Annotated in this window: 93 protein-coding genes and 3 pseudogenes (2 of these 96 running past the window's edge); 42 read left to right on the top strand and 54 right to left on the bottom strand. The window is 69.5% G+C overall.

The features are described from left to right. Positions 1–1,022 carry the 5' portion of an SLC13 family permease gene (locus OP79_RS15370; RefSeq protein WP_033320741.1) on the bottom strand. 364 nt of this gene lie to the left of the window's left edge, so 1,022 of the gene's 1,386 nt are visible here — the first part of the coding sequence; the start codon lies at positions 1,020–1,022; its stop codon lies beyond the left edge, outside the window. A gap of 184 nt (positions 1,023–1,206) precedes the next feature. Between OP79_RS15370 and OP79_RS15365 the strand changes: the two genes are divergently transcribed. Then, positions 1,207–1,926 carry a FadR/GntR family transcriptional regulator gene (locus OP79_RS15365; protein ID WP_033320740.1) on the top strand — a complete coding sequence of 240 codons (720 nt, stop codon included), beginning with the start codon at positions 1,207–1,209 and terminating at the stop codon, positions 1,924–1,926. A 190-nt stretch (positions 1,927–2,116) separates the two neighbouring features. Here OP79_RS15365 and OP79_RS15360 read toward each other — a convergent pair whose 3' ends face one another. Continuing rightward, positions 2,117–3,808 carry an alpha/beta hydrolase gene (locus OP79_RS15360; RefSeq protein WP_078491803.1) on the bottom strand — a complete coding sequence of 564 codons (1,692 nt, stop codon included), beginning with the start codon at positions 3,806–3,808 and terminating at the stop codon, positions 2,117–2,119. A 233-nt stretch (positions 3,809–4,041) separates the two neighbouring features. Here OP79_RS15360 and OP79_RS15355 point away from each other — a divergent pair, with 233 nt between their 5' ends. Together OP79_RS15355 and OP79_RS15350 are read left to right on the top strand one after the other, a co-directional pair. Next, positions 4,042–4,467, top strand: a complete 426-nt coding sequence (locus OP79_RS15355; RefSeq protein ID WP_157857318.1) for a GyrI-like domain-containing protein — start codon at positions 4,042–4,044, stop codon at positions 4,465–4,467. Between the two features lie 180 nt (positions 4,468–4,647). Next, positions 4,648–5,544, top strand: coding sequence for an ATP-grasp domain-containing protein (locus OP79_RS15350; RefSeq protein ID WP_033320738.1), 897 nt, complete (start codon positions 4,648–4,650; stop codon positions 5,542–5,544). Here the strand turns inward: OP79_RS15350 and OP79_RS15345 are convergent. The 10 genes and pseudogenes from OP79_RS15345 to pgfA all read right to left on the bottom strand — a co-directional run bounded on the left by OP79_RS15345 (position 5,513) and on the right by pgfA (position 18,353). Continuing rightward, positions 5,513–6,124 (bottom strand): hypothetical protein, encoded by a 612-nt coding sequence (locus OP79_RS15345; RefSeq protein WP_051744675.1) that lies wholly within the window; start codon positions 6,122–6,124, stop codon positions 5,513–5,515. The two genes, OP79_RS15350 and OP79_RS15345, sit on opposite strands and share 32 nt — an antisense overlap. Next, positions 6,012–6,962 (bottom strand): FkbM family methyltransferase, encoded by a 951-nt coding sequence (locus tag OP79_RS15340; protein ID WP_051744674.1) that lies wholly within the window; start codon positions 6,960–6,962, stop codon positions 6,012–6,014. The genes OP79_RS15345 and OP79_RS15340 overlap by 113 nt, the downstream gene beginning before the upstream one ends. Then, a complete protein-coding gene (locus OP79_RS15335) occupies positions 6,959–7,192 on the bottom strand; it encodes a Trm112 family protein (RefSeq protein ID WP_033320736.1) in 234 nt (77 codons plus the stop codon). The genes OP79_RS15340 and OP79_RS15335 overlap by 4 nt, the downstream gene beginning before the upstream one ends. Positions 7,193–7,593: 401 nt before the next feature. After that, positions 7,594–8,508: pseudogene (locus OP79_RS15330) on the bottom strand (hypothetical protein); the annotation flags it as partial. Between the two features lie 3 nt (positions 8,509–8,511). Beyond that, the gene (locus tag OP79_RS15325; RefSeq protein ID WP_033320735.1) at positions 8,512–9,255 is read right to left on the bottom strand and encodes a class I SAM-dependent methyltransferase; all 744 of its coding nucleotides are present in this window, start codon (positions 9,253–9,255) and stop codon (positions 8,512–8,514) included. Further along, the gene (locus OP79_RS15320) at positions 9,252–10,649 is read right to left on the bottom strand and encodes a condensation protein (RefSeq protein ID WP_245685331.1); all 1,398 of its coding nucleotides are present in this window, start codon (positions 10,647–10,649) and stop codon (positions 9,252–9,254) included. Before OP79_RS15320 ends, OP79_RS15325 begins: the two co-directional genes overlap by 4 nt. Next, on the bottom strand, positions 10,646–15,223 hold the full coding sequence (locus OP79_RS15315) for an alpha-(1->3)-arabinofuranosyltransferase (RefSeq protein WP_033320734.1): 4,578 nt from the start codon (positions 15,221–15,223) through the stop codon (positions 10,646–10,648). The genes OP79_RS15320 and OP79_RS15315 overlap by 4 nt, the downstream gene beginning before the upstream one ends. Further along, a complete protein-coding gene (locus tag OP79_RS15310; protein ID WP_051744673.1) occupies positions 15,220–16,002 on the bottom strand; it encodes a class I SAM-dependent methyltransferase in 783 nt (260 codons plus the stop codon). Before OP79_RS15310 ends, OP79_RS15315 begins: the two co-directional genes overlap by 4 nt. Further along, positions 15,999–17,150 carry a glycosyltransferase family 4 protein gene (locus OP79_RS15305; protein ID WP_033320733.1) on the bottom strand — a complete coding sequence of 384 codons (1,152 nt, stop codon included), beginning with the start codon at positions 17,148–17,150 and terminating at the stop codon, positions 15,999–16,001. The genes OP79_RS15310 and OP79_RS15305 overlap by 4 nt, the downstream gene beginning before the upstream one ends. Positions 17,151–17,375: 225 nt before the next feature. Continuing rightward, a complete protein-coding gene (gene pgfA, locus OP79_RS15300; RefSeq protein WP_033320732.1) occupies positions 17,376–18,353 on the bottom strand; it encodes a cell envelope lipid trafficking protein PgfA in 978 nt (325 codons plus the stop codon). A gap of 267 nt (positions 18,354–18,620) precedes the next feature. Between pgfA and OP79_RS55990 the strand changes: the two genes are divergently transcribed. The 8 genes from OP79_RS55990 to arfA all read left to right on the top strand — a co-directional run bounded on the left by OP79_RS55990 (position 18,621) and on the right by arfA (position 26,873). Continuing rightward, positions 18,621–18,773 carry a hypothetical protein gene (locus OP79_RS55990; RefSeq protein ID WP_169786196.1) on the top strand — a complete coding sequence of 51 codons (153 nt, stop codon included), beginning with the start codon at positions 18,621–18,623 and terminating at the stop codon, positions 18,771–18,773. Between the two features lie 2 nt (positions 18,774–18,775). After that, the gene (locus OP79_RS15295; RefSeq protein ID WP_033320731.1) at positions 18,776–20,026 is read left to right on the top strand and encodes a PucR-like N-terminal domain-containing protein; all 1,251 of its coding nucleotides are present in this window, start codon (positions 18,776–18,778) and stop codon (positions 20,024–20,026) included. A 252-nt stretch (positions 20,027–20,278) separates the two neighbouring features. Next, on the top strand, positions 20,279–21,052 hold the full coding sequence (locus tag OP79_RS15290) for an IclR family transcriptional regulator (RefSeq protein WP_033320730.1): 774 nt from the start codon (positions 20,279–20,281) through the stop codon (positions 21,050–21,052). Then, positions 21,049–21,900, top strand: coding sequence for an SMP-30/gluconolactonase/LRE family protein (locus tag OP79_RS15285; protein ID WP_033320729.1), 852 nt, complete (start codon positions 21,049–21,051; stop codon positions 21,898–21,900). Before OP79_RS15290 ends, OP79_RS15285 begins: the two co-directional genes overlap by 4 nt. Before the next feature lie 175 nt (positions 21,901–22,075). Further along, positions 22,076–23,431, top strand: coding sequence for an extracellular solute-binding protein (locus OP79_RS15280; RefSeq protein WP_033320728.1), 1,356 nt, complete (start codon positions 22,076–22,078; stop codon positions 23,429–23,431). Beyond that, positions 23,428–24,369: a carbohydrate ABC transporter permease gene (locus tag OP79_RS15275; RefSeq protein WP_033320727.1), complete on the top strand. Its 942-nt coding sequence runs from the start codon at positions 23,428–23,430 to the stop codon at positions 24,367–24,369. The genes OP79_RS15280 and OP79_RS15275 overlap by 4 nt, the downstream gene beginning before the upstream one ends. Beyond that, entirely contained in the window at positions 24,366–25,226 is an 861-nt protein-coding gene (locus OP79_RS15270) for a carbohydrate ABC transporter permease (RefSeq protein WP_033320726.1), read from the top strand. The genes OP79_RS15275 and OP79_RS15270 overlap by 4 nt, the downstream gene beginning before the upstream one ends. Before the next feature lie 132 nt (positions 25,227–25,358). Then, positions 25,359–26,873, top strand: a complete 1,515-nt coding sequence (gene arfA / locus OP79_RS15265) for an arabinosylfuranosidase ArfA (protein WP_033320725.1) — start codon at positions 25,359–25,361, stop codon at positions 26,871–26,873. A 217-nt stretch (positions 26,874–27,090) separates the two neighbouring features. Here the strand turns inward: arfA and OP79_RS15260 are convergent, their stop codons facing one another. The 4 genes from OP79_RS15260 to OP79_RS15245 all read right to left on the bottom strand — a co-directional run bounded on the left by OP79_RS15260 (position 27,091) and on the right by OP79_RS15245 (position 29,940). Then, positions 27,091–27,777 (bottom strand): alpha/beta fold hydrolase, encoded by a 687-nt coding sequence (locus OP79_RS15260; RefSeq protein ID WP_033320724.1) that lies wholly within the window; start codon positions 27,775–27,777, stop codon positions 27,091–27,093. Positions 27,778–28,023: 246 nt separating this feature from the next. After that, a complete protein-coding gene (locus OP79_RS15255) occupies positions 28,024–28,182 on the bottom strand; it encodes a GNAT family N-acetyltransferase (protein ID WP_157857317.1) in 159 nt (52 codons plus the stop codon). Between the two features lie 53 nt (positions 28,183–28,235). Then, on the bottom strand, positions 28,236–28,979 hold the full coding sequence (locus OP79_RS15250; protein WP_033320722.1) for an ABC transporter permease: 744 nt from the start codon (positions 28,977–28,979) through the stop codon (positions 28,236–28,238). Beyond that, complete coding sequence (locus OP79_RS15245; RefSeq protein WP_033320721.1) at positions 28,972–29,940, bottom strand: ABC transporter ATP-binding protein; 969 nt, start codon at positions 29,938–29,940, stop codon at positions 28,972–28,974. Before OP79_RS15245 ends, OP79_RS15250 begins: the two co-directional genes overlap by 8 nt. 132 nt (positions 29,941–30,072) lie before the next feature. Between OP79_RS15245 and OP79_RS15240 the strand changes: the two genes are divergently transcribed. Beyond that, positions 30,073–30,825 carry a TetR/AcrR family transcriptional regulator C-terminal domain-containing protein gene (locus tag OP79_RS15240; protein ID WP_033320720.1) on the top strand — a complete coding sequence of 251 codons (753 nt, stop codon included), beginning with the start codon at positions 30,073–30,075 and terminating at the stop codon, positions 30,823–30,825. 154 nt (positions 30,826–30,979) lie between these two features. Here OP79_RS15240 and OP79_RS15235 read toward each other — a convergent pair whose 3' ends face one another. Then, a complete protein-coding gene (locus tag OP79_RS15235; RefSeq protein WP_106972390.1) occupies positions 30,980–32,248 on the bottom strand; it encodes an MFS transporter in 1,269 nt (422 codons plus the stop codon). Between the two features lie 415 nt (positions 32,249–32,663). Between OP79_RS15235 and OP79_RS15230 the strand changes: the two genes are divergently transcribed. The 3 genes from OP79_RS15230 to OP79_RS55270 all read left to right on the top strand — a co-directional run bounded on the left by OP79_RS15230 (position 32,664) and on the right by OP79_RS55270 (position 36,089). Continuing rightward, entirely contained in the window at positions 32,664–33,575 is a 912-nt protein-coding gene (locus tag OP79_RS15230) for a sulfite exporter TauE/SafE family protein (protein ID WP_033320719.1), read from the top strand. A 188-nt stretch (positions 33,576–33,763) separates the two neighbouring features. Continuing rightward, on the top strand, positions 33,764–35,557 hold the full coding sequence (locus tag OP79_RS15225) for an AMP-dependent synthetase/ligase (protein WP_033320718.1): 1,794 nt from the start codon (positions 33,764–33,766) through the stop codon (positions 35,555–35,557). Positions 35,558–35,939: 382 nt separating this feature from the next. Continuing rightward, a complete protein-coding gene (locus OP79_RS55270; RefSeq protein ID WP_157857316.1) occupies positions 35,940–36,089 on the top strand; it encodes a hypothetical protein in 150 nt (49 codons plus the stop codon). A gap of 83 nt (positions 36,090–36,172) precedes the next feature. Here OP79_RS55270 and OP79_RS15215 read toward each other — a convergent pair whose 3' ends face one another. After that, positions 36,173–36,862 carry a class I SAM-dependent methyltransferase gene (locus OP79_RS15215; RefSeq protein ID WP_033320716.1) on the bottom strand — a complete coding sequence of 230 codons (690 nt, stop codon included), beginning with the start codon at positions 36,860–36,862 and terminating at the stop codon, positions 36,173–36,175. Positions 36,863–36,948: 86 nt separating this feature from the next. Here OP79_RS15215 and OP79_RS15210 point away from each other — a divergent pair, with 86 nt between their 5' ends. The 4 genes from OP79_RS15210 to OP79_RS15195 all read left to right on the top strand — a co-directional run bounded on the left by OP79_RS15210 (position 36,949) and on the right by OP79_RS15195 (position 41,653). Continuing rightward, positions 36,949–37,893, top strand: a complete 945-nt coding sequence (locus tag OP79_RS15210; RefSeq protein WP_033320715.1) for an aminoglycoside phosphotransferase family protein — start codon at positions 36,949–36,951, stop codon at positions 37,891–37,893. Between the two features lie 60 nt (positions 37,894–37,953). Next, positions 37,954–38,685, top strand: a complete 732-nt coding sequence (locus OP79_RS15205; RefSeq protein WP_033320714.1) for a class I SAM-dependent methyltransferase — start codon at positions 37,954–37,956, stop codon at positions 38,683–38,685. Positions 38,686–39,224: 539 nt separating this feature from the next. Beyond that, complete coding sequence (locus OP79_RS15200) at positions 39,225–40,235, top strand: arabinan endo-1,5-alpha-L-arabinosidase (RefSeq protein ID WP_051744672.1); 1,011 nt, start codon at positions 39,225–39,227, stop codon at positions 40,233–40,235. Next, positions 40,217–41,653, top strand: coding sequence for a family 43 glycosylhydrolase (locus tag OP79_RS15195; protein ID WP_033320713.1), 1,437 nt, complete (start codon positions 40,217–40,219; stop codon positions 41,651–41,653). The genes OP79_RS15200 and OP79_RS15195 overlap by 19 nt, the downstream gene beginning before the upstream one ends. 258 nt (positions 41,654–41,911) lie before the next feature. On the opposite strand, the gene OP79_RS15190 is transcribed toward OP79_RS15195, so the two are convergent. From OP79_RS15190 to OP79_RS15155, 8 genes are all read right to left on the bottom strand, one after another. Next, complete coding sequence (locus tag OP79_RS15190) at positions 41,912–43,654, bottom strand: pyridoxal phosphate-dependent aminotransferase (RefSeq protein ID WP_078491802.1); 1,743 nt, start codon at positions 43,652–43,654, stop codon at positions 41,912–41,914. Positions 43,655–43,776: 122 nt separating this feature from the next. Continuing rightward, positions 43,777–44,898: an aldose epimerase family protein gene (locus OP79_RS15185; RefSeq protein WP_051744671.1), complete on the bottom strand. Its 1,122-nt coding sequence runs from the start codon at positions 44,896–44,898 to the stop codon at positions 43,777–43,779. Positions 44,899–44,902: 4 nt separating this feature from the next. Further along, positions 44,903–46,147, bottom strand: coding sequence for a multiple monosaccharide ABC transporter permease (mmsB, locus tag OP79_RS15180; protein ID WP_033320711.1), 1,245 nt, complete (start codon positions 46,145–46,147; stop codon positions 44,903–44,905). Beyond that, positions 46,144–47,694, bottom strand: coding sequence for a multiple monosaccharide ABC transporter ATP-binding protein (gene mmsA / locus OP79_RS15175; RefSeq protein ID WP_033320783.1), 1,551 nt, complete (start codon positions 47,692–47,694; stop codon positions 46,144–46,146). Before mmsA ends, mmsB begins: the two co-directional genes overlap by 4 nt. A gap of 32 nt (positions 47,695–47,726) precedes the next feature. After that, positions 47,727–48,839 carry a multiple monosaccharide ABC transporter substrate-binding protein gene (gene chvE / locus OP79_RS15170; protein WP_425428571.1) on the bottom strand — a complete coding sequence of 371 codons (1,113 nt, stop codon included), beginning with the start codon at positions 48,837–48,839 and terminating at the stop codon, positions 47,727–47,729. Between the two features lie 103 nt (positions 48,840–48,942). Continuing rightward, on the bottom strand, positions 48,943–49,911 hold the full coding sequence (locus tag OP79_RS15165) for a hypothetical protein (RefSeq protein WP_033320709.1): 969 nt from the start codon (positions 49,909–49,911) through the stop codon (positions 48,943–48,945). 123 nt (positions 49,912–50,034) lie between these two features. After that, on the bottom strand, positions 50,035–51,048 hold the full coding sequence (locus OP79_RS15160) for a zinc-dependent alcohol dehydrogenase (RefSeq protein ID WP_033320708.1): 1,014 nt from the start codon (positions 51,046–51,048) through the stop codon (positions 50,035–50,037). Between the two features lie 148 nt (positions 51,049–51,196). Beyond that, the gene (locus OP79_RS15155; RefSeq protein ID WP_033320707.1) at positions 51,197–52,363 is read right to left on the bottom strand and encodes a mandelate racemase/muconate lactonizing enzyme family protein; all 1,167 of its coding nucleotides are present in this window, start codon (positions 52,361–52,363) and stop codon (positions 51,197–51,199) included. Positions 52,364–52,626: 263 nt separating this feature from the next. Here OP79_RS15155 and OP79_RS15150 point away from each other — a divergent pair, with 263 nt between their 5' ends. Beyond that, complete coding sequence (locus OP79_RS15150) at positions 52,627–53,382, top strand: SCO2400 family protein (RefSeq protein ID WP_033320706.1); 756 nt, start codon at positions 52,627–52,629, stop codon at positions 53,380–53,382. 134 nt (positions 53,383–53,516) lie between these two features. Here OP79_RS15150 and katG read toward each other — a convergent pair whose 3' ends face one another. The 3 genes from katG to OP79_RS15135 form a co-directional block, all read right to left on the bottom strand. Continuing rightward, positions 53,517–55,733, bottom strand: a complete 2,217-nt coding sequence (gene katG, locus OP79_RS15145) for a catalase/peroxidase HPI (RefSeq protein ID WP_033320705.1) — start codon at positions 55,731–55,733, stop codon at positions 53,517–53,519. A 20-nt stretch (positions 55,734–55,753) separates the two neighbouring features. After that, a complete protein-coding gene (locus OP79_RS15140) occupies positions 55,754–56,206 on the bottom strand; it encodes a Fur family transcriptional regulator (protein ID WP_033320704.1) in 453 nt (150 codons plus the stop codon). A gap of 270 nt (positions 56,207–56,476) precedes the next feature. Continuing rightward, positions 56,477–56,917 (bottom strand): MarR family winged helix-turn-helix transcriptional regulator, encoded by a 441-nt coding sequence (locus OP79_RS15135; protein ID WP_033320703.1) that lies wholly within the window; start codon positions 56,915–56,917, stop codon positions 56,477–56,479. Positions 56,918–57,004: 87 nt separating this feature from the next. Between OP79_RS15135 and OP79_RS15130 the strand changes: the two genes are divergently transcribed. From OP79_RS15130 to yjfF, 6 genes are all read left to right on the top strand, one after another. Continuing rightward, positions 57,005–58,003, top strand: coding sequence for an NADP-dependent oxidoreductase (locus OP79_RS15130; RefSeq protein ID WP_033320702.1), 999 nt, complete (start codon positions 57,005–57,007; stop codon positions 58,001–58,003). A gap of 475 nt (positions 58,004–58,478) precedes the next feature. Further along, positions 58,479–59,543 carry a LacI family DNA-binding transcriptional regulator gene (locus tag OP79_RS15125; RefSeq protein ID WP_033320701.1) on the top strand — a complete coding sequence of 355 codons (1,065 nt, stop codon included), beginning with the start codon at positions 58,479–58,481 and terminating at the stop codon, positions 59,541–59,543. 150 nt (positions 59,544–59,693) lie between these two features. Beyond that, complete coding sequence (locus OP79_RS15120) at positions 59,694–60,704, top strand: ABC transporter substrate-binding protein (RefSeq protein WP_033320700.1); 1,011 nt, start codon at positions 59,694–59,696, stop codon at positions 60,702–60,704. 108 nt (positions 60,705–60,812) lie between these two features. Beyond that, a complete protein-coding gene (locus OP79_RS15115; protein ID WP_033320699.1) occupies positions 60,813–62,351 on the top strand; it encodes a sugar ABC transporter ATP-binding protein in 1,539 nt (512 codons plus the stop codon). After that, entirely contained in the window at positions 62,348–63,460 is a 1,113-nt protein-coding gene (locus OP79_RS15110; RefSeq protein WP_033320698.1) for an ABC transporter permease, read from the top strand. Before OP79_RS15115 ends, OP79_RS15110 begins: the two co-directional genes overlap by 4 nt. Then, entirely contained in the window at positions 63,460–64,488 is a 1,029-nt protein-coding gene (gene yjfF, locus OP79_RS15105; RefSeq protein WP_033320697.1) for a galactofuranose ABC transporter, permease protein YjfF, read from the top strand. Before OP79_RS15110 ends, yjfF begins: the two co-directional genes overlap by 1 nt. 81 nt (positions 64,489–64,569) lie before the next feature. Here yjfF and OP79_RS15100 read toward each other — a convergent pair whose 3' ends face one another. The 4 genes from OP79_RS15100 to OP79_RS15085 all read right to left on the bottom strand — a co-directional run bounded on the left by OP79_RS15100 (position 64,570) and on the right by OP79_RS15085 (position 76,544). Next, the gene (locus tag OP79_RS15100) at positions 64,570–66,981 is read right to left on the bottom strand and encodes a SpoIIE family protein phosphatase (RefSeq protein ID WP_211270799.1); all 2,412 of its coding nucleotides are present in this window, start codon (positions 66,979–66,981) and stop codon (positions 64,570–64,572) included. 202 nt (positions 66,982–67,183) lie between these two features. Further along, complete coding sequence (locus tag OP79_RS15095) at positions 67,184–72,373, bottom strand: family 43 glycosylhydrolase (protein WP_033320696.1); 5,190 nt, start codon at positions 72,371–72,373, stop codon at positions 67,184–67,186. A gap of 422 nt (positions 72,374–72,795) precedes the next feature. Beyond that, positions 72,796–73,944, bottom strand: a complete 1,149-nt coding sequence (locus OP79_RS15090) for an EstA family serine hydrolase (protein ID WP_033320695.1) — start codon at positions 73,942–73,944, stop codon at positions 72,796–72,798. A gap of 50 nt (positions 73,945–73,994) precedes the next feature. Further along, on the bottom strand, positions 73,995–76,544 hold the full coding sequence (locus tag OP79_RS15085; RefSeq protein WP_033320694.1) for a M14 family zinc carboxypeptidase: 2,550 nt from the start codon (positions 76,542–76,544) through the stop codon (positions 73,995–73,997). A gap of 154 nt (positions 76,545–76,698) precedes the next feature. Here OP79_RS15085 and OP79_RS51675 point away from each other — a divergent pair, with 154 nt between their 5' ends. Then, complete coding sequence (locus OP79_RS51675) at positions 76,699–77,568, top strand: hypothetical protein (protein WP_078491801.1); 870 nt, start codon at positions 76,699–76,701, stop codon at positions 77,566–77,568. Here the strand turns inward: OP79_RS51675 and OP79_RS15075 are convergent. Beyond that, positions 77,460–78,416, bottom strand: coding sequence for a RecB family exonuclease (locus OP79_RS15075; protein ID WP_051744670.1), 957 nt, complete (start codon positions 78,414–78,416; stop codon positions 77,460–77,462). The two genes, OP79_RS51675 and OP79_RS15075, sit on opposite strands and share 109 nt — an antisense overlap. Positions 78,417–78,749: 333 nt before the next feature. Between OP79_RS15075 and OP79_RS15070 the strand changes: the two genes are divergently transcribed. The 5 genes from OP79_RS15070 (at position 78,750) to recA (ending at position 82,603) form a co-directional block, all read left to right on the top strand. After that, positions 78,750–79,742, top strand: a complete 993-nt coding sequence (locus OP79_RS15070) for an ATP-binding protein (RefSeq protein WP_051744669.1) — start codon at positions 78,750–78,752, stop codon at positions 79,740–79,742. After that, positions 79,739–80,251, top strand: coding sequence for a hypothetical protein (locus OP79_RS15065; protein WP_033320692.1), 513 nt, complete (start codon positions 79,739–79,741; stop codon positions 80,249–80,251). The genes OP79_RS15070 and OP79_RS15065 overlap by 4 nt, the downstream gene beginning before the upstream one ends. 131 nt (positions 80,252–80,382) lie before the next feature. Further along, positions 80,383–80,928 carry a zinc finger domain-containing protein gene (locus OP79_RS15060; protein WP_033320691.1) on the top strand — a complete coding sequence of 182 codons (546 nt, stop codon included), beginning with the start codon at positions 80,383–80,385 and terminating at the stop codon, positions 80,926–80,928. Positions 80,929–80,997: 69 nt separating this feature from the next. After that, positions 80,998–81,480, top strand: a complete 483-nt coding sequence (locus OP79_RS15055) for a single-stranded DNA-binding protein (protein ID WP_078491800.1) — start codon at positions 80,998–81,000, stop codon at positions 81,478–81,480. Positions 81,481–81,553: 73 nt separating this feature from the next. Beyond that, the gene (gene recA, locus OP79_RS15050) at positions 81,554–82,603 is read left to right on the top strand and encodes a recombinase RecA (protein ID WP_051744668.1); all 1,050 of its coding nucleotides are present in this window, start codon (positions 81,554–81,556) and stop codon (positions 82,601–82,603) included. Here recA and OP79_RS55985 read toward each other — a convergent pair. Further along, positions 82,587–82,751, bottom strand: a complete 165-nt coding sequence (locus tag OP79_RS55985) for a hypothetical protein (RefSeq protein WP_169786195.1) — start codon at positions 82,749–82,751, stop codon at positions 82,587–82,589. The genes recA and OP79_RS55985 overlap by 17 nt on opposite strands. 128 nt (positions 82,752–82,879) lie before the next feature. Between OP79_RS55985 and OP79_RS15045 the strand changes: the two genes are divergently transcribed. After that, entirely contained in the window at positions 82,880–83,689 is an 810-nt protein-coding gene (locus tag OP79_RS15045) for an EI24 domain-containing protein (protein ID WP_033320690.1), read from the top strand. A gap of 11 nt (positions 83,690–83,700) precedes the next feature. Here OP79_RS15045 and OP79_RS15040 read toward each other — a convergent pair whose 3' ends face one another. Continuing rightward, positions 83,701–84,957 (bottom strand): C15 family peptidase, encoded by a 1,257-nt coding sequence (locus OP79_RS15040; protein ID WP_033320689.1) that lies wholly within the window; start codon positions 84,955–84,957, stop codon positions 83,701–83,703. Positions 84,958–85,068: 111 nt separating this feature from the next. Next, positions 85,069–85,656 carry a TetR/AcrR family transcriptional regulator gene (locus OP79_RS15035; protein ID WP_033320688.1) on the bottom strand — a complete coding sequence of 196 codons (588 nt, stop codon included), beginning with the start codon at positions 85,654–85,656 and terminating at the stop codon, positions 85,069–85,071. Positions 85,657–85,769: 113 nt separating this feature from the next. Between OP79_RS15035 and OP79_RS15030 the strand changes: the two genes are divergently transcribed. After that, positions 85,770–88,229, top strand: coding sequence for a glycoside hydrolase family 3 protein (locus tag OP79_RS15030; protein ID WP_033320687.1), 2,460 nt, complete (start codon positions 85,770–85,772; stop codon positions 88,227–88,229). A 45-nt stretch (positions 88,230–88,274) separates the two neighbouring features. On the opposite strand, the gene OP79_RS15025 is transcribed toward OP79_RS15030, so the two are convergent. Continuing rightward, positions 88,275–89,204, bottom strand: a complete 930-nt coding sequence (locus OP79_RS15025) for an SGNH/GDSL hydrolase family protein (protein ID WP_033320686.1) — start codon at positions 89,202–89,204, stop codon at positions 88,275–88,277. Positions 89,205–89,496: 292 nt separating this feature from the next. On the opposite strand from OP79_RS15025, the gene OP79_RS15020 reads away from it, so the two are divergent. Then, the gene (locus OP79_RS15020) at positions 89,497–89,991 is read left to right on the top strand and encodes a DUF3145 domain-containing protein (protein WP_033320685.1); all 495 of its coding nucleotides are present in this window, start codon (positions 89,497–89,499) and stop codon (positions 89,989–89,991) included. 112 nt (positions 89,992–90,103) lie between these two features. Here the strand turns inward: OP79_RS15020 and OP79_RS15015 are convergent, their stop codons facing one another. The 5 genes from OP79_RS15015 to OP79_RS14995 form a co-directional block, all read right to left on the bottom strand. Further along, positions 90,104–91,375 (bottom strand): beta-ketoacyl-[acyl-carrier-protein] synthase family protein, encoded by a 1,272-nt coding sequence (locus OP79_RS15015; protein WP_033320684.1) that lies wholly within the window; start codon positions 91,373–91,375, stop codon positions 90,104–90,106. A gap of 86 nt (positions 91,376–91,461) precedes the next feature. After that, positions 91,462–91,710, bottom strand: coding sequence for an acyl carrier protein (locus OP79_RS15010; RefSeq protein ID WP_033320683.1), 249 nt, complete (start codon positions 91,708–91,710; stop codon positions 91,462–91,464). A 103-nt stretch (positions 91,711–91,813) separates the two neighbouring features. Then, positions 91,814–92,845 (bottom strand): ketoacyl-ACP synthase III, encoded by a 1,032-nt coding sequence (locus tag OP79_RS15005; RefSeq protein WP_033320682.1) that lies wholly within the window; start codon positions 92,843–92,845, stop codon positions 91,814–91,816. Positions 92,846–92,862: 17 nt separating this feature from the next. Continuing rightward, entirely contained in the window at positions 92,863–93,777 is a 915-nt protein-coding gene (locus OP79_RS15000; protein WP_033320681.1) for an ACP S-malonyltransferase, read from the bottom strand. 89 nt (positions 93,778–93,866) lie between these two features. Next, positions 93,867–95,072 carry a PucR family transcriptional regulator gene (locus tag OP79_RS14995; RefSeq protein WP_033320680.1) on the bottom strand — a complete coding sequence of 402 codons (1,206 nt, stop codon included), beginning with the start codon at positions 95,070–95,072 and terminating at the stop codon, positions 93,867–93,869. An 84-nt stretch (positions 95,073–95,156) separates the two neighbouring features. Here OP79_RS14995 and OP79_RS14990 point away from each other — a divergent pair, with 84 nt between their 5' ends. Continuing rightward, a complete protein-coding gene (locus OP79_RS14990) occupies positions 95,157–95,816 on the top strand; it encodes a pirin family protein (RefSeq protein ID WP_106972387.1) in 660 nt (219 codons plus the stop codon). Positions 95,817–95,823: 7 nt separating this feature from the next. On the opposite strand, the gene OP79_RS14985 is transcribed toward OP79_RS14990, so the two are convergent. Continuing rightward, complete coding sequence (locus OP79_RS14985; protein ID WP_033320679.1) at positions 95,824–97,644, bottom strand: protein kinase domain-containing protein; 1,821 nt, start codon at positions 97,642–97,644, stop codon at positions 95,824–95,826. Positions 97,645–97,724: 80 nt separating this feature from the next. After that, on the bottom strand, positions 97,725–98,570 hold the full coding sequence (locus OP79_RS14980) for a serine hydrolase domain-containing protein (RefSeq protein ID WP_033320678.1): 846 nt from the start codon (positions 98,568–98,570) through the stop codon (positions 97,725–97,727). Between the two features lie 202 nt (positions 98,571–98,772). Here OP79_RS14980 and OP79_RS49720 point away from each other — a divergent pair. Then, a pseudogene (locus tag OP79_RS49720) lies at positions 98,773–100,486 on the top strand (nuclease/transposase family protein). Here OP79_RS49720 and OP79_RS51670 read toward each other — a convergent pair. After that, a pseudogene (locus tag OP79_RS51670) lies at positions 100,483–100,746 on the bottom strand (GNAT family N-acetyltransferase); the annotation flags it as partial. The pseudogenes OP79_RS49720 and OP79_RS51670 sit on opposite strands and share 4 nt — an antisense overlap. Positions 100,747–101,247: 501 nt before the next feature. Beyond that, a complete protein-coding gene (locus OP79_RS14965) occupies positions 101,248–101,718 on the bottom strand; it encodes a GNAT family N-acetyltransferase (protein WP_033320676.1) in 471 nt (156 codons plus the stop codon). A gap of 97 nt (positions 101,719–101,815) precedes the next feature. Between OP79_RS14965 and OP79_RS14960 the strand changes: the two genes are divergently transcribed. Both OP79_RS14960 and OP79_RS14955 read left to right on the top strand, forming a co-directional pair. Next, the gene (locus OP79_RS14960; RefSeq protein WP_033320675.1) at positions 101,816–102,280 is read left to right on the top strand and encodes a MerR family transcriptional regulator; all 465 of its coding nucleotides are present in this window, start codon (positions 101,816–101,818) and stop codon (positions 102,278–102,280) included. Next, positions 102,280–103,296 carry an aldo/keto reductase gene (locus tag OP79_RS14955; protein ID WP_033320674.1) on the top strand — a complete coding sequence of 339 codons (1,017 nt, stop codon included), beginning with the start codon at positions 102,280–102,282 and terminating at the stop codon, positions 103,294–103,296. Before OP79_RS14960 ends, OP79_RS14955 begins: the two co-directional genes overlap by 1 nt. A 42-nt stretch (positions 103,297–103,338) precedes the next feature. On the opposite strand, the gene OP79_RS14950 is transcribed toward OP79_RS14955, so the two are convergent. From OP79_RS14950 to OP79_RS14930, 5 genes are all read right to left on the bottom strand, one after another. Further along, positions 103,339–104,043, bottom strand: coding sequence for a response regulator (locus OP79_RS14950; protein WP_033320673.1), 705 nt, complete (start codon positions 104,041–104,043; stop codon positions 103,339–103,341). Next, on the bottom strand, positions 104,040–105,443 hold the full coding sequence (locus tag OP79_RS14945; RefSeq protein WP_051744667.1) for a sensor histidine kinase: 1,404 nt from the start codon (positions 105,441–105,443) through the stop codon (positions 104,040–104,042). Before OP79_RS14945 ends, OP79_RS14950 begins: the two co-directional genes overlap by 4 nt. A gap of 110 nt (positions 105,444–105,553) precedes the next feature. After that, positions 105,554–106,417, bottom strand: a complete 864-nt coding sequence (locus tag OP79_RS14940; protein ID WP_211270798.1) for a DUF4429 domain-containing protein — start codon at positions 106,415–106,417, stop codon at positions 105,554–105,556. 67 nt (positions 106,418–106,484) lie between these two features. Next, positions 106,485–107,705: an alpha/beta hydrolase gene (locus tag OP79_RS14935; protein WP_033320672.1), complete on the bottom strand. Its 1,221-nt coding sequence runs from the start codon at positions 107,703–107,705 to the stop codon at positions 106,485–106,487. Positions 107,706–107,839: 134 nt separating this feature from the next. After that, positions 107,840–108,505: a TetR/AcrR family transcriptional regulator gene (locus OP79_RS14930; protein WP_051744666.1), complete on the bottom strand. Its 666-nt coding sequence runs from the start codon at positions 108,503–108,505 to the stop codon at positions 107,840–107,842. Positions 108,506–108,680: 175 nt separating this feature from the next. On the opposite strand from OP79_RS14930, the gene OP79_RS14925 reads away from it, so the two are divergent. Then, positions 108,681–110,303, top strand: a complete 1,623-nt coding sequence (locus OP79_RS14925) for an MFS transporter (protein ID WP_033320671.1) — start codon at positions 108,681–108,683, stop codon at positions 110,301–110,303. A gap of 280 nt (positions 110,304–110,583) precedes the next feature. Continuing rightward, positions 110,584–110,892 (top strand): hypothetical protein, encoded by a 309-nt coding sequence (locus OP79_RS14920; RefSeq protein ID WP_033320670.1) that lies wholly within the window; start codon positions 110,584–110,586, stop codon positions 110,890–110,892. Between the two features lie 71 nt (positions 110,893–110,963). Here the strand turns inward: OP79_RS14920 and OP79_RS14915 are convergent, their stop codons facing one another. Then, a complete protein-coding gene (locus tag OP79_RS14915; protein WP_033320669.1) occupies positions 110,964–111,719 on the bottom strand; it encodes a potassium channel family protein in 756 nt (251 codons plus the stop codon). Positions 111,720–112,088: 369 nt separating this feature from the next. Then, positions 112,089–114,836, bottom strand: a complete 2,748-nt coding sequence (aceE, locus tag OP79_RS14910; RefSeq protein ID WP_033320668.1) for a pyruvate dehydrogenase (acetyl-transferring), homodimeric type — start codon at positions 114,834–114,836, stop codon at positions 112,089–112,091. A gap of 479 nt (positions 114,837–115,315) precedes the next feature. Between aceE and OP79_RS14905 the strand changes: the two genes are divergently transcribed. Continuing rightward, a protein-coding gene (locus tag OP79_RS14905) for a DUF3052 domain-containing protein (protein WP_033320667.1) crosses the window boundary here: on the top strand, positions 115,316–115,343 show its beginning. The gene runs 410 nt beyond the window's last position; the window shows 28 of its 438 coding nt (coding positions 1–28); its start codon is at positions 115,316–115,318; its stop codon lies off the right edge, out of view.

The raw sequence follows: 115,343 nt of genomic DNA, 5'->3' as shown, positions 1-115,343 counted from the left end.
CAGGTGATGGTGCCCATCTCGTCCAGGACACCGACGTACGTGAGGACACCGCAGATCAGCAGGACCGTCGACCAGGCGATCTGGCCGACCGCGTTGCGGCTGTCCTCCGGCCAGGCGGTGCTCAGCACGACGGCGAGGGTGATCGCGGTCAGACCGGCGTCCAGGTCGAAGGCGAGGACGGCCACGACGAGGGCGACCAGCGAGGTGAGCGTGGCGATCCGGGCCGGGGTGAGGCGTGTGGTGTCGGGCGTGGTGGGTGCGTCGGGGCGGGTGGCTACGGCGGTGTTGGTACCGGTGCCGCTTCCCGCGCCGGCACTGGTGGGCTGCGGGCCGGAACCGCCCTCCGGAAGGTCGCCCTTGTCAGAGGCGCCCTTGGACGCGTCCTTGGAGGGCCCGTCCAGTGGAACCGCCCCCTGCGCCCACAGCTTCAGGCCGCCGAAGAGTACGAAGACCACACCCGCGATGATCAGGTTGGCGAACAGGGAGGCCAGGAAGAGGGTGATCTCGTTGCCCGGCAGGTCCTCCCGTTCCACGATCCCGTTGACGATCGACCCGTAGATGCTGATCGGCGAGAACCCGCCGCCCTGCGCCCCGTGCACCACCATCGCGCCCATCAGCAGCGGACTGATCCCGTACCGCGCCGCGAAACTCAGCGCGATCGGCGCCACGATGGCGACCGCGGCCGGACTGACCGCGCCGATCGCGGTCAGTGCCCCCGTGATCACGAACATCACCCACGGGATCAGCGCGACCCGGCCGCGTACGAGCCGGATCGAGGCGTGTACGAGCCAGTCGGTGGTGCCGTTGGCGCGGGCGATCGCGAAGAGGTACGTCACCCCGACGAGCACGACGAAGAGGTCTCCGGGAAAGCCCGCGAAGATCTCGTCGGCGTTGAGGTTCGCGACGAGTTCGCCGACCCCGAACGCGGCGGCGAAGGCGAGCGCGCCCATGTTGATGGAGCGGGTGGTGGCGATCACGAACACCACGACGAGTACGAGGATCGATATGAGTTCGGCGGACATACGGGCTCCCGTCTTTGGGCCCCGGAGCGGCATAGAGGGCTATGGATTGGCCAAGTGGCTGAACCACTTCGGTCGCTGGACAGCGTGGGCGCGACCCGGACGGACGTCAAGGGGTCGCGCAAGAATTGGCTCAGCCAATGGGCCACTGGGCCACGGTGTTACGCTCCCGACGAAGGGGGACTCCATGACCGAAGCCCTGCGCCCCATGACGAAGCAGCGCCTCTACGAGCAGGTCCTTGAGCGGCTGCGCCAGTACGTCGCCGAGGGCGGTCTGCGCGCCGGTGACCGTCTGCCACCCGAGCGCGACCTCGCGACCCGCCTCGGCGTCAGCCGCGCCTCCGTGAAGCAGGCCATCGTGGTCCTGGAGGTCCAGGGCCTGGTCGAGGCCCGGCACGGCGGCGGTACGTACCTGGTCCGCGACAGCCTCGACGTCGAACCCGTCGAGCGGCTCGTCGAACGCCGTCGGCGCCTGCCCGACGTACTCGAAGCCCGCGAGGCCCTGGAGACCAAGCTCGCCGAACTCGCCGCCGAGCGCCGCACGGACGACGACCTGGCCGCCCTCCGCCAGGCCCTCGACCACATGGAGCGCGAGATCGAGGAGGGTGCGTACGGAGTGGAGGGCGACCGGCTCTTCCACGCCGCGGTCACGGCGGCGGCCCACAGCAGCATCCTCGCCGAGTTCATGCGCTCCATCGCCGACCAGATCACCGAGAGCCGCAACGAATCCCTCCGCCAGCCCGGCCGCCCCACCCGCTCCCTGGCCCAGCACCACGCGATCCTCGACGCGATCGCCGACCGCCGCCCGAGCCAGGCGGCCACGGCGATGCGACGCCATGTCCGCACGGTGGCGAAGGTACGGCTGCTGGACTGGGACCCGGAGGAGGACGACTCGCCGACGGCCTGACAGGGGTCGTGGGCCCGCGATGCGCCCGTACGTCCTGGGAGTTCGCAGGCCGACCACCCCGACTGCTTCCGCGCACCCCACCCATGGCCATCGAGGCCTGAGCGCGCAGTGGGGCACCCCCGGCTTGGTGGCCGGGGGTGCCCCACTGCGCGCTCAGAGGTCGAACCAACCGCGCCGTCTTCGCCGAGAGTCAGCGGGTGGCGCGGTACCTACGCAGGGCGAACAGCAGTCCGCCGCCGGTGAGGAGGAGGGCCGCGCTGACACCCGCGAGATTGGCCATGGTGGTGTTGCCACCGGTCTCGGCCAGCTTGGGTGCGGCGAAGGGAGGCGCGTCCTGTTGGCACCTTGTTCCGGTCGGCGGGAGGGCGCCGTCGATGAGGTAGCGGCTCGCATGAGAGTTGACGCAGCCGCTGGGGTTGAACAGTGCCGTGTGCCCGACTGCGTCGTGGGTCAGCAGGCGGGCATTGGCCAGCTCCTTCGCCATGGCCTGCGCGGCCGACAGGGGAGTTGAGGGGTCGTAGGTGTTCCCGACCACCAGGATGGGGTTCGCCGTCGGCTTGTTCCATGGGCCGCGGTAGCGGTCCTCGGCGACCGCCGGCCAGGAGGCACAGCCCGCGGAGGCCCAAACCCAGTAGCGTCCGGTGTCCCCCGCACGGGCGGCGGCGGCCTCCGCCAGGGTGTGGTACGCACCGGGGTCCCGCGGGTTGGGGCTGTCGCCGCAGAAGACCGCGGTGCTCTGTTCCTCGCCCAGGTACGGATTCGGGTTGGGGACCGGTGGCGGGGGCGGGAGGGGGGACGGCTCCGGGGCGCGGTCCTGCCACAGGTCCTGCAGCCTGCCGGCGAGCTCTGTCCCTCCGAGCTGGACGTCGTAGAGGCTGCTCACCACGTCAGCCACCGTGCCGGCGGAGGTCCACGAGCCCACGGGCTCCTTCCGGAGCCGCTGCAGCAGACGGTCGTACTTGTCCTGGGTCGCCTTCGGGCTGCCGGCGGAGAACGCGCAGCGGGCGGCCGTCGTGGATCCGCACAACGTGAGGAACCGGTTCACGGTCTCCGCGGCGCTGCGGCCGGAGCCCAAGCGCTGGAACGACGTGGTCCGGGAGGCTTCGTCGGAGGCGTTGTCCGTCCAGGCCTGCGGGTCCCAGTCGGCGTCGAAGACCATGGCGCGGACCCTGCCGGGGAAGAGGTTCGCGTAGGTGGCGCCCAGGTACGTGCCGTAGGAGATCCCGTAGTAGGTGAGCTGCTGATCGCCCGCCGCCTTGCGAAGCTGGTCGAGGTCGCGAGCGTTGTCGGCGGTCGACACATGGCGCAGGAGCTCGGGGGCACGCTGCTCACAGCGCCGGCCCAGTTCCTCGTACGCGGCGGTGAAGGTCGCCCGCTCCTTCTCTCCCACCGGGAAGCCCGCCGCTTTGCTCGCATTCCAGTCTGCGGCTTCCTCAGGACTCGCGAAGCAGTTCACCGCGGTGCTGTTGCCGATGCCGCGGGGGTCCCAGCTGACGATGTCGAACCGCTCCCGCACCTCGCGCGGGAAGGACTCGTAGTTCTGTGGCATCTGGACCGTTCCTGGCCCGCCGGGTCCGCCGGGGTTGAAGAACAGAGTGCCGATGCGCCGTCCGGGGCCGGTCGCCTTCCGTTTGACGACTGCCAGCTTGATGCTGCGGCCACCCGGGTCGTCGTAGTCCAGCGGTACCTTCGTGGTCGCGCAGTCGAACGGGCTGCCCTCTGTGCAGGGTCTCCAGTTCAGCTTCGGGACCGGCACCGACGGTGTGGGCGCTCCGCCGGCCACGGCCAGGTCCTGCCCGGCCCAAGCGGCCGAGCAGGTCATCAGCGCGGCGACGACGGCGGCGTAACTTCGACGGCGCGCTGTCGGTCCTGGTATGTGCATGGGTCGTCCTTTCACGGCTGAGCGCCCGCCACCCGTTGTGCGGGGGAGCGTCGGCACGTATCCGTGTCCACGGCACCGCGTCCCGGGAACGCGCGCGAGCCGGCCGCGGCCATATGGTCGAACCACGCGTCACGGTGTCGTCGGCGGCCATGCCCGGCGCCCGGTCGCAAGCCCAGTCCACCTCGTACTGCCTCGGGGCCTGATGTCAGTGCCGAGTGCTTGTATTCGGTGCCATGACACCTTCGGTATTTCCCGCCCCGCCCGATCGCATTGAGCGGCCGGACGTCGCCGTCATGCAGCAGGCCACCGTCGACGAGTTGCCCCGAATACAGCAGCTCTGGCCGTCGTTCGAGAAGCTGGTCGGGTTGCGCGGACGCAAGATGTACGCGCAGATCGACGTACGCCAGAACACCTACACGGTCTGCACGCCGGTCAAGGAGGACGACCACCCCGACCTCTTGGGCCTGCAGCTCGGCACCTTGCCAGGAGGCTTCTATCTGCGCGGTCGCCTTGTCGGCGACCCTCCCCAGCTCTATGAGCGAATCGGCGACGGGATGGCCGAACTCGAGGCGATGCTGCCGGTCGATGACACCCGGCCCCTGGTCGAGTTCTACCGGCGGCACGACCAGATCGAGCTGTGGGTGCCGATCCGGTCGTGACAGCAGCTCGGCCCCGGGCTCAGGGCGAATCGGTCGTTCCTCGTCGTGCACCGATGCTGGGCCTCCCCAAAGGTGAAGGTCAATCCATGAGTTGCGGTTCCTTGCCGCTTGCTAGCCTGCGGGCCGGATCGCCGGGAAGGACCGGCGCACCGGAATCGACGTACGAACGAGGAGTCCGCCGTGGCACGCAGTACCCGCATAGCGCTCGTGACCTGTCGGGAGGTCGTGGAGAGCGGCAGGGACGTCGATCTGCCGGTGCTCGCGGGCGCGGTGGAGGAGGCCGGGGCGGCCGAGGCGGTCGTCGTGCGCTGGGACGACCCGGAGGTCGAGTGGGGCCGCTTCGACCTCGTCGTCATCCGGTCGACCTGGGACTACACCTGGCGGGCCGAGGAGTTCGTGGCCTGGGCCGAGTGGTGCGGGAAGGTCACGACGCTCGCCAATCCGGTCGACGTCGTGCGGTGGAATGCCGACAAGCGGTATCTCGGGGAACTCGCGGCGGCCGGCGTGCCCGTCGTCGACACGCGTTATCTCGCGCCCGGTGGCCCGGTCGACCTGCCCGAGGAGCAGGAGTACGTCATCAAGCCCACCTCGGGGGCAGGGGCCCGGTACGCGGCCCGTTACGCGCCGGGGGAGCGGGCAACGGCCGTACGCCATCTTGCGCGGATGCACGCGGAGGGGCTGACCGCGATCGTGCAGCCGTACGTACGGAGCATCGATACGGCGGGCGAACGGGCACTGCAGTTCTTCGGCGGGCGACTCCTCCATGCCATACGCAAGGGCGCCGTCCTCGAACCAGGGACCGCGTACGACGAGGACAAGGTCCCGCATCCGAACCTCCGGCCCTGGGAGCCGACCCCCGCCGAACTCGCCGTCGCTGAACGGGCGTTGGCGGCCATACCCGGCGACCCCGAGTTGCTCTACGCCCGCGTCGACCTCGTGGACGGAGACGACGGCGAGCCCCGCGTCATGGAGCTGGAGCTGATCGAGCCGAACCTCTTCCTCTCGCTGCACACGGACTCGGTGCCGGTCGTCGCGGAGGCGATCGTCAAGGCTGCTCAGCAGCGGCCTGCCCGCTGACGGCCACCCGCTGCAACAGCCCCCACGTGAACTCCGCCACGCAGTCCCGTCGTACGCCTGAGGAGTCCGGCACCGTGAACTTCAGCCCCCACCGCGTCGGCGCCGTCCCCTCCAGCGGCTGGACGGGAGCGAAGGCGCGGGCCGCCTCGTCCACCGTGCAGGACCAGGGCGTCAGGTCGTCGAGCGTGCGCAAGGAAGGACCGGCCGCGCCCGGCGCCCGTACCAGCCACTCGTTCCAGATCGCTCCGTTCGGGGCGAGGAGCACCTCGAAGCGGAGGTCCGGCCACAGGGGTACGGGCCAGAGCCGGGCCTCGCACTCCAGGTCGCCGATCTTCCGGGCAGTGACCGTCTCCGGCTGGCCGAGGACGGAGTGGTAGCGCGAGGCGGCCGAGCGTGAGCGGGGGCCGCGGATCATCGCCTGCCAGCGGCGGTTGGCCTCGCGCATCTCTGCGATCGAGACGCCCAGCTCACGACGGGCGTCCTCCACCAGGTCCGGATTGTGGTCGGCCATGCGGCGCAGCAGGACGAGCTGGAAGTCGAGCCGGGTGAAGGGGCTGGTGGGTCGTTTCGCGGCGGGCATGTGTCCCATCCTCGCGGACACGCGTTCCATCGTCGTGTACGGGACGCTCGTCGCGTACGGGGTGTTCGCCCGGGCGGCGGCCGTCCGGCAGGAACAGGACGGAGTTCACGTACCGGATGTACCGGTGGCCGCGGAACGGCAGCACCCGGCGGACCAGGCCCTGGGAGACGACGTGCGAGGCGCGCTCCTGGTGGGCTTCCAGGTCGAAGGAGGACAGCGGGAGCCAGGTGTCGCCGGGCAGGACCCAGCCCTCGTAACCGTGCTGGGCGAGATGGGAGACGACCGGGGCGATCGGCTGGATGCGGGCCTCCAACTCGATGAACAGGGCCGGCCGGTCGCGGGTCAGCAGGGCGGTGGCACCGTGCAGGACCGCGAGTTCGTTGCCGTCGACGTCGATCTTGACGAAGCCGACGTCGTGGAGGTCCAGGCTGTCCAGGGTGACGCAGGGGACGTCCAGGGCGCGGGCGTGGATGTCCCGGCGGATGAGTGAGGAGACGCCGCGGTCGCCCTGGTCGCCGGGCGGCAGCCACAGCCGGGCGGTGCCCGGGCGGTCGCTGGCGGCGGCGCGGACCACCCGTACGTTGCCGGGAGTGGCGTCGGTCAGTAAGCGGGCCAGGTGCGGAACCGGCTCTACGGTCACCACGCGGCGGGCCCGGTCCGACAGACGGCGCGTCCAGGGGCCGTACCAGCCGCCGACGTCCACGGCCGTGCCGCAGTCAGGCGGGCACAGCTCGGGGAGCCGGGCCAGCTCGGGCTCGAAGCGCGGGTAGACGAACCGGGCCGCCGCGGCGACGACGCGGAGCGGGATGAAGGGGGCTAGGCGGGCGGCCAGGGTCATGGGGTGATCCGTTTCAAGAGCTCCTCGTGTTCGTCCTCGGTCACCTGCTCGCCGGAGGACGGGAGGAGCTGGGGTATGCCGTCGACGATCGGGTAACGGCGTTGCAGACGTGGGTTGTAGAGGGCGTCGCCCGGCCCTTCCGGCTCCTCCGGTTCCTGTGCGAGGAGGTGCAGGGGCCCCTTGTCCAGCGGGCACGCCAGGATCTTCAGCAGCGGGTCGTCAGGTTTCATGGTGGGGTCAACTCTCGGGTGGGGGCTGGGTGTTCGGGCTTGGATGCCGGTTCGGACTCAGAGGGCCGCTCGGGCTCCGATGGGGACTCGGGCTCCGGGGTCTGGTCAGGCTCCGACGGGGAGTCGGATTCCGGGGTCTGGTCGGGCTCCGATGGGGACTCGGGCTCCAGGGTCTGGTCAGGCTCCGACAGGGAGTCGGATTCCGGGGGCTGTTCGGACTGCGACGGGGAGTCGGATTCCGGGGGCTGTTCGGACTGCGACGGCCGCTCGGATTCCGACGTCGGCTCATGGTTCTCATGGTCCGGAGGCGGTTCGGTTTCCGAGTGGGACTCGGGCTCCGTCGGCCACCCGGACTCCGAAAACCATGCCGACACCGGCGGCGGCTCCGGCTCCGGCTCCGACGGCGGTTCCGGATCCGACGGTCGGGGCTCCGGCTTCGCCGGCGGGTCGTGCTTGGGCATCGCGAGGAGTACGGAGACCGCCAGCGCCGTACCGCCGAGGCGCAGCGCGAGCCGTACCGGGTCCTCGGGAAGCGCCTCGCCGAACGCGAGCGTGCCGAGTCCCGCCGTGAACAGGCAGGTCACCGTCGTACAGACCGGCACGATCAGCGAGGCCCGGCTGCGTTGCAGCGCCGCCTGCGACATGATCAGGCCGAACGCGCCGGTGAACATCAGGATGTAGGGATACGGGGAGACCAGCAGGTCGAGCACCGCTCCGCCGAGGCCGTCTGTCGTCAGGTAGCTCGACACGCCCTTGATGGCCAGCGAGCTCACCCCGTACAACAGGCCCACCGCCACGCCGTATTCGACCCCCGTGGTCGGCATACGGTGCCGGCGCCGCGCGCGGTGCTCGGCGGAGCCGTACAGCCAGACGCCCATCGCGAGCGTCGGCAGGCAGACCAGCAGGATCGTCGAGACGGGGGCGCTGCGGCTGACGGTGTCGGAGCGTTCGTTCAGCGACAGTACGACCATCAGCAGCGCGGCGAGGATGGCGCCGAGTGCGTACCGCTCGCGGCCGGAGGTCTCCTCGCCGAGCAGTTTCGAGGAGAGCAGGACGAGGATGACCAGGCCGGAGACGAAGATGCCCTGGGCGGCGGCGATCGGCAGGGTGCGGTAGACGATGAGCTGGGCGCCGAAGCCGCTGGCCAGGGCGATGGAGCCGCCGATCCACAGCGGGCTGCCGAGGACGAGGCGCAGCAGGCGCGCCGGTTCGCGGACGCTCACCGAGGGCATGGCCGTCAGCGCCCGTTTCTCCAGGACGAAACCGGTGCTGTACAGAACGTTCGCCAGCAGCGCCGCGGCTACCCCCCACCACATGGGCTACGTCCTCCGTGCGTGCAGGAGCAGAATCGAGGACATGGATGGTGCCCGGCACGCCAGCCGGTCCAGTGGACGCATCGGGCGCGGTACACCGTGGAAGGGCGCGCCCCGCAGCTGTACGACCTCGAAGCCCGAGGCGGCCACGAACTCCCGTAGCGCGCGGGCGGTGTAGAGCCGCAGATGGCCCACGACCTCCTGGCCCGGGCGGCCGTGGATGGCGCGCAGGCTCACCTCGGAGAAGACGGGCTGGACGCCGGCGAGGAGCAGGGCCCGGTTGTACCAGGCGGCCAGGTTCGGGGTGGAGAGCATGAGATGACCTCCGGGGCGCAGGATCCGGTGGATCTCGTCGAGGGCCGCATCCGGGTCCACGAGGTGTTCGATGACCTCGCTGAACAGGACGGCGTCGGCGCTGGCGGACTGGAACGGCAGCCCGCCGTCGGTGAGTTCGCCGCGTACCGCGTACGGGATGTGGGCGTGCGCGCGTTTCAGGGCGTCCTGGGACCAGTCGACGCCGATGATGCGGTGGCCCGCGAGGAGCGGGGCGGCGGTCGCCGCGGCGGTGCCGTCGCCGCAGCCGATGTCGATGACGGTCTGTACGCCGGACGTGGCCGGGCCGAGGGCGGCGGCGAGCATCCGGGCCTGGCGGAGGCTTCGGGGGGTGCCGGAGGCGACGGTGACGTCCGGGTCCTCGTAGAAGTCCCTCAGGCCGTGCGGTCGTTCGTGCTGGGGCGGGGCGGTGGTCATGGGCCGTTCCCCCTTGCGGGCTGTTCGCTCGTCGGCTGCTCGCTGGTCGGTTTTTCCCTTGCGGGCTTCTCCTGCGGGGACTCCTCCGCGTGCTCCGTCGCGTGCAGGTAGTGCTCGAACAGATCGCGGAGGTGGCAGCCGTCGCCGTGGCTGAGGAGGGTGCGGGACCAGCGCAACGCCAGGTGCAGCCGGCCCGCCGTGGCGGCCGTCGTGACGGTCAGGCCACGGGGCATGCGGGCGGGGGCGGAGAACCACACCGCGTTCGCGCGGCCCGCTCCCTCGCCGAAGTCTAAGGGGTACGGGACGCGGCCGATGTTGCTCAGCAGGGTCGTCGACGTCCAGGGCGCGGCTGCTTTGCGCAGGCCTCTGGTGAGTGCGGCCCGCCAGGGCACGGGGGCCCAGGGGGCGGTCAACAGGGCGGCTCCGTGGCCGAGTTGGGGCCGGGGCTGGGCCTTGAGGGCGCGGGTGCGGTCGGCCGTACGGCGCAACAGGCGGGGCAGGTCGGAGGCGTCCAGCTCCTCGGGTGCGAACGGGACTTCGACGAGCCGGGTGCCGTTGCCGATGGGCATGTCCGTGCCGCGCGGCCGGTCGTCCACCGGCATCGTGATGCGCATGGGCCGGGGGCGGGCGCCGTGTTCCCGGTTCCAGTGGGTGAGCATCAGCGCGGTGGCCACCATGAGCTGGTCGTTCACGGTGTACGGGGCGCCCTTGGGCCGGCGCGGCACTCTCAGCTCGGACACGAGCATGCCGTTGCCGGGAGAGGGCTCCGGGGTGCCGTGCGCGACCCGGGCGGGCGGGGCCCAGCTGGATGGGGCCTCAACCTCCTTGGGGGCGTCGCCTGTTGTACGGACCGGGGGCGCGGCGGGGGAGTTGTCGCGGCCTCCGTAGACCTCGGCCGCGGTGGCCAGGACCCTCAGACAGGCGGGTCCGTCCAGGGCGGTGTGGTTGATGGTGAGGAAGAGAACGGTGCCGTCGTCCTCCGGATCACGGACGACCTCCAGCCTGATCGGCGGGGACGCCGAGAGCGGCGGGGCGGAGGCGAGCGCCCTGTCCCGGGCGTGCTTCAGGGCGTCGCGGTCCGGCGCCGGGAACGTCACCACCTCCGCCACGTCCGGGTCGCGGGTGAGTTCCCACTCGTAGCGGCGGCGGTACCAGGGCCCCGCCGCCTCGCGCATCAGGATGCGCGGGTGGCGGTGCAGGGCCTCGGTGAACGCCGCCTTCAGCCGGGCCGCGTCCAGGTGGCCCGGCAGATGGACCTCGATGTGGACGGTCTCCGGCTCCTCCTCCTGGAGGCAGTGCCGGGCGACCTCGTCCACGACGGGGAACGGGATCCGGGCGGGCGGCCGGACGGGTCCGTCCGTGCCGTCGCGCGCCGGGTGGTCCAGGGCGGTCATGTGGCTTCGCCTTCTCCCGTCTCTTCCTTGTCCCGTGGTGCCGTCGGTGTCGTCTCCTCGGACCGTGCCGCCTTGGACTTCGGCTTACGGAGCGGGAAGCGGACGGTCGGTGGATCGGGTATCCGCCGGTCCGACTCGGGGCCCCGCGCGGAGACGGTGGGCCCGGCCTCGTACTTCGGCGGCGTCTCGGAGGACTCCTCCTCCGTCGTCCGGGACGGCGGCAGCACTCCCGGCGCACCCGCACCCGGCTCCGGAGCCGCACCCGACGGGGACCCGGCCTCGGGCGCCCCCTCAGACGCTGTTCCGGTCGGCCCGTACGTCTCCCCGCGCTGCCGATGCGGCAGCGGCGCCTCCGGCGTGGGCCCGGGCGGCGGCACGGGCGGCAGAACACCGAAGCCACCGGGGCCTCCGGACTGCGAACCCGCAGGCGCAGCCCCCTGGGCCCCCTGAGGCTCCAGCTCGGCACCCCGTACCGACACCAGACCGGCGAACAGCCCGATCAGCGCCAGCAGTTGGGCCGCGGCCCCGAACGACCCCTCGTCCGCCGAGGTCGGCGTCCCCGCGCCCGTGGCGGCGGCGATCCCGGCCCCCGCGAGTGCGACGAACGCGATCGGCACCAGCAGCGTGTGCCGCTTCCACGCGATGAACGCGAGCACCGGCACCAGCAGTGCGAAGAACCCGGCGATCACGGCGGCCACCAGCGTGAGCGCCACGGTGCCCAGGATCATTCCGGGGGCGGGCGGCAGCGGCGAACGCTCGTCGGTGTTGGGCGAGTTGCGCCGGTACAGGACGAGACCCACGAGCGCGAGCACCCCGACGCCGCCGCCGATCAGCCCGGCCTCGTACGTCGTGGAGGGCTCGTACGACATCTTGATGGTGCCGCCCTCGCCCGCCGGGATCCGCCAGCCCTGCTGCCAGCCGTCGAGCCGGACCGGGTCCAGCTCGTCGCCGTTCAGCGTGGCCTTCCAGCCGTCGTTGAAGTTCTCGTACGTCGTCAGGTACGAGGCCGCACCCGAACCGACGCTCACCTCGCGGAGGTCGCCAAGCCAGTCCCGTACCTCCAGCTCACGCTCGGTCGTGGAGGGCGCCGGGACCGTGCCGCGGGTCAGCGTGACGTCCGTGACCGCCAGCGGTCCGGCGTCGCCCGCCTCGACGCGGTGCGCGCCCGAGTCGAGGGAGAGCGAGGTGTCCGCGCGGCCCTGCTGGCAGAGCGTCACCTCGATGGGCCGCCGCTTCATCAGGTCCTCGACGGTCCCTGAGGCGCTGGTCTCGTACAGCTCGTCGTCGATGGCGAGGGTCGGGCCCTGGCCGCACGGCAGGTCGAAGGTGCGGTCGACGTCGGGCTGCGGGGTGCGGTACTGGTCGAGCGCCGGGATGTACGCCTCGGTGAGGCCGACCGGCAGCTGCAGGTCGTCGTCGACGACCGGGTTGTGGACGGTCAGCTCCGCGGTGTCGGTGATCGTGATGTCCAGCCGGTCGGTGGTGATCGCCGGGAAGCGGACGATGCCGTTCTCGTCGGCATTGGCGATCGCCGCGCCGTCCGGCGAGCTGATGTCCACCTTGGTGGGCCGGGTGGACAGACCGCCCGCGGGCGGCAGCACGATCTCGTCGATGGCCTGCTTGCCCTGCCAGCGCAGATGGATCGTGGGGTTGTCCCCGGCGATCCAGGCGGTGGTCAGATCGCCGTCGGTGAGATTGCGGGGCGACAGACCGACACCGAGGCCGGCCGTGGATTCGGCGGTCGCGGTGAGCTGGTTCTGCTGCTCGGGCGCCACCCGGTAGAGCAGTTCGTCGAGTTCGGTGCTCGAGATCGGGACCGCGCTCGCCTTCACCTCGTACGAGCCCGCCGCCTCGGAGTTCCAGCGGCGGTGCAGGCCCGCCTCCGTGCCCGTCGGGGAGACGCCGCCCGGGTCGGAGGCCCGGTGCAGCGAGACGACCTCGGCGGCGGCGTCGGTGCGCTCGGCGTCCTTGGGGAGCCGCAGCATGCGGGTCACCTGGACGTCGGGGATGCTGATCTCGGAGAAACCGGCACCGGTGAGACCGGCATGCCGGGCCACCGAGTCGACGATGGTGATCCGCAGCCAGTCCGTCTCGCCCTCGGGCGCCTTGATCCGCTGCCGCATGCCGTTGGCCTGGAGGTAGCTCGTCGCGGAGCCGTTCTCGGTCTCCACCCGCACCCGCGTCGGCGCAGAGCGCACACTGTCCTGCGGCAGCGGCGTGACCCGGATCGAGGAGGGGATGTCGGTCTTCTCCGTGAAGCCGATCCGCAGCCACTCACCGTCCGCCGAACCCGCGGCGCCCTCGGCCCACGCGGTGTTCGGGTTGCCGTCGAAGGCGTTCACGGGGTCGTACTGCGGCAGATAGAACATCCAGTTGCCGCTCGACGAGGCGGTCACCGAACGGGCGCCGCGCAGCTCGGCCACCGTCTGGTGCTGGATGCCCTCCGTCGGCAGGATCTGGTGCGGCTTCTCACCGGCGTCCTGGGAGCTGCCGGAGTGATTGCGTTCGTCGCGGGTGTACGTGTACGAGGTGTTGGCGTTGACAAGACCGAAGCGGGTGTCGGCGCGCCGCAGCCCGTCACCCGTCACCTGGAGCGGGGGAGTGCCGAGCCCGGGGTGGTTGTCACCGGTGAGCACGGCGGGCCGGTCGCGGAACGCCGGATCGGCGGACATCGGCAGCAGCGCCTCGGGGCCGCCGGAGACGACGGCCGTGTCGGCGACCGCCTTCAGTCCGGCCTGCCCGGGCCGCTGCACGTCCTCGGCAGGCTCGTAGATCTCGACGGCGCGCTGGCGCGGATACAGACCCTCGATCTGTATCGGGCTGTTCTCCGGGATCGTCCCGCCCGTCATCACCGGGCCGAGGCCGGTCACCCGGCGGTAGCCCGACTCCTCCAGGGTGCGCTTGACGGTCGAGGTCGGTACGTAGCCCATCTGGTCCGGGTCGAGATCGTTGCGTACGACGACGTAGTGGAGCCCGGCCCGGCTCAAGTAGTCGCCCAGGCCCGGGACTTCGCTGCCGGTCAGCAGTGCCTGCTCGACCGCGTCCATGGCGCGCCGGTTGCCCGCGGTGCCGAACGGCACATAGTCGCGCTGCGCCCAGCGGGACTCGGCGAGCACGTCGAGGGGCTGGTCGATGGAGGAGCCCCAGGTGTAGATGCCGTGCGCGGTGGCGGGGACGACGAGGGCGCGGGAGTCGGGCGAGTTCTTCTCCAGCCAGTCGGCCGTGGCCTGCCAGTACTTGGGCAGCTCCTGGAACGAACCCGGCTGCAGGATCGACCCGTTGAGGTAGGGGAGCGCGAGACCGGGCAGCACGAGCACCGCCGCGATCAGCGGGGCGAACCGCCGGCCGCGTACGGGACGCGCGCCCCGAGTCTCGGAAGCGATGCCGACCAGGTGCATCAGCCCGAAGACCAGCGCGAGGGCCAGGCCCACCTGGAACTTGTAGATGTTGCGGAACGGAGCGAGGCCGCCGTCCAGCCAGCCCTGGAAGGTCTCGTGGAAGGGCGCGCCGAACGAACCGCCGTACCCGGCAAGGGTGATGAGCGCGACCGACAGCACGACCAGCACCAGCCAGCGCCGTTCGGGCAGGTCGCGGCGGGCGAGCCCGGCGAGACCGAGGCCGGCCGCGAGGGCCGAGCAGACGATGACGACGACCGAGGAGGCGACGGTCCAGCCGGCGGGCAGCCAGGCCTCGCCGAAGTTCAGATAGGCGACCCAGTTACCGGCGCCGCGCAGCATCTCCGTGGCCGACATGGTGGCCGTGGTGGTCTGCGAACTCTCGATGTACGGAAGGAAGTTCTCGCCGTAGATGCCGAGCAGCAGCAGCGGAATGACCCACCAGGCGGTCGCCAGGAGCACCCCAGGCACCCACCAGGCGATCAGCTTGCGCTGCCTCGGGCCGCGGGGGCGGGAGAGGAGATACAGGCCGACGGGCAGCAGGGCGGCCAGAGTTGTCGCCGCGTTGACACCGCCCATGAAGGGGATGAGCAGCGCCGAGCGCAGGGCGGCGATCCGCGCGCTGTAGCGCTCGTTCGTCAGCGGCAGCAGCACCCACGGCAGCATCGCGCCCGGCAGCGCCGCCGCCGAGGTCGAGCCGACGACGATGGTGAACACCGGCCACAGCGCGTACACCACCGCGCCGAGGAGGCGGGAGGGGCGGTTGCCGATGCCGAGCCGTTCGGCCAGCCGCAGCGCACCCCAGAAGGCGACGCTCACGATGAGCGACAGCCACAGGCGCTCGGCCAGCCACACCGGTATGCCCAGCAGGTCGGTCAGCGCGTAGTACGGCAGCATCGGGAAGGAGTAACCGATGTACTGGTCGGCGATTCCGCCGAAGCCGCCGCGGTCGTGCCAGAGCTGACCGAGATCGGCCATGAACTGCCAGGGGTCGACCGTGACTCCGAGCTTGGTCTCGAAGGTCTGCCGGCCCGGGTCCACGGCCAGGAACAGCACGAACACCACGGCCCAGAACCCCAGAAGCCACCGTCGTGACCTCGGCCCCTCGGGGGGGTCGGGCACAGGAGGGAGGGGACGTGTCGGCGCCGGGGGAGGAGCCGACTGGACCGTGCTGGTCATGGATACCGCCGGAGTATGAGGAGGAGATTCCAGGTGGCGAACTCGCGCAGCCCCGGCGCCTTCGCGACGGTTTCCGCGAGGAACGGCCAGTAGCGGGAGCGCGCGGAGACGACCGTGACGTCGTCTCTTTCGCGCACCTGCCTGAGGGTGGTTCCGATATGTACGGCGAAGAGGTTCTCGCCGAGTGTGTGCTTGGCGTCCTTACCGGTACGCCGCTGGTAGCGGGCGCGGGCCCGCTCGGCACCGAAGTAGTGCCAGGGCGCCCACTCGTGGCCGCCCCAGGGGGACAGCCAGTTGGTGAACGACACGTAGATGAGTCCGCCGGGCTTGGTGACGCGGACCATCTCACTGATGAAGGTCTGCGGGTCGGCCACATGCTCGAGGACGTTGGAGGAGAAGCAGACGTCGGCGACACCGTCCGCCAGCGGCAGCAGATAGCCGTCCGCGACGACCGCGCCCTGGGGCGGCTTCTCGCCGAGTTCCTGTACGTCCGGCTCGAAGAGGTAGGCGTGCGCGCCGCGCCGCTGGAACTCCTCGGTGAAATAGCCGCCCCCGCCGCCCACGTCCACGACGGTCCGGCCATTGACCGGACCGTCGTACGCCTCGACTTGGTCGACGGCGTCACGGGCGAGCAGCGAGTAGCAGGCCTCCGGGTCTTCTTGTTCGTGGAGGAAGGCGCGGAAGAGGGCGACGGAACGGCGCAGTGAAGGATCCTTCAGACCCGTCCCCGTACGTCTGCCCTTGCCCGTGCCTCTGCCGGAACCCGTGGAAGTGCTCATGGCTGGTAGCTCCTCACCGCCTCCGCCGCCACCGCGCGGAACTGCCGCACGGTCTGGTGCCAGCGGTACTGGGCGGCACGTTCACGGGCAGCCTTGCCCATCAGGGTGCGGCGTTCGGCGGACAGGGCGAGGGTGCACCAGGCCGCCGCGAACGACGACTCGCCGCGGGCGAGGAGCCCGGTCTCGCCGTCCACGATGGAGTCCCGCAGACCTGGTACGTCGAAGGAGATGGCCGGAGTCTCACGGGCAGCGGCCTCGGTCACCACCAGACCCCAGCCCTCGACGGCCGAGGGGTGCAGCAGCAGCCAGGAGGCGCAGAGCAGCCGGTGCTTCTCGGCTTCGGAGACATGGCCCTTGAACTCCACGCCGGGGCCCGCGAGTTGCTCCAGGCGCTGGCGTTCGGGCCCGTCGCCGACGATCACCAGACGGCCGCCGGTGATCGGGCGGACCCGCTCCCACAGCCGCAGCAGCAGATCGATGCGCTTGTACTCGACGAGCCGACCCATCGCCAGGAACAGCGGCTCCGGGGAGCGTTCGGACCGTGGGCCCGGCTCCTCGACGCCGTTGTGGACGACCCGTATGCGCTCACGCTCGACGCCGATGTCGCGCAGCGCGTGGGCCGTCGACGGGGAGACGGCGACCAGCAGATTGTTGCGCTGGGCGCCCGCGAGCGCCCAGTGCTCAAGTCTTCGGCCGAGGCGGGCGGCGGGCGCAAGCGGACCGCCGAACCGCATCTTCCACAGGTCGGTGTGTACGTGGTTGACCAGGCACAGGGTCGGTCCGCGATGCCACAACGGCGCCAGGTACGGCATCCCGTTGCAGACCTCGACCAGCAGATCGCAGTCGCCGACCTGGCGCTGGAAAGCCGAGCGGACCTTCAGGTAGTGGCCGAGGTCGCCCCCGGCCGACACGACTCGGTAGTCGCGGTGCGCGGCCGGCCCCCCGCACAGCAGGGTGACCTGGTGGCCGAGCTGGGTCAGGCCCTCGGCGAGCTTGTCGACGAGGAGTTCGGAGCCGCCCGCCGCCGCGTTGCCGAAGTCACGGCGGGCGAGGAAGACGATGCGGCGCGGTTGCGGGGGATGCGCCGGGGGTCGCTGCGCGGTGCGGGGGAAAGCAGCGCGCAACGACGAAGGCACGTGCTGGGGCATTGGTGCTCCAACTCGTCTCGGGGTGCGGAACCAGCGTGGGGGGTACGGCAGGTGCGGCGTTTTCGGCAAGCTCACGCGGTGCGGATGTGTGGTGGTTGTGGGACCGGCTGTGGCGATGGTGTGGGCAGGCTGTGTTTGGGTGGGGGTGGATAGTTTTCGCCCACCGGTTCGATGCTGCTACTCACCCAGGTGACAAATTCCGGCCTTTATCGAGCTGACGTCTCATCACATTGTGAGCGGCTGCTGGGACGACTCGGACGTTTCAGGATTTGGACGCCCGCGCACCACCAAAATGACCCCCACGATGGCGAGCAGTCCGCCCGCCAAACCTGCCCCGATGGGCAACGTCTGTCCCACCAGGCTCAGTCGACGACTGTCAGCCTTGGCGAGTTTCACCTGTTCCTTCTGCGTGTCCGTGGTGAAGGCGATGCGCTTGACGTCCAGCAGCACCGCGGCGTCCTCGTCGGAGCCGGGCGCCCGCAGCGTCTGACGGATCCCGGTCGCCGCGTACATGATCCGGCCCGTGGCCTGGTCGACGACCAGCTCGAGACCGTGGTTGGCGTACCACTCCTCGGCGAGCACCTGGCTGCGCTCGGGCTGGTCCACGATGGTGCCCGGCACCATCCGGGTGCCGTTCTTGGTGGGCGCCACCTTCGCGGTGAACCGCACGCCCTCGTACCCCTGGATCTTCTTCTTGCCCCGGTACTCCATGGTGATCGTCGAGCCCAGGGTGCTGTCCCACCAGCGGTAATCGCGCTCCTGCACGCCGAAGGGGAACTTCAGATACGCCTCGCCCTCGATGTACGGCTCCTCCTTGCAGCAGTGCACCGGAGCGTTCGTCTTCCGGTTGGTCACCCAGCGCTCCACCGTCCAGAGCAGCGCGTCATGCGGGTCGGCCGCCGGCAGCGACTTCTCGGTGTCGAGGGTGGTCGAAACATCCCAGACCGCCCGGCCGCTCTTCTCGCTGTCGGCGACATCGCCGCGGACCTGCCGGGTGATCGTGATCTTTTTGTTGTGAACGGTTTCGACTTCGTCCGTGTCGAAGTAGCTTCCCGTGCCGGTGAGTACGGTCTTGCTGTCGATGTCGATCGGGTTCTGCTTAGCACGCGGTTCGACATACCAGGCGAGCAGGGGGGCCAGGACGAGCAGAAACACGCCCAGACCCAGGATGATCAGCGAAAACGGTGAGGCGGTGCGGCGCATCCGGGCACTCCAGAGGCTTGTGGTGGCACGGCACAGGGATGTGCGGGCACAGTGATGGGAGGGTGCACAAGCGGTATGGGCCGGGAACCGTAGGCGCACCCTTGACTAAGTGTCAATGCATTGTCGAGACTGTCCCCTGCCGGAAGGGACCGGCTGGGGCGTATGAATGGGCAGGCAGCCGCACGGATTTCTGATGCGGTTGATCCGGGGTGGGACCACCATTCAACCCGGTGGGACCACCTTTCGACTGAGAGGGCTGACCTTTCGATGCCCAGACTGCTTGCCGCCCTGCTGACGGTAACCGCCGCCGCCGTACTCGCCGTTGGTGCCGCCGTCGGCATAGTCGCGCTGCTGAACGCGACTCCGGAACAGCCCAACACCCCCCTCATCACGTATGAGACGGCCGGCCGGGAACGCTGACCATGGCGCTCCGCCCCGTAACCACCGGAACCATCAGCACGCGCTCGGCCTGGCGTGACGTACCGCGCCTCCAGGTCCGGGAGTTCGCGGCCATCGCCTTGGCCGAGGCGCCGGACCTCGCCGAGGAGATCCTGCGGGAGATCCGCCGCGAGTACCCCCATCTGCCCGTCGTGCTCGACGACTCCGGCGAGCCCATGGCGCTGATCGGCATCCGCCGGGCCATCGAGGTCTTCATCCAGCATCTGGAGAGCTCCGAGGGCCGCCCGCGCGTCCACCCCGAGGTCTTCCAGGAGTTCGGCCGCGGCGAGGGCCTCAACGGCCGCAGCCTCGACTCGCTCCAGGCGATCTACCGGATGGGAGTACGCCTGGCCTGGCGCCGTTTCGCCGAGATCGGGCAGCGCGTGGATATCCCGCCGCCCGCGATGTACGAGCTGGTCGACGCCGGTTACGAGTACCTGGACGGGCTCGTCGACCAGTCCGTACGCGGCTATGCCGAGGCCGCGGCCCGGCAGGCCGGCGAACGGCTGCGCCTCCAGCGCGGGCTGATGGAACTGCTGCTCACCGAGCATCACCGGGGCGACCCGACCGAGGCGTTCGCCGAACGGGCCGCGCGCATCGGCTGGCCGATTCCCGCCAAGGTCGCGGTGGGCGTACTGCTGCGGCCCGCCCGGGAGGCCGTGGCCCCCGCCGTCGGGCAGGGCGTACTGCTGGACATGGAGTACGAGCAGCCCCGGATGGTCGTGCCCGACCCGGTGGCCGCCGGGCGCCCCGAGCTGCTGCGGCGCGCGATGACCGGCTGGGCGGGCGCGATCGGCCCGCCCGTACCGCTGGCCGACGCGGCGAAGTCGCTGCGCTGGGCTGAGGCGGCGGTGCGGCTGATGGAGCGGGGGTTGCTCCCCTCCGGAGACGTCCTCTACTGCACGGAGCACACGGAGGCACTGGTCCTCCTCCAGCCGGAGGAACTGATCGACGACCTGGCGCGGCGGTGCCTGGCGCCGCTCACCCATTGCGGGCCCACCCACGGGCGGCGACTCGCGGAGACGCTGCTGGCGTGGCTGGAGACGCGGGGCGGGGCTCCTGAGGTGGCCGCGCGGCTGGGGGTGCACCCGCAGACCGTGCGGTATCGCCTTCGGCAGATTCGCGAACTCTGGGGCGACGAGGTCGACAACCCGGATCGGCGCTTCGAGCTGGAGCTGGTGTTGCGGGCGCAACGCCTCCGCGGGGAGCTGGGGGATCCGCGGGCTCGGCGCTGACGCTCCGCTGGTGGGCCGGTTTTATGCAGGCCGGTTGTGAGCCGCGGGTCCGTCGTGGCTGGTCGCGCCCACGCGGCGGAGCCGCAAATCGACACAGCCCCGCGCCCCTGACGGGGCGCCCCCCGGCTCTGTTTTCCCTGCTCAGGCCGTCGTGGTTACCTGCGTGTTGCCTGGCGAAAGCCACTATGCGTAGCCTGTGTTCGTTATGCCGATCATCTGTTGAAATATCGAACATCAGGGAGGGGGCCGGTCGTGGGACGTCTCGTGCCGGCAGTGACCCGGGCTCTCGACATTCTCGAGCTCTTTCTCGACGGGGACGGAACACTCTCCGCCCCCGACATAGTGCGCAAGCTCCAGCTGCCCCGCACCACCGTGCACGAGCTGGTGACCACGCTCGCCGCCCGCTCGTACATCGTGCAGGTGCCGGGCCAGCCGGGACGCTACCGCCTCGGCGTGCGCCCGTATCAGCTCGGCAGCCGGTACGCCGAGCAGCTCGACCTCGCCGCCGAGGGCCAGCAGGTCGCCCGCTCCGTCGCGGAGACCTGCGACGAGACCGTGCACGTCGCGATCCTGGAGGGCACGGACGTCATCTACATCGCCAAGGTCGACTCCACGCACGCCGTGCGCATGGTGTCCGCCGCAGGCCGCCGCCTCCCCGCGCACTGCACCTCCGTGGGCAAGATGCTGCTCGCCTCGCTCCCCGACTCCGAGCTGGCCTCACGGGTCCCCGAGGACGGCAAGCTCCCCGCGATGACACCGAACAGCATCACCGACCCGGCCGCCCTGCGCGAGGCCCTCGTCGAGATCCGCCGCCGGGGCGTCGCCGTGGAGCGCCGCGAGTCGAACCCCGACGTCAGCTGCGTCGCCGCCCCCGTACGCGACCGCACGGGCCAGGTCGTCGCCGCGCTCTCCATCTCCGTACCGATGATCCGCTGGAGCGACGACCGCCGCGGCGAGCTGGAGCAGCTCGCCGCCAAGGGTGCCGCGGAACTGTCGGAGCGACTCGGGCACCGGAGCGTGGCATGACGGTGGAAGTGGCCGTGCGCGAATACGCCACCCTGGGCGAGGGCCCGACCTGGGACGCCGACGCCCAGCGGCTGATCTGGATCGACATCCTCGGCTCCAGGGTCCATACGTACGAGCCCGGCTCCGGCCGCCGTACGGTCCTCGTGACCGAGCAGCACGTGGGCGCCGCGAAGCCGCGTACGGGCGGCGGTCTGGTGCTCAACCTCCGGGACGGCGTGGCCCTGTACGACCCGGCTGGTCCCGACGGCTTCCGCTGGCTGCACCGGGAGGTCGTCCCCGGGCGTCGCGCCAACGACGCGGCGGTCGCACCCGACGGTTCGCTGTGGGCGGGCACGATGCGCTACGACGAGGCACCGGGCGGCGGCAACCTCGCCCGTTTCACCGCCGACGGCACGGTGGAGGTCGTCCTCGACGACGTGGCCGTCAGCAACGGCACGGGCTGGAGCCCCGACGGACGCCTCATGTACTACATCGACTCGCCTACGCGCCGTATCGACGTCTTCGACATGGGAGACGACCAACGACCGGTCAACAGGCGGCAGTTGGCGGCCATCGAGGACGGCGCCGGCTTCCCCGACGGCCTCACCGTCGACGCCGACGGCTGCGTCTGGGTCGCTCTGTGGGACGGCGCCGCCGTCCGCCGCTACACCCCCTCCGGCGAGCTGGACCGCGTACTCCCGCTCCCCGTCCGCCGCCCCACGGCCTGTGCCTTCGGCGGCTCCGACCTGACGGACCTTTACATCACCACGGCCCGTGCGGGTCTGGAGGAGCCGCATCCGATGTCCGGCTCGGTGCTGGTGGTGCCGGGCGCGGGGAAGGGGCTGGCGCAGCCGGCGTTCGCCGGGTAGCCGCAAACTTCACGAAGCGCTTTCCCTGTCCAGCGGCTGGATCGGGAAAGCGCTTTCTGCGTGGACCCTTGACGCGCAAGCGCTTCGATTCTACGGTCCCGTTCGAAGCTGCGGGCGTCATTCGAAATCTCGAACTTCGAATAGCCGGTAGACACCTCGGACAATAAGGCGGGGCATGGGACGACCTGACCTGAATCGCAGGCAACTGCTGGGCGGAATCGGCGGATTGGCGGTCGCGGGCAGCTTCGGTTTCGCGGCGCTCGGGACCGGCGCCGATGCGCTCGCCTCCGGCGCGGACGCCCGGGTGCGCTACTGGAACCTCTTCAGTGGCGGCGACGGCGCCAACATGATCGCGATGCTGGACGCCTTCCGTAAGGAAAACCCCGGCATCGACGTGAAGGACTCCACCTTCCAGTGGGGCAACCCCTTCTACAGCAAGCTCGCCATGGCCGCCGCAGGCAACCGCGCACCCGACCTCGGCGTCATGCACCTGGGCCGGATCACCGGCTTCTCGCCCGGCCGTCTCCTGGACCCCTGGGACGTCGACCTGCTCGCCAAGTACGGCGTACGGGAAGCGGACTTCAACCCCGACCTGTGGAAGCGCGCTGTCATCGACGGCAAGCTCTACGCCCTTCCGCTGGACATCCACGTACAGCTCTGCTTCTACCGCAAGGACGTCTTGAAGAAGGCGGGGCTGCTCGGCGACGACGGCCGGATCGTGCCCGTGACGTCGACCGGCGAGTGGTTCGACGTGCTCAAGGAGGCCAAGAAGGCCACCAAGAAGGGCCTGCAGACCATCGGTTTCTGGATCAACGACCAGAACTTCCAGTGGTGGTTCTTCGTCGCCTTCTACACCCAACTCGGCGGCACCTGGTTCAACCAGGCCAACACCGAGGTCACCTTCGACACCGACAAGGCCGTCCAGGTCCTGGAGTTCCTGCGCCGGCACATCACCGACGGGTACGCCAACCCCGGCATGGGCTCGGTCGGCGCCGAACAGTTCATGAACGGCGCGCCCTTCGCCTGGGAGGGCAACTGGTCGGTGCCGGTTTTCTCCGGAGCGAAGCTCGACTACGGCGCGACCCCGCTGCCGCCCGTCTTCGGCAAGCAGGCCACCCACGCGGAGTCGCACGCCTTCGTCCTGCCCCACCAGGCCGACCGCGGCGGCGCCACGAACGAGGCCGCCCACCAGCTCGCCGCCTACGTCGTCCAGCACGCCCAGCAGTGGGCGGCCGGTGGCCACATCCCCGCGTACACGCCCACCCTGTCCACGGCCGCGTACAAGGAGCTGAACCCGCAGAGCGAGTACGTGTCGGCCATGGACCACCAGGCCACCGAGCCGAAGGTGTGGTTCGCGGGCTCCACCGGCATCCTCGCCCAGCGCATCGGCCCCATCGTCGTCTCCTCGACGATGGGCTCCGCCAAGCCGGAGGCCGTCGCCCGCCGGATGAAGGGCGCGCTCACCCAGTTGCTCGGCATGAAGAACCCCATGGACGGCCAGACCGCCGCGCAGGGAGGTGCCGTCGCATGACGACCGCAGGCACAGAGACCGTCCTCGCACCGCCTCGCGCGAAGACCGCCGCGCTGAGCGCCACCGTCCGCCGCAAGCAGGGCTTCCAGCACGGCGGCTGGTTCGTCGCCCCGTTCCTCGCCCTGTTCGTGCTCTTCGTGGTCTGGCCGCTGGTGCGCGGCGTCTACCTCAGCTTCACGGACGCCAACATCGCGGGCGACAGCGCCAACTTCGTCGGCCTCGACAACTACCGCGAGGCCCTCCAGGACCCACAGATGTGGGACGCCCTCAGCCACAGCGCGTACTTCACGCTGCTGGTCGTTCCCTGCATCACCGTCCTCGCCTTCCTCCTCGCGATGCTCGCCCACCACATCGAGCACGCCAAGTGGCTGTGGCGGCTGTGCTTCTTCGCCCCGTTCCTGCTGCCCTCCACCGTCGCGGGCAACCTGTGGCAGTGGCTGTTCAACCCCGGCACGGGCATGATCAACCACGTCTTCGGCATCGAGACCCCCTGGCTGACGGACAAGTCGTACGCCATGTTCGCCATCGTCATCACGACCCTGTGGTGGACGGTCGGCTTCAGCTTCCTGCTCTACCTCGCCGCGCTCCAGGGCATCCCCGCCCACCTCTACGAGGCCGCGAAGCTGGACGGCGCGAACGCCTGGCACCGCATGATCCACATCACCATGCCGATGCTGCGCAACATCACCGGGCTCGTGATCGCCCTGCAGATCCTCGCCTCGCTCCAGGTCTTCGACCAGGCAGTCGTGATGATGGACTTCTCGCCCGGGCCGGAGGAATCGACCCGCACCTTCGTCCAGTTCACTCTCGAAGAGGGCTTCACCAGCTACCGCGTGGGCTACGCCTCCGCCATCTCCATCATCTTCTTCGTGATCATCGCGGCCGTCGCCCTCGCGCGGATGTGGCTGCTGCGCAACCGTGAGGAGGGCGGCCGATGAGCACCGCCGCACAGATACGCGTCAAGCCCCGCAGGCCCTGGACGCCCAGCCAGATCGTGCTCACCCTCCTCGGCGCGGCCGTCTCCATGGTGTTCCTCGCCCCGCTCGCATGGGCACTGTTCACCTCGCTCAAGTCGGAGACCGAAGCCGTCGAGGTGCCGCCGCACTGGCTGCCGAAGGAGTGGACGGCCCAGGCCTGGTCGGCGATCTTCGAGACCGGCAACATCACCAACTGGTTCATCAACTCCCTGGTCGTCTCGGTGTGCGTGACGACGGTGGTGCTGACCGTGAGCGCCCTCGCCGGCTACGGCTTCGCCCGCACCGAGTTCCGCGGCAAGAACGTCCTGCTCGGCATCGTCATGGCAGGACTGATGATCTCCCCGGCCGTCCTCGGCGTCCCGCTCTTCACCACCGTCCAGCAGATGGGGATGGTCGACACGTACTGGGGCATGATCCTGCCGCAATGCGCACCCGCGGCCATGGTCTACATCCTCTACAAGTTCTTCCAGGGCATCCCACGCGAACTGGAGGAGGCCGCGTTCATCGACGGCGCCGGACGCTGGCGGGTCTTCTTCACGATCGTCGTCCCGCTCGCGAGGCCGTCCCTGGCGGCGGTGGGGATCTTCACCTTCATCGCCTCATGGAACAACTTCCTCTGGCCGTACATGGTGACCAACAACCCCGACCTGATGACGATGCCGAACGGCATCGCGACGGTCATGAACTCGTACGGCATTCAGTGGGCGCAGCTGATGGCGGGCGGGTTGATGGCCGGACTTCCGCTGATCATCGTGTTCGTCTTCTTCCAGCGGCAGATAGTGGCGGGGGTGGCCCACACGGGCTTGGCCGGCCAATGAACTCGCTCGAGCCAAGCGTCCCTTAAGGGGCGCGGGACCGTATCAATATGCGGCTCCGCCGTGCGGGCGCGACCAGCCACAACGCACCCGCAGCCGCCAACGCAAAAGAACACCCCTCCCCGAAAGGCGACCATGCACACCGCCCGCTTCACCCTCGACCCCGCTTTCAAGGTCGGCGAGGTCAACCCCCGACTCTTCGGCTCCTTCGTCGAGCACCTCGGCCGCTGCGTCTACACCGGCATCTACGAACCGGGCCACCCCAGCGCCGACGAAGACGGCATCCGAACCGACGTCCTGGACCTGGTCCGCGAACTCGGCGCGACAGCCATCCGCTACCCCGGCGGCAACTTCGTATCCGGCTACAAATGGGAGGACTCGGTAGGCCCCGCGGACGAACGCCCCCGCCGCCTCGACCTCGCCTGGCACTCGACCGAGACCAACCGCTTCGGCCTCTCCGAGTACATCGCCTTCCTCCGCAAGGTCGGCCCCCAGGCAGAGCCCATGATGGCGGTCAACCTCGGCACCCGCGGCGTCGCCGAGGCCCTGGAACTCCAGGAGTACGCCAACCACACCTCCGGCACCGCACTCGCGGAGAAGCGCGTCGCCCACGGAGACAAGGACCCCTTCGGCATCAAACTCTGGTGCCTCGGCAACGAGATGGACGGCCCCTGGCAGACGGGCCACAAGACGGCGGAGGAGTACGGCCGTATCGCCGCCGAGACGGCCCGCGCGATGCGCCAGCTCGACCCGACCGTCGAGCTGGTCGCCTGCGGCTCCTCCAGCCAGGGCATGCCGACGTTCGCCGAGTGGGAGGCGACGGTCCTCAAGGAGACGTACGACCTGGTCGACTACATCTCTCTCCACGCCTACTACTGGCCGGAGGACGGTGACATCGACTCCTTCCTCGCCTCCGCCGTCGACATGGAGTCCTTCATCGACAACGTCGTCGCGACCGCCGACCACGTGGGCGCGAGGCTCAAGTCGAAGAAGCGGATCAACCTCTCCTTCGACGAGTGGAACGTCTGGTACCTGCCCAAGTGGGAGGAGCACGCGAAGACGTTCGAGCAGGACGACTGGCCCGAGGCCCCCCGCCTCCTGGAGGACAACTACAGCGTCACCGACGCCGTCGTCTTCGGCTCGCTCCTCATCGCACTGCTCCGGCACGCGGACCGTGTGACCGTGGCCTGCCTCGCCCAACTCGTCAACGTCATCGCCCCGATCATGACCGAGCCGGGCGGCCCGGCCTGGCGCCAGACGACGTTCTTCCCGTTCGCGCAGGCCTCGAAGTACGGCCGCGGCCAGGTCCTCGACGTACGGGTCGACTCACCGACGTACGAGACGAAGAAGTACGGCGAGACGGACCTGCTGCACGCCACGGCCGTACGGGCGGAGGACGGCTCGGTGACGGTGTTCGCGGTCAACCGCAGCCGCACGGAGGCGCTCCCTCTCCAAGTAGCCCTGAACGGACTGGAGTTGACCTCCCTGGTCGAGCACACCGCACTCGCGGACGCCGACCCCGACGCCCGCAACACCCTCGACAACCCGGACCGCGTCACCCCGCACCCCGTCGACGGCACCACCCTCCAGGACGGCACGCTGAACGCTGTCCTGGAGCCCTTGTCCTGGAACGTGATCCGGCTTCGTTAGTACGTTCACCGGTCCACCGGCAGAAGCTCGTCGTGCGGAGGCGTGGGGGGAGGGCCACGCCTCACGGGCCCATGACCCCTACCCCGCAAAAAGCGTGAACACAAAGCGGCAGCATGTCCTCCAGACGCTCAAACGAGCACTGCGTGAACGCGACGCAGAGAAGTGCTCACGCCATGCGACTCAGCCCTCTGCGGCGGCGGTCGCGTGGGGCTGCTCATCAGGGCCTGTCGGCCGCCTCGGCCAGGATTCGGGCCAGCTCGGTGGGCTTGGTGACCATGGGCCAGTGGCCCGAGTCGATGTCGACGAAGTCGACGTGCTTGGCCCGGGCGAGTTCCGGGGCGTCGCCGGCGTTGATCCACTCCTGCGCCTGGGCGGGCGTGAACTCCGGGCATACGACCACGACCGGGACGTCGAGCCGCCGCTCGTCCGTCAGCCGCCCCACGCCCTTGGCGACGGCTGCGGGCACGGGAATCGCTGCAGCCGCGAACTTTCGCCTGGCCTCGTCGTCGAGGTCGGCGGCGTCCGGCCCTTCATAGGGGTCCCAGCCCGGGAAGGGCATGACGCCGTCCCTCACCTCGAAGAAATCGGCGTACGGCTGACCGTCGGCGGACGGGAAGCCGCCGATGAGGCAGACCTTGGCCAGCCCTTCCGGCCGCCGGTCGGCGGCAAGCCAGGCCAGCGTGCATGCGGCTGAATGCCCCACCACCATGGGCTTGCCGGGCGCCGCGTCCACCGCGGCGAGCACCGTCGCCACCTGGTCGTCGAGCGTGGCGGACGCGAGGCCGTCCCCCTGGCCCGGGAGAGTGAGCGGCACCGGGCGATGGCCGAGCGACTCCAGTGCGGACGCGACGCGGCCCCACACGGATCCGTCCAGCCACAGGCCGCCAATGAGCAGGATGTCCATAGTCAGTTCCCCTTCCCCAGCTTCATGGCCCTCACCGTAGGACGAGACCCGAACAAGCCGCTGCCGGTTTGCCCGACGGCCCGAGCGCCCCGGCTGCGCTCACGCCTCGCCCTGCGCGGCAAGACCTCTGGAGTACGGGGGTGTGATCGCGGAAATGTGACACTCGACCCCGTCACTGTCACATTCCCACGACAGCTACCCGCCCTACCCGTGGGCTCCTTTGCCTATCCCCACGCTGGTACTGCATCAAGGCGTGAGCCTTTTGGAGGCAGCGGCCCATTCGCGGTCGAGCATGGCGTGGACGACGGAGTCACGCCACCGGCCGGCCTTGAATATGTGCTCCCGGATGGTCCCCTCCTCGACCATGCCCGCGGCGGCCGTGAGCCGCCGGATACGCGAGGCCATCGCCATCGTCCGTTGCCGTTGAGGGCGCCGGGTCGGCGACCCCGGCAACACGCCTAAGCCGTACGCCGCTTGAACAGCGCTCCTGAAGCGGCCGCCGAGGCGGCGAGGATGCCCGTGCACCAGGCGAGCGCCACCCACCCCGTCGAGCCCACCGGCTGCCCGAGCAGCAGTCCGCGTACCGCCTCGATGACATGGGTGACGGGCTGGTGGGCGGCGAAGCCCTGGAGCCACGACGGCATGGTGTCGGTTGGCACGAAGGCGCTGCTGGGGTAGGGCAGGAAGCTCACGAAGAAGGTGAAACCCCCGGCTGCCTCGGGGGACTTGACGAGCAGGCCCACCGCGGCGGACAGCCAGGAGAGTGCCGCGATGTAGGCGACCAGGAGGCCGATCGCGGCGAGCCAGCCGCCCGGGCCGGCCGAGGGGCGGAAGCCGATCGCGAAGGCGAGCGCGAAGACCAGGGCGGTGGCGATCAGGTTCCGGGCCGTGGAGGCGAGGACGTGGCCCGCCAGGATGGGGGTGCCGCCGATGTCGAGGGACCGGAAGCGGTCGATGATGCCGCCCTTGAGGTCCTCGGTGACGGCCACGGCGGTGCTGGCCGAGCCGAAGCCGGCGCACAGCAGGAGGACGCCGGGGACGACGTAAGTGACGTACTTCGTACCGGTGTTGATGGCTCCGCCGAAGAAGTACACGAAGATCAGGAGCAGCATCACCGGGAGCGCCATGGCCATGATCAGGGCATCGACGTTGCGGCGGCTGAGCCGGACGGAGCGGCCGGTCATGATGAGTGCGTCAGACATGGCTGGGCTCCTGGTGTGCGGGCTGTGTCGGCTTCGTGAGGGTCAGGAAGACGTCGTCGAGGGTGGCCGTGTGCAGCGAGAACCGTTCGATGGCCGTGCCGTCGGGGTCCAACGCGTCGAGCAGCGCCCGCACTTGGGGCGCGCCGCCGTCGGTGGGGAAGCCCAGGGTGCGGGTCTCGGGCTCGCTGTACGCCGCCTGTGACACCAGGCGCAGATAGGCGGCCGGGTCGGTCAGGACGACGTCGAGGCGGTGGCCCGCGACGCGCCGCTTCAGCTCCTCGGAGGTGCCCTCGGCGACCAGCTCGCCGCGGTGGAGCACGGCGATACGGTCCGCCAACCGGTCGGCCTCCTCCAGGTACTGGGTGGTCAGGAAGACCGTCGTACCCCGCGCCGACAGCTCGCGCACCACGCTCCACAGCTCCTGGCGGCTGCGCGGGTCGAGGCCCGTCGTCGGCTCGTCCAGGAAGATCACTTCGGGTTCGCCCACCAGGGACGCGGCCAGGTCCAGGCGCCGCCGCATGCCTCCCGAGTACGTCTTGACCAGGCGGTCGGCGGCGTCGGCGAGGTCGAAGCGGTCGAGGAGTTCGGCGGCCCGGGTGCGTGCGGCGGCGCGGGAGGTGCGGGCGCCGCCGTGGGTGCGGGCGAGCCGGGCCATCATCCGCAGGTTCTCCGCGCCGGTCTGCATCTCGTCGACCGCCGCGAACTGGCCGGTGAGGCTGATCGCGCGGCGGGCCCGGGCCCGCTCGGTGCGCAGGTCGTGCCCGGCGACCCTGGCGGTGCCCGCGTCGGCCTCGGTGAGCGTGGCCAGGATGCGCACGATGGTGGTCTTGCCCGCGCCGTTCGGGCCGAGCAGGGCGTGCACGGTGCCGCGCGGCACCGTCAGGTCGAGACCGCGCAGGACCTCGACCTTTCCGTAGGTCTTGCGGAGGCCGGTGGCCTCGATGGCGGGTGCGTCGGGCATGGCCTCGCCTCTCCATGACTACTTACTGCGTAACCCTTACGCATTACTGTGTAAGGGTTACGCAGAACTAGGATGTACGTCAAGCCGGAGGCCCGAGGAACGGTCCCGGATGCGCAGAGGGAGGCGACGCGGATGGCGGCGGCGGACGAGGACACCGGCCTTCCCGCGAGCCTCGCGACGGCCTGGGGTTTCAGGGCCCGCCCCTCGAAGGGGCCGAAGCCGGGGCTCAGCCTGGACCGCATCGTGGCCGCGGCGGTGGGCGTCGCGGCCGCCGAGGGCGTCGGGGCGGTGTCGATGGGGCGCGTCGCCAAGGAGCTCGGCGCCTCGCCGATGTCGCTCTACCGGTACGTCGGCGCCAAGGACGAGCTCTACATCCTGATGCAGGAGGCGGTCACGCCCGCGCCCCCCGAACCGCTGCCCGAAGGGTCCGGCTGGCGCGCGGGCCTGACCCGGTGGGCGAGGGCGCAGCGGGCGTTCTTCTACGAGAACCTGTGGCTCCTGCGGATCCCGGTCTCCGGGCCGCCCGCGAGCCCCAAGTCGGTGGCGTGGATGGAGTCCGGCCTCGCGGCCCTTGACGGCACCGGGCTCGACGAGGGCACGAAACTCGGCGTGATCATGCTGGTCAGCGGCTATGTGCGCAACGAGGCGACGCTGATGTCCGAGCTGGACGCCGCGTACACGGCGAGCGGCCACACCCCCGAGGAGGTCCTGCGCCGCTACCAGCGCACCCTCGCCACCCTCACCGACCCCGAACGCCACCCGGCCGTCACGCGCGTCCTCGAATCCGAGGCCCTGGACCAGGCGGACGAGCCGGACGCGGACTTCGAGTTCGGACTCGGGGTCGTGCTCGACGGGGTGGCGGCGCTGATCGCGCGGCGCGGTTAGGGAGTTTCTTCCGGATCACCAATCCGCGCCATGACCGACGTACCGCAATGACGATCCGTTCGCAAGGGGCGGGCTCGCACAGGGAGTCGTCCGAGATGCGCAGATGAGAGTAGATCTGCTGAAGAGGCGGGGCGCCCGTTGCAGGTCATGGAGTTCAGGGCGCCCTGCGGTTCGTGGACGAACCCCGCCGTGTGGCCGGCGGGTTCGGCGCCGTGGTTTCCGCGGGCGCGGACGACTTCGGCACGTCCGGTGATGAGTCCCGCAGACCGCCGAGCGCCAGGACCGTCATCACCACCGCGGCCCCCGCCGCCACACCGAAACCGCCGTGCGCACCGCCCGCGTCCACCACCCGCCCCGCGACCGCGGCGGCGCCCGCTGATCCTGCCGCGCTTGCGGAGTTGCCCCAGGTGAACGCCTGGGTGAGGACGACGCGCGGGACCGACGACTCTGTGAGGACGGAGGCGAGGATCAGCAGAACCGGCACGGCGAGCCCGGTCAGGGCGAGGGTGGCGCCGACCGCGAGGGGTGCGTCGAGGAAGGTCAGCGGGAGGCTCGCGAGGGTGAGGCAGGCGGCGGCTGCGGCCTGGCGGCGCCGGGGTGAGCCGCCGTGGCACCATGCTCCGTAGGCCCAACCACCCACCAAATTGGTGCAGTTGGAGGCGAAATAGAGCAGCGCCGCCGCGTCTGGCGTGCCGCGTCCGACGGCGTACGCGGCGACGGACACCTGCATCGCGCCGAAGAACACCCCGAGCGCGAGGCCGAGCGCGACCTGCCGCAGGAATGCGGAGCGGAGCAGGGCGCGTCCGGCGTGCCGGCGTTCGGCGCGGCCGGTGAGGGGTGGCATGGTGCGGCGCTGGGCGGCGAGGGCGAGCCCGCCGCCGACGACGAGCGCGGCGGCGAGCAGCACCCCGGCGCCCGGGCGGCCCGCCGCACCGAGGACGCTCACCAGGGCCGGGCCGGCCAGGTAGGACACGCCGTTGGCGAGGGCCTCCAGGGCGAAGGCGGTGGGCAACGCGGCAGCCCGTTCGCCGGACAGCAGGGCGGACCAGCGAGCGGCGGACAGGGCACTGAGCTGGGGCAGCGTTGCCCCGACGAGCACTCCGGCGACGAGGTCCGGAACGGCGCCGACGAGCAGCAGCGCCACGGCCCCGGCATGTGCGCCCAGCGCGCAGGGAAGCACCCGCGCCTGCCCGAACCGGTCGACAAGGCGCCCGATCTGGGGCCCGGCGACGGCGTCCGCGACAGCGAACCCGCCGGTGACGAGACCCGCGGCGGCATACGACCCGGTGCGTGCGTGCACCAGCCAGACGATGCCGATGCCCGTCATGGCGATGCCCAGACGCCCGACAGCGGCGGGAAGGAAGAAGGCCGCGGCACCCGAAGTGCGCAGCAAGGTGCGGTAGTTCGCCGAAGCCGAAGGCACGGCGCATCCCTTTCGCTGCCCGGCGGGACGCGCCAACGGGGTCGTCGGCGTCCGGATGTGCCGACCCGTGGCTGCGCCTGAAGTCGTCCAGTGGTGACGTGGAGCGGGGACGCGCACTCCACGCCCACTCCGTCACCGGGCAGATGTCACGCGGTAGTTGATGACCTCATCGAGCGTAGAGGAACGGCGCGCAGAAACGAACAAGGGAGCAGTCACGGTCGAGCATGGCAGTGACGCCTGCCTCACTCGGTCTGACGACGATCGTGGAGCACAGCACCGTCGGGGTGTCGGAAGTCGCCCGACTCCAAGGCGTCTCCACATCGTTTTTAACTTCTTCTCAGCTTGAACCACTACCGTCGGCCCGTCGATCCCTACTGAGTCGGTAGGAAAGCTAGGAAAGGCGGGACGGACTCGTATGCGCACCCTGGTACTGCTCGCCTTGGCGGGCCTCGGTGCCCAACTGGTCGACGGCAGCCTGGGCATGGCCTACGGCGTCACCTCGAGCACCCTGCTGCTCGCCATGGGCACCAACCCGGCCGCGGCCTCGGCCACGGTTCACCTCGCGGAGATCGGTACGACGCTGATGTCCGGCGCCGCGCACTGGCGGTTCGGGAACGTGGACTGGAAGGTCGTCGCCAAGATCGGGGTGCCGGGGGCGGTGGGCGCGTTCCTCGGTGCGACCGTTCTGTCCCAGCTGTCCACCGCGGTCGCCGAGCCGGTGATGTCGCTCATCCTGCTCGGGCTCGGGCTGTACGTGATGTCCCGGTTCACGCTCCGCGGCATGCCCAAGGGCAATCTCGGCAAGCCGCTGCGCAAGAGGTTCCTGTCGCCGCTCGGGGTGGTCGCCGGGTTCCTGGACGCGACGGGCGGGGGCGGCTGGGGGCCGGTGGGTACGCCGGCGCTGCTGGCCAGCGGGCGTATGGAGCCGCGCAAGGTGATCGGCTCCATCGACACGAGCGAGTTCCTGGTCGCGGTGGCGGCGAGCCTGGGTTTCCTCTTCTCGCTGGGCTCGCAGGGCCTCAACTGGGGCTGGGTCGCGGCGTTTCTCCTCGGCGGGCTGATCGCGGCGCCGATCGCGGCGTGGCTGGTGCGGCTGGTTCCGCCGCGCGTTCTGGGGTCCGCGGTCGGGGGCGTCATTATCGTGACGAATGTCCGTACGCTGCTGAAGAGCGACTGGGTCGGCGCGTCCAGCTCGCTGAGCACTCCCGTCTACGTACTCCTGTACGCGCTGTGGGCCGCCGCCCTGACGTACTCGATCCGCGCGTACCGCAAGGAGCAGACGGCGGAGACCGAGTCCGCCGAGGAGCGGCGGCCCGTCGCGGCCTAGGCCAGGCAGACCGTGGAGTCGACGTTCACCTCCCAGGCGTTCAGGCCCTTCGCGTCGGCCTCGGCCTGCAGTCGGGCTCAACCTGTACCTGTACCTGATCCTTACTTGTTGGTAGCCTCCGGGCCGTCAGCACCCAGCCTCCGCTGCGGCGTTCCCCTCCGTGGCCACGCCGACAAGGAGCAACGGTCTTGCGCGAGTTCAGTGTTCCGGCCTTGTACGACGTTCCGTCGGACGGCAACCTGGTGGACATCATCCTCCGCAACGCCGCCCAGTATCCCAACCGGGCCGTGCTCGCCCGCAAGGTCTCGGGCGAGTGGCAGGACGTCACCGCCACGGAGTTCCTCGCCGAGGTCCGCGGTGTGGCCAAGGGCCTGATCGCCTCTGGTGTGCAGCCGGGTGACCGGGTCGCCCTGATGTCGCGCACCCGCTACGAGTGGACGCTGCTGGACTTCGCGATCTGGTGTGCGGGCGCGGTCTCCGTTCCGGTCTACGAGACCTCCTCGGCCGAGCAAGTCGAGTGGATCACCAGTGACTCGGGCGCGGTGGCGTGCCTGGTCGAGACCGAGGCGCACCAAGCCGTGGTGGAGGCGGTGCGGCCACGCCTGCCCCTGCTCAAGCACCTCTGGCAGATCGAGGCGGGTGGCATCAAGGAACTCGTCGCCATGGGCCGTGATGTGGCGGACGCTCAGGTCGACGAGCACGCCTCGGCGGCCGGCCCCGACTCGGTGGCCACGATCAACTACACCTCCGGCACCACCGGCCGGCCCAAGGGCTGTGTCCTCACCCACCGCAACTTTCTCGCGGAGTGCGGCAACATCATCGCCCGCAACACCCCCCTGTTCCGCGAGGACTCCTCCATCCTGCTCTTCCTGCCGCTCGCGCACGTCCTGGCCCGGGTCGTCGAGGTCGGGGCCATGGCGGCACCGGTCAAGGTGGGACACGTCAGCGACGTCAAGAACGTCACCGAGGAACTGGGGAAGTTCCGGCCCACCTTCCTGCTCGGCGTACCGAGGGTGTTCGAGAAGGTGTACAACTCGGCGCGTGCCCAGGCCCGGGCGGGCGGCAAGGAGAAGATCTTCGAACTCGCCGCGGACACGGCCATCGCCCACAGCCGGGCGCTGGAGACACCGTCCGGCCCCGGGGTCGGGCTCAAGCTGAAGCACAAGGTGCTCGACCGGCTGGTCCTCAGCAAGCTGCGCGCGGTCCTCGGCGGCCGGACCACGCACGCCCTCTCTGGTGGCGCCGCGCTCGGCGAACGTCTGGGCCACTTCTACCGCGGCCTCGGCCTCACCGTCCTGGAGGGCTACGGCCTCGCCGAGTCCTGCGCCGCGACCACCCTCAACCCGTACGACCGCCAGAAGATCGGCACGGTGGGCCTGCCGCTGCCGGGCAGCTCGGTGCGCATCGCCGACGACACAGAGATCCTGCTGCGCGGCGAGCACATCTTCAACGGCTACTGGAACAACGAGACGGCGACCGCGGCAGCGCTGGTCGACGGCTGGTTCCACACCGGCGACCTGGGGTCCCTGGACGATGAGGGCTACCTCCGCATCACCGGCCGGAAGAAGGAGATCATCGTCACCGCGGGCGGCAAGAATGTCGCCCCGGCCGTGATCGAGGACCGTATCCGCGCCCATGCACTGGTCGCCGAGTGCATGGTGGTCGGCGAGGCCAAGCCGTTCGTCGGGGCGCTGGTGACACTGGACGGCGAGTTCCTGCCACGCTGGGCCGCGCAGCACGGCAAGGCGGAGGACATCCCGGTGGCGCGGCTGCGCGAGGACCCCGAGCTGCTCGCCGAGATCCAGCGCGCCATCGACGATGGCAACGCGGCGGTGTCGAAGGCGGAGTCGGTGCGGAAGTTCCGCATCCTCGATGTCCAGTTCACCGAGGCATCCGGCCATCTGACTCCGTCCCTCAAACTGAAACGCCACGTGGTGATGCGGGACTTCGCCGACGAGATCGAGGCCATCTACGCACCCTGAGTCATGCCGAAGGGCGTCCACTCGACAACGAGTGGACGCCCTTCGGCATGTCCGGTTATCGGCCCTGGCCAGGGGGCCTAGGGGCGCTGCCTCAAGCGGTCGACGATCGCCCACTCCACCGTGTGCGACAGCTGGATGTACGTCTTCTTCCCGGACCGCGAGGTCCGCTCGCCACCGCCGCCGTCGTGCACGCCTGGCGGCGCCTCACCAAAATGGGATCCCCGCCTGTCGCTGCTGCCGCACGCGCCGCCTCATGGCCGCACCGGGGATGGCGACCGCGAGCAGGACTGGGATCGCAGCGGCGATCCCGACCCAGAGAACGAGGGCGAGGTAACCGAGGGCAGCGTTCCGAGTGTCCGCGTCCGCAAGTACAAGGAAGACAATGCTCACCACGAGCGCAACCACCATGAAGACCGCGATGATGACTGTGAGCCAGGTGAGAATGCGGGCCCGTCGCCGGTACATGGCGCTGACCGGCCAGGCCTGCGGTGGCGCGTACGCCCAGGGCGCACCGGGCATCTGGGCCGGGTGAGGGGCTGGCTGCTGATCAGACATGGGGCCCAGTTCTACTGTGCGCGACCCCGAAACACCACCCTCACCGCCGCAGCGCGCCGCCTATTCGGAGGCTGCCACCTCGTCAGGGTCGTAGTGGGACGCGACCGCAGGCTGGCCCGTGTAGTTCGGGCCGGCGGCCGGGTCGGCTCCCAGGTAGCGGAAGGGGAGCCTTCTGCTGCGTGCCCCCTGGAGCGTGAGGCGATGGTGGCGGGCGCTGTAGCGGAAGCCGACTGTGCGCAACGCTGTCACGGCAGCCCGCCCGGCAGGTGAACCGTCGGCCCAGCGGATCGAGTCGGGGTCGAAGTGGGCGAGCAGCAGGCCGTCGGGAGCGAGCCAGGAGGCGGCCCCGGCGAGCAGGCCGAGCTGGTCGCCGACGTAGTGCAGGCCGTGCACACAGGTGATCAGGTCGTACGTCCGTTTCGGTGCCCAGTGCGAGACAGAGGCGATGACCAGTTCCACCGTGGGCGGTGTCGGCACAGGGACGAGCGGCCCCACCAGGTCGACGCCGGTGAGTACTGCGTCGGCAGGCAGAGCGGACGCGGCCTGGTGCAGGGCGCGGCCCTCGCCGCAGCACAGATCGAGCCACGACGGGGCGGTGGCGCGCTCTGCCAGGTACTCGAGGGGGGCGAAACCGAGCTCACGGGCGTAGCTGTTCACACCGGCCAGACCGCGCTCGCGGTTCATCGCGTTGTTGGCGACCACGGGTGATCGTTCCAACTCGGTCGCGGAGACCAGGTGAGAAGTCGTCATGGGGCCATTGTCCCGGGCACGGCTCCCACCACCCAGTGCCCTTGCGGGGCAGTGAGGGGCGGTCTGCTGGGGCGTAAGGTGTCCGGATGATCCGGATACCAGAGGTGTTCGTGCGGAGCACCGTCGAGCGAGAAGGCGAGCCCGGAGCGGCGTGGCTTGCCGAACTGCCCGGGATCGTGGGCGAGTTGCTGAGGCGCTGGGAGTGTGTGCCCGACGGTGACGTCATGCATGGCGGGGTCGGGGTCATCGTCCCGGTGCGGCGGCGGGACGAGGGCGCCGCTGTGCTGAAGGTGTCGTTCCCGCATCCCGGCAACGTCCATGAACCGGACGCGTTCACGGTGTGGGGCGGGCGCGGGGCCGTCCGGCTGTACGAGCGTGACGACGAGCGGTTCGCGATGCTGCTGGAGCGGGCCCGGACGTCGACTCTGGCCGAGGTCGAGGACGACGACGAGGTGGTGACGGTGGCCGGGCGGCTCAACCGCCGCCTTGCCGTCCCCGCACCGCCCGGGCTGCCCCGGTTGCGTGAGCAGGCCGACGCCTGGGAGGAGCAACTGTGCAAGGACGCCGGGGAGTTGCCGCACACCCTGCCGCGTCATGTGCTGGACGCCGCTCTGGCGACCATCCGCGAGCTGGGCCGCACCCAGCCGGACACCGTCATCCATGGCGACCTGCACGCCCGCAACATCCTGCGCGCCGACCGCGAGCCCTGGCTGGCCGTCGACCCGAAGGGCTACGCGGGCGATCCCGCCTACGACGGCGGCACGTTGCTCAAGGCGGGCGCCCTGCGGCTCCTCGAAGCGGACGACCTGCGCAAGGCGGTTCGCCGTGTGCTGGACGTGTTCGCCGAGGCCGCGGAACTCGATCGCGGACGAGTGCGGCGATGGGCCCAACTACACGCGGTCCAGGCCGCGTTCCATGGTCGTCGCCACGGATTCCGGGTCGCCCGCAGCGGACCACGACTGGACTGGCTGACCGAATTCGTGGACGGCCTGGCGGAGTTGCTCACGGAGGCAGCCCCCGACCCATGCTGACCCCGTCGGCCGCCGAAAACGAGCGGCAGTCGAGTGTCATCTCCGGATACGTTCGGTCGCATGGCTGACGAGTTGTTCGGGCATCCGCGGCTCGCTGCGATCTACGACGCCGTTGATTCCGATCGCCGCGATCTCGATGCGTACGTCCGTGTGGTCGAGGAGTTCGGGGCGCGTCGGGTGCTGGATGTCGGTTGTGGGACGGGCGTGTTCGCGCTTCGGCTGGCCGATCGTGGGATCGAGGTCGTCGGTGTTGATCCTGCCGCCGCGTCCCTCGATGTGGCCCGGGCCAAGCCGGGTGGCGAGCGGGTGCGCTGGATCCATGGCGATGCAACTGCGCTTCCGTCGCTGCGAGTTGACCTCGCGACCATGACGGGGAACGCCGCCCAGGCCATCGTCGACCCCCAGGTCTGGCAGGAGACCCTGCGAGGGGTCCATGACGTGCTGCGGCCGGGCGGGCGGTTCGTGTTCGAGACCCGGGATCCCGCGAAGCGCGCCTGGGAGGCGTGGAACCGGGAGGCCTCGTACCGCGTTACGGAGATTCCGGGCGTCGGCGCTGTCGAGCACTGGGTCGAGTTGATCGAAGTCAGCGAGCCTCTGGTGACGTTCCGCTCGACCTATGTGTTCGCTGCGGACGGGCAGGTGATGACCTCGGACTCGACCCTGCGATTCCGTGAACGGGAGGAGGCGGAGGTGGAGTTGGCCGCGCTGGGGTACGTGGTGGAGGACGTTCGGGACGCGCCTGACCGGCCAGGGCTGGAATTCGTCTTCGTCGCGCTACGCCGCGGGGGTTGATCCCCAAAAGCGTGAGCGCTTCTCCCCGTGGTGTTCACGCATTGCTCGTTTGAGTGCCTGAAGGGCATCTTCCTGCTTTCTGTTCACGATTTTCGGGGGGTACGGGTCATGGGTCCACCATGCGTGGACGATCTGGGGTACGTGCGTCCGCGTGGGACCGTCCCGACGGTCGTCCTGCCGGGCGGCACACCATGAGCCGTCCTTCAAGGCCGGCCAAGGGTTCATGCTCCGCCGGAGCCGGAACCGGAGCCCTTTCGCCACGCGGTCGCCTACGGCTGCGGCTCACACCACCGCCGTAGGCGCCAGTTCGCGTAGTTCGCGCAGTCGGCCCGCCGACCCAGCCGCCCCCGCCGTGACGTCAAGCCGCTTGTGCGACCGGTGAGTTGTCGAAGGCCGTTCGATGACCGGTGTAAGGGAAGTTGCTGCGCAAACCGTTGACGCGCAAGGGGTTCGATTCTACGGTCCGTTCGAAGTCGTGACCGCTGTTCAGGATATCGAACGACCTCCGTAGATCGACCCCCACTCGTAGGAGGATCCGCGTGAGCCGCACCTCCCGAAGAACCGCTCGCAGAACCCCTGGGCGAACCCCCCGCAGAACCACCCTCCTCGCCATTCCCGCCGCGATCCTGCTCGCCCTCGTCCCGAGCACGGCGTCCGCGTACCCGAACCCCGGCCGCGTCACCGGCGACATCGTCACCCATGACCCGACGATGATCCGCACCTCGTCCGGCCAGTACCTGCTCTACGCCACCGGCGGCGGCATCTCCAGCAAGACATCCGGCGACCGCACCGCCTTCAGGAACGGCGCCGACGCCTTCTCCAGCAAGCCCAGCTGGTGGCGGAACTACTCCTCCGTGCCGGAGGCCTGGGCGCCCGACATCTCGTACCACGGCGGCAAGTACCTGATGTACTACTCCGTCTCGTCCTTCGGCTCCCAGAACTCGGCGATCGGGCTTGCGACGTCGACGACCGGCCAACCGGGCAGCTGGAGTGACCAGGGCGTCGTCTACACGTCGAGCTCGTCGACCGACTACAACGCCATCGACCCGAACCTCTTCGTGAACGACGACGGCAAGTGGTGGCTGTCGTTCGGCAGTTGGTGGACCGGGATCAAGATGATCCAGATCAATCCGTCCACCGGGAAGCAACTCTCCTCCAACACCACCCGGTACTCCCTCGCGTCCCGCCCGACCGGGACCAAGGCCGTCGAGGCGCCCTACATCGTCAAGCGCAACGGCTACTACTACCTCTTCGCCTCGTACGACACCTGCTGCGCCGGCACCAGCTCCACGTACAAGGTCAAGGTCGGCCGCGCCACCAGCATCACCGGGCCGTACCGCGACAAGAACGGCGTCGCCATGATGAACAACGGCGGTACGCCCGTGCTGGAGTCGCACGGCCGGTACATCGGCCCCGGTGGTCAGTCGATCATGAACGACGCGGACGGCGACCTGATCGTCTACCACTACTACGACGGCCAGGACAACGGCACTCCCAAGCTCGGCATCAACCTTCTGAACTGGAGCAGCGGATGGCCCGTCGCCTACTGACCCTGCTGGCGGCCCTGCTGCTCGCGCTGTCCTTCGGGCAGTACTCCGCGAGCGCCGCCTCCTTCACGAACCCGGTCAAGGCCCAGAAGGGCGCCGACCCCTGGATCTCGTACCACAACGGCAACTACTACCTGGTGACGACGAGTTGGACGGACGCCATCACCATCCGCAAGTCGCCGACGCTCGCCGGTCTGTCGAGCGCGCCGAGCATCCAGGTGTGGACGGGTGACGCGGCCTCGCGCTGCTGCAACATCTGGGCGCCGGAGCTGCACTTCCTGAACGGCCGCTGGTACCTGTACTACGTCGCGGGCCAGAACGTCTCCGACTACATCCCCACCCAGCGCACCCACGTGCTGGAGAGCGCCGGCTCGGACCCGATGGGCCCGTACACGCACAAGAACCAGCTGGGCAGCACCTGGATGCTCGACCCGACCGTGGCGACCATCAACGGAAGCCTGTACCTGTTCGGCAGCGCGAGCGGCGGCGGTACGCAGAACCTGGTCGCCGCCCGGATGTCCAACCCGTACACGGTCAGCGGCTCCTTCACGACGATCTCCACGCCCACGCACGACTGGGAGCGCTCGGGCGCCCCGGTCAACGAGGGCCCCGAGATCCTCCAGCGGAACGGGACGACACGGCTGATCTACTCGGCGAGCGGCTGCTGGACCCCCGACTACAAGCTCGGCCAGCTCACCCTCACCGGCTCCAACCCCCTGGCCGCCGCCTCCTGGACGAAGAAGTCCACGCCCGTCTTCCAGCGCAACGACGCCAACGGCGTCTACGGGCCCGGCCACCACGGCCACTTCAAGTCGCCCGACGGCGCCGAGGACTGGTTCGTCTACCACGCCAACGACCAGGCGAGCGAGGGCTGCGACAACGGGCGTACGGCGCGGGCGCAGAAGATCAGCTGGAACTCGGACGGTACGCCGAACTTCGGTACGCCGGTGAGGCTCGGCGCCTCGCTCCCCGGGCCCTCGGGGGAGCCGTCCGCCGCCTCGACGACGTACACGGTCGTCAACCGCAACAGCGGCAAGTGCCTTGATGTGGCGGGCAGTTCCAGCGCCGACGGAGCCAATGTGCAGCAGTGGGCGTGCAGCGGCGGCAACAACCAGCGCTGGCGTCTGGAGGACCTTGGCGACGACACACACCGTCTGGTGAACGTCGCCAGCGGCAAGGTGCTGGACACGGCGGACTGCTCCTCGGCCGACGGCGCCGACCTGCGCCAGTGGTCGTGGCTGAACAACACCTGCCAGCGGTTCCGGTTCCACGCCACGAGCGGCGGCTACGTACGGATCGTCAACCAGGCCACCGGCAAGGTCGCCGACGTCACCGACTGCTCCACCGCCGACGGAGCGGACGTACGGCAGTGGGCCTGGCTGAACAACAACTGCCAGCAGTGGCAGCTACGACCGGCCTGAGCGGCCTTGATGAAGTCCGGTGCGGTATCCGCGCCCCTAAAGGAGGCCGCAGGCCTTCCCTTTTAGGGGCGCGGGGAACTGCGCGACCAGCCCCAACGCACCCGCAGTTTAAAACCGCCCAACCCAGCGGAGCGCCACGGCCGGGAGGACATGGGACCTGCTGGCGAAGGTCCTGGGCGACTCGCCCGATCCTCCCGGCCGGCGGAGGCCTCGTCGCGGGAAGAGCGAGGCCTCCGGGCAACCGGTCCGGCTCGTCGGTCAGCCGACCCGGTTGTTCGCGGGCGCTTCCGGCCAAGGGGTGCCGCGGGACGCGGCGGCGGCCGGCCAGCGGGTGGGCTGCGGCATCGGCTGCGGGCCGGGCTGGGCGACCGGCGTGAGGCCCGGCTGCTGCTGTTGGGGCTGAGGCTGGCCCACGGGGGTCAGCCAAGGTTCCTGCTGGGGCTGGCCGTTCGCGGCCACCGGGCTCAGACCCGGCTGCTGCTGGGGTTGACCCGCGCCCACGGGACTCAGACCGGCCTGCTGCTGGGCCTGAGCCATCGCGGTCATCGGCTGCTGCTGAGGCTGTTGGCCTTGCTGACCAAAACCCTGCCCCTGCCCCTGCCCCTGCCTCTGCCCCTGTCCCTGCCCCATGGCGCCCACAGCGGTAAGCAGCCCCTGCTGCTGCCGCTCCTGAGCCACGGGCGCCAGTTGAGGTTGCTGTTGCTGTTGCTGTTGCGGCCACTGGGCGACCGGCGCCAACTGCGGCTGCTGTTGCCGCTGGTCCTGCCCCTGCCCCTGGGCCGCGGCCGCGAGGCCCTGCATGCCCGATCCGTTCGTGGAGCTGACGAGCCGGTCCACGGCCGCCGTACCCGAGCTGTAGTTGTTGTTCGGCTCGGGCACGGCGGCTCCCCTCCTGGACCCGTAGAGCACCGACTCCAGGCCGGACACCAGGCGACGCACATCCACCTGAGGCCGGACCACGAGTCGCAGGAAGCGACTGGACGAGCCGATCTTGTTGCCGCACTCGCGGACCAGGATCCGGTGCTCGGTGAGCAACTGATCCCGGACCACGGTGCCCTCGGCGCCCACGGGGAGGCGCACGAAGAGGAAGTTGCCCTGGGACGGATACACGGTCAGACCGGGCAGCTGGGACAGCTGGCGGGCCATGTCGAGGCGGTCGCGGCGGACCTGGTGCAGGCTCTCCAGATACTCGGCGCCATGGTCCCGGAGCATGAACACCACAGTCTCCGCGAAGGAGTTGAGGTTCCACTTCGGCAGCATGGAGCGGATCTTGCCGGCCAGGGACGGGTTGGCGACCAGGTAGCCGAAGCGGATGCCGTGCAGGCCGAAGTTCTTGCCGAGGCTGCGCAGCACGACCACGTTGGGGCGCATCACCGCGTCCTCGACGACGCTCGGCTCGGCCTCCGCGTCGGCGAACTCCAGGAACGACTCGTCGATGATGATCAGGTCCAGATCGGCGAGGGCGTCGCAGAAGGCGAGGATCGTCTGGCGGGGCAGGAAGCCGCCGTCGGGGTTGTTCGGGTTGCAGATGACGGCGACCCGGCTGCCGCGGGAGCGGATGAACTGGATGTACTGGGCCGGGTCGAGGGCGAAGCCGTTGCTCTCCTGGAGCGGGAACATGTCGACGCGCTTGCCGGTCTCCATCGGCTGGTCGGTCCAGCGGCCGAAGGTGGGTACGGGGATGGCCAGGGACTCGCGGACCAGCAAGTGGTCGATCCAGGTGATCAGTTCGGTCGATCCGTTGCCCATCGCGACACACTGCGGGGGCAGTTGGAGCAGATTGCACAGCTCACCGGTGATGGTGTCGGCGCTGCTCGGGTAGAACGTGATGATCTCGCGGAGCCGGTGCGTCAGCTCGTCGAACATCGCGGGCGTCGGAAAGTACGGATTGCACGGGATGCAGAAGTCCAGCGGACCCGACTCCCCGCTCTCTCGTGCCAGCGCGGCCATCGAGGGGCTGTGCGCGCCGGTGCGGAAAAGCGAGGTGACGTTGTCGGCCATGGACCCTCCGTCCGTGGGGGCGGCCCGCGCGGACATGATGCGGGCCGCCCTCTTGTACGGGCGAAAATGGGGCTGTGTTCAACTGATGGGAAACCTGGGGAGATTTGTTCTCCCGGAACGTTTCAGCGGCCGAACGAGTGGACAGTCGCCGAGCGGTACGTCTGGCCCGGCCGGAGCGTGGTGGACGGGAACTCCGGCTGGTTCGGCGAGTCGGGGAAGTGCTGGGTCTCCAGGCACAGCGCGTCGCCCTGGCGGTACACGGTGCCGCCGGTGCCGACGAGCGTCCCGTCGAGGAAGTTCCCGGAGTAGAACTGCACGCCCGGCTCGGTCGTCGAGATCGACAGGGTGCGGCCCGACGACGGGTCGCTCAGCGTCGCGATGTGCTCGGGCTCGGCCGTGACGCCCTTGTCGAGCACCAGGTTGTGGTCGATGCCCTGCGCGTGCAGCAGCTGCTGGTGCGCCCCGCGGAGGTCCCCGCCGACGGTCTTCTTGACGCGGAAGTCGAAGGGGGTGCCCGCGACGGGGGCAAGCTCACCGGTGGGGATGAGGCCCTTGCCGACCGGGGTGTAGCGGGAGGCGGCGATCGTCAGCTCGTGGTCGTGGATGGAACCGCTGCTCTCGCCCGCGAGGTTCCAGTACACGTGGTTGGTGAGGTTGACGACCGTCGTCCGGTCGGTGGTGGCCTCGTAGTCGATGCGCCAGTCGCCCTGCTGGGTCAGGGTGTACGTGACCTTCGTCTTCAGCGTGCCGGGATAGCCCATCTCGCCGTCGACGGACGTGTGGTGCAGGTACAGGCCGACGTCGGAGCCCTCGGTGAAGGGCTCGATGTCCCACACCCGCTTGTCGAAGCCCTCGGCGCCGCCGTGCAGGCTGTTCTCGCCGTCGTTGACGTCCACCTGGTACGCCTTGCCGTCCAGGGTGAACTTGCCCTTGTCCAGGCGGTTTCCGTACCGGCCGATCAGTGCGCCGAAGTACGGGCTGGAGGCCACGTAGTCCTCGATGTTGGCGAAACCGAGGGACACGTTCGCGTACCGGCCGCGGCTGTCGGGGATCTCCAGGGACTGGACGATGCCGCCGTAGGAGAGGACCTTCAGGCGTGTGCCGCCGTTCTCCAGCGACCAGCGGTAGATCTTCGTCCCGTCGGCGAGCTTGCCGAAAAGCTCCTTCACCGGCTTCCTGCCTCCTGTGGCCGTGGGCGGACATGGGTACGGGGGCCCACAAGGGCCCCCGTACCTCGTACAGATGGATTTACGAACCGACCTTGCGCTTGTTCCACACGTCGAAGCCGACCGCTGCCAGCAGCACGACGCCCTTGATGACCTGCTGCCAGTCGGTGCCGACGCCGACGAGGTTCATGCCGTTGTTCAGCACGCCCAGGACGAGGCCGCCGATGATGGCGCCGAGGACCGTGCCGACGCCGCCGCTCATGGAGGCGCCGCCGATGAACGAGGCGGCGATCGCCTCGAGTTCGAAGTTGAGACCGGCCTTGGGCGAGGCCGCGTTGAAGCGGGCCGCGAAGACCATTCCCGCCAGGGCTGCCATCATGCCCATGTTCAGGAAGACCAGGAAGGTGACCTTCTTGTCCTTCACACCCGACAGCTTGGCCGCGGGCAGGTTGCCGCCGATCGCGTACACATGGCGGCCGATGACGGCGTTGCGCATCACATAGCCGAAGCCGACGACCAGCACACCGAGGATCAGCAGCACCACCGGAGTGCCCTTGTAACTGGCGAGCAGCATCGTGACGGTGAGGATGGCGGCGACCAGCGCGACAAGCTTGAGGATGAAGAGCTTGGCCGGCGGCACGTCCAGGGCGAACTCCTGCTGACGCTTGCGGTCGCGCATCTCCTGGAGCACCACGAACGCGATCAGCGCGAAGCCGAGCAGCAGGGTGAGGTTGTGGTAGTTGGTGTTCGGGCCGACCTCGGGCAGGAAGCCGTTGGCGACCTTCTGCAGCCCCTTCGGGAACGGGCCGATGGTCTGGCCCTCCAGGAAGATCTCGGTCAGACCGCGGAAGAGCAGCATTCCGGCAAGGGTGACGATGAAGGACGGTATCCCCAGATACGCGATGAAGAAGCCCTGCATCGCGCCTGCGGCCGCTCCCAGCGCCAGGCACATGACCACGGCCACTGGCCAGGCGATGTCGTTGTTGACCATCAGTACCGCGGCGATCGAGCCGACGAACGCGGTGAGCGAGCCGACCGACAGGTCGATATGGCCCGCGATGATGACGAGCATCATGCCGATCGCGAGGATCAGGATGTAGCTGTTCTGCAGCACCAGGTTGGAGACGTTGCGCGGCAGGAGCAGGTCGCCGTCGGTCCACACGGCGAACAGCGCCACGATCAGGCCGAGGGCGATCAGCATGCCGTACTGCCGCATGTTGCGGCGCATGCCGTCCAGCATCAGCTTCAGCAGACCGTCGTCCGCAGCCGATCCGCTCTTGCCCGGCGGCGCGCCGGCCGGGGTCTTGGCGGTCACATCCGTGCTCATCGTGTTACCTCTTTGTCCTTTGTCATCTGACGCATCAGCACTTCCTGCGAAGCCTCGGCCCGCGAGAACTCACCCGTCAGTCGTCCCGCGGCCATGGTGTAGATGCGGTCGCACATACCGAGCAGCTCGGGCAGCTCGGAGGAGATGAAGACGACCGCTTTGCCCTCGGCCGCCAATTTGTCGATGACCGTATAGATCTCGAACTTGGCACCCACGTCGATGCCACGCGTCGGCTCGTCCAGGATCAGCACATCCGGACCCGCGAAGATCCACTTGCTGAGGACGACCTTCTGCTGATTGCCGCCGGACAACTTGCCCACCGGCTCGAAGACCGTCGGCGCCTTGATGTTCATGGACTTGCGGAAGCCCTCGGCGACCTGGCGCTCCTCGTGCTCGTCGACGACCCCGCGCTTCGAGACCTTGTTCAGGGCGCTCAGCGAGATGTTGCGGTTGATGGTGTCGATGAGGTTGAGCCCGTAGTGCTTGCGGTCCTCGGTGACGTACGCGATCCCGTGCTTGACCGCCTCCGGGACGGTTTTGGTACGGATCTCCTTGCCGTCCTTGAGGACCGTGCCGCCCGCGTACCGGCCGTACGTGCGCCCGAAGACGCTCATCGCGAGTTCGGTACGGCCCGCCCCCATCAGTCCCGCGATCCCGACGATCTCCCCGCGCCGCACGGAGATCGACACGTCGTCGACCACCTTGCGCTGCTGGTCGATCGGGTGGTGCGCGGTCCAGTTGCGGATCTCCAGGGCGGGCGCCGCACCCTCCTCAGGGTGATGCGGCGTCCGCTCCGGGAAGCGGTGTTCGAGATCGCGGCCGACCATGCCGCTGATGATCCGGTCCTCGGTCGTCTCCGGAGCCTTCACGTCGAGCGTCTCGATGGAGCGCCCGTCGCGCAGGATCGTCACCGAGTCCGCGACCTTGCGGATCTCGTTGAGCTTGTGGGAGATGATGATCGAGGTGATGCCCTGCTTCTTCAACTCCAGGATCAGATCCAGGAGTTTGCCGCTGTCCTCGTCGTTCAGAGCCGCGGTCGGCTCGTCGAGGATGAGCAGCTTCACCTTCTTCGACAGCGCCTTCGCGATCTCGACGAGCTGCTGCTTGCCCACGCCGATGTCGGCGACGCGGGTGTCGGGGTGCTCGCCCAGTCCGACTCGCCGCATCAGCTCGGAGCCGTGCTTCAGCGTCTCGCTCCAGCTGATTAGCCCGCGCGTGGCGTGCTCGTTGCCGAGGAAGATGTTCTCCGCGATGGAGAGATACGGCACCAGGGCAAGCTCCTGGTGAATGATCACAATGCCGTGCTGCTCGCTCGCCCTGATGTCCTTGAAGGAGCAGAGCTCACCCTCGAAGAGGATGTCTCCTTCGTAACTGCCGTGCGGGTGGACGCCGGAGAGGACCTTCATCAAGGTCGACTTGCCGGCGCCGTTCTCCCCACAGATGGCATGGACCTCGCCCTGCTGGACGGTCAGTGTGACGTCCGACAGCGCTTTGACGCCGGGAAAGGTCTTGACGATCGAGCGCATTTCCAGGACGGGTCCCGCCATGGTCGTGCCTTCCAATCCTTGAGAAACGGCGGTTACTTCAGGTCGCTTTCCTTGATGTAACCCGAGTCGACGACGACCTTCTGGTAGTTGGTCTTGTCGACGCTGACGGGCTCGAGCAGGAAGGCGGGCACGACCTTCGCACCGTTGTCATAGGTCTTGGTGTCGTTGACCTCGGGCTTCTTGTCGTTCAGCACGGAGTCGACCATGTTGGTGGCGACCTCGGCGAGCTGGCGGGTGTCCTTGTAGACGGTCTGCCTCTGCTCGTCCGCGATGATCGACTTCACCGAGGCGACCTCGGCGTCCTGGCCGGTGACGATCGGCAGCGGCTTGGCCTTGGAGCCGTAGTCGTCGGACTTCAGCGCCGAGAGGATGCCGATGGAGATGCCGTCGTAGGGCGAGAGCACCGCGTCGACGCGCTCCTTCTTGTACGCGGCGGTCAGCAGGTCGTCCATGCGCTTCTGGGCGGTGCCACCGTCCCAGCGCAGGGTCGTGACCTGGTTCAGCTTGGTCTGGCCCGACCTGACCACCAGCTGCTTCTTGTCGATGTACGGCTGCAGGACGTTCATCGCGCCCTGGAAGAAGTACTTGGTGTTGTTGTCGTCGTTCGAGCCCGCGAACAGCTCGACGTTGAACGGGCCCTTCTTGCTGCCGTCCTTCAGACCGAGCTTCTCGACGATGTAGCCGCCCTGGAGCTCGCCGACCTTCTCGTTGTCGAAGGAGGCGTAGTAGTCGACGTTCTCGGTGCCGAGGATCAGACGGTCGTAGGAGATCACCGGGATGTCGGCGTCGGCGGCCTGCTGGAGAACGTTGTCCAGCGACTTGTTGTCGATCGCCGCGACGATCAGCGCGCTGACACCCTGGGTGATCAGGTTCTCGATCTGTGAGACCTGCTGGTCCGGGTCGTCCTCACCGTAGACCAGCTTCGTCTTGTAGCCCTTGGCCTTCAGGCCCTTCTCGACGTTGGCGCCGTCGGCGATCCAACGCTCGGAGGACTTGGTGGGCATGGCGATCCCCACCGTGGAGCCCTTGGCGTCGCCCTTGGTGTCTTCGCTGCCACCATCACTGTTCTGGCCACAGGCGGAGAGGGTGAGGGCGAGGGAAGAGGCCGCGGCTATGGCAGCGAGGGCACTTCTGCGGTTGCGCATGATCATCATCCTTGATACGTGAGGGTGCGCCGGATCGATCTGACGAGGCTGTCGGATTGTGTGCGGCTGCGTGAGCTTTTGTGAAGAGGGTTTATCCGGAACGTTATGAGGGAATTTCGAACCGGTTCAGCTTTCCGGGCAGCCTCGAGCCCAGCGGCGCCATCTCGCCGTCCGCTCCGTGCCGCGCGAGCAGGTCGAGAGCGAGCCGACCGCGCCGCACCCGCTCCTTGGCCGTGCTCAGGGTCAGATCCCGCATGTGGGCCCCGTAGGGGTAGATCCCGGGGGCCTTGGACAGGCCGAACTTCAGGTAGAGCGGGGCGCCGCGCCGGATCAGCTCGGCGACCTCGTACATCCGCACATAGCCGCCGAGATCGTCCGGGGCCTCAATGTACATGTCCATGGGGGCCGCGCTGACCCGGCGGATCTCCGTGAGATGGTCCAGGGTCAGATCGCTGGGCACATTGATCGAGTCCCCGCCGAGCTGCTCGTACACCGCGTACGCCGCAGGGTTGACCGGGCCGATCAGCGCGGAGACCTTGAGCGTCGTGTCGGCGGGGATGATGCCGGCCGCACGTGCCCGGTGCAGGGTCCACAGCACGCCCTCGTCAGCCACGAGGAGGCACTTTACGCCCAACTCCGTTGCGCGAACGGCGTCTTCAAGACACCCGGCGACCGCGTCATGACCGCGGGCGCGCAGCCCCCCGCCGCGGGAGTCGGTACGGGTCGAGCCGCCGATGTCCCAGGTGCCGCGGGGGCCCGTGAACAGGCAGAGCTCGATGTCGCGCTCCGCGGTGGCCTCGACCATCTCGGTGATCTCGGCGTCGGACAGCATCCATACACCGCTGCCCTGGCTGATCCGGTGGATCGGCACATCGAGGCGCGAGGACTCCTTGAGGACCACGGCCAGCGCCTCGGGACCCTCGCACGAAGGGATCTCGGTGCGCCAACGGCCACCTCCGGGGAAGCTGTGCGGTGAGGCGTCGGCGGGATCGAGGGCGGGCGCGCTCAGGCCGAGCGCGGCGAGCTGCGGCTCACCGGGTCGACGGGCGGCCGTGGCGGAGGCGTCGGTCACAACTGTCCTTCTTCGCGTTCGATGTTTCGGACATGGTTCGTGTCAGTGGAAGCACGCCGGTACGGAGTGTCAGGGTCTCCGTACCGGCGTGCGGCTCGTGGGGCGGTGCGGGCGCCACGGGAACTATGGCTTGATCAGCACCTTGCCGACCTTCGGGTCGCCGGAGCCGACGAGCTCGATGGCGTGCGCGAACTCCTCCAGCGGCAGCTCGTGGGTGACCAGCGGCAGCGGATTCAGCAGACCGGCACCGAACACTCGCACCGTGTGCGCCCAGGCCTCCGGAGCCGCACCGAACACGGTGTGCACCTCCAGCTGCCGTACGACGAGATCGGTGGGATCGAGTCCGTCGGCACCCGGAGCCGGGATACCGGTCAGGACGAGCCGTCCGCCACGCCTGAGCAGCGAGGCGGCGGTGCGGGCCGCGTCTGCGGACCCGGCGGTCTCGATGACGACGTCGAAGTCGTCGGGGAGCGGTTCGTCCTTGGTACGGAAGTCCGTGGCGCCGAAGTCCTTGGAGAGGACCGCGCGGTCCGGGCGGGTGCCGACCACGAGCAGCTCACCCGGGGAGCCCGCCTTCAGGAACTGCACGGCGAACATCCCGAGTGTCCCGGTGCCGACGACGGCCACCTTCTCGCCCGGCCGGGCGTTCGCCTTGAGCGCGGCGGCCGCGATGCAGGCGGCCGGCTCCAGCAGGGCGGCGGCGGTCAGGTCCGCGTCGTCGGAGAGGACATGGAGCAGCCGTGCCGGGAGCGTCAGCGTGGCCGCCATAGCGCCGGGCTGCGTGAAGCCCGTCTCCTCGTACCCCGCGGTGCACAGGGTCGTCTCGCCCGCGTGGCAGCGGTCGCAGACCTGGCAGTTGCGGAAGCCCTCACCCACCACCTTGCGCCCGACGAGGGACTCCGGAACCCCGGGCCCCACGGCCTCGACCGTGCCGGACCACTCGTGGCCCGGCGTGAGCGGGTAACGGACGTACCCCTCGGGCCTGTTGCCCTGGTACACCTCACGGTCACTGCCGCAGATGCCGCTCGCGTGGACCCGTACGAGGGCCTCCCCGGCGGCTGGAGCGACGGACTCGTGAGGCACGAGCCGGTGCTCGCCCGGCGCCTCGATGACGACGGCCTGGGCGGCGGCGCTCATGACTGCTCCATGTCGACGTGGCGTGTCGGGGTTCCGAAGGGGCGGTGGCCGCCCCTTCGGACCGCCGCGGCGGCGCGTGACCACCGCGGCGCCGGTCGGCGGTGCCGGGCCAGCCGCAGCCCGCGGCCCACCCCGGTGCCGGGCGCCGTCACTCGGCACCGCCCTGCGAGGAAGGCTTGCGCTGCTCCCAGCCGTCGGCCCACAGGTCGAAGCGGGCCTGCTGCTGCGGGAACTCGGCCGCCGCGTCCGTGTCCAGCTCGACGCCGAGGCCGGGGGCGTCGGAGAGGTGGAAGTAGCCGTCCACGACCTGGGGCGCGCCCTTGACGACCTTCTTGATCTCCGCGTCCGCGAAGTCGTTGAAGTGCTCGAGGATCTTGAAGTTCGGGGAGCTGAAGCCGACCTGGAGGGAAGCGGCGGTGAGGACCGGGCCACCCACGTTGTGCGGGGCGACGAGCATGTAGTGGGTCTCGGCGGTCGCGGCGAGCTTGCGCGTCTCCCAGATGCCGCCGATGTGGCCGACGTCGGGCTGGATGATGTCCACGGCCTGGCTCTCGAAGAGCTCGCGGAACTCGATGCGGTCGTGGATGCGCTCACCGGTCGCGACCGGCATGTCCACCTTCGCCGCCACCTTCTCCAGCGCCTTGAGGTTCTCCGGCGGAACCGGCTCCTCCAGCCAGGCCGGCTTGAAGGGCGCGAGCTCCTTGGCGAGCCGGACGGCGGTGGCGGGGGAGAAGCGGCCGTGCATCTCCAGCATCAGCTCGGCGTCGGGCCCGATCGCGTCCCGTACGGCCTCGATGAGCGAGATGGAGTAGAGGGTCGCCTCGTGGTCCAGCTCGAAGTGACCGGTGCCGAAGGGGTCGATCTTGAGGGCCTTGTAGCCGCGCGCCATGACCTCCTGCGCGGCCTTGTGGTACGCCTCCGGGGTCCGCTCGGTGGTGTACCAGCCGTTGGCGTACGCCTTGACCTTGTCGGTGACCTTGCCGCCGAGCAACTGCCAGACAGGGACGCCGAGAGCCTTGCCCTTGATGTCCCAGCAGGCCATCTCGATCACCGCGATACCGGACATCACGATCTCGCCCGCGCGGCCGTAGTCGCCGTACTTCATGCGCTTGACGAGGTCCTCGACAGCGAACGGGTCCGACCCGAGAATGTGGTTGGTCTGTGCCTCGTGCAGATAGCCGAGCAGCGCGTCGGTATGGCCCAGCATGCGGGTCTCACCGACTCCGGTGAGTCCTTCGTCGGTGTGCACCTGGACGTAGGTCAGGTTCCGCCATGGCGTCCCTACCACGTGCGTGCTGATTCCAGTGATGCGCACGGCAGTCGCTCCCTGTACTCTTCGGCTCTGTTCGAAATTTCGTCACTCGTTCGAAATGCTGTCGCGACAGTAAGGAAATCGCGGTCGGAGTGTCAATGGGTCGAGCGGTCGAACGCGTAACGGTTTCGACGCGATAACGGTGGGATGGTGGGGGATGGTGCGTGCTGTCCCCCCTGCGGCATGCCTGAACTGGCCGTTCCCTACACAACTTTCACAGCTGGCCCTATTAACGTTACCTGTCCGGAATTTAGTCTTCCGGCGACATGGACTACTGCCAGCCGTGCGAACGGCACCTCAACGGCGCTCTCGCCTGCCCGGGGTGCGGCACCCCTGCCGAAGCCTGCCGGGCATACGTCGAGTCGCTGGCCGCATCGGACGCGCGGGACGGGGCGGCTGCCTCCCTGGGCGGCGACGCGCACGACGACGCGCACGACGACGCGCACGACGACGCGCACGACGACGCGTACGACGACGACTCCCACGGCTCCTCCGACGCTCCTCCCAGGGCACGCAGGTCCCGTCGTGGGGTGCCGGGGACCCGGCGGGACCGGCGGGCCGCGCTGCATCGGCGTCGTAGGCAGCGGGCACTGCTGATCGGGGCGGGGCTGCTGCTCGCCGCGGGCGGGCTGAGCCTGGCGGAGCTGGGCAGGGAGGCACCTTCGGGGCAGCCGAACAGTGCCACGGACGACGAGGGCTCGGGTTCGGGGGCGTCGGAGGACGGGTCGCCGGGCTCGTCGGAGGGTGGGGCGGCGGGCTCCGCCGTGACGGACACGGAGTCGCCACAAGCGTCGGCTTCTCCCTCGCCTTCGGAATCGAAGAAGCGGAAGGGCAAGGGCGAGGGCAAGACCCAGAAGCCCTCGCCCACGCAGCAGTCGGAGGACCCCACGCCCGAGGCCCCGGACCCGACCACCGCCCCGCCGGACCCCGACACACCGGATCCCCAGCCGACGACGAAGCCTCCGTCTCCGAAGCCGACGCCTTCGGAGACGTGCAGGCGGGTTTTGTTCTGGTGCTCGTAGCTTCGCACGCCGGTCCGGCTCGTCTCGTCGGCCGGAACTGAGAACGTCCGGGCGGCCGGAACAGAGAACGTCCGGGCCGGCCCCAGCGGGCCGGCCCGGACGTCGTACTCAGGTCCTCGGAATGACCGGAGCGATCAGACGAGGTCGAACCGGTCCAGGTTCATGACCTTGTCCCACGCCCCGACGAAGTCCTTCACGAACTTCTCCTTGGCGTCATCGCTCGCGTAGACCTCGGCGAGCGCACGCAGCTCGGAGTTCGAGCCGAAGACCAGGTCGGCACGGGTGCCCGTCCACTTGACCTCGCCCGTGGCGGCGTCGCGCCCCTCGAACGTGGTCTGGTCGGCGGACGTCGCCTTCCACGTCGTGCCCAGGTCGAGCAGGTTGACGAAGAAGTCGTTCGTCAGCTTGCCGGGCGTCTCGGTGAGCACGCCGAGCTGCGACTGCTGGTGGGTGGCGCCCAGGACGCGCAGGCCACCGACGAGGGCCGTCGTCTCGGGGGCGCTCAGGGTGAGCAGGTTGGCACGGTCGAGCAGCAGGTACTCGGCCGGCAGCCGGTTGCCCTTGCCGTGGTAGTTGCGGAACCCGTCGGCGGACGGCTCGAGCGCGGCGAACGACTCCGCGTCGGTGTGCTCCTCCGTCGCGTCCACGCGGCCCGGGGTGAAGGGCACCTCGATGTCGACGCCCGCGTCCTTGGCGGCCTTCTCCACGGCCGCCGAGCCGCCGAGCACGATCAGGTCGGCCAGGGAGACCTTCTTGGCGCCGGAGTTGAACTCCTGCTGGATGCTCTCCAGGGTGCGCAGGACCGTCGCGAGCTGGTCGGGGTCGTTGGCCTCCCAGCTGCGCTGCGGCTCCAGGCGGATGCGCGCACCGTTGGCGCCGCCGCGCTTGTCGCTGCCGCGGAACGTCGAGGCCGACGCCCACGCGGTGCTGACCAGCTGCGAGACGGTCAGACCCGAGTCGAGGAGCTTGGCCTTGAGGGCCGTGATGTCCGCGGCGTCGATGGCCTCACCCTCGGCCTGAGGCAGCGGGTCCTGCCACAGCAGGGTCTCCTCCGGGACCTCCGGGCCGAGGTACAGCGACTTCGGGCCCATGTCGCGGTGGGTCAGCTTGTACCAGGCGCGGGCGAAGGCGTCCGCGAACTGGTCCGGGTTCTCGTAGAAGCGGCGGGCGATCGGCTCGTAGATCGGGTCGAAGCGCAGCGACAGGTCGGTGGTGAGCATCATCGGGAGCTTCGTCTTCGACGCGTCGTGCGCGTCGGGGATGATCGCCTCGGCGTTCTTCGCCACCCACTGGTTCGCGCCGGCCGGGCTCTGGGTGAGCTCGTACTCGTACTCGAAGAGGTTCTTGAAGAAGTTGTTGCTCCACTGCGTGGGCGTCTCCGTCCACGTCACCTCCAGGCCGGAGGTGATGGCGTCGCCGCCCTTGCCGGTGCCGTGGGTGCTCTTCCAGCCCAGGCCCTGCTCCTCCATGGAGGCGGCCTCGGGGTCGTTGCCGACGGCGTCCGCCGGGCCCGCACCGTGCGTCTTGCCGAAGGTGTGACCGCCCGCGATCAGGGCGACCGTCTCCTCGTCGTTCATCGCCATCCGGCGGAACGTCTCGCGGATGTCGCGGGCCGCGGCGATCGGGTCCGGGTTGCCGTTCGGGCCCTCCGGGTTGACGTAGATGAGGCCCATCTGGACGGCGCCGAGGGGGTTCTCCAGCTCGCGGTCACCGCTGTAGCGCTGGTCGTCGAGCCAGGTGGTCTCGGGGCCCCAGTACACGTCCTCCTCGGGCTCCCAGACGTCCTCACGGCCGCCGGCGAAGCCGAAGGTCTCGAAGCCCATCTGCTCCAGGGCGACGTTGCCGGTGAGGATCATGAGGTCGGCCCAGGAGATGCTCTGGCCGTACTTCTTCTTGACCGGCCACAGCAGACGGCGCGCCTTGTCCAGGTTGCCGTTGTCCGGCCAGCTGTTGAGCGGGGCGAAGCGCTGCTGCCCGGCCCCGGCGCCGCCGCGGCCGTCGCTGATGCGGTAGGTGCCGGCGCTGTGCCAGGCCATACGGATCATCAGCGGGCCGTAGTTGCCGAAGTCGGCGGGCCACCAGTCCTGCGAGGTGGTGAGCACCTCCGCGATGTCCTGCTTCACCGCCGCCAGGTCGAGGTTCTTGAACGCCTCGGCGTAGTCGAACTCCTCGCCCAGCGGGTTCGCCACGGCGGGGTTCTTGGCAAGGATCTTCAGGTTGAGCCGCTCAGGCCACCACTGGCGGTTGCCGCCACCCTGCGTGGGGTGCAGGGCACGCCCGTGCGCGACCGGGCAGCCGCCCGCGCCCTCCGCCTTGGGATCGGTGACGATTGCGTCGGGGTTCTCGGCCATGGGGGAATCCTTCCGAACTACTAGTGATCACGGTGCTCAGGTACCGCGGGGGTGGAACAGTCGGGGCACAGGCCCCAGTAGATGACCTCAGCCTCGTCGACGGCGAAGCCGCGGTGGTCCGATGCGGTGAGGCAGGGGGCGTGGCCGACCGCGCAGTCGACGTCGGCGAGGACGCCGCACGACCGGCACACGAGGTGGTGATGGTTGTCCCCGACACGCCCCTCGAACCGGGCCGGGCTGCCGGGCGGTTCGATACGGCGTACGAGTCCCGTCGCGGCGAGCGCGTGCAGGCCCTCGTACACGGCCTGCAGGGAGACGTGGCCCACGCGCTCCCGCACCCCGGAGGCGATCGCCTCGACTCCGAGGTGGTCGCCGCGGCGGACAGTCTCGAGCAGCGCGACGCGGGCGGCCGTCACCCGGAGGCCGACACCGCGCAGCTCCTCGGCGGTGGTCGGGGACTGGGAGGCGGTCATGGCGCCCAACCTACCCCTACAAACACGAACGGTTCAAGAAAAAGAATGGTTCTAATTTTGTGCCGCGTCGTGCGTCGTCTGTCCCGTTATGGAGCTTTCTGTCCCCACTGTTCGGCTGTAGGAGAGGGATGCTCTCGGGTGCGCCACGGTTCGGGCCGCGCCCCGAGGGGGCCGCAGGCCCCTAAGGGGCGCGGGGAACTGCGCGACCGGCCACGGCGAACCCGCACCCGCCCGCGGCCCCCAACTCCCCACCCCGTAGGCGCCCCAGCCTCAGGACGGAGTCCCCAGCATCCGCAGCAGCAAGTTCCGCAGAGCCAACCGCTCATCCCGCGACAGTCCCGCCAGGGGTTCACGCGCGAAGTGCAGCGACTCGCGGAGGCTCCGGGCGACCCGTCGCCCTTCGTCCGTCACCGCCGCCAGCTTCACGCGACGGTCGCCCGGATCGGGCCGCCGCTCGACCAGTCCGCGCGACTCCAGCCGGTCCACTATCCCGGTCACGTTCGACGGCTCGCACTTGAGCTTCTGGGCCAGCCTTCGCATGGGCAACGGCTCCAGCGAGAGCAGGCTCAGCAACCGCGCCTGCGCCCCGGTCAACGCGTGCTCGGCGGCGGCGTCGTCGTACTCCTCGTGATAGCGGGCCACCACCGTGCCGATGAGATCGACGACCTCCAGGGTCAGGGCGTCGGGGCGGGTCTTCTGCGGAGTGGCCATGGGCTTCAGCGTACCCCCATTACTTGACAACCTGAAATATTCGGGAGCATGCTTGTTTCAGGTACTGAAGTAAATGGAAAGGCTCTCATGATCAACCGCGAATGGCACCTTCTCAGCCGCCCCGTCGGCTGGCCCAAGCCCGAGGACTTCTCCCTCGTCGAGACCGAGGTCGAGCAGCCGGGTCCGGGCCAGGTGCTGGTACGCAACCAGTACCTCAGCGTGGACCCGTACATGCGCGGCCGTATGAGCGCCGCGAAGTCGTACGTCGCGCCCTACGAACTCGGCGAGCCCATGCAGGGCGGTGCCGTCGGCGAGGTCATCGCCTCGAACGCCGAGGGCTTCGCGGTCGGCGACCACGTCCTGCACTTCTTCGGCTGGCGGGAGTACGCCGTCGTGGACGCCAAGCAGGCGGTCAAGGTCGACCCCGAGGCGGCGCCGCTGAGCACATACCTCGGTGTGCTCGGTATGACGGGCCTGACCGCGTACGCGGGTCTGCTGCGCGTCGGCGCCTTCAAGGAGGGCGACGCGGTCTTCGTCTCCGGCGCGGCCGGTGCCGTCGGCAGCCAGGTCGGCCAGATCGCCAAGCTCAAGGGCGCCTCGCGGGTCATCGGGTCCGCCGGGTCCGACGAGAAGGTCAAGCTGCTCGTCGAGGAGTACGGCTTCGACGCCGCCTTCAACTACAAGAACGGCCCGGTCTGGGAGCAGCTCAAGGAGGCCGCCCCGGACGGCATCGACGTCTACTTCGACAACGTCGGCGGCGAGCACCTCGAGGCCGCGATCGGCGCGCTCAACCTGCGGGGCCGGGCCGTGATCTGCGGCATGATCTCGCAGTACAACGCGACCGAGCCGACTCCCGGCCCGCGCAACATGGTCAAGATCCTGCAGAACCGGCTCCGCGTCGAGGGTGTTCTGGTCGGCGACCACTACGACCTCCAGCCCGAGTTCGTCCAGGAGGTCGGCTCCTGGGTCCGCTCCGGCGAACTGAAGTACCGCGAGACGGTAGTTGAGGGCATCGAGAACAACCTGGAGGCGTTCCTCGGCGTCCTGCGCGGCGACAACACCGGCAAGATGATCGTCAAGCTCTGACGACTGCCGGCCCCCTCGGACGGCAGGCAGAGGCCGCACCCACCGGCATGGGTGCGGCCTCTTCGGCGTGCACCTCCGTGTGTGTACGACTTCGCGCGTGTATGGCTACTCGTGCGTACGGCGACCGTTGCTCACACGTACGACCACCGTCGTCGAGCCGTCGGCGGACGGCATTAACAACGTTGTCCAAGTCCCGCACACACCAAGGGAGTTGCCGCCCCCCATCGATGTACGGCCATGAGGAACCGCACGTCAATACCGCATGGCCGGGGCTTTCGCCGCGGAGGCGCTCGGCCGCCGCAGCCGGCCTCCGCTTCGACCTGCACCTTCTGCCGTGTTATTCAACCGTGACGCCTTCTCCTTGCAGCTCTCTTGACCGCCATGGATTGTTAGCGCTCACAATGGCGTCCGCACTCACCGGTCGGCGGCCATCGCCGGCCAACGGTGTTCAACGGCATCCCAAGGAGGTGCGGCCGTGACACATGCACAGCTTCGGCCGCCCACCATGGCGGATGTCGCACGACTGGCAGGGGTGTCCCACCAGACCGTGTCCCGCGTACTGGGGGACCACCCCAATGTGCGGGAGGAGACACGGGCGAGGGTGCTCCGCGCGATCGAGGAGATGGGCTACCGCCGCAACTTCTCCGCACGGGCCCTGGCGACCCGGCGCACCCGGACCCTGGGTGTGGTCGCTTCCAACACCACGCTCTACGGGCCGGCCAGCACGTTGTTCGCGCTGGAGGAGGCGGCGCGTGCCGAGGGATATCTCGTCTCGACGGTCAGTCTGCGCAGGCTGACGGTGGAGACGCTGTCCGAGGCCCTGGACCGCCTCAGCGAGGGCGGGGTGGAGGGTGTCATCGCCATCGCCCCACAGCGGTCGGCGGTCGAGGCACTCGCCGAACTCCGCCACCCCTTCCCGGTGGTGGCCGTGGGCACCGGGTCCGGCGCGGAGGTCCCCAACGTCAACGTGGACCAGCAGCTGGGCGCGCGGCTGGCCACCGGTCATCTGCTGGCCGCCGGTCATCGCAAGGTCTGGCATCTCGCCGGGCCCGAGGACTGGCAGGAGGCGGCCGACCGGGCCGCCGGCTGGCGGGCGACCCTTGAAGCGGCGGATGTCGAGCCGCCCGTGTTGCTCCGCGGAGACTGGAGTCCGCTGTCGGGCTACCGTGCAGGCCAGGAACTGGCCGGCTGGGTGGGCCGGGGGCTGACCGCCGTCTTCGTCTCCAACGACCAGATGGCACTGGGGGTGTTGCGGGCCCTGCGTGAAGCGGGTGTCAGAACTCCCCAGGACGTGGCGGTGGTCGGCTTCGACGACATCCCGGAGTCGGAGTTCTTCGCTCCGCCGCTCACCACCGTCCGGCAGGACTTCTCGACGGTGGGCGAGCGGAGCATCGCCCTCCTCCTCGATCTCATGGAGGGCCGGGCTCCTTCCGGGTCGGCCCGGATCGCCATCGAACCCCAACTCGTCGTCCGCGCCAGTACCTTTCCGTACGGCCCTCAACCGCCGTACGCCCTCCAGCCGGAGGGCGCTCCCGACTGACGCGGGCGCAACCGGTCGCCTCGCACGCACCACCGTGACCGGAATTTCGAACAATGATCGACAGGCTGGACGTAGTGCGGCCGGCCGTTCCACCAGCACCACCGAGTGACAGCGGGTCCATCGCCGGGCCGGCACTTCAAAGGAGAAGACATGCTCAACAGACGGAACTTCCTCACCGCGGCGGTCGGCGTGGCGGCTGCGGGCGGCCTGGCGGCCTGCGCCAAGGAGGACGAGGGCTCCTCCACCTCCTCCTCCGGCGGCAGCGGCGGCAAGAAGCTCACCCTCGGCTTCTCCCAGGTCGGCTCGGAGAGCGGCTGGCGCAGCGCCAACACCGACTCGGTGAAGGCGTCGGCCAAGGAGGCGGGCTACAACCTCAAGTTCTCCGACGCGCAGCAGAAGCAGGAGAACCAGATCTCCGCGATCCGCAGCTTCATCGCCCAGAAGGTGGACGTCATAGCCTTCTCGCCGGTGGTCGTCACCGGTTGGGACGCGGTGCTCAAGGAGGCCAAGGCCAAGAAGATCCCGGTCGTCCTCACCGACCGCTCCGTCGAGACCGACGACAAGTCCCTGTTCGTCACGCTCGTCGGCTCGGACTTCACGGACGAGGGCCGGCGCGCGGCCAGGATCCTGGAGAAGGTCCTCGAGAAGGCCGGCCACAAGGGTGCCGTGAAGATCGCACAGCTGGAGGGCACCACCGGTGCCGCCCCCGCGATCGAGCGTGCCAAGGGCTTCAAGGAGGTCATGGACGCCGACCACAAGGACGACTGGAAGATCGTCGTCAGCCAGACCGGTGACTTCACCCGCGCCGGCGGCAAGCAGGTCATGGCGGCCTTCCTGCAGTCCAACCCGGACATCGACGTGCTGTTCGCGCACAACGACGACATGGGTATCGGCGCCATCCAGGCCATCGAGGCGGCCGGCAAGAAGCCCGGCAAGGACATCCTGATCGTCACGGTCGACGGCGTGAAGGACGGCTTCGTCGCCATGTCCGAGGGCAAGATCAACGCCATCGTCGAGTGCAACCCGCTGCTCGGCCCCCAGCTGATGGAGGTCGTCCAGAAGGTCAAGGACGGCGAGAAGGTCGAGCCCTGGATCAAGACCAAGGAGAGCGACTTCATGCAGGACCAGGCCAAGGAAGCGCTCCCCACCCGCAAGTACTGACCGACCGCACCCACCGGCAGGGAGCCTCCGCCCGACCGAACCCTCCGTCCGGAGGGCCGGCCAGGAGGCTCCCTGCGGGCCTGAACGAAAGTCAAGAGGAGCGCTGCCATGGCAGAGCCGCAGCCCGTCCTGGAGATGACGGGCATAGTCAAAGAGTTTCCGGGGGTACGGGCTCTGTCCGGTGTCGACTTCCGGCTCTTCCCCGGCGAGATCCACGCCCTGATGGGCGAGAACGGAGCCGGGAAGTCCACCCTCATCAAGGTGCTGACCGGTGTCTACTCGCTGGACGACGGCACCATCACCCTCGACGGGCAGCCCGTGCGGATCGACAGCCCGCTGCAGGCGCAGCAGGCCGGTATCAGCACGGTCTACCAGGAGGTGAACCTCTGCCCCAACCTGTCGGTGGCGGAGAACATCTTCATCGGCCGTGAACCCACCCGCTTCGGCCGCATCCAGTGGAACCGCATGCGCAAGGAAGCGGCGGAGCTGGTCGACCGGCTCGGCCTCGACATCGACGTGACCGCACCCCTGTCCTCGTATCCGCTGGCCGTGCAGCAACTGGTCGCGATCGTACGGTCGGTGGGCACCGGCGACAGCGACGGCGCGGGAGCCGGCACCAAGGTGCTGGTCCTGGACGAGCCGACCTCCAGCCTCGACCGCGACGAGGTCCTCGAACTGTTCCGCCTGATGCGGCAGTTGAGGGACGAGGGCGTCGCGATCCTGTTCGTCTCCCACTTCCTCGACCAGATCTACGAGATCTGCGACCGGATGACCGTCCTGCGCAACGGCACTCTCGTCGGCGAGCACATGGTCAGCGAGCTCGACCAGGTCGGACTGATCCAGCTCATGATCGGCAAGGCCCTGGACCAGCTGGAGGAGCTCCACGATCACCAGCTGCGCTCCGACGTCGGCGAGACGCTGGTCAAGGCGGACGGCCTCGGCAGGACGGGCGGCATCGCCCCCTTCGACCTGGAGATCAAGAAAGGCGAGGTCGTCGGACTGGCCGGCCTGCTCGGCTCGGGCCGTACCGAACTCGCCCGGCTGCTCTTCGGCGCCGACCAGCCCGACAGCGGCAAGGTGTCCATCGGCGGCAAGCAGGTCTCGATGAGCGCCCCGAACGACGCGATCGGCGCGGGCGTCGCGTTCTGCTCGGAGAACCGCAAGAGCGAGGGCCTCGTACCGGATCTGACGGTGCGCGAGAACATCATCCTCGCCCTCCAGGCGGCCCGCGGCTGGACCCGGCCCATCCCCGCCTCCCAGCGGGACGAACTCGTCGCCAAGTACATCAAGGCGCTGGACATCCGCCCCGCCAACCCGGAGGCCCGCGTCGGCCAGCTCAGCGGCGGCAACCAGCAGAAGGTACTGCTCGCCCGCTGGCTGATCACCCAGCCGAAGCTGCTGATCCTGGACGAACCGACGCGCGGCATCGACGTCGGCGCGAAGACGGAGATCCAGAAGCTCGTCGTCTCACTCTCCGAAGAGGGCATGTCCGTGCTGTACATCGCGGCCGAGCTGGAGGAAGTACTCCGGCTCAGTCACACCATCGGAGTGCTGCGAGACCGCAAGCTGGTCGCGCAGATCGCCAACGGGCCCGAGATCACTCCCAGCCGGATCCTGGAGACCATCGCGAGCGGAGAGCACCAGTGACCACCACACCCCGATGGCGAGCGCTGACGCACCACAACCTGTTCTGGCCGGTCGTGGTCCTGGTCGTCCTGCTGCTCGTCAACGTCCCCTTCACCCCCGACTTCTTCTCGATCCGCATGACGAACGGCCACCTCCACGGCAGCCTCGTCTCGATCGTGCTGTTCGGCTCGCCCCTCATCCTGGTGGCGGTCGGCATGACCCTGGTCATCGCCACCGGGGGCATAGACCTCTCGGTCGGCGCCGTGGTCGCCATCACCGGGGCCCTGACCTGTTCGTACATCAGTGACCAGTCCGACCAGAGCGCCCTGTCCGGGGTGTTCTTCGCCATCGGCATCGGTCTGCTGGCGGCGGTCGTCTGCGGACTGTGGAACGGCTTCCTGGTCGCCCGTATGGGCATCCAGCCGATCATCGCCACGCTGATCATCATGGTCGCCGGACGCGGTGTCGCCCAGCTGGTCACCGACGGCCAGATCATCACCATCAACAGCGAGCCGTACAAGCTCATCGGCGGCGGCTACTGGCTGACGCTTCCCTTCTCCATCTTCGTGGTCGCGGCGGTCGTCGCCGTCACCGTGGTGCTGACCCGCAAGACGGCGCTCGGCCTGCTCGTCGAGTCGGTCGGCGGCAACGCCGAGGCCAGCCGCCTTGTGGGCATCAGGTCCCGCCGTATCAAGATCATGGTGTACGTGTTCTGCGCGCTGTGCGCGGGCATCGCGGGCCTGATGATCAGCTCCAACACCTCGGCCGCGGACGGCAACAACGCCGGCCTGTGGATCGAACTCGACGCGATCCTCGCCGTGGTGATCGGCGGTACCTCACTGCTGGGCGGCCGGTTCTCCATCGGCGGCACGGTGATCGGCGCCCTCGTCATCCAGACCCTGACCACCACGATCTACACCATCGGCGTGCCGACCCAGACCAACCTGGTCTTCAAGGCCGCCGTCGTCATCGTCGTCTGCCTGCTGCAGTCCCCGAAGTTCCGCGCCAAGGCCTTCGGCGGCAGGTTCGGCAACAAGCCCGGCGCGAAGGGTGGCACCGGTCAGCCCGCCGTGGCACCGGCGCAGACCGCCAAGACGACCGAGGCCGCTCCCAAGATGGAGGTGTCGTGATGAGCACGACCACGACCACCAAGCGCCCCACGGCCCCGGACAGCCGTACGCCGTCCAAGGCCGCGCAGCTGCTCGGCGACCGGCGGCTGCCCGTCCTGGTGACGGCCGGGCTCTTCCTCGCGATGTACGTGGCGGGCCTGAGCCGGTACCAGAACTACGGGTTCGGCGAAGCACAGGTCTTCATGAACCTGTTCATCGACAACGGCTATCTGCTGGTCGCCGCCGTCGGGGTCACCTTTGTCATCCTGTCCGGCGGCATCGACCTGTCCGTCGGCTCCGTCATCGGCTTCACCACCATGTTCACGGCATGGCTGGTGGAGCGTCAGGGCCTGCCGATCCTGGTCGTCATCCCGATGGCGCTGGCCGTGGGCGCCTTCGGTGGCTTCCTGATGGGCTATGTGATCCACAACTTCGAGATCCAGCCCTTCATCGTGACCCTCGCCGGCCTCTTCCTCTTCCGGGGCCTGTGCCTGGTCATCAGCAAGGAGTCGATCTCCATCGGCGACTCCTCGGTGAGCAGCATGGCCGGGGCGCAGGTGAACCTGGGGGCGGGCTTCCTCTCGATCGGCGCGATCGTCGCGCTGGTCGTCCTCGCCGTGGCGTTCTACGTCCTGCACTACACGCGCTTCGGACGCCGGGTGTACGCCGTCGGCGGCAACGAGCAGTCGGCCATGCTGATGGGCCTTCCGCAGGGCGGCACGAAGATCGCCGTCTACACGATCAGCGGCTTCTGCTCGGCGCTCGCCGGACTGCTGTTCACCCTCTACATCCAGTCCGGTGACCCGCTGCACGCCACCGGCATGGAACTCGACGCGATCGCCGCGGTCGTCATCGGCGGCACGCTGCTCACGGGCGGCTCCGGCTATGTGATCGGCACCCTGTTCGGTGTCCTCGTCCTGGGCCTGATCAAGAGCATCATCCAGTTCGAGGGCACGCTCAGCTCCTGGTGGACGAAGATCGCCACGGGCGTGCTGCTGTGCGCGTTCATCCTGATCCAGCGGGCGATGACGGCTCGTAAGAAAACCTGACCCGGACGCAGGCTCCGGTCAACGAACCGTGGCAGCAAGGGAGTTACCCCCGCCGAGGGGTCTCCCTTGCTGTCGCGTTCTTCAACTCACCGACAATTCCGCCCAGATGGTCTTGCCGTCGTCCGTGGGGCGGCTGCCCCAGCGCTCGGTGAGCTGGGCGACGAGAAGCAGTCCGCGGCCGCCCTCGTCGTACGTCTTGGCCCGGCGCAGGTGCGGTGCCGTGCTGCTGCCGTCCGACACCTCGCAGATCAGCGTGGCGTCGTCGTCATCGTGGATCAGGCGCAGCCGGACGGGCGGACTGCCGTGCCGGATGGCGTTCGTGACGAGTTCACTCACCACGAGTTCGGCCGCGAACGCCGCCTCGTCCAGGCCCCAGAGGTCCAGTTGCCCGGTCGCGTACTTCCTTGCCCGTGCCACCAGGGCCGCGGCAGGAGGAACGTCCCAGGTCGCGACCTGGGAGGCGGCGAGGCCCTGGGTACGGGCCAGCAGGAGCGCCACGTCATCGGCCGCACCGTCAGGGGGCAGCAGGGTCCGTACGAGATCCTGGCATGTCTCGTCCAGCGAGCCGGCGGATCGCGCCAGCACCTGGCACAGGAGCTCGTAACTCCCGTCGATGTCCCGGATCCGGTTCTCGATCAGGCCGTCGGTGCACAGGGCGAGCACGGTTCCTTCGGGCAGTTCGAGTTCCGTGCTCTCGAAGGGCAGTCCGCCCACGCCCAGCGGCGGGCCCGCGGGTACGTCGATCTGCCGGGGGGAACCGCCCGGGACGGCCATGACGGGTGGCGGATGGCCGGCCCTGGCGAACGAGCAGCGGCGCGAGACCGGGTCGTACACCGCGTAGAGGCAGGTGGCGCCCACCTCGCCGGTGGCCTGTCCGTTCCCGGCCTCCGCGGAGAGCCGTACGACGAGGTCGTCCAGGTGCGTCAGCAGCTCGTCCGGCGGCAGATCGACATCGGCGAGCGTACGCACGGCCGTGCGGAGCCGCCCCATGGTGGCGGAGGCCTGGATGCCGTGGCCGACGACATCACCGACGACCATGCCGACGCGCAGCCCGGACAGCGGAATGACGTCGAACCAGTCCCCGCCCACCCCCGCGCGCGCCGCCGGAAGATAGCGCGAAGCCGTCTGCAGCGCGGCCGTTCGGGGCAGTGTCTGCGGCAGCAGGCTTCGCTGCAGGACCAGCGCGGTCTCGCGCTCGCGGGAGAAGCGGCGGGCGTTGTCGACGCAGACGGCCGCTCTGGCCGTGATCTCCTCGGCCAGCAGTACGTCTTCGGTGGTGAAGGCCTCGGGGCTGCGGTACCGCACGAACACGGCGACGCCGAGTGTCGCGCCGCGGGCCCGGATCGGCACCGACATCGCCGAGTGCACGCCGTACTCCTTGACCCGCTCGGTGCGCATCGAGTCCCCGGCGAGCCAGTCGTGGAGGGCGGCGACCGGGTCCGACCTGACGGTCGTCCGGCCGGCCAGCAGCGAGTCGGCCTGCGGTGACGAGGCCGGGTACGTGTCGACCTCGCCCGGCTCGATCACGGCTTCGGGGCAGCCCGGCGTGATGGACCGATGGGCGGCGCGACGCAGGACCACGGGGGCGGAGGGGATGCTCGCCGGGCACTCGCCGCTGTCGTCGGGCGGGTCCATGAGGTCGACGCTCACGAAGTCGGCGAGACCGGGCACGCACACATCGGCCAGTTCCTGGGCGGTGCGCGTGACGTCGAGCGTGGTGCCGATGCGGATGCTCGCCTCGTTGACCAACTGCAGCCGCTGGCGGGCCAGATCCTGCTCCGTGATGTCGTGCGCGGTCAGACAGACCCCGCGCACCACACCGTCGGAGTCGGTCAACGGCGCGAACTTCGCCGACCACGGGTGTGCGTACTGCTCCCCGCCCGTGCGTAAGTAAATGTCCACGTCCTGCTGTTGCCCGGTGCGGAACGCGCGGCGCAGATGCCGCTCGAGTTCCTCGCTCTGCCGCTTGCCGCCGATCTCCTTGAGCCGCAGGCCACGGATGCGCTCTTCGGGCAGGCCGATGATGCGTTCCATCGCCTCGTTGATCCTGTGCAGCCGTAACCGGTCGTCGTAGATCGCCATGGGGCACGGGGACTGCTCCAACACCGCTGCCGACAAAGGGTCGTCGAACGGCAGCGGACCCCTGTCCTCCAGCGGGCAGATCACCCGCCACTCGCCGCGGTCGCCGGACTCCGGCCGACTGCGGTGGGCGAGCAGCCACACGGGCACCTCATGGCCGTCGCGATGGCGCAGCGTGAGGCCGCCGCTCCAGCGGTCGGCCGCCGCCTCCGGAGGGACGACCTCGTTGCCCGGGGCCAGCAACCGCTCCGCGGGCCGGCCGACGACGTCCAGCGCTGTGTGCCCCAGCAGCCGCTGGGCGCCCTCGTCCCATTCGACGACGGTGCCGGTGCTGTCGATGACGGCGTGTGCCGAACCGGTCTCGTCGAAGGGGTCCTTCGGTCCTTCTCGCGCTGTGTCCTGGTGCCGGCTCATCCTCTTCGAGTCTCGTTTCTCCCGGCTCGAGATCTTGAGCTGTGAAACGCAAGAGCCCTCGGTGAACAGAATTCTGTTTGAAGGCTAAAGCGCAGGGCGCGGTCGTGGCAGCCGTACGGCCGAACATGCGGCGCTCCTCACACACGGAGCGGCGCCCGGGGCACATGCCCCGGGCGCCGCTCCGTCATGGGGAGTCGGGCCGTCAGCCGAAGATGATGCCGTAGGCCTTGCTGCCCGTGAGGTTGTCGTAGACGACGTCTCCCGTGGACTTCTTCCAGATCTTGATGCGGTACGTGTCAGGGGAGTTGGTCACGGTTATGCGGAAGCCGTAGCCGCTGGTGCCGTTGACCGTGCCGGAGCCCTGGTACTGGGCGTCGGAGCCCGTGACCACCAACCAGTCGGAAGAGGTGGAACGGAACTTCAGCTTGGCGGCCGCGTAGTCGAAGGTGGCGTTGCCGCTCGGAACGGTGGCGCCCTTCTTGTACTTGGCACCGAAGGAGAAGCCCGCCGGACCCTTCAGGCTGGGCCTGGCGGGGTAGGCCCCGGCCGGCGAGGAGATCACGCCGACGCCCGCGATCGGCCAGGCCGCCCGGTCGTACACGATCAGTTCGGCGAGCTTGGTGCTGTCCGAGCCGCCGTCGTCGTCCGTGACCGTGATCTCCGGCCGGTGAATGCCCGCCTTGGTGTAGGTGTGGCCGGCTTCGCAGCGGGAGCCGCTGACCGTTCCGGTGGCCGGCTCGGTGCCGTCCTTCCAGTCGACCCGGCAGGTCTGGCTGTCACCGGAGCCGAGGTCGGTGAAGTCGGCCGTGACGACCGCGCTCCTGCCGACCGACACCGGGGACGCAGGGCCCGCGGCCGAAGTGATCACCGGCGCCGCGTTGTCCACGGTCACGGTGAGCGTGTCGCTGCTGCGGCCGCCGGTCAGCGTGACCTCGTACGTACCGTCGTCGTCGCAGGTGATCGCGGTGAGAACGGCATCGGGGTCGGAGAAGGTGCAGGGCGCTCCGTCCTGAACCGTCCACTTCGGGTCACCGGCCCCGGAGATGGTGCCGGTGAGCGAGATCGCGCCGCCCTCGGTGCCGGCGGCGTCGGGCCCGGCGCGGACGATGGTGACCGGGTCGATGCTCGCCAGTGTCGGTACGACCTTCTTGATCAGGCCGTCGGAGTCGAACTCCAGCTTGTCGACGGTGGTTTCGCGGTGGGTGCCGTCACCGCCGGGGATGGCGAAACGGTGGTAGGCGATGTACCAGTCGTCGGAGTTCGGCACCTTCACCACCGAGTGGTGGCCGGGGCCCTTGATACCGAGCGAGAGGTCCTTCTCCAGGATCACGCCCTGCTTGGTCCAGGGACCGGTGGGCGAGGACCCGGTGGCGTAGGCGACGCGGTAGTTCTCGTCCCGCGTGTCGTTCTCCGACCACATGAAGTAGTAGGTGCCCTTGCGCTTGATGACGAAGGTGCCCTCGTTGTAGCCGCTCGGGGTGATGTTGGTGACCTTCGAGGCGTCGAAGGAGACCATGTCGTCGTTCAGCGGCACGACGTACGCCCTGCCGTTGCCCCAGTAGAGGTACGACTGGCCGTCGTCGTCCGTGAAGACCGCCGGGTCGATCATCTGGCCCGTGTAGGCGCCGGCGGCGATCAGCGGCTTGCCCAGGGGCTCCTTGAACGGGCCGGTGGGCGAGTCGGAGACCGCGACACCGATGTTCGCGTCGGCGGAGTAGTAGAAGTAGTACTTGCCGTTCTTCTCCTCCATCGTCGGCGCCCAGGCCCTGCTGTCGGCCCACGTCACGTCCGGGCCCAGGTCGAGGATGACTCCGTGGTCCTTCCAGTGCACCAGGTCCTTGGAGGAGTACGCCTTGAACTGCGTGCCGCTCCAGCCCGGGAAGCCGTCGGTGGTCGGGTAGATGTAGAAGGTGTCGCCGAACCTGACGATGTTCGGGTCGGCGTTGAGCCCCGGCAGGACCGGGCTCTTCATCTCCAGGGCCCGGACCGTCCAGGTGCGCTTCTCGCCGTCCGAGCCGGTCACCTCGTACGTCACCGGCTCGGTGAAGTCGCGCAGGGTGCCGGACGCGGGGCTGATGGTCGCGCCGTTGGCGAGGCCGAACTCCGGTGCCAGGGCGGTCACATCACTGCCCGCGGTCAGCGGGAGCGTGATCCTGCTGTCCGTGTCGTCGATGATCGCGTCGACCTTCAGCGCGGGGTGGGTCGCCGAGGCGATACCCGTGGTGTTCCCGCTGAGCTCCAGGATCTCGGCGGGCGACAGCGCCCGGTTGTAGATCCGGAAGTCGTCGACCTCGCCGCCGAAGTACGGGTCGGGGGAGTACATGGACCGGCCGATGTAGCCGGAGTAGCCCTTCGACGCGTCGTACATCTCGGACGGCTTGATGGTGACACCGTTCGCCCGGGCCGCCTCGGCGCCGTCGACGTAGAGGACCGCCGTCTCGGTCGCGCTGTTCACCGTGACGGTGACGTGCTTCCACTCACCGGGAGTGAGCTGCGAGCCGCCGACCATCTGCTTCTCGCCCGACCAAGTGGCCTTGGTGATCGCGGAGAAGACCTTGCCGGCGCCGTTGGACGGGGTGGCGAAGAGGTACTTGTCGCTGTCCGGGCCCAGGCCGAAGAGCCACTGGAAGTTGTCCCCGCCCTTCCACTTCACGTGGGTGGAGACGGTGACGCTGTCAGCGCCCTTCAGAACGCCGTTCGGGATGCTGACGTACGGGGAGGTGGTGGAGGAACTGGAACCGCCGGACATCTTGAAGGAGCCGTCCTTGACCCCCGTTCCGAAGTCGGGCGTACGGACGTACGTGCCGTGGTAGCCGTGCCCGCTGGAGTCACGGGCGATGTTGCCGCCGGTCTCGTCGAAGTCGTAGCGCAGCAGCAGGTCGGCGGGCACGTCGGGGCCGTCCGCCGAGACCGTGACCTCTGCCTTGGCCTTGAGCGCGGCGCCGTCGGGCAGGCTGCCCTCCACCGTGAAGGTGCCGGCCTGCGCGTACGCCGAGGCCGGGACGTCGTCCCAGGCGACGGAGACGGGCCGCTTGGCGCCGTCCCCGTATTCGGCGATCACGGTGCCCGGCAGGACCGGTGCCTCACCGATGCCCGTCGTCACCTTCACGTCCTCGACCGACTTGACGAGCTCGTCCGACTGATAGGCCTTCAGCAGCCGGTCGTACTCGGCCTGCGTGACCGGAAGTACCGTGCCGTGACGGGGCTTTGACGGCAGGTCGTATCCCGTGGACGGGGTCCAGTCGCCGGAGGCGAGGTCCGTCGTCTCGAACGGGATGTAGCCGCGGCCGCCGAACTCGTCGAGGAACGCGTACCACTTCTCCTCGGTGTTGGACTTGAAGACCAGCGGTCCCTCGGCGGCGCTCATCTCCCCCTTGCCGATGCCCTCGGCGACGAAGTCGTAGGAGGGGTCGAGGATCGAGTCGCTCTTCTCGTGGAAGATGAACTTGCTGTTCGGGGTGGAGGAGGTGTTGTTCCGCTCGTCCTTGGACAGACGGTGGTAGGTGCCGTCGTGCTCGATCATCGTGGAGTCGATGACCGAGTAGCCGCGGTCGATCCAGACCTTGGGCTCGCTGAAGGTGTGGAAGTCGCGGGTGGTCGCGTACATCATGCGGTTGTACGTGTCGCCGGTGTGCGCCTCGTTGTCGTACAGCTTCGACGCCCAGAAGACGACGTACTCGCCGAGCTTCTCGTCGTAATAGGCCTCCGGGGCCCAGGTGTTGCCCGCCGAGTCCGGGGAGACCTTGACCAGGCGCTGGTTCGTCCAGTTCACCAGGTCGGTGGACTCCCAGACCATGATGGACTTGCTGCCGGTGCGCTGCGAGGCGTCCCAGTTGCCGTTGCCGTAGATCCGCAGGTCGGTGGCGATCTGGTAGAACTTGTCGCCCTCGGGGGAGCGGATGATGAACGGGTCGCGCAGACCCTTCTCACCGAGCGTGGAGGTCAGGACCGGCTTGCCCTCGTTCAACTCCCGCCAGTTCAGCGGGTCGTTGCCCTTGCTGAGGGCGGCGTAGAGCTGCTCGCCGTCCGAGGTGCCCTCGCCGGTGAAGTAGCTGAACATATAGCCCTTGAGGGCTTCCTTCTTCGGCAGTTCCGGCACCTTGGCGGTGAAGGTCCGAGTCGCCTTCGCGTCGCCCTTCGTGACCGTCGCGGTCAGCTCCACGGTGGTGTCGCCGTCGCCGTGCGCGGGGCGCTTCACCAGGCCGTCGGCGTCGATGACGTCCGGCTTCGCGGACGACCAGGCGACCTTCGTGCCGTGGTCACCGGTCGCGGGGAGGGTGAGGTTGCCGCGTACGTCGTCGAGGTTGTGGACGGACAGCGCCTCGGCGGCCTGCTCGGTGGCCGTGGCGTCGTCGAAGGCGGGGGAGACCGTGATGTCGAAGCTCTTGGTGTCGGTCACGGTTCCCTTCTTCAGGGTCGCCGTGAGCGTGGCGCGGCCGTCCGGCTCACCGGCGGCGGGGCGGGTGACCTTGCCGGTGGCGGAGACCACGCCGGCGTTGTCCGTGGCCCAGCTGATCTTCGATCCGCCGGCGGTGCCCGTGGTGGGCAGGGTCAGGTCGGAGACGACGCCGGTGGTGTCGCCGAGGGTGAGAGCGGCCTTGTCGTCGGCGACGCCCTGGGTGGCGACGGGGAGGGAGAGCTCCTCGACCTCCGAGCCGCCGAGTGCCCGGTTGTAGACCCGGAAGTCGCGGATCTGGCCCTTGAAGAGCTTGTCGCCCGGGTACACGGACTTGCCGATGTAGTTGGCGGTCGTCTTGCCGGAGCCGATGGCGCCCGGGGTGATGGTGACCGAGGTGTTGCGGGCCACCTCCACGCCGTCCTCGTACAGCACACCCGTGTTGCCGGTCTGGGTGTACGTGACCTGCTTCCAGACGGAACGGGTCAGGTTGCCGGAGGCGGACGGCCTGGTGGTCTGTTCCGTCGACCAGTTGCCGGTGGCTATGGAGGTCCGGAAGCTGTCGCCGGTGGTGAAGAGGTAGCCGTTGCCGGCGGTGCCGCTGGTGTTGCCGAAGCCGTAGAGGAAGTACGGGGTGGCTTGCGTGGAGTCGATCCGTACGTCCATCGAGACGCTGATCGCGTCCATGCCGCTCATGATGTCGTCCGGCACATCGATGTAGGTGTCGGAGCCGTTGAAGGCGAGTCCCTCGCCGCTGCCGGACCAGTTGGCGGTGCCGCTGACGGTGCCGTTCCGGTCGTTCCCGGAGGCGTCGGCCACAGCGGTGCCGGAGGTTGCGTCGAGCTTGTACCAGAGGGCCAGGCCGTCGGTGATCTCCGCCGCCTGTACGGGGGCGACGGGTCCGGCGAGACCCAGGAACAGTGACGCGGCGGTCAGCCCGGCGAGATGGCCCGCCAGGCGTCTCGCGCGGCTGCGAGGCCGGTCGGTCTGCGGCATGTCAAGTCTCCTCGTTGAGACGTCGCTCATCGCTCAAGGGACGACGGGGAACGAAGGGAGAGTGGGTGGCGGCCCTGACGCCTGGGCACCCTGCTGTTTCGTCCGCGCTGTTTCGTCCGCGTGACGTCGTGTTGCGAGAGTGTCAGCCGGTGCACACGGGGCCGTCAATAGTTTTCGAACAATGTCCGGCCAGTCGGACAAGACGCTCCGCTGGGAGGGCGGTTCGTAGCTGCCGGTTCGTGGTGGCTTGTCGCTCCCCCACTCTCGGCTTCTCCCCCAGTGCCTTAAGGGCCTGGGGACCCCCAGAGCGGGGGGACCCCCATCGCGGCGGAGCCGCATATGCCACAGCCCCGCGCCCCTAAGAGGCCTGCGGCCTCCCTAGAGACGCGGTAGCGCACCGGACTTCGGCAAGTCCGCTTGGCTTAGGCAAGCGCAGCTATGTGCACCGCCCGCACCAGCCGCTCGTTCTCCGGCGCAGCCCCGCCCGGGAACGACATCCGGCGCCGTGTGTAGCCGTAGGCCAGGCCGCTGCGCGGATCGGCGAAGGCCTGGCTGCCGCCCGCTCCGCTGTGGCCGAAGGCCCCGGCGCCGAGGAACGGGTACCAGTTCTCCGCCGTGGCCTGGAAGCCGAGCCCGTACGCCTTGTGGGCGCGCATCACCAGGTCGAAGCCGATCGAGTGGACCTGCCCGACCTCCGCGATCGTGTCCGGCTTCAGCAGCGGCGCCCGGCCGCCCACCCGGCTGATCGCCGCCGCGTACATCCCGGCGAGCCCGCGCGCGGAGGCGACGCCGCCCGCCGACGCCTGGCCCTTGGCGCGCACGGTACGGGAGTTGGCGAAGCCCTCCAGCGTTCCGGGCTCCGGCACATGCTCGTTGAACGCGATCGACGTGAGCGTGTGCGGGCCGGTGGGCGCCGCGTCCAGTACGGCCTGCTCGGCGGCCGTCGGCGCCATCGGCTGTACGGAGCGGAAGCGGGGCTCCTCCGCCTCGGGTAGCCCCAGGAAGAAGTCCAGCCCGTACGGGGCACGGATCCGCTCCTCGTACACCTCCTGGAGCGTACGGCCCGTGACCCGCCGTACGACCTCGCCCGTCAGCGCGCCGATCACGAGCGCGTGGTAGCCGAAGGCGGTGCCCGGCCGCCAGAACGGGCGCTGGCCCGCGAGCCGTTCGGCGACCGCGCGGTCGTCGGCGAGCTCGTCGTCCGTGAGGCCCGCGTCGGAGCCGACCACGCCCGCGCGATGCGCGAGCAGCTCGCGCAGGGTGATCGCCGACTTGCCCTCGACCGCGAACTCGGGCCAGTAGTACGCCACTTCACGGTCCAGCTCCAGCGTTCCCTCCTGCACGAGTAGGGCGACCACCAGATGGGCCGCCCCCTTCGTGGACGAGAAGACACCGAACAGCGTGTCCTCCTCCGTCTGAGGACCGGCCCAGAGATCGACGACCCGTCGCCCGTGGACGTACGCGCTCAACTGGCCAGCGTAGTCCGGCCGTTCGGCTGCCACGACGGCCGCGAACTCCTCGCGTACCGCCTCGTAGCCGTCGGCGACGGTGCCGTGGATCTCCGGGGTCATCCGTACTCCTCCAGTCGTCGTGCCTGTCGTGCCTGTCGTGCCTCAGGGTGTCAGCGGGCCACCGTCAACAAGGCCCGTGCGACCTGGGGGAATTCCCCCTTCGGATGGGCGCGGAAGAGCGGTTCCGTGCCGAACAGGACGGCATGCGGCCCGCTGACGACCGAGGCCTGGCCCGCCGCCCGGTCCGGGCCGCCGGTGCCGTCATCCAACGCGCGCCAGTGGCCGGAGACCAGGGGATTTCCGGTCGCGTACGACTGCTCCACACGGACTGAGGAGCCCAGGTCCGTGAACCACATGGGGGCGTACACGAAGCTGTGGTCCGGAGCGCCCTGCGTGATGCCGCCGCGTGAATTGACCACGCGTACAACGCCGTTGGCGTCCCCGTTGCCCTCGACCGGCTTGACGGCGAGCAGGTCCGCGGCGGCGTTGAGCGCGGCTCCGGTGGCTCCGCGGCCGACGAGACCCTCGCGGGCCAGGAAGCGGTCCAGGGCGGTACGGGCTGCCGCGCCGAGCTCCTCGTGGTCGAGCCCCGCCGACGCGAACAGGACGTCCGCCTTCGACCAGTCGAAGCCCGCGTTGAGGATCGCCGTGGACACCGGGGTGACGTCGAAGTTCATCTCGCGGAGGGCGAAGAGCTCGCCGGGGGTGACGGCCGCGGCGACGCGTACGCGGTGGAGCGGGGTGCCTCCGGTCGTCTTCGTCGCGTCGAAGGCGACGTCGTACTTCCTGGCGAGCGCTGCCGCCTTCGTCCGCGCCGACGCGGGCACGATCGCGCTGCCGCCGTCGGCCGACTGGCGTACCGAAACCCCGTCCGCCAGAAGGGAGTTGAGCGCCGCGATCTCGCGGGCGTCGTCCAGGCGCAGACGGAGGTTGGCGCCCGGGGCCACATGCCCGACGCCAGCGGCCTCGTGGACCGTACGGGACGGGACGGAGAGCCCGGCGGTCCGTACGGAGTCGACCGACGCGCCCCACAGGCGGCCCAGACTCCAGCCGGAGATGTCGTACATCGTCGACACCTTGTCGCTGATGTCCCGGCCGTCCGCCAGCATCACATTGGCGAGACCGCGCTTGGGCTGGCGCATGTCGATGACGTACGAGCCCCGCGTGTACGACTTGCCGCCGAGCCTGAAGTCCTTTGTGGCGCGCCGGACCTGGACGTCGTTGGCGAGCAGGTGGTCGACGAGGCGGGCCGCGGCGGTGCTTGAGCGCTGACCGCGACCGGAGGGGATGACGTACGCGCGCGGGAAGTCGGTCGTGTAGACGTCTTCAGGACCGATGCCCGGAACACCCGGCACCGTTTCGGGCGAGACGGGTGTTTGCGCGGCACCTGTAGCGCCCCGGCGGAAGACCTCGATCTGGTCGGCGATGAGGGAAGTACGGTGCTTCTGGGCGAAGTTGAGGGTGGCGTCCATCGCCGCGCCCGCCACGTCCACGTTGATCGCCGCACGGCGGCGCAGCTCGGTGACCGGCAGCTCGTCGTACTCCTCGTTGTTCACCGCGAGCGGGATCTCGATCGTGTGCGCGGCGACGGTGCCGTGGAAGGCCGCGTACTGCGGGGTGAAGATCGGCGGCCAGTCGTCCCAGCCCTCCTCCTGGTCGCGGAAGGGGATCTGGGCGGGCTCCACGCCGTCCTTCTCGGGCGTGTAGCCGAGGCCGTTGACGGCGGACTCCATGCCGAGGGCGTTGGCGTAGGTGTTCTTGAGGAACAGGTCGTACTCGTAGTTCTCGCCGTGCGGGGGAGTGGTCGGCTCGATGAGGGTGCCGTTGACGTAGCCGTGCAGGTCGAGCATGACGGCGGGCTGCTTGTCGATCTCGATCTGCCGCATCGCGCGGACTTCGGGCTGCGAGGCGGTGATGAAGTCGCGGTTCATGTCGAAGCCGCCTGCGTTGGCGCGGGTGCCGGCGATACGGCCGTCGGGGTTCGCGGTGATGTTGAAGTAGAGGCGGTTGCGGGCGAGGAGATCGGTGGTGTCCTTGTCCTTCGCCTTCGCGAGCCGTTCGATGAGCTTGAGGGCGGCGTCGGTGCCCTCCCATTCGTTGCCGTGGATGTTGTTGTTGAAGAAGACGGGGGTTTTGTACGCGGCTTTGAGGGTGGGGTCCTTGGCGGCGGCCTGGGGTGCGTTCTCGATGAGTTCGCGCATACGTTCCTGGGCGCGGGCCTGCTTCGACGACTCCGGGGCGGTGACGGTGACCAGGTACAGACGGTGACCGCCCGCCGAACGGCCCGCGATCTCCACGCTGACGCGGTCGCCGAGCTGTTGGAGGGCGTTCAGCTTCGGGGCGATGGCGTGGTACGGGGTGAGGCCGAGCTTGATGGACTTGTCCGCGGGGTTCTGCGGGTCCGGGGTGAGGGTCTGCTCGCGGGGGTAACCGCGGGCGTCTGTGGTGAGGTCGAGGGCGGGGGAGGTGAGGGCTCGGTCGGTGGTGCTCTCGGGCGCTCTGGCAGCTCTGTCGGCTCCTTCCGAGGTGGCTCCGGTCTCCCTCTCGCGGGTCGGGGGCTGGGGCGTCGGGTCGGCTACGGCGCCGTATGGGGTGAGCAGGAGTGTTGCCGTAGCGGTGGCTGTGGCGGTGGCGAGCAGGACGGGTCTCGGCAGACGCACGCGTACCTCCTGTTAATCGGTACCGGGAGGTGTACCGGTTCGATTCCCCTGCAACAAGAGGGCGTTGGCGTGGCGGAGCGGGCATGCTGTGGGTGGGCGTCGGCGCGACGGGGGCCGGACGCTGGAGCGCAGGGCGTGAGGCGAGGAGCAGTCCATGGCAACGATTCCGTCGCTCCCCAGCAGGGATGACGTGGCACGTATCGCACGGAACACCACCGACATCACCGGCCAACTTCTGGACACCGCGGGCAATATCACCCGTATCGCCATCAACACCTTTGATCCGAGAGACGGTTCGGGCGCTGAGGCGCTGCGGGTACTGCGCGAAACCACCGCCGAGCTGGCCGAGGCGAGCGCCTCACCACAGGCGCAGGAGGCCTTCTACCGCATCGTGGACACACTGACGCGGCTCGGTACGAGCGGGGCGCCGCTCGCCACCCACCCCGTCAGCGAGCCCGCGCAAGCGTTGATCACCGCGTTGGGTGACAGCCTGCTGCCGGTCCTTGACGCCGTGGAGCCCGCCGTGGAGGAGGCGGCGGAGGCGCTCGGCGAGCTGGTCGACGCGACGTCGCCGCTGCTGCCTACGGCGGCGGGGGTGATGGCGGGCGTGCTCCTCGCCCTCGCCCCTCTGATCCGGGCCGCGGCGGACGTACTACGGGACTCGTCCCCCGAACTCCGCCGTATCGCCGACGCGTTGACGGCCGCACTGGCTCCGCTCCTGCCCTTGCAGGTGGCGTTGGCGGAACGGGCCGCTGCCGCGGGGGCGGGCGTCGTCCGCGCGACGCTTCCGCCTCTGGCGGACCTGACGGAGGCTGCGGCTGCCGGCATCAAGGCTGGCCGCCCGCTCCTGGTCGCCGGCGAGGAGTTCGTCGTCTCCGGCCTGGAACACCTCCAGCCCTTGCTCCTGGCGTCCGCCTATCGGGCGGGGCGGGTGGCCCGGGCGGCGGCGGTACGGGTGTCGGCGGCGGTGTCACCTGCGGCGGAGCCGGGAGTGGTGGTGGCGGTGACGCCGGCCAGGGGATAGGGCGGTGGGGTGCCGCCGAACGCGGGGCAGAGGTCCCGGTAGCCGCACCAGTCACAGAAGCGGCTCGGGCTGGGCTGCCACTCGCCCGTCGTCACCGCCCGCTGGATCGCCGCCCACAGCGCCCGCAGCTTCCGCTCCACCGCCCGCAGGTCCGCCTCGTCCGGGTCGTACGTCACCACGTCACCGCTGCCCAGATAGAGCAACTGGAGGCGGCGCGGGACCACCCCGCGTCGCCGCCACAGCACCAGGGCGTAGAACTTCATCTGGAACATGGCCCGGTGCTCGAAGTCCGGCGGGGGCGCCTTGCCCGTCTTGTAGTCCACCACGCGGACTTCGCCGGTCGGGGCGACGTCCACCCGGTCGATGATCCCGCGCAGCGTCAGCCCGGACTCCAGCGTGGTCTCCACGAACAGCTCCCGCCCGGCGGGCTCCAACCGGGTCGGGTCCTCCATCCGGAAGTACTGCTCCAGCAGCTGTTCCGCCTCGGCCAGCCAGGAGGCCAGTACCGCGCCGTCCGTGTCCTGCGGGAAGAGGGCGGCCAGTTCGGGCCGTTTGCCCAGCAGCCGCTCCCACTCCGGGCGCAGCAACGCACGGGCACGGTCCGGGGTGCGCTGCCCGGCCGGCACGTCGAAGAGCCGCTCCAGCACCGCGTGCACCACAATGCCTCGGGTCGCCGCCGGGTTCGGTGGCTCCGGCAGCTTGTCGATCGCCCGGAGCCGGTAGCGCAGCGGGCAGGTCATGAAGTCGTCCGCGCGCGAAGGCGACAGCGAGGACGGCGTCCTCGGGGTGGGCCGAGGTGCCGCGGGCGGGGCCGCGTCCGATGCGGCGGAGCTCCCGGACGGGGACATACTCCGACCCTACGCCGGGGGCCTGCGCAGGGCCTTTCCCGAATCCACCGGACCGGTTCCGGCTACGACCGTGTGCCCACTGTGCCCACCCGCGTCGTGGCGCAGGCACACTCGCTCCGACCGATACGGACATCAAGCGCATTGATTACTTTTCTGGAGAAAAGTGTTGATTTTTTCCTCCGTGCGTGCCTAATGTGTGGTTTCAGGCAGTTTCGAACTGACATTCGAGCAAGTGACGGCCGTGTGGGTGCACGTCTTGCCAAGTGAGGGCCGTGTTCCGGCCCTTCCCAAGCCCACCCCGAACCGCCGTCGGATGCGCCAGAGGAGAACGGCGTGAGCACCTTCACCTTCACCCCAGCCACCAAGGAGCAGGCCAAGGCCCGCATCGCGCTCACCGGTCCCACCGGCTCGGGCAAGACCTACACCGCGCTCGTCATCGGCACCGGGCTCGGCGACCGGATCGCCCTGATCGACACCGAGCACGGCAGCGCTTCCAAGTACGCCGACGAATTCGCCTTCGACACCCTCCCGCTCACGACGTTCGAGCCCCGGGCGCTCGTCGAGGCGCTCGCGGTGGCCGCCCACGAGGGCTACGACGTCGTGATCGTCGACTCGCTCTCGCACTTCTGGTCCGGCACGGGCGGGATGCTGGAGCAGGTCGACAACGCGGCGAAGCGCACCGGGTCGGGGAACAGCTTCGCCGGCTGGAAGGAGGCCCGCCCCCTGGAGCGGGCGATGATCGACGCCCTGCTCGCCTATCCCGGTCAGCTCATCGCCACCATGCGCACCAAGACCGAGTACGTCGTCGAGGCCGACGAGCGCGGGCGCAAGGTACCGCGCAAGGTCGGGCTCAAGCCCGAGCAGCGGGAGGGCATCGAGTACGAATTCGACATCGTCGGCGACCTCGACCACGAGAACACCTTGGTGATCTCCAAGTCCCGGGCGAAGCCGCTGTCCGGGATGGTGCTCCACAAGCCCGGCGCGGAGTTCGCCGAGGCCATCCTCGGCTGGCTCAAGACCGGCAAGCCCGCCAGGTCCGTGTCCGACTACATCACGGCGGCCACCGCACCGGATGCCACCTATGACGGCCTGCGCTCCCTCTACGAGGAGGCCCGCCGGCACAACCTGCTCGGCTCCGCCGTCCTGGACGACGGGGAGACCCGCACGCTCGGCGAGCTGATCGTGCGCCACGGCACCGAGGCGGCGAAGAAGCAGGACGCCCGAGATGCCGAGTCGAGGGCCGAGACCGAGCGCGAGACCGAGCGGAGGACTGAGCGGAGGAAGGACGAGGCCGGGACCGGGCAGAGGAAGGACAAGGTCGCATGAGCCTCAGGGACCACGCCACCCGGGTCGCCGTGCTCAGGGTGCTGCGCGACGTGGTGGAGGCCGAGTACCGGGCCACGCGCCGCGAGGTCCTCGACGGCCTGCGCGCGGCCCGTGCCGAGCTCGGCCTCAAGTCGATCCGGGCGACACTGCCGGACGGCACCCCGATCGCCACCATCACGCTCATCGACCCCCAGCCGACGGTCGTGATCGCCGACGAGCACGCTTTCCTCACCTGGGTGGCCGAGAACCACCCCGACGAGGTGGAGACGCTCACCCAGGTACGCCCCCACTGGCAGCGGGAGTTCTTCGCCCGGCTCGCCGGCCTCGACGCGGTCACCGACCCGCACACCGGCGAGGTGATCCCCGGACTGGCGACGCTTCCGGCGTCCGAACCGCGTTCGTTCAGCCTCCGGCCCGTTCCCGGCGGAACGGAACAGGTCGCTCGCGCCTGGCACACCGGCGAGATCGACCTGCGCCGACTGCTTGCCCTCGGCGGCGAGACGCGATGACCACCATGCCCGCCATGCCCACCACCACAGCGCCCTCCGGCAGGGACGCATCCGCCGCCCTGTGGTTCCCGCTCCCACGAGCCGAGCGGTCCCGGGGAGGCAGGAGGCGTTCCCGCGGAAGGGAGTCCCGGATGACAACGGCCGAGACGGCTCAGCTGGTCGCCCTGATCGCCTCGATCTGCCCGTCGACGCACCTGGAGGAGACCCCGGAGGCCCCGGAGACCACGGCGAAGAACTGGCACCCCCTCCTGGCCGACCTGGACGCCGCCGACGCGCACGAGGCCGTGATCCGGCTGGGCCGACGGCGGCACCACATCGCCGCCGTCGACATCCGAGACGAGGTGCGCGCGATCAGGGAGGAGCGGCTCGCCCGCGACCCGCTGCCGCTCCCGGACGCGGACCCGGACGACCCGCGCCGCTACCGCGCGGAACTCCTCGCGATCGTGACCGCGATCGCCTCGGGACAGCGCGTCGAGCGGACACCCACCAGCCCGGCCCCGCCGCCCCACGCCCCCGCCGGCCGCTCGAGGAACGACCTCCGCGTCCGCGCCCTCCGAGTGCCCTGCCCATGGTGCAAAGCCGCCCCCGGCCATCCGTGCACCGTCCCCCGCCTCGGCATTCCGTTGAAGAACGCCCCGGCCCACGCGTCGAGACTCACCGCGGCTGATCCGCCGTAAGACACGTCCGCCGTAAGACACGTAAGACAACCAACCCCCCCGTCCGTACGTGCGTTAGGAGTACCTCTCATGGTCGGCGAGACCGTAGTCACCGTCGTCGGCAACCTGACCGACGACCCCGAAATCCGCATGACCCCGTCCGGCGACGCGGTCACACACTTCACCGTCGCCTCCACGCCCCGCGCCTTCGACCGGCAGAGCAACGAGTGGAAGGACGCCGACACGCTGTTCCTGCGCTGCTCGGCCTGGCGGCAGATGGCGGAACACATCGCCAGGTCCCTGACGCGCGGCACCCGCGTCATCGTCCAGGGACGGCTGCACCAGCGGGCGTACGAGACCAAGGAGGGCGAGAAGCGGACCGTCATCGAGCTGGAGGCCACGGAGATCGGCCCCTCCCTGCGCTACGCCGACGCGACGGTCAGCAAGACCTCTCGCGTGGGCGCTTCCGGCGGCACCCTCTTCGGCACCGAGCCGCCCGTGCCGAAGGACGCACCGAGGGCACCCGACGGGGACAAGAGCACCCCCGAGAAGAGCTCCACGTTCCCCTTCTGAGCCGGTTCGCCCTGAGCCTGTCCGTCGGCCGCGATGACACATCCAGACCCCCATTACCCCCGAGGGGGACCCCATGAAAGTACAGAACCGCGAAGAGACGCTCGAACTAGCCCTCGCCCAGATCGAGAAGCGGTTCGGCCAGGGCTCGGTCATGCGCCTCGGCGACGACCCCTGGGTCCCCATCGAGGTCATCCCCACCGGCTCCGTCGCCCTCGACGTCGCCCTCGGCGTGGGCGGTCTGCCGCGCGGGCGGGTCGTGGAGATCTACGGCCCGGAGATGAGCGGGAAAACCACCATCGCGCTGCACGCCCTGGCCAACGTGCAGCGGGCCGGCGGGACCGCGGTGTTCATCGACGCCGAGTACGGCCTCGACATCGAGTACGCGAGAAGGCTCGGCGTCGACATCGACGACCTCATCGCCTGCCAGCCCGACACCGGCGAGCAGGCGCTGGAGATCGCCGACACGCTGGTCCGCTCCGGAGCCGTCGACCTCATCGTCGTCGACTCCGTCGCCGCCCTCGTGCCGCGCGCGGAGATCGAGGGCGAGATGGGCGACCCCCACGTCGGCCTCCAGGCCCGGCTGATGAGCCAGGCACTGCGGAAGATCACCGGCGCACTCGGCCAGTCGAGGACCACGATGATCTTCATCAACCAGCTCCGGGAGAAGATCGGCATCGTGTTCGGCCCTCCAGAGACGACGACCGGCGGCCGGGCGCTGAAGTTCTACGCCTCCGTGCGCCTGGACATCCGCCGGATCGAAACCCTCAAGCGCGGCGCCGAGCCGGTCGGCAACCGCACCCGCGTCAAGGTGGCCAAGAACAAGATCGCGCCGCCCTTCAAGCAGGCCGAGTTCGACATCCTCTACGGCCAGGGCATCAGCCGCGAGGGCGAGCTGATCGACATGGGGATGGAACACGGCTTCGTCCGCAAGGCCGGCGCCTGGTACACGTACGAGGGCGACCAGCTCGGCCAGGGCAAGGAGAACGCCCGCACCTTCCTCAAGGACAACCCCGACCTCGCCGACGAGATCGAGAAGAAGATCAAGGAGAAGCTGGGCGTCGGGACACGGTCGGAGAACCTCGGGACACGGCCGGAGGATCCGGCAGCTACGTCGCGGGAGTGAAACCCCGTTCGGCCAGTGCGTCGATGGTGGTGCCGCCATCGTCGTACACGAGGGTGCCGGAGTCCCAGTCCAGCACTACGTCATCAAGCCCTCGAGCGCGGACGAGCCAGTCGTAGTTCCGCAGCGCGATGATCGTCTCCTCGGTCATGAAACCGAAGCTACTGCTCCCGCTCCGGCTCTCCCCGGCGCGCACCTCTGGCCCGCTGTCCCCGCCACGCTTTCGGCGGAGCCCCACCTCCGGGGAGCCGGGCGCAAGGACCCCGATATGGTGCCCCCATGCATGATCTGCGCGTCGGGTTCGGCTACTTGGGGCAGGGGCAGCGTTGGGTTGCCCGGCATGGGAAGCAGTTCGGGTTCGGGCTGATCCCGGGGCTCATCACGCTTGTGCTGTATGCGGCCGCGCTCGTCGGCCTGGCCGTGTGGGGTACGGACTTCGTGGCCTGGGCCACCCCGTTCGCCGATGACTGGGCGAGCCCCTGGCTGGGCCTCTTCCGGGGGTTCCTGACGGCAGTCCTTTTCGCGCTCGCCCTCCTCCTCGCCGTCGTCACCTTCACCGCCGTGACCCTGCTCATCGGGCAGCCCTTCTACGAGAAGCTCTCCGAGTCCGTGGACCGGGACGTCTCGCCGGACGGGACGGCGCCCGAGTCGGGGCTGTCGTTGTGGCGGGAGTTGGTGATCTCGGCGCGGGACAGTCTGCGGATCGTCGTCAGGGCCGCGGCGTGGGGCGTGTTGCTCTTCGCGCTCGGGTTCATTCCGTTCGTCGGGCAGACCGTCGTGCCGGTGATCGGGTTCTTCGTCACCGGGTTCTTCCTGACCGAGGAGCTGACGTCGGTCGCGATGCAGCGCCGTCGTGTCGAAGCCCGGGACCGCCTGCGCCTGTTGCGCTCCCGCAAGGCCCTGGTGTGGGGCTTTGGCACACCCCTCGCCCTCGCCTTCGTCGTTCCGTTCGTCGCCGTGTTCCTGATGCCCGGCGCGGTCGCGGGCGCCACGCTGATGGCCCGCGACCTGCTGGGCGAGGAAACCGGAGAAGAAGAGGGTGAGGGCGAGGGAGAGGGGCAGGTCCGGGGCGACTCCGTCACCTGGTGAGCCAGTGACACCTACCGGGACGCGCCCGCCGCCACCGTCACGATCTCGCGGACCTGCGCGATGATGTCCAGCCGGTTCTGGACGAACTGCGGATCCGTGACCGTACCCGTCGCCGGATCCGTGTTGCCCGTGCCGAACTGGAGCACCGGCGTGTGCACATGCCCGCCGGGCAGCGAGCCGCCCAGCCCGAGCCGGTCACGCAGCAGCGTCGCGCGGTACGCGATCTCGTTGGAGAGGTAGTCCCCGCCGCCGCCCTCGCGAGCCGTCGAGCCCGGCGTCGGGCCTTCGGGGCGTACGACCGGATCTGTGCCGCCCGCCGGGATCTCGGTCACCTCCGTGTTGTCGTATACGGGGAAACGCCCCGTATCCGCGGCCACAATCTCCTTGTACGGCAAGGTCGTCGACGTCCACTGCGGCTGCGAGGCCGGGTCGGTAACCGGGATGGTCTCCGTGCGCGAGAGGTTCTCGTTGTCGGGGAAGCCGCCCCGCCAGGCGCCGTTGGTCCGCTCGACGTCGAAGCGGCCCACGCGACCCTGGCTGACCGTCGTGAACAAGTCGACGCGGGGAAGGTACGGACGCAGCGTCCGCTCCACCGTTCCGTCACTGAAGTCCTGCCAGCGGACCGGGAAGAGTGCGGTCTCGATACGGGCCGGGCCGTCGGCCGTCTCGATCACCGTACCGTCGAGAGCGAGGGCGGTGGCCCCGGAGGGGTTGGAGATCCGTACGTCCCGGTCCAGCGTGAACGGGTCGAAGCCGGTCACCAGGATCCGCTCGACGCCTTTGACGTGCGGATAGCGGATGGTGTCCTGACCGCGCGAGGTCCGCTCAAGTGCGCCCAGCAGCTTGGTGCGTCGGGCGTCCGTGAGGCCGAACTCCGGCTCCCACTGGCGTACTTCACGCGTCATGCCCAGCCGCGCCCAGTACAACGGCCGGTCGTCGTCCCGGCTGAGGTCACCGCCCGCCGGACCCCGCCCCTGCGCCCGGTCCACAGCCCGCTGCCACAGCCGCGCACCCTGCCGTACGACCAACCGCTCGGCCTCCGCATACGACCGCACCTTGTCCAGCGCACGCGCCAACTCCGGTGCCACCGCGTCGAATCCGGACCGGCGCAGGATCTCCTGGGGCGCCGCCCTGTCGAGGCGCTGTTCCTCCACGGTGAGCGCGGCCGTGGACTCCTCTGCGGGCGCGGCCAGGGCGGGCGGGGTCGCGAGGCTTGCGAGGGCGGCTGCCAGGCCGAGGGCGCCGAGCCGAACACGTATATACGTCAAGGGAGTTCAGGTCCTTCCGTCACGCGAAACGCCGGGGTGGCGAAAGTATCGCGTGACGGATGGGGCGTAGGCCATGGGGGGCGCGGTCGCCGAACCCACCAGCCCCCGGCGTCAACTCCCCTTCTCACCAAGCAGCGTGAGGAAGTCCCGGAACGCGCCGGGCATGTCCACCTCCTCCGGGGCCAGCAGCCACTGGTACTGGAGGCCGTCCATCACCGCGACGAGCAGCGGAGCCGCCCGCTCCGGTGTGAGTCCGCTCGGCAGTCGCTCCCCGTACTCGGCGCGCAGCACCTGTGCCATGTTCGCGCGCACGGCCTCGTACCGGCCGGTGAAGAACTCGCGTGCCGGATGCTCCTCCGTGACGCTCTCGCCGAGCAGTGCCGAGAAGGTCTGCACGATGCCCGATCGCATCGCGTTGTAGTCGACGAGCGAGGCGAGCAGGTCGAGCCGCCAGTTGGAGTCCGGCATCGCGTCCCACTGGTCGCGCTCCTCCAGGACGGCGACGAGCATGGCCTCCTTGGTCGGGAAGTAGTGCAGCAGCCCCTGCTGGGTGAGCCCCACCCGCTCGGCGACCACACTCAGGCTCGCCCCCCGGTAGCCGCGCTCGGCGATCACCTCCAGGGCGGCCCGGAGAATCTCCGCGCGCCGCTCGGCACCCCTGATTGCCCTGGTCGTCGACATATGGCCACCGTACGACATGCCAACGACGTACGTGAGGGTTCATGTAACTGAAAGATAACGAGACCTACCTATCTACTGGTGAAACGTGCACGATGAGCGGACGGACCGGACTTCAACGAGGAGGCACCGTCATGGCGGGCACGCAAGGCAACCAGGTCGACCACGGCAAGCACCCGGCCGACCAGGCACGCGAGGCCGTGGTCGAAGCCGCGCTCGGCAGGCTCGACCTGGACGCGAAAGCGCGGTTGCTCGCCGGGCAGGACACCTGGTCGCTGCCCGCACTGCCCGAGATCGGCCTGCCGTCCCTGGTCATGTCCGACGGCCCGATCGGTGTGCGAGGCGTGCGCTGGACCGCCGACGACCCGTCCGTCGCGCTGCCGTCCCCGACCGCGCTCGCCGCCACCTGGGACCCCGAACTCGCCCGCAGGGCAGGGGTGTTGCTCGCCCAGGAGGCCCGCCGCAAGGGCGTGCACGTCCTTCTCGCACCCACCGTCAACCTCCAGCGGTCGCCGCTCGGCGGGCGCCACTTCGAGGCGTACAGCGAGGACCCGTACCTGACCGGGCGGATCGGAACCGGGTACGTCGCCGGTGTGCAGGAGGGCGGCGTCGGTACCACCGTCAAGCACTTCGTCGCGAACGACGCCGAGACCGACCGCTTCACCGTGAACAACGTCGTCTCCGAACGCGCCCTGCGCGAGCTCTACTTGGCCCCCTTCGAGGCCATCGTCGCCGACGCCCGTCCCTGGGGCGTCATGACCGCCTACAACTCGGTCAACGGCACGACGATGACCGAGCATCACCGGCTCGTCGAGGAAGTCCTGCGCGGAGAATGGGGCTTCGACGGCATCAACGTCTCCGACTGGATGGCCGCCCGGTCGACCACCGCGGCCATCGAGGGTGGTCTGGACATCGCGATGCCCGGCCCCCGGACCGTGTACGGCGACGCACTCGCGCAGGCCGTACGGGACGGGCTGGTCACGGAGGACAAGATCGACGCGGCGGTACGGAACGTGCTGCGGCTCGCCGCCCGCGTCGGCATCCTGGAGGGCGCCGAGCCCGTCGTGACCGAGCTGCCCGGGATCGTCGACGGCGAGGCCCTGGCCCGCGAGATCGCCCGCCGCTCCTTCGTCCTCGTACGCAATGAAGGCGCCCTTCCGCTGCCCGAAGGGCACAAGGTCGCCCTGATCGGCGCCGCCGCCCGCGACGCCCGCGTCCTCGGCGGCGGGTCCGCCGTCGTCTTCCCCGCCCGGATCGTCTCGCCGCTCGACGGACTCACCACCGCCCTGCCCGAGGGCAGCCTGACCTACGCGGTCGGTGCCGACCCGAACGAGGAACTGACCCTCGCCGACAAGGGGTTCGAGCTGCGCGCCGTCTGCCGGGACGCCGATGGCCAGGTCATCGCGACGACTCCGGTACCGAGCGGCCACCTCCAGTGGATGGGCAACGACCTCCCCGAGGGCGTCACCCACGACGCCCTGCACAGCGTCGAGCTGACCGGCACCTTCGCCCCGCGTGAGAGCGGCCCGCACACGTTCGGCGTCCGTGGCATGGGCGAGTTCACGTTGAAAGTGGATGGCACCACCTACTTCGACGGGCCCCAGCTCCCCGCCGGCGACGACCCGTTCCAGGCCTACTTCGAGCCCCCCGTGCCGCGTGCCGAGGCCGAACTGCGGGCGGGCGAACCGGTGGAGGTGTCCCTCACGCACGTCGTGGCCCTGCCCGAGGACATCGCCATGAAGGTCATCACCTTCACCCTCGCCCACCAGGAGCCGCAGCGCGACCCCGACGAGCTGATCGCCGAGGCGGTCGAAGCGGCCCGCGCCGCCGACACCGCCGTCGTCGTGGTCGCCACCACCGAGCGCGTCGAGTCGGAGGGCTTCGACCGGAAGGACCTGCGGCTCCCCGGCCGCCAGGACGACCTCGTCCGCGCGGTCGCCGCCGCCAACCCGAACACCGTCGTGGTCGTCAACTCCGGCTCCCCGGTGGAACTTCCCTGGCGCGACGAGGTCGCCGCCGTACTGCTCGACTGGTTCCCTGGCCAGGAAGGCGGCGCCGCGCTCGCGGACGTGCTCACCGGCGCGTACGAGCCGGGCGGCCGACTGCCCACCACCTGGGGTTCCCTGACGGACGCCCCCGTCACCCAGGTGGTCCCCACGGACGGCGAACTTCCTTACACCGAGGGCGTGTTCATCGGCTACCGCGCCTGGCAGAAGGAGGGCAGGACCCCCTCGTACGCCTTCGGCCACGGCCTCGGCTACACCGACTGGACGTACGAGTCGGTCAAGGTCGAGGGCACCACGGCCACGGTCCGCGTCACCAACTCCGGTACACGCGTGGGCCGCGAGGTCGTCCAGGTCTATCTCGCGCCGACGGAGGCCGACCCCGAGCGGCCGGTGAGGTGGCTCGCCGGGTTCGCGGGCGTCGAGGCCGGGCCCGGTGAGAGCGTCGAGGCCGTTGTCGAACTTCCGCGCCGGGCCTTCGAGATCTGGGACGAGACCGCGAACTCATGGGCGTTCGTGAAGGGTTCGTACGAGGTTCAGGCGGGGCGGTCGATCGCGGACCTTCGGGTCACGACGACGATCGACGTGTGACGGTGCAGGGGCCCTTGCGGGCCCCTGCGACGCGCACCGCGTCCGTCAGCCGGTCGTCGGCAACTTCAAGTCGGCCGGCTTCGGCGCCGTCACCACGCGATACGCCATCTCCGCCAGCAGCTTCTGGCCGCTCGTACTCGGGTGGAACCAGTCCACGGTGCTCAACTGTGCTGCGTCGAAGCGGTACTTGTAGACGGCCCCGCCGTCGAAGCGGCACAGCTTGTCCTTCTCGCACACGTCTTCCAGTACGGCGTTGTACTCCTTGACCCGGTCCTGCACCTTGTCGCGCCGCGACGACGCAGCCGTGCCCAGGTCGTCCGGCTCCGCCAGCATCGAGGAGCAGATGCCCAGCTTCCACATCTCCTTGCTGAGCTCGTTGGTCCGGCCGATCGACCACAGCCGCTTCAGATCGGGCACGCTCGCCACAAACACCTGGGTCTTGGGCGACGCCTCGCGCAGCGTGTTCATCGCGTCCTCGAACTGGGCGCGGAACTCCGGCACCGATGTCATGGCGGCCACCGTCGGCTGGCAGGCATCATTGGCGCCGGCCAGCACCGTCACCAGTTCCGGCTTCCTCGTCGCCGCCTGGGCCAGCTGGTCGTCCAGCTCGGCCATCTGGGCGCCGGTCTTCGCGTAGTTCCAGCTCCGCTGGGCGGCCCCGGACTTCCCGAGCAGCCGCACCGCGAGGCTGTCGACCTTCGCGTCGCTGCCGGTCGCCCATGAGACCTTGGGGCAGTCGGACAGCGCCTCGCAGGCGTCGAAGGCGCGCGTGATGGAGTCGCCGACCGCAGCGATCGAGTTCGGGCTGAGGTTCCAGCTGGTGGCTTCCGTGGACGGCTTCGACCGCGAGGTACTGCCGGTGGGGGCCGCTTCGTTGCCGCCGACCGCGTCGCAGCCGGCCGTCCCCACGATGCCGAGAAGCGCCGCCGCCGCTGTGACGGCAACAGCACGTGATCGGTGGCCACGTCTACGCATTCCCGGATCTCCTCGCTCGTCGTGCAACGGTAACCCGCGGTACGGGCGTCCCCCTGGGTGACTGTGTTTTCCCGGGGGCGCGTAGTCCATTTTGTGGCTACGCCACGGGCCGGACCCCCGGCCGGGACCTCGTACGCGTCCCGCCGAGTGAAACCTCAGTGTTTCAGGGTGCTGGGACAGACGGTACGTCACACTCCTTGCGCCCTCGCACGATAGCCTCGCCACGTGGCTGCCCTGCCACCGAGGTCGGTCCGCAAAGTCACAAGATGCAACGCTCTGCCCGGAGGTCCCAGTGACGACACGTGGAGTTCTCTACGTGCACTCCGCGCCGCGCGCGCTGTGCCCACACGTCGAATGGGCAGTCGCGGGCGTGCTCGGTGCACGCGTCAACCTCGACTGGATCCGGCAGCCCGCGGCGCCGGGCACGTGGAGATCCGAGCTCTCCTGGCAGGCCGAGGCCGGCACCGCCTCCAAACTGGCCTCGGCACTGCGCGGCTGGCAGATGCTGCGCTTCGAGGTCACCGCCGAGCCGTCCGCCACCGCCGAGGGCGAGCGCTACAGCTGCACCCCTGAACTGGGCATCTTCCACGCCGTCACCGGCATCCACGGCGACATCCTGATCCCCGAGGACCGGCTGCGCGCCGCCCTCGTCCGCGCCCAGAGCGGCGAGACGGAACTGGAGTCCGAACTCACCAAGCTCCTCGGCAAGCCCTGGGACGACGAACTTGAGCCCTTCCGGTACGCGGGCGAGGGCGCTCCGGTGCGCTGGCTCCACCAAGTCGTCTGATGCCTGCTCAACACGATGAAGGGCCCCACCAGACGGTGGGGCCCTTCATCACGTAGACGCACATCACGCCGCGTACGACCGGAAATCGCTCTCCGGCGGCTGGAACAGCCGATCAGACAGTTCGGAACGCCAGCACGACGTTGTGCCCGCCGAAGCCGAACGAGTCGTTCAGCGCGGCGATGCGGCCCTCGACGGGGAGCTTGCGGGCCTCGCCGCGGACGACGTCGGCGTTGGCCTCGGCCTCCGGGTCGATGTTGTCGATGTTGATGGTCGGCGGGGCCACCCGGTGGTAAAGGGCGAGCACCGTCGCGACCGACTCCACGCCGCCCGCGCCACCGAGGAGATGACCCGTCATCGACTTGGTGCCGGAGACCGCGAAGTGGTCGGTGTCGTCGCCGAAGACCTTGCGCAGCGCCTTCAGTTCGGCGACGTCACCGGCCGGGGTCGAGGTGGCGTGCGCGTTCACGTGCACGATCTCGGCCGGGTTGAGGTCGGTGTTGTCGAGCAGGTTCTGCAGGGCGTGCGAGATACCGAGGCCCTCGGGCTCCGGCTGCACGATGTCGTGGCCGTCGGCCGAGATGCCCTGGCCGACCGCCTCCGCGTAGACGCGGGCACCGCGCTTCGCGGCGTGCTCGGCCGACTCAAGCACGATGACGCCCGCGCCCTCACCGAGGACGAAGCCGTCGCGCGCCATGTCGTAGGGGCGCGAGGCACCCTGCGGGTCGTCGTTGTTCTTGGACATCGCCATCATGTTGCCGAACGCGGCGATGGGCAGCGGGTGGATCGCCGCCTCCGTGCCACCGGCGATGACCACGTCGGCGCGGCCGGTGCGGATCATCTCGATCCCGTAGCCGATGGCCTCGGCGCCCGACGCGCAGGCGGAGACCGGGGTGTGTACACCGGCACGGGCGCCCACGAGGAGACCCACGTTGGCGGACGGCCCGTTCGGCATCAGCATCGGGACGGTGTGCGGGGAGACGCGGCGTACGCCCTTCTCCTTCAGTACGTCGTACTGGTCGAGCAGGGTGGTGACGCCGCCGATGCCGGAGGCGATGACCGCGCCCAGCCTGTTCGGGTCGACGTCTGCGCCCTCGCCCGCCTTGTCGGTGTAACCGGCGTCCGCCCAGGCCTCCTTGGCCGCGATCAGCGCGAACTGCGCCGAGCGGTCGAGGCGGCGGGCCTGCGGCCGGGGGATGACCTCGGTCGGCTCCACGGCGACCGGGGCCGCGATACGGACCGCCTGTTCGGCGGCCCACTCCTGCTCCAGGGCCTTGACGCCGGAACGACCGGCGACCAGACCCTCCCAGGTCGAGGCTGCGTCGCCACCCAGCGGTGTGGTTGCGCCGATACCGGTGACGACCACGGTGCGATTGGTCGAGCTCACGGGAATTCTTTCTCCAACGTTTACGAGGATCAGCGGCGCCACCGCCGGGTGGCGGGGCCTTTCAGCGCCCTGGCCGAGCGGCCTGCTCAGCCCTGGTGCTTGAGGATGTAGTTGGTGGCGTCGCCGACCGTCTTGAGGTCCTTGACGTCGTCGTCCGGGATCTTGACGTCGAAGCGCTCTTCGGCGGCGACGACGACCTCGACCATGGACAGCGAGTCGACGTCCAGGTCGTCGGTGAAGGACTTGTCCAGCTGGACGTCCTCGACCGGGATCCCGGCGATCTCGTTCACGATGTCGGCGAGACCGGCGACGATCTCTTCCTGAGTGGCGGCCATGTGAGGCGCTCCTTCGTAGATATCCAGAGGGTGTGGCAGGCCCGCCGCGTCAGCGGCAGGTGTTGCTGCGTACCAGATCCGAGGGGAACCTGGCACGGGGTGCCTAGGGGAGGGTAACGACCGTCGCGGCGTACACGAGACCCGCCCCGAAGCCGATGACGAGCGCGGTGTCGCCGCTCTTCGCCTCGCCGGTCGCCAGGAGCCGCTCCATAGCGAGCGGGATCGAGGCGGCCGAGGTGTTGCCGGTGGTGCGCACGTCACGCGCGACCGTGACGTGCTCCGGCAGCTTGAGTGTCTTCACCATCGAGTCGATGATCCGCTCGTTGGCCTGGTGGGGAATGAAGACGTCCAGGTCGTCCGGGGTGATTCCGGCCGCGTCCAGCGCCTGCTTAGCGACCTTCGCCATCTCGAACACGGCCCAGCGGAACACCGCCTGGCCCTCCTGCGTGATCGCAGGGAACTTGATGTCGCCCTTGGAGTCGAGCGGCAGCTCGGACACGTCGCCGATCCGGTACTTGTCCCACGGCACGGTCTGCTTGATCGTGTCGGCCTTGTCGCCCTCGGAGCCCCAGACGGTCGGGCCGATGTGCGGCTCCTGGGAGGGGCCGACGACGACCGCGCCCGCACCGTCACCGAACAGGAAGGCCGTCGCGCGGTCCTCCAGGTCGGTGAGGTCGGAAAGGCGCTCGACGCCGATGACGAGTACGTACTCCGCCGAGCCCTCGACGACCATGCCCTTGGCGAGGGTCAGGCCGTAGCCGAAGCCCGCGCAGCCCGCCGAGATGTCGAAGGCGGCGGCCTTGTTCGTGCCGAGCTTGTCGGCGATCTCGGTGGCGACGGCCGGGGTCTGGCTGAAGTGCGAGACGGTCGAGACGACCACCGCGCCGATCTGCTCGGCCGTGATCCCGGAGTCGGCGATCGCCTTGCCGGAGGCCTCGATGGACATCGCGGCGACGGTCTCCTCGTCGGAGGCCCAGTGACGGGTCTCGATGCCGGAGCGCGAGCGGATCCACTCGTCGGAGGAGTCGATCGTCTCGAGGATCACCTCGTTCGGCACGACCCGGGTGGGACGGTAACCGCCCACGCCCATGATCCGGGCGTACGGGGCGCCTTTGCTGGGCCTGATCTTCGACATGCTCTCGGGGCTCCTTGTCAGCCAGCGTGCTCGGCGATGAGCTCGCGAGCAGCGTCGAGGTCGTCAGGGGTCTTGAGCGCCAGCGTCCGCACGCCTGGCAGGGCGCGCTTGGCGAGACCGGTCAGGGTGCCGCCCGGGCACACCTCGACGAGCGCGGTCACGCCCAGCTCCTTGAAGGTCTCCATGCACAGGTCCCAGCGAACGGGGTTGGCGACCTGGCCGACCAGCCGGGACAGCACCTCGGCGCCGGTCGCGACGGCCTGGCCGTCCTTGTTCGAGACGTACGTGATCTTCGGGTCGGCCGGGGCCAGCTCCGCCGCGGCCTGCTCCAGGCTCGCGACCGCGGGGGCCATGTGGTGCGTGTGGAAGGCGCCCGCGACCTTGAGGGCGACGACGCGTCGTACGCCCTCCGGCTTGTCGGCCTCCAGGGCGGCCAGCTCCTCCATGGTGCCGGCGGCGACGATCTGGCCCGCGCCGTTCACGTTCGCCGGGGTCAGGCCGAGTTTTTCCAGGTGCGGAATCGTCGCCTCGGGGTCACCGCCGAGCAGCGCCGACATACCGGTCTGCGTGATCGCGGCGGCCTCGGCCATGGCCAGACCGCGCTTGCGTACGAGTTTCAGGGCGGCCGTGTCGTCCAGGACGCCCGCGAAGGCGGCGGCCGTGATCTCGCCGACGCTGTGGCCCGCGACGGCACCCGGTGCCACCTCGCCGAGCGCGGACGCCGACAGGAGTCCGGCCGCGACGAGCAGCGGCTGCGCCACCGCCGTGTCACGGATCGCGTCCGCGTCGGCCTGCGTGCCGTAGTGGGCAAGGTCGAGGCCGATGGCGTCCGACCACGTGCCGAGACGGTCGGCGGCGCCGGGGAGTTCGAGCCAAGGAGTCAGGAAGCCGGGCGTCTGGGCGCCCTGGCCGGGAGCGACGAGTACGAGCACTCTCACACTCTCTCTTGTGGACGGGCACCGCCGCCCGTGGGGACAGGGACGAAGAACAGCAGGGGGTTTTGTGGAGCCCCGACAAAAGCCTAGAGCTGGGGATCTCCATCGGCCAGACGCCCCAGGATCAGCGCGATCCGGAGTGTGAAGGCGGATCGTACATCGGAGGGTGACCAACCGGTGACGTCAGTCACACGTCGAAGCCGGTAGCGCACGGTGTTCGGGTGAACGAAGAGCATCCGGGCGGCGCCCTCCAGACTGCTCGCCTGCTCCAGATAGACGCTCAGGGTCTCCAGGAGAGCCGACCCGGCCTCCTCCAGTGGTCTGTAGATCTCCTCCACCAGTTGGTCGCGCGCCGCGGGGTCGCCGGCGATCGCGCGCTCCGGCAGCAGATCGTCCGCCAGTACCGGCCGCGGGGCGTCCTGCCAGGCGAAACACGCCTTGAGCCCGGCGGCGGCGGCCTGCGCGGACCGGGTCGCGGCCAGCAGATCGGGTACGACGGGCCCCGCCACCACCGCTCCCGCCGCATACGGCCCGATCAGCGACTTGGCGACCCCCAGCGGATCGTCACTGCCACCGGCGATGACCACGAGCCGGTCGCCGAGTACTCCGGTGAGTACCTGGAGCTTGGCATGCCGGGCGGCCCGCCGGATCGCCTCGACGGTCAGCTCGCTGTCACCGTCGGGGGCCGTGCCCAGCACCACGCACACATGCTCGGGGGAGTTCCAGCCGAGGGCCGCGGCCCGGCTGACGGCGCCCTCGTCGGCCTCGCCGGACAGCACGGCGTTGACGACCAGTGACTCGAGCCGGGCGTCCCAGGCACCGCGTGCCTCGGCGGCCTGTGCGTACACCTGGGCGGTGGCGAAGGCGATCTCGCGGGCGTACACCAGGAGGGCCTCGCGCAGGAGGGACTCGTCGCCGGGGGCCGCGACCTCCTCGATCGCGGACTCCATGACCTCGATGGTCGTACGCACCATCTCCACGGTCTGGCGCAGCGTGATCGCCCTGGTCAGCTCGCGGGGTGCGGTGCCGAAGACGTCGGTGGAGATGGCCTGCGGGGCGTCCGGATGCCGGAACCACTCGGTGAAGGCGGCGATACCGGCCTGGGCGACGAGCCCGATCCACGAACGGTTCTCCGGAGGCATCGCCCGGTACCACGGCAGCGTCTCGTCCATGCGCGCGATGGCCTGCGCGGCGAGACTTCCGGAGGACTTCTCCAGCCGCTTCAGGGTCGCGGCGTGCGCGTGGGCGGCGCGGGCAGCGGCTTTGGTGGTACTGGATTCGGGTTCGGGCACGGGACAAGACTGCCTTATCCGGACGGGAGTGTGCGGCGGCGGGTCTCGGATGAGGGGGGTCGCAGGTCTACCGTGGGCCCGGTGATGGACATACGGCGCTCCGCTGAGCGCTACCGCGGAGGCGACCCGGCGGCCGGGATCGAGTCCCTGCACGCCTTCTCCTTCGGACCCCACTACGACCCCGACAACCTCCGTTTCGGCGCGGTCATCGCCTGCAACGAGGAGCGGCTCGCGCCCGGCGCGGGCTTCGACGAGCACCCGCACAGTCACACGGAGATCGTGACCTGGGTCGTCTCGGGCGAGCTGACGCACCGCGACTCGGCGGGCCACGAGTCGGTGGTCAGGGCCGGGGACGTGCAGCGGCTCAGCTCGGCGGGCGGCGTACGGCACGTGGAGCGCAACGACAGCGCCGAGCCGTTGGCCTTCGTACAGATGTGGCTGGCGCCCTTGGACCCCGGCGGCGATCCCGCGTACGAGATCGTGCACGGCATCGCGGATTCCACGCCGTACGCCGTCCCGGAGGCCGGGGCGATGCTGCATGTGCGGCGGCTGGGGGCGGTGGGGGAGCGGACCGCCATACCGGACGCGCCGCGCACGTATCTGCACGTCGTACGGGGTGCCGTCCGGGTCGGCCTCCATGAGCTGGGGGCCGGGGACGCGGTGCGGGCCGAGGGGGAGAAGGGGCTGGAGCTGGTCGCCGGGTCCGTCCCGGCCGAGGTGCTGATCTGGGAGTTGTCGGGGTGACGGGGGCTCAGTTCTCGGTGCTGGGCTCCTCCGCGTTGCGCCACACGGTGATGTCCACGGAGACGTAGTCACTGGGGTCGCCACTGGGGGCCGAGCCCTGGTAGGTGACCAGGGCGATATGGCCGGACGCGGTGTGCACACACAGCTGGGAGCCCTTCGAGATCTGGGCGAGCGAGACGTCCTTGGTGTACCGGGTCTCGTTCCGGCAGGTGGTGAGGGAGCCCTTCTGCGCGTTGTTGAGGAGGACGGCCTTCTCGCTGCTGCTGCCGAGCACGGGGGAGCCGTCGTCGGAGACGTACCAGGTTCTGTCGTAGTAGAGGTCGCTGTTGTCGGCGAAGGCGGCGTTCGAGACGTCCTCCGCCGACAGCGGCTTGAGCGGGGAGTCGGCGAACCGGACGTAGTAGCCCTTGGGGATGTTCACGCCCGGGTAGCTGACCGGCTTGGGGTCGGGCAGCGCCTTCGGGCTGCTGGAACCGGAGCTACCGCCGGAGCTGCTCGAGGCGTCGTCCGACGAGTCACCCAAGTCCTTCAGGACGGACGCGCAACCCCCGACCCATATCAGGGAAGCGACCACCGCGACGCCGACGCCGATCCACTTGCCGACGTTGTTCTTGGACGGCGAGAGCGGATACGGGCGCGGGTGCGGCTGTGGCTGCTGGTGCCAGCCGTGCTGCTGGGGATACGGGGCCTGGTGCACGGGCTGCTGTGTGTACGGCGGCTGCGTGTACACCGGCGGTTGTGGGGCGGGCATGGGCGGAGGCGGCGTGACCGGGCCGGCGTGGACGGTCGGCGCGGCGTGCACCGGTGGTGTGGCGGGGCCGGCGGCCGGTGCGTCCGGCTGGGTCACCGGCGCGGTGGGCGGTACAGGCGGGGGCGCCGCGGTCGGTGCCTCCGGCGTCTTGTTCCGCGCGGCCAGCAGCTCCGCCGACGCCGAGGTCCGCTGCGTGATGTCGGCGCCGATCGGGTCCGGCAGCCAGGAGCCCGACTGGCGCAGCTGAGTGGGTGACGCGTCCTGGCACAGGGAGATGACCTCGGCGGGCGAGGGCCGGTCGTCCGGATTCTTCGCCAGGCAGCGCGCGATGAACCCGAGTTCCTCCGGGATGCCGGAGAGGTCCGGCTGTTCGTGGACGATCCGGTACAGCACGGCGTGCGAGGGTCCGTCCCCGTAGGCTCCGGTGCCGCGCGCCGCGTACACGGCCACCTGGCCGAGCGCGAAGACGTCCGACGCGGGCGTGACCGGCTTCCCGGCCGCCTGCTCCGGCGACATGAACGCCGGGGTGCCGATGGAGACGCCGGTGCCTGTCAGGGCGGTGGCGTCGGCGGCGCGCGCGATGCCGAAGTCGATGACCCGGGGACCGTCGGCGGCGAGCAGCACGTTGGAGGGCTTCAGGTCGCGATGGACGATGCCCGCCGCGTGGATGACCTTCAACGCCTCCGCCACCCCCGCGAGCAGCAGCAGGACCGAGGACACCGGCAGCGAGCCGTGCTCGGCGACCGCGGAGTGCAGGGACGGGCCGGGCACATAGGCGGTGGCCAGCCACGGCTGCGTGCCCTCGGTGTCGTAGTCGATGACCGGTGCCGTGTAGAGGCCCTGCACGCGCTGGGCGGCCTGGACCTCCTGCCGGAACCTGCGGCGGAACTCGGGATCCTCGCTCAGCTCGGGCCGGATCGTCTTCAGCGCGATCGGGTGCCCGCCCGGCGTGTACGACAGGTACACCGTGCCCATGCCACCCGAGCCGAGCCGTGCCGCGAGCCGATAACTCGCCACGACCTTAGGGTCGCCGGCCTCCAACGGGCGGAATTTTCCGCTTCGTTGAACCTCGCGCATGGTTCTCCCCCGATAACTGTGCGGCGTGTGTGCACGGGGGAGAGTAGCCGAACGGATCGGCCACCGCCTCAACCGGAGCCTCAACCACCGCTCTTGAGCTCGGCCAGCTCGGCGAGCACCGTGTCCGTGAACGGTGTCCACGCCTCGATCGCCCACGGCCCGAACGCCCGGTCCGTGAGAGCCGCGCAGGCCACCCCCGCGTCCGGGTCGATCCACAGGAACGTGCCCGACTGGCCGAAGTGACCGAAGGTGCGGGGGGAGGATGAACTGCCCGTCCAGTGGGGGGACTTGGAGTCGCGGATCTCGAAGCCCAGGCCCCAGTCGTTGGGGTTCTGGTGGCCGTAGCCCGGCAGGACGCCCTTCGTGCCGGGGTACTGGACCGTCATCGCCTCGGCGACCGTCCGCGGGTCGAGGAGTCGCGGAGCCTGCACCTCGGCCGCGAAGCGGACAAGGTCGTCGACGGTCGAGACGCCGTCCTTGGCGGGGGACCCGTCCAGCGTCGTCCCCGTCATCCCGAGCGGCTCGAGCACCGCTTGCCGCAGGTACTCCGCGAACGGAATCTCCGTCGCCTTCGCCACATGATCGCCTAGCACCTCGAACCCAGCGTTGGAGTACAGCCGCCGCGCCCCGGGCGCCGTCGTCACCCGGTGCTCGTCGAAGGCGAGCCCGCTGGTGTGCGCGAGGAGGTGGCGGACGGTGGAACCCTCGGGCCCGGCGGGCTCGTCGAGCTCGATCGCGCCCTCCTCGTACGCGACGAGCACCGCGTACGCCGCGAGCGGCTTGGTGACCGAGGCGAGCGCGAACCGCTGCCTGGTGGGCCCGTGGGTGCCCAGCACCGTACCGTCCGCACGGACGACGGCCGCGGCGGCAGGAGCTGGCCAGTTCTCGATCAGGGTCAGGCTCTGCAGGGGCGTAGGCAAAGGCATGGGTCGAGCCTAAGCCTGCCGAGAAGGCCAACTGCATCGAGGGGTTGGGAACTGCTGCGACTTGACTGAGTGCGGGTGCGTTCTGGCGTGCACGAGCGAGCATCGGCGTCCGCCATGCGGTGCAGGCACGAACATTCCGGTACGGGAACGGACGTTTCTGTCTCGAATGTGTGACCTTTGCGGATGGTGGTCGTTGGATGCGATGGCGGGGATCTTCGGGGCGGAGCCGGACGGAGGTGACGGGGTGGGCGGGCTGCGGGAGGTGGTGGCGCCGTTCGTGGCGCCCGGCCCTTCGGGGGTGGCGATCCGGGCCCGGCTGCGGCTGACGAAGACTGACACGGCCGTGCTGCGTGAGGTGGGGGTATTCCTCGGCTCGCTGGCGACCCAGGATCTCGCAGCCCGCTCCCGGCAGGGCCTGGAGCACGATGCCGCCGCATGGGCGGGGCGCAAGCGGGAGCTGACCGGGGCCTCGTCGGCGCGCTGGGCGGGCAGCATCACCAAGGCCACCCACGACCAGTGGGCGCTGACCCGGCGCGGCCAGATGGCCGAGATGGCCTGGCTGCGTGGGCAGATCGCATCGATCGAAGCCCGGCTGGCCCGCCCACTGGGCGCCAAGGCCAACAAGCGGGAGAGGCTTGTGCGCGGCTATGCCTCCCGATCCGAGTGGCATGCCAAGTCCCGCCGCCTGCATGCCCTCACGAACCGGCTGGCGGCGCTGGAGGCGGACTGGGCGGCAGGGAAGGTGCACGTGGTGCGCGGCGGCAAACGCCTCGCCCACCTGCGACACCACCTGCCCGAGGCCGGGCTGGACGAGGCCGGGTGGCGGCAGCGGTGGCAGGCGGCGCGGATGTTCCTGGCCGCCGACGGGGAGTCCGGCAAACGCTTCGGCAACGAGACCATCCGCATCACCGACACCGGACAGGTCACCCTCAAACTCCCGGCCCCGCTGGCCCATCTCGCCAACGCCCCACACGGCCGCTATGTGCTGAACGCGACCGTGACGTTCAAGCACCGGGGCGAGGAGTGGCGCGACCGGATCACCGCCAACCGGGCGGTGGCCTACCGCATCCACCACGACCCAGTACGCGGCCGCTGGTATGCAACGGCCGCCTGGCAGCGGGCCACCCACCGCCCCGGTGCTGCCGCTTCAGGCGGCCCTCGCCTCGGGCGTGGTCGGGGTGGACATGAACGACGACCACCTCGCCGCCTGGCACCTGGACACCCACGGCAACCCGGTCGGCGAGCCCCAGCGCTTCTTCTACGACCTGACCGGTACGGCCGCGCACCGCGATGCCCAGATCCGGCACGCGCTCACCCGGCTGCTGCACCACACCCGCCGCAGCGGCGCCGCCGCGATCGCGCTGGAGGACCTCGACTTCACCGACGGCACGTCCCGGGAGAAGCACGGCCGCAACAAACGCTTCCGCCGACTGATCTCCCGCTTCCCCACGGCCAAACTCAAGGCCCGGCTGGCGTCGATGGCCGCCGAGCAGAACATCACCGTCGTCGCGGTCGACCCGGCCTACACCAGCAAGTGGGGAGCCCAGCACTGGCAGAAGCCCCTGACCAGCACGAACCGCACGACCACTCGCCACGATGCGGCAGCCGTGGCGATCGGAAGGCGCGCCCTCGGGCATCCGATCCGGCTGGGGGTACCTCCCAGGCCCTTAAGGCACTGGGGGAGGACGGCACCGCCCCCACACGACCGGAGTGATCGTGTGGGGCATCGGACCGTCCAGGCCGGACCGGAAACCCGGCGGCGTGAGGAAACCCGCCCCCGCATTCCCGGACCACGCACCAGATGCGTGCCGCCCGGACGCGGAGCGAACGCGGGCGACCAGCATGCCCAACACCGTTCGGGGCACGCGGCTGAGCAACCGTCCTGGCACCAGGACCCACTCCCGCTCAGTCCTTAGGAACGGTCGGGCTTGCGTACGAAGCCCAGGGACGCGTTAGCGGCTCCGCCTCCGCGGAAGCGTTCAGGTCGACCTGCGCGGCACCTTTCTCGCGGAACCAGTCGAGAAGCGTCTCCATACACGCGCGGGCGTAACCGCGGCGCCGTGCGTCCGGGGCGGTGGCGACGCTGAACACGTACCCGACCGACCCGTGCGGGTTCCCGCCCGATCCGGTACTCGATAGTCCGCCCGCAGGATGCGCAGGCTGGTGCAGCCGGCCTTGGCCGCGGTGGCCAGCGCCTCACCGACAAGCTTCGCAGCGCTTCGGGAGTCGGCGGCCTTCCCGCGCCGCATCCGCACGGTGGCGATCATCGGCCGCGAACTGGGCGTGCAGATCGAGGCCAGCAGGGGATGCAGAGTGCGGATGCCCTTGAGCCAGCCGCACTCCGCGCCCTGCTCGGTGCGGCTGGCCTCGGCGTCCGCTGCTCCCGCGATGTTCTTCGCCCCGCTCAGCTTCACCTTGTCCGCCACCAGATGGGCGAGCCCGCACCGCTCGGCCAGCCGCATCACCGGGGCCAGCCCAGGATGCACGACCAGATTTGTGTCATCGAACGCGGCGGACACCGTTGAAACGGCAGGGGAAGATTGCATCTCGCGGGTGTCCTCCTGCTCTGTGGACGTGGAACCGTAGGAAGTCCCATCGTCCCAGTTCAGAGGGTATCCGCGTCTTCATGCCCAAGACATGGACCGGCTATTTCCGGGTGGATCGAGGCTAAGCCCGCTCAGAGCGTCAGCCGCATCGACGGGTCCGGCTTACGCACGAAACCCAGCGACGCGTACAGCGGCTCGGCCTCGGCGGAGGCGTTCAGATCGACGTGGGCGGCGCCCTTCTCGCGGAACCAGTCGAGGAGGCTCTCCATGCACGCGCGCGCGTACCCACGGCGCCGCGTGTCCGGGTCGGTGGCCACGCTGAAGACGTGCCCCACGCAGCCGTGCGGATTGTCCGCCCGCCCGATCCGGTACTCGATGGTCCCGACGACGAGCGCCGCGAGCGCGTCCGGCCGGTCGGGGTGGTCGACGACGAAGGCCGCGAAGTCCCCGTCCGCATCGGCGAGTCTGACGCGTACGGTGGGCAGGGACTCGGCGTGCCACTCGGTTGAACCGTCCGCGGTGAAGACCGAGTCGACCATCACCTGACGCAGCCGGAGCACTTCCTCCGCGTCCTCGACCGTGGCACGTCGTACGAGACTCATGTCCTGCACGCTAACCACCGCGCTCACGTCACGTCCTCCGGTTTTCTCACCGTATTCGCTTGCTTGGAGCGCACTCCAAGGTTTTAGCGTGGGGGCCATGACGGTGATGGAGACCACGAGTACTACCAGGACCGACAGTTGCGCCGGCCCGCGGCAGGTCGACCGACGCCCGGACGGACAGGACAAGTACACGATCAGCGAGGTCGTCGCCTTCACCGGCCTCACGGCGCACACCCTGCGCTGGTACGAGCGGATCGGGCTGATGCCGCACATCGACCGCTCCCACACCGGGCAGCGCCGCTACAGCAACCGTGACCTGGACTGGCTCGACCTCGTCGGCAAGCTCCGGCTGACCGGCATGCCGGTCGCCGACATGGTGCGGTACGCGGAGCTGGTGCGCGAGGGCGACCACACCTATGGCGACCGCTTCGAGCTCCTGAAGGCGACTCGGGAGGACGTCCTGTCCCGGATCGCCGAACTCCAGGACACGCTCGCGGTACTCGACCGCAAGATCAATTTCTACGCGGACGCTGGGCGTGCCCTGGCGTCGGAGAGGTCCTGATGACGGACAGCAAGATCGCGAAGGTGGAACTCGGCACGGGCGGCCCCGAGGTCGGTGTACAGGGCCTCGGCTGCATGGGGATGAGCTTCGCGTACGGCCCGACGGACGCCGACGAGGCACGGGCCACCCTGGAGCGTGCGCTGGAACTGGGCGTGACGCACTACGACACCGCCGATGCCTACGGCCGGGGCGAGAACGAGAAGTTCCTCTCGCCGTTCTTCAAGGCCCACCGCGACGAGGTCGTCATCGCGACGAAGTTCGCCCTGTCGGTCCCGCCGGACGAGCCGACGAAGCGCATCATCCGCAATGACCCGCCGTACATCCGCCAGGCCGTGGAGGCGAGCCTGAAGCGGCTGGACGTCGACGTGATCGACCTCTACTACATGCACCGGCGTGACCCGAACATCCCCATCGAGGAGACCGTCGGCGTCATGGCCGAGCTGGTGCGCGAGGGCAAGGTCAAACACCTCGGGCTGAGCGAGGTCACGGGCGGCGAGCTGCGCGCGGCGCAGGCCGTGCATCCGATCGCGGCCGTGCAGTCGGAGTGGTCATTGTTCAGCCGAGACATCGAGGCCGGTGTCGTACCGGCCGCCCGTGAGCTGGGCGTGGCCCTGGTGCCGTACTCGCCGCTCGGCCGCGGCTTCCTCACGGGCTCCTTCGCCAACGCCGAGAAGGACCTGACCGCCGACGACTTCCGCCGTCAGCAGCCCCGCTTCACGGGCGAGAACGCGGCCGCGAACGTCGCCCTCCTCGAGCCGATACGGGCGGTCGCCGACTCCCACAGCGCCTCGCTCGGGCAGATCGCGCTGGCGTGGGTGCAGCAGCAGGCGGCGACGCACGGGCTGCCGGTCGTACCGATCCCGGGCACCCGCAAGCGCAGCCGCATCGAGGAGAACGCGGCCGCCACCCGCATCGTCCTCGGCGAGGAGGACATGGCCCTGCTGGAGCCGATCGCCTCCAAGGTGGCCGGAAACCGGTACGCCGACATGGCGTTCACCTCCGCCGGCCGGGAGTGAGCCCAAGCCGGCGGTGAACCCGCTGGTCATGCCCCGACGGCCCTATCGGTCGCCGGGCGTGACCAGCCCCGACTCATAGGCGAAGATCACAGCCTGTGCGCGGTCGCGGAGGTCCAGCTTCGCCAGTACGCGGCCTATGTGGGTCTTCACCGTCTGCTCGGCCAGCACCAGGTGGTCCGCTATCTCCTGGTTGGACAGCCCGCGGGCGACCAGTTCCAGCACCTCCGTCTCACGCGGCGTCAGGCCCTCCAGCTGAACGGCGGGTCTTCTGCGTGGGGCGGGGCGCTGCTGCGCGAAGTCGGCGATCAGACGGCGCGTCACCTTCGGGGCGAGCAACGCGTCCCCGGCGGCCACCACGCGGACCGCCGCGATCAGATCGGCGGGCGGCGCATCCTTGAGCAGGAACCCGGAGGCTCCGGCGCGCAGCGCCTCGTACACATAATCGTCCGCGTCGAAGGTGGTGAGCATCAGCACCTTCGGCCGGCTCACGGCATCCTCGTGGTCCATGTAGTCCTTGTGGTCCTCCTGCGGGTCCAGCAGGATGCGCGCCGCGGCCAGGCCGTCCATCTCCGGCATCCGTACGTCCATGAGGACTACGTCGGGACGCGTGCCACGGGCCAGCTCGACGCCCTTTCTGCCGTCCGCCGCCTCGCCCACCACGTCGATATCGCTCTGCGCTGCCAACAGGGCCGCGAAACCGGCGCGGACCATGGCCTGGTCGTCGACGATGATCACGCGGATGGTCATGAAGTGCCGGGCTCCTTTGCGGTCTCCAAGGACCCCACGGGCTCCTCCGCGGACGACGAGGGCTCGGCCACCGGCAGCCGGGCCGCGACCCGGAATCCACCATCCGGCAGTGGTCCGACATCCAGCGTGCCGCCGACCAGCCGGACGCGCTCGCCCATGCCGACCAGTCCGTGCCCGGTGCCGCTCGACTCCAGGCCCGAAACCGGCTTCGCCGCGGGCCCGTTGACGACGAGCACCGTCAGATGCCGGCCGTCGGTGGACAGCGACACCTGGGTGGGGGCGCCGGGGGCATGCCGTACCACGTTCGACAGGGCCTCCTGCACGATGCGGTACGCGGACAGGTCCACGGCCGGTGACACCTTCGCCCATTCCTTCTCGTCCTTCTCGAGAACCGGCTTCGGAAGCGACAGCTCGACCGGGACACCGCCGCGTCTGGTGGCCTCGACGAGCTGGCGCAGTTTGTCCAGGCCCGGCTGCGGGGCCCGCTCGTCCCGCGCGTCCTCACTGCGCAGCACCTCGAGGAGCCGCCGCATCTCGCCCAGCGAGTCCCGGGCGCCGACGGCTATCGATTCGAACTCCCTCCGTATGTCGTCGGAGACGCCGCTGAGCCGGTACGGCGCGGAGTCCGCCTGGACCGATATCACCGTCATGTGATGGGCCACCACGTCGTGCAGCTCCCTTGCGATACGGGCCCGTTCCTCCAGGAGCGTGCGCCGGGCGCGCTCGGTCTCGCTGATCGTCTCCTGCTCGACGAGCCGCCGCCGGGTCTCGCCGCGCTCGCGTATCAGGGTGCCCAGCAGCAGTGCGGCACCGCTGAGGACGATCATCAGCACGCTGGTGTCCTGGCTGTCAGGGGCCCGGACCCCGCCCAGCACGAGGCTCGCGGCCACGGTGGCCCCCCAGACACCGATCACGGTGCGGCGTGGCTCGCGCAGGGAGAGCGCCAGGCACAGCACCAGATAGCCCACGATGACCATGGCGGTGAAGGGAGAGGGCCGACCGTCGTCATGCTTCAGCAGCACGAACGCTCCGATGAGGTCCGCCACGAAGACGATCCACCACGCGGTCAGCGGTCGGCTCACGGCCAGCAGCAGAGGTGCGGCCTGAGCGAACCCGAGGGCGCCTGACAGACCGTCGTTCACCCCATAGTCGCTCCCCAGGACCTGGGCCGTGACCGGAACCAGGACGGCGGCGAAGCCCAGCACGATCACATACGGCAGCCGCCGCATCCAGCGCTTGGGCGCCTGCGCGAGGAGAGGCTCGGCCGCACCGCTGGACGGGACGAAGGCCGTCGCGGCCTCACGCAGCGAGGCGAGCGCACGGTACCGCACCCCGTGCCCGGACCGCTCTTCGGCCGGTGCGCGGGGCTCCTGACCGGGAGGAGTCGCTGCATTGCTCATGGCCTGATCAGCGTAGGCGCGAAGATCCCCTCACCGCGTCCTACCTGAGAGCCGGGCCGCACCTCATACCCAGGTACGACCGGTATGACGACGAGCCACCACACGACCCGTCACAACTCCGCCAGCAACTCCGCCTTCTTCGACGTGAACTCCTCGTCCGTCACCAGCCCCGCCTGGTGCAGCTCCCCGAGGTGCCGGATCCGGTCGGCGATGTCCGCGGGGTCGCGGTGCCGGGCGGACGGGGCGCCGTCGCTCTTCGCAGGGGGCCCGGCCGCGCGTACCGCCGCGAGGACCGAGGCCGCGAAGGGCAGCGACTCGTGCACGGGCCCGTAACCGAGGCCGAAGACGACCGCCGCCGGGTCCTGGTCGGCCTGCGCGGGCTGGGCGTAGGACGGTTCGCGGTGCAGCAGCCGCAGATGGCCCTCGAAGACCTCGGGCGAGCGCCACTCGACGCCGCTCAGCTCCGAGATCGCGAAACTCTGGTCGCCCGCCTTCCACTTGGCGGACGAGGCGCCCGTCCAGAACCACCGGAAGGACACCGACTTGCCGTCGAAGGACGCCTTCCCGTCGTACGCCTTGAACTGCAGCGGCGCCTCGGGCGGGTCCACCAGATAACGCTCCGCCACGGCCGCGTCATCGGGGACGAGTTGGGCCCGCAGCTCGTCGGCGTAGTACTCGGCGAGCGTCTCGCGATCGCCGGGGAGCACCAGACGGTAGGGATCGCATGCTTCCTTGAGCTGTCCCGCCGCCGCCTCCATCAGCGGGTCCGCGCCCGGTCTCGGTTCGGCGCGCAGGACGACCGTCCCGCGTTTGCCGGGGGTCAGCGTCACCGCCGCAATCGCCTCGATGGGGATACGGCGTTCGCCGAGCGTCTGGAACAGCTTCGGCGTACGGATCCCCCGTTCGAAGCGGATGAGCACGGAGTCGGACTCGAACTCCCAGGCGGCATGCAATCCGGCCAGTACGTCACCCATGCGGGCCATCGTATGCGCCATGCGCTTTCTCGTCCCCTCCCCGTGCGAACCGCGGTTTCTTCGTCCTCTACGCGCGTCCGGCTTCAGCCATGTCGGACAAACCCTTCTGGCACACGTCATCCTCGTGTGCGCAGCTCACCGCGCGGTACGCGCCAACACCGATCTCGGCGAAGTTGCGCAGGCTCTCCGTACCCGGCTCGAAATAGCCGCCGTGGCCCTTCGCGCCCCATGCGGACAGCACCCGCGCCCCGAACCCCGAGGACACCGGATCGGCCCCGTGACCGAGCCAGCCGACCTCCATGTACGGCACGTCCTGGATCCAGTCGTCGGAGTCCCGCGTGGCCCACACCCGCGCGGAGGTGTGCAGTTGCCCGGCGTTCGCGACCCGCATCCCGGGGCTGCCCGCGACCGCGATGTCGGAGACCCGGGACGGCAGCGCGTCCGCGGCGACGCCGCAGACCACGGAGCCGTAGCTGTGGCAGTACAGCGCGATGGGTGAGCGGCCGGGCAGCGTCCGTACGAGTGTGTTGAGCCGGACCGCGCCCTCCTCGGCGCGTACGCCGGTGGCCGCGTCCATGCCGAGCCCGCTGGGCGCCGTGTAGTCGGCCCAGGCGATCACGGCCGTACGCGTATTCGGGCTGGCCGAACGCTCTTCCAGGTACAGCGACCTCGCCATGCCGACGGGTGCGGAGAACTCGCGGTCGGTGCGCTGGAAGTTCAGTACGTCGGTGTCGACGCCCGGAACGACGACCGAGACGCGCTGTGCCTTGCCCAGGTCTCCGAAGACCTCGGCGATCCGACCCGCGCCCAGCGGGTCGAAGGCGAGGATCTGACGGTCCTTTTGCAGCAGGTCCTCGTAACGGTGCATACGGCGGCCCGCCTCGTGCTGACCCGCGGGCGAGAGCCGTTCGTCGTACATGCGCTTTCGCTCGGTCCTGCGTGCTTCGTCGAGCGCGATGCGGTTGGCGCGGTACCGGAGTTTCACCGGCGCCCCGTTCATGTTGCCGACCGCGAGCGGATAGCGGGCGGCGAGCCGGTGGCGCTGCTGGACGTCGAGCGAGGCGAAGAAGCGGGCGAGGCGGGCCGGCGCGGAGTCCGGGTCCGGCAGCTCACGTCCGCCGATGCCGCCGCGTTCCCAGGCGGAGAGGGAGGCCTCGAGCGGTGTCGCCGCGGCTCTGTGGTTGCGTACGACGGTCCAGCCGGTGGTCGCCAGCATGACGAAGACGACGGCCAGAGCGAGGAGAGCGCGCCAGACGTTGAGTTGGGGAGGGGAGTCGAAGGAAGTCACTGGGAGGACACACTAAGAGAACAAGAGTGTCTCGCGTTAACCGAGTGAGGGGGATCACGTTTCTTGTCGGGTAATTGGGTCAATCCGGGCTCAGTGGGAGTTAAAGCGTCACGCTGTGTGTAGGAACTGAAGCGTCACGCCGGGCCTTTGCCTCTTTTGCCTTGTATGTTCCAGTCCTTGGTCAACGCGGGCCCCACCTGGTCGAGGTAAGCGGTGGTCAGCGTGCGAATCGCCTCGACGCTGAGGTCCCCGCCCGTGCTCCACAGCCGCCCGGTCACCCGCATCACCCCGCTGAACACGGCCACCGCCACCCGCGGTCGCGGATCGGCGTCCACGTCCAGGCCCTCACGCTCGGCGATCAGTCGTGCGAGCTTCTCCTCCAAGTCCGCGGTGCGGCGCAGATGGACGGCGAGCAGGGCGGGCGTCGACTCGATCAGCTGGAAGGTGCGCATGTGCAGTTCGACCGGTATGACGCTCTCGACGGTCTCGTTCAGGGTGTCCCAGTTCTCCAGGACGGCCCGGCGCAGCGCCTCCAACGGGCTCTCGTGGGGCGGGCGCTCGCGCACCAGGTCGAGGAAGTGCGCCTCCGTCATCTCCAGGACGGCGAACGCGGCCTCCTCCTTGCCCGCGAAGTAACGGAAGAACGTGCGCTGTGACACATCGACGGCTTCGGTGATCTCGTCGACGGTCGTCCGCTCGTACCCCTTGTCCGTGAACAGTTCCAGGGCGGCCCGCACCAGCGCGTCCCTGGTCCGCTGCTTCTTGCGCTCGCGCAGCCCGGGTCGGGGCAGCGTGTCCATGGGCCCTCCCTTCCGGACTGTCTGAGCTGTCCGAACTGTTCGCACCAAGCCTTGTTCGCTCCGAAGCCTTGCCCAAGCCTTTTTGTCCGGCTCACCCTATCGATGAGTGACGTGACAGTTACCGACTTGTGAATCGATTCGTCAAGTGTCAGTGACTGTCGTTAGCCTTGAACGCATGACTAGTCAGACCACTGTCGACAAGACGGGCTCGGGGGACAAGACGCCAGTCGTCCCGTCGGATCGGACAACGGACCGGGGGCTTCGCGGCCACCCCTGGTTGACCCTCATCACCGTGGCCGTGGGCGTCATGATGGTCGCCCTCGACGGCACCATCGTGGCCATCGCCAACCCGGCTATCGCCACGGACCTGGGCGCCACCTTCGCCGACGTCCAGTGGATCACCAACGCGTACTTCCTCGCGCTCGCCGTCACGCTGATCACGGCGGGCAAGCTCGGCGACCGGTTCGGACACCGGCAGACCTTCCTCATAGGCGTCGTGGGTTTCGCGGTGGCCTCGGGTGTCATCGGGATGTCCAGCTCCATCGCCATGGTCATCACGTTCCGTGTCTTCCAGGGCCTGTTCGGCGCGCTGCTGATGCCGGCCGCGCTCGGACTGCTGCGGGCCACCTTCCCCGCCGAGAAGCTGAACATGGCCATCGGCATCTGGGGCATGGTGATCGGCGCCTCCACCGCGGGCGGCCCGATCCTCGGCGGCGTGCTCGTCGAGAACGTCAACTGGCAGTCCGTCTTCTTCATCAACGTCCCCGTCGGCATCCTGGCCGTCGTACTCGGCGTGGTGATCCTCACCGACCACCGCGCCGAGAACGCGCCGCGCTCCTTCGACGTGCTCGGCATCGGGCTGTTGTCCGGCGCCATGTTCTGCCTGGTCTGGGCGCTCATCAAGGCCCCGGAGTGGGGCTGGGGCGACGGTATGACCTGGACGTTCCTAGGCATCTCCGTGCTCGGCTTCGCCCTGTTCGCGGTCTGGGAGACGAAGGTCAGGGAACCGCTCATCCCGCTGGCCCTGTTCCGTTCCGTACCGCTCTCGGCCGGTGTGGTCCTGATGGTGCTCATGGCCATCGCCTTCATGGGCGGCCTCTTCTTCGTCACCTTCTACTTGCAGAACGTGCACGGCATGAGCCCCATCGACGCGGGCCTGCACCTGCTGCCGCTCACCGGCATGATGATCGTCGGCTCGCCTCTCGCGGGTGCCATGATCACCAAGGTGGGGCCACGCATCCCGCTCGCGGGCGGCATGGCGTGCACGGCCATCGCCATGTACGGCATGTCGACGCTGGAGAAGGGCACCGGCAGCGGCGTCATGTCGATCTGGTTCGCCCTCCTCGGCCTCGGACTCGCGCCCGTCATGGTCGGCGCGACCGAGGTCATCGTGGGCAACGCGCCGATGGAGCTCTCCGGTGTCGCCGGCGGTCTCCAGCAGGCGGCCATGCAGATCGGCGGCAGCCTCGGTACGGCGGTCCTCGGCGCCGTGATGGCCTCCAAGGTCGACAACGACCTCGCGGGCAACTGGGCGGACGCCAAGCTTCCGCCGCTCTCCGAGGCCCAGCTCCACCAGGCCTCCGAGGCGGTCCAGGTCGGCGCCGCGCCGGTGCCGCCGGACACTCCGGCCCCGATCGCCGAGAAGATCACGGAAGTCGCCCACGACACGTTCATCTCCGGCATGAGCCTGGCCAGCCTGGTCGCCGCCGGGGTCGCCGCCGCCGCGGTCCTCGTCGCCTTCCTCACCAAACGCGGCGCCAACGCGGATGCGGCGGGTCCGGGGGCGGGGCACATCTAGGCAGTCGTCCGCCGTGTCTGACGCCCCGTCGGGTACACCCAGCGGGGCGTTCGCCTATCAGGGTGACAGGTGTCCGTACGACTTTCGTACGGTCCTTGCGGCGGCCAGAGTGGTTCAACTGATCCGTACGCCACGGCAGTCGGGCCAGGCCGCGGCGCGCCGCCGGAGGGGGATGGCGCGCCGCGGATCCAACTCTGGTCCCAGAGAGCAGGTCTAGGGATGACGAACCGGGGTACTCGCCGCATCGAGCCCGAACCGGCAGCGAAAGTCCAGGGAGTTGATGATGGCGGGCTTCGGACACACCACGCGCAAGCACCCCCGCTCACGGGGCCGGACGTGGCATCGGAGTGGGCCGGATCGCGCGACGCTCGGAATCATCGGAGCCATCTGCGCGGTCGCCGGCTTCTTCACACTGGGCATCATTCTCGGCCCGGTGGCGATCGCCTGCGGCTGGCTCGCCATGGGACGCAGCTGGAGCGGCGCCCGCCCGGTACCGGCACTGATCGCCGTGGTGCTGGGCACGATCGACACGGTCCTGGCGATCGTCTGGCTCGCCGGGACAGGGACCCCCGCGGCCGGAATGTTCTGATCCGCGGTCCGCGGGACGTGAGGGAGCCCCGCGCTCCGTCAGGGGCGCGGGCGGTCACCTGTATACGAGCCCTATGTACGGCTCTTCTCGGGGACCTTCCCTGAAGAATCGGACAGCGCGGCGACCTGGGCGCGCAGTGCCCGTACCTCCTCCGCGAGGGCTTCGATCGCGGCCGTCTGCCGTCGCTCCTCCACGTCGTCCGACTCGAAGCGGGCGATGAACCAGGCCGCGATATTGGCGGTGACGACACCGAGCAGGGCGATCCCGGAGAGCATCAGACCGACCGCGATCATGCGGCCGAGGCCGGTCGTCGGTGCGTGGTCGCCGTAGCCGACGGTCGTCATGGTGGTGAACGACCACCACACCGCGTCACCCATCGACTTGATGTTGCCGTCCGGCGACTCCCGTTCGACGGACAGCACGGCGAGTGAGCCGAACATCATCAGCGCGACCACGGCACCCGCGACGTACGTGGTGAGCCGGATCTGTGTGGCCATCCTGGCCCGCTGCCCGACGAGCAGCACCGTGGCCACGACCCGGAGCAGCCGTAGCGGCTGGACCAGCGGCAGCAGTACGGCGCACAGGTCGAGCCAGTGCGTGCGCACGAACTCACGCCGTCGCTCGGTCAGTACGAGCCGTACGAGGTAGTCGAGGGAGAAGGCTCCCCACACGACCCACTCCACTACCTCGCACGCTTTTGTCACGGCCTGACTGGCGTCGGGCCAGATGATCGGCACCGCGTAGGCGGCGGCGAACACCACCGCCAGCCCCATCAGCGGCTGCTGAGTGCGCCGCTCCCAACGATGTTGTGCCGATCGCTCGTCCATACCATGTGCCTCCGGCGGTTGGGCGGCTGCGGGTTGACTGTGGCTGGTCGCGCAGTTCCCCGCGCCCCTGGGTGGGTGGTGGGTGCGGGGCCGCGGTCCGGTGCGTCAGCCCGTCGCAGGGCGGGCGTACGACCCGGTGTTGGTACACGGTCCTGGTTCTCCGAGACCGAACCTACGCGACGGGCATACGACGCACCGGCCCACGGCCCCTCCCGCCGGTGGGAGGGAGCGGGTTTCGTTGTGGCTGGTGAGCATGATGGCGGACGGTTCCGGGAGCGCCCCTTTTAGGGGCGTGGGGAACTGCGCGACCAGCCACAACGGACCTGCAGTCAAGGAACGGACCTTGGAAACCCCCTCCAAGCGATGCGCTTACGCGTCGCCGCCTGCGGCGCCCGGATCCGCTGCCGAGACATCCAGCAGCTGGTACCGGTCGACGGCCTGCTTGAGGGCCGAGCGATCGACCTTCCCCTCGCGGGCGAGCTCCGTGAGGACCGCGACCACGATCGACTGGGCGTCGATGTGGAAGAAACGGCGAGCCGCGCCGCGGGTGTCCGCGAAGCCGAAGCCGTCCGCGCCCAGGGACTGGTACGTACCGGGCACCCAGCGCGAGATCTGATCCGGAACCGACCGCATCCAGTCGGAAACCGCCACGAACGGCCCCTCGGCATCCGACAACTTCCGCGTCACATATGGAACGCGCTGCTCCTCCTCGGGATGCAGAAGGTTGTGCTGCTCCACTTCCACGGCCTCGCGCCGCAGCTCGTTCCAGGAGGTCGCCGACCAGACGTCCGCCTTGACGTTCCATTCCTCGGCGAGGATCTTCTGCGCCTCGACGGCCCACGGCACCGCTACACCGGACGCCATGATCTGCGCCGGAATGGAGCCCGAAGTACCTGCCGAGAAGCGGTGGATGCCCTTGAGGATGCCCTCGACGTCCACACTCGCAGGTTCGGCCGGGTGCTGGATCGGCTCGTTGTAGACGGTGAGGTAGTAGAAGACGTCCTCGCCGTGCGGGTGCTCCTCGGAGGAGCCGTACATCCGGCGCAGCCCGTCCCGCACGATGTGCGCGATCTCGAACCCGTAGGCCGGGTCGTACGCGACACAGCCAGGGTTCGTCGAGGCCAGCAACTGCGAGTGTCCGTCCGCGTGTTGCAGACCCTCACCGGTCAGCGTCGTACGCCCGGCGGTCGCACCCAGTACGAATCCGCGTGCCAACTGGTCGGCCATCTGCCAGAACTGGTCACCGGTGCGCTGGAAACCGAACATCGAGTAGAAGACATACACCGGGATCAGCGGCTCGCCGTGTGTCGCGTACGCCGAACCCGCCGCGATCAGCGAGGCCGTACAGCCCGCCTCGGAGATGCCGTCGTGCAGCATCTGCCCGGTCGGCGACTCCTTGTACGCGAGCAGCAGGTCGCGGTCGACGGCCTCGTACTGCTGGCCAAGCGGGTTGTAGATCTTCGCACTCGGGAAGAACGAGTCCATGCCGAACGTGCGGTACTCGTCCGGCGCGATCAGCACGAACCGCTTGCCGATCTCCTTGTCCCGCATGAGGTCCTTCAGTAGCCGTACGAACGCCATGGTCGTGGCGATCGACTGCTGACCGGAACCCTTCTTCACACTCGCGTACGTCTTGTCCTCGGGCAGCGCGAGCGGCTTCGAGCGCACGACGCGGGTCGGGACGTATCCGCCCAGTCCCTTGCGGCGGTCGTGCATGTACTGGATCTCCTCCGAGTCGCGGCCCGGGTGGTAGTACGGCGGTGCGCCGGACTCCAGCTCCTTGTCCGAGATCGGCAGGTGCAGGCGGTCGCGGAAGCCCTTGAGATCGGCGACCGTCAGTTTCTTCATCTGGTGCGTGGCGTTACGGCCCTCGAAGTTCGGGCCGAGCGTCCAGCCCTTGACGGTCTGCGCGAGGATCACGGTCGGCTGGCCGGTGTGTGCCTTGGCCGCCGCGTACGCCGCGTAGACCTTCTTGTGGTCGTGACCGCCGCGCCCGAGGTGCAGGATCTGGTCGTCGGTCATGTTCTCGACCATAGCCCGCAGCCGGTGGTCGTCACCGAAGAAGTGCTGACGGATGTACGCACCGGTCTCGGTGGCGTACGTCTGGAACTGGCCGTCAGGCGTGGTGTTCAGCCTGTTGACCAGCACACCGTCGCGGTCCTGGGCGAGCAGCGGGTCCCACGTGCGGTCCCAGACCAGCTTGATGACGTTCCAGCCGGCGCCCCGGAACTGCGACTCCAGCTCCTGGATGATCTTGCCGTTGCCGCGCACCGGGCCGTCGAGCCGCTGGAGGTTGCAGTTGACGACGAAGGTCAGGTTGTCCAGGCCCTCGCGCGCGGCGATGGACAGCTGGCCGAGCGACTCCGGCTCGTCCATCTCGCCGTCGCCGAGGAAGGCCCATACGTGGGACTTGGAGGTGTCCGCGATGCCGCGTGCCTCCATGTAGCGGTTCATCCGCGCCTGGAAGATCGCGCCCAGCGGGCCGAGACCCATGGAGACGGTCGGGAACTCCCAGAAGTCCGGCATCGAGCGGGGGTGCGGGTAGCTGGACAGGCCGTCCGGATACTTCGACTTCTCCTGGCGGAAGCCGTCGAGCTGCCGCTCGGAGAGGCGGTCCAGCATGAAGGCGCGCGCATAGATGCCCGGCGAGGCGTGCCCCTGGAAGAAGACCTGGTCGCCGCCGTCGCCCTCGTCCTTGCCGCGGAAGAAGTGGTTGAAGCCCACGTCGTACAGCGAGGCGGAGGAGGCGAAGGTGGCGATGTGGCCGCCGACGCCGATGCCGGGCCGCTGGGCCCGCGAGACCATGACCGCGGCGTTCCACCGGGTCGCGTTCAGGATCTTGCGCTCGATCTCCTCGTTGCCGGGGAAGAACGGCTCGTCCTTGGTCGCGATGGTGTTGACGTAGTCCGTGCTGCGCATCTCGGGCACGGCCACGCGCTTCTCGCGGGCCCGCTCGATCAGACGCAGCATCAGATACCGGGCTCGCTCCCGGCCGCGCTGGTCGACAGCGGCATCGAGGGAATCGAGCCACTCCTGGGTCTCTTCGGGATCGAAGTCAGGTACCTGACTCGGAAGGCCGCCAATGATGATCGGGTTGCGATCGGGTCCGGAAGCCACGCTGTTCCTTCGCTTTCAGGGAGGCCGTTCTTCTCGGTTTTTCTTGGTTCTTGCTCGGTGTTGTCGTCGGCGTTCTCGCCGTTGCCCTTGAGGGCCGCACCGGTCCCCATCGTGTACCTCGGAAACGGAAACGTCACCTCTACCGAGGGGTAACCAGCACGTTCGCGCGGTTCTCCGGGGGAGGGTTCCGGCAAATCGCAACGATACGCCCGACCCGTAACGCGTTCCGCAAAGCCATTCGAGTCCCGTACCCTCATAGGGTTCCGAAATTCACAAAGCGGGCAGATCGCTGTGGTGTGCGTCACCTGGGGCCATGATTGGCTGTCTGGGGTTGCGGCGACACCGCCAGGATCGTCACCGTTTCGGCGGTCTCGACGGCCGGGTACTTGCGCGATCCGTCCCGCCCGTGTGGACTACGGCCAATGCTTCGCGCACGCGCGTGGCTTGAACCTTTACCAAACATGATCAGGAGGCAACCCGTGAGCGCGACCGCGGACCACGCGGAGG

This window comes from Streptomyces yerevanensis (assembly GCF_000716805.1).
Lineage (GTDB): Bacteria > Actinomycetota > Actinomycetes > Streptomycetales > Streptomycetaceae > Streptomyces > Streptomyces flaveus.
The sequence above is the reverse complement of the archived record's forward strand: the minus strand, read 5'-3'. Positions and strand labels throughout refer to the sequence as shown.

Bases quoted from the DNA above. Each gene is read 5' to 3' on its own strand.
- OP79_RS15060 (WP_033320691.1), top strand. From the start codon at position 80,383: ATGACAACGGCCGAGACGGCTCAGCTGGTCGCCCTGATCGCCTCGATC.
- OP79_RS15355 (WP_157857318.1), top strand. From the start codon at position 4,042: ATGACACCTTCGGTATTTCCCGCCCCGCCCGATCGCATTGAGCGGCCG.
- OP79_RS15245 (WP_033320721.1), bottom strand. From the start codon at position 29,940: ATGCCCGACGCACCCGCCATCGAGGCCACCGGCCTCCGCAAGACCTAC.
- recA (WP_051744668.1), top strand. From the start codon at position 81,554: ATGAAAGTACAGAACCGCGAAGAGACGCTCGAACTAGCCCTCGCCCAG.
- OP79_RS15055 (WP_078491800.1), top strand. From the start codon at position 80,998: ATGGTCGGCGAGACCGTAGTCACCGTCGTCGGCAACCTGACCGACGAC.
- OP79_RS14915 (WP_033320669.1), bottom strand. From the start codon at position 111,719: ATGGACGAGCGATCGGCACAACATCGTTGGGAGCGGCGCACTCAGCAG.
- OP79_RS15360 (WP_078491803.1), bottom strand. From the start codon at position 3,808: ATGCACATACCAGGACCGACAGCGCGCCGTCGAAGTTACGCCGCCGTC.
- OP79_RS14960 (WP_033320675.1), top strand. From the start codon at position 101,816: ATGACGGTGATGGAGACCACGAGTACTACCAGGACCGACAGTTGCGCC.
- OP79_RS15150 (WP_033320706.1), top strand. From the start codon at position 52,627: ATGGACTACTGCCAGCCGTGCGAACGGCACCTCAACGGCGCTCTCGCC.
- OP79_RS14950 (WP_033320673.1), bottom strand. From the start codon at position 104,043: ATGACCATCCGCGTGATCATCGTCGACGACCAGGCCATGGTCCGCGCC.
- OP79_RS15205 (WP_033320714.1), top strand. From the start codon at position 37,954: ATGGCTGACGAGTTGTTCGGGCATCCGCGGCTCGCTGCGATCTACGAC.
- OP79_RS14925 (WP_033320671.1), top strand. From the start codon at position 108,681: ATGACTAGTCAGACCACTGTCGACAAGACGGGCTCGGGGGACAAGACG.
- OP79_RS15030 (WP_033320687.1), top strand. From the start codon at position 85,770: ATGGCGGGCACGCAAGGCAACCAGGTCGACCACGGCAAGCACCCGGCC.
- OP79_RS14985 (WP_033320679.1), bottom strand. From the start codon at position 97,644: ATGCGCGAGGTTCAACGAAGCGGAAAATTCCGCCCGTTGGAGGCCGGC.
- OP79_RS15275 (WP_033320727.1), top strand. From the start codon at position 23,428: ATGACGACCGCAGGCACAGAGACCGTCCTCGCACCGCCTCGCGCGAAG.
- OP79_RS15305 (WP_033320733.1), bottom strand. From the start codon at position 17,150: ATGCCCCAGCACGTGCCTTCGTCGTTGCGCGCTGCTTTCCCCCGCACC.
- OP79_RS15045 (WP_033320690.1), top strand. From the start codon at position 82,880: ATGCATGATCTGCGCGTCGGGTTCGGCTACTTGGGGCAGGGGCAGCGT.
- OP79_RS55990 (WP_169786196.1), top strand. From the start codon at position 18,621: ATGCCCAGACTGCTTGCCGCCCTGCTGACGGTAACCGCCGCCGCCGTA.
- OP79_RS15035 (WP_033320688.1), bottom strand. From the start codon at position 85,656: ATGTCGTACGGTGGCCATATGTCGACGACCAGGGCAATCAGGGGTGCC.
- OP79_RS15280 (WP_033320728.1), top strand. From the start codon at position 22,076: ATGGGACGACCTGACCTGAATCGCAGGCAACTGCTGGGCGGAATCGGC.
- OP79_RS15345 (WP_051744675.1), bottom strand. From the start codon at position 6,124: ATGCCCGCCGCGAAACGACCCACCAGCCCCTTCACCCGGCTCGACTTC.
- OP79_RS15270 (WP_033320726.1), top strand. From the start codon at position 24,366: ATGAGCACCGCCGCACAGATACGCGTCAAGCCCCGCAGGCCCTGGACG.
- OP79_RS15065 (WP_033320692.1), top strand. From the start codon at position 79,739: ATGAGCCTCAGGGACCACGCCACCCGGGTCGCCGTGCTCAGGGTGCTG.
- pgfA (WP_033320732.1), bottom strand. From the start codon at position 18,353: ATGCGCCGCACCGCCTCACCGTTTTCGCTGATCATCCTGGGTCTGGGC.
- OP79_RS15025 (WP_033320686.1), bottom strand. From the start codon at position 89,204: ATGCGTAGACGTGGCCACCGATCACGTGCTGTTGCCGTCACAGCGGCG.
- OP79_RS15295 (WP_033320731.1), top strand. From the start codon at position 18,776: ATGGCGCTCCGCCCCGTAACCACCGGAACCATCAGCACGCGCTCGGCC.
- OP79_RS15120 (WP_033320700.1), top strand. From the start codon at position 59,694: ATGCTCAACAGACGGAACTTCCTCACCGCGGCGGTCGGCGTGGCGGCT.
- OP79_RS14940 (WP_211270798.1), bottom strand. From the start codon at position 106,417: ATGGGTGACGTACTGGCCGGATTGCATGCCGCCTGGGAGTTCGAGTCC.
- OP79_RS15115 (WP_033320699.1), top strand. From the start codon at position 60,813: ATGGCAGAGCCGCAGCCCGTCCTGGAGATGACGGGCATAGTCAAAGAG.
- OP79_RS15255 (WP_157857317.1), bottom strand. From the start codon at position 28,182: ATGGCCTCGCGTATCCGGCGGCTCACGGCCGCCGCGGGCATGGTCGAG.
- OP79_RS15075 (WP_051744670.1), bottom strand. From the start codon at position 78,416: ATGTCCCCGTCCGGGAGCTCCGCCGCATCGGACGCGGCCCCGCCCGCG.
- OP79_RS14980 (WP_033320678.1), bottom strand. From the start codon at position 98,570: ATGCCTTTGCCTACGCCCCTGCAGAGCCTGACCCTGATCGAGAACTGG.
- katG (WP_033320705.1), bottom strand. From the start codon at position 55,733: ATGGCCGAGAACCCCGACGCAATCGTCACCGATCCCAAGGCGGAGGGC.
- OP79_RS15365 (WP_033320740.1), top strand. From the start codon at position 1,207: ATGACCGAAGCCCTGCGCCCCATGACGAAGCAGCGCCTCTACGAGCAG.
- OP79_RS15325 (WP_033320735.1), bottom strand. From the start codon at position 9,255: ATGACCACCGCCCCGCCCCAGCACGAACGACCGCACGGCCTGAGGGAC.
- OP79_RS55270 (WP_157857316.1), top strand. From the start codon at position 35,940: ATGCTCACCACGAGCGCAACCACCATGAAGACCGCGATGATGACTGTG.
- OP79_RS55985 (WP_169786195.1), bottom strand. From the start codon at position 82,751: ATGACCGAGGAGACGATCATCGCGCTGCGGAACTACGACTGGCTCGTC.
- OP79_RS15310 (WP_051744673.1), bottom strand. From the start codon at position 16,002: ATGAGCACTTCCACGGGTTCCGGCAGAGGCACGGGCAAGGGCAGACGT.
- OP79_RS15320 (WP_245685331.1), bottom strand. From the start codon at position 10,649: ATGACCGCCCTGGACCACCCGGCGCGCGACGGCACGGACGGACCCGTC.
- OP79_RS15340 (WP_051744674.1), bottom strand. From the start codon at position 6,962: ATGACCCTGGCCGCCCGCCTAGCCCCCTTCATCCCGCTCCGCGTCGTC.
- chvE (WP_425428571.1), bottom strand. From the start codon at position 48,839: ATGCGCAACCGCAGAAGTGCCCTCGCTGCCATAGCCGCGGCCTCTTCC.
- OP79_RS15315 (WP_033320734.1), bottom strand. From the start codon at position 15,223: ATGACCAGCACGGTCCAGTCGGCTCCTCCCCCGGCGCCGACACGTCCC.
- OP79_RS15160 (WP_033320708.1), bottom strand. From the start codon at position 51,048: ATGAGCGCCGCCGCCCAGGCCGTCGTCATCGAGGCGCCGGGCGAGCAC.
- OP79_RS15210 (WP_033320715.1), top strand. From the start codon at position 36,949: ATGATCCGGATACCAGAGGTGTTCGTGCGGAGCACCGTCGAGCGAGAA.
- OP79_RS15250 (WP_033320722.1), bottom strand. From the start codon at position 28,979: ATGTCTGACGCACTCATCATGACCGGCCGCTCCGTCCGGCTCAGCCGC.
- OP79_RS14930 (WP_051744666.1), bottom strand. From the start codon at position 108,505: ATGGACACGCTGCCCCGACCCGGGCTGCGCGAGCGCAAGAAGCAGCGG.
- OP79_RS15285 (WP_033320729.1), top strand. From the start codon at position 21,049: ATGACGGTGGAAGTGGCCGTGCGCGAATACGCCACCCTGGGCGAGGGC.
- OP79_RS15010 (WP_033320683.1), bottom strand. From the start codon at position 91,710: ATGGCCGCCACTCAGGAAGAGATCGTCGCCGGTCTCGCCGACATCGTG.
- OP79_RS15215 (WP_033320716.1), bottom strand. From the start codon at position 36,862: ATGACGACTTCTCACCTGGTCTCCGCGACCGAGTTGGAACGATCACCC.
- OP79_RS15095 (WP_033320696.1), bottom strand. From the start codon at position 72,373: ATGCCGCAGACCGACCGGCCTCGCAGCCGCGCGAGACGCCTGGCGGGC.
- OP79_RS15140 (WP_033320704.1), bottom strand. From the start codon at position 56,206: ATGACCGCCTCCCAGTCCCCGACCACCGCCGAGGAGCTGCGCGGTGTC.
- OP79_RS15195 (WP_033320713.1), top strand. From the start codon at position 40,217: ATGGCCCGTCGCCTACTGACCCTGCTGGCGGCCCTGCTGCTCGCGCTG.
- OP79_RS14945 (WP_051744667.1), bottom strand. From the start codon at position 105,443: ATGAGCAATGCAGCGACTCCTCCCGGTCAGGAGCCCCGCGCACCGGCC.
- OP79_RS15240 (WP_033320720.1), top strand. From the start codon at position 30,073: ATGGCGGCGGCGGACGAGGACACCGGCCTTCCCGCGAGCCTCGCGACG.
- OP79_RS15190 (WP_078491802.1), bottom strand. From the start codon at position 43,654: ATGGCCGACAACGTCACCTCGCTTTTCCGCACCGGCGCGCACAGCCCC.
- arfA (WP_033320725.1), top strand. From the start codon at position 25,359: ATGCACACCGCCCGCTTCACCCTCGACCCCGCTTTCAAGGTCGGCGAG.
- OP79_RS14990 (WP_106972387.1), top strand. From the start codon at position 95,157: ATGGACATACGGCGCTCCGCTGAGCGCTACCGCGGAGGCGACCCGGCG.
- OP79_RS15230 (WP_033320719.1), top strand. From the start codon at position 32,664: ATGCGCACCCTGGTACTGCTCGCCTTGGCGGGCCTCGGTGCCCAACTG.
- OP79_RS15090 (WP_033320695.1), bottom strand. From the start codon at position 73,944: ATGACCCCGGAGATCCACGGCACCGTCGCCGACGGCTACGAGGCGGTA.
- OP79_RS51675 (WP_078491801.1), top strand. From the start codon at position 76,699: ATGGCAACGATTCCGTCGCTCCCCAGCAGGGATGACGTGGCACGTATC.
- mmsA (WP_033320783.1), bottom strand. From the start codon at position 47,694: ATGGCGGGACCCGTCCTGGAAATGCGCTCGATCGTCAAGACCTTTCCC.
- OP79_RS15135 (WP_033320703.1), bottom strand. From the start codon at position 56,917: ATGGCCACTCCGCAGAAGACCCGCCCCGACGCCCTGACCCTGGAGGTC.
- OP79_RS14920 (WP_033320670.1), top strand. From the start codon at position 110,584: ATGATGGCGGGCTTCGGACACACCACGCGCAAGCACCCCCGCTCACGG.
- OP79_RS15005 (WP_033320682.1), bottom strand. From the start codon at position 92,845: ATGTCGAAGATCAGGCCCAGCAAAGGCGCCCCGTACGCCCGGATCATG.
- OP79_RS15335 (WP_033320736.1), bottom strand. From the start codon at position 7,192: ATGAAACCTGACGACCCGCTGCTGAAGATCCTGGCGTGCCCGCTGGAC.
- OP79_RS14965 (WP_033320676.1), bottom strand. From the start codon at position 101,718: ATGAGTCTCGTACGACGTGCCACGGTCGAGGACGCGGAGGAAGTGCTC.
- mmsB (WP_033320711.1), bottom strand. From the start codon at position 46,147: ATGAGCACGGATGTGACCGCCAAGACCCCGGCCGGCGCGCCGCCGGGC.
- OP79_RS15130 (WP_033320702.1), top strand. From the start codon at position 57,005: ATGATCAACCGCGAATGGCACCTTCTCAGCCGCCCCGTCGGCTGGCCC.
- yjfF (WP_033320697.1), top strand. From the start codon at position 63,460: ATGAGCACGACCACGACCACCAAGCGCCCCACGGCCCCGGACAGCCGT.
- OP79_RS14955 (WP_033320674.1), top strand. From the start codon at position 102,280: ATGACGGACAGCAAGATCGCGAAGGTGGAACTCGGCACGGGCGGCCCC.
- OP79_RS15260 (WP_033320724.1), bottom strand. From the start codon at position 27,777: ATGGACATCCTGCTCATTGGCGGCCTGTGGCTGGACGGATCCGTGTGG.
- OP79_RS15100 (WP_211270799.1), bottom strand. From the start codon at position 66,981: ATGAGCCGGCACCAGGACACAGCGCGAGAAGGACCGAAGGACCCCTTC.